A 115,343-nucleotide genomic window follows, 5' to 3' on the forward strand; every position below is an offset into this window, starting at 1 on the left:
CACTTGGTGTGCTTCCGCCTGGTGTACCATTAATCGGTGTAGAAGCATCATTTATTGCATCAATAGTAGCAACTACAATTGTAGTAACTGCTGTATCGCAAACTGTTGGATTAGCAACTTGACAAATTGTATAAGTAACTGGATAAGTTCCAGCTGCAGTTCCTGGTGCAACAGTAATAGTACCATCTGCATTCAAGGTTAATCCTGCTGCTAATGGTAATGAAGTTAAGGTAACATCTGTTGGTACAAATGCAACTCCGTCTAAAGTATCATTAGTAAATATTGTTGGAACTGTTGCTCCTGTTGTACCATTTACGACTGATGGAGTGTCATTTACTGCATCAATTGTTGTCACTACAACATTTGCTGTAGCAGTATCACAAACTGTTGGATTAGCAACTTGACAGATTTGGTAAACTACTGGATAAGTTCCTGCTGGTGTGTTTGGATCAACAGTTATTGTTCCATCAGGATTTAATGTTAATCCAGCTGGTACACCTGTTGGTGTTAAAGTAACATCTGTTGGATTTAATGGTGAACCATTTAAAGTATCATTTGCTAATACACTTGGTGTGCTTCCGCCTGGTGTTCCATTAATTGGTGTTGGTGTGTCGTTTACCGCATCAATTGTTGTTACTACAACACTAGCTGTAGCTGTATCACATATTGTTGGATGAGCAACTTGACAAATTTGATAAACAACTGGATAAGTTCCTGCTGCTGTTCCTGGTGCAACAGTTATTGTTCCGTCAGGATTTAATGTAAGTCCTGCTGGTACACTTGTTGGTGTTAAGGTTGCATCTGTTGGGTTTAATGGTGAACCATCTAAAGTATCATTAGCTAAAACGCTTGGTGTGCTTCCGCCTGGTGTTCCATTAATCGGTGTAGAAGAATCATTTATTGCATCAATAGTCGCAACTACAATTGTAGTCACTGCTGTATCGCAAACTGTTGGATTAGCAACTTGACAAATGGTATAGGTAACTGGATAAGTTCCTGCTGCTGTTCCTGGTGCAACAGTAATAGTACCATCTGCATTCAAGGTTAAACCAGCTGCTAATGGTAATGAAGTTAAAATAACATCTGTTGGTACAAAAGCAACTCCATTTAAAGTATCATTTGTAAATATTGTTGGAACTGTTGCTCCTGTTGTACCATTTACAACTGATGGCGTATCATTTACCGCATCAATTGTTGTTACTACAACACTAGCTGTAGCGGTATCACATATTGACGGATTAGCAACTTGACAAATTTGATAAACAACTGGATAAGTTCCTGCTGCTGTTCCTGGTGCAACAGTTATTGTTCCATCTGCATTTAAAGTCAATCCTGCTGGAACACTTGTTGGTGTTAATGTTGCATCTGTCGGGTTTAATGGCGAACCATTTAATGTATCATTAGCTAAAACACTTGGTGTGCTTCCACCTGGTGTTCCATTAATCGGTGTAGAAGAATCATTAATTGCATCAATAGTCGCAACTACAATTGTAGTAACTGCTGTATCGCAAACTGTTGGATTAGCAACTTGACAAATTGTATAAGTTACCGGATAAGTACCTGCTGCTGTTCCTGGTGCAACAGTTATTGTTCCGTCAGGATTTAATGTAAGTCCTGCTGGTAATGGTAATGAAGTTAAAGTAACATCTGTTGGTACAAAAGCAACTCCATTTAAAGTATCATTTGTAAATATTGTTGGAACTGTTGCTCCTATTGTACCATTTACAACTGAAGGTGTATCATTTACCGCATCAATTGTTGTTACTACAACACTAGCTGTAGCGGTATCACATATTGTTGGATGAGCAACTTGACAAATTTGATAAACAACTGGATAAGTTCCTGCTGCTGTTCCTGGCGCAACAGTTATTGTTCCGTCAGGATTTAATGTAAGTCCTGCTGGTACACTTGTTGGTGTTAATGTTGCATCAGTTGGATTTAATGGTAATCCATTTAATGTATCATTAGCTAGTACACTTGACGTTGTTCCGCCTGGTGTTCCATTTATTGGCGTTGGTGTATCGTTTATTGCATCAATAGTTGCAACTACAATTGTAGTCACTGCTGTATCACAAACTGTTGGATTAGCAACTTGACAAATGGTGTAAGTTACTGGATAAGTTCCTGATGCTGTTCCTGGTGCAACGGTAATAGTGCCGTTTGTATTTAATGTTAAACCAGCTGGTAATGGTAGTGAAGTTAAAGTAACATCTGTTGGTACAAACGCAACTCCGTTTAAAGTATCATTTGTAAATACAGTTGGAACCGTTGCTCCTGTTGTACCATTTACTACTGATGGAGTGTCATTTACTGCATCAATTGTTGTAACAACAACACTAGATGTAGCCGTGTCACAAACTGCTGGATTAGCAACTTGACAAATTGTATAGGTTACTGGATAAGTTCCTGCCGATGTTCCTGGTGCAACGGTAATAGTACCATCTGCATTTAAAGTTAATCCTGCTGGTACACTTACTGGTGTTAATGTTGCATCAGTTGGATTTAATGGTAATCCATTTAATGTATCATTAGCTAGTACACTTGGCGTTGTTCCGCCTGGCGTACCATTAATTGGTGTTGGTGTATCATTAATTGCATCAATAGAAACAACTAAAACTGTTGCTGTAGCGGTATCACAATTAGCTGGAACTACATTTAATCCAGAAATTGGATCAGCTTCACATAATTGATAAGTTATAGTGTAAGTTCCTGGCAGAGTATTTGCTGCTAAAGTAACATCACCACTAGCATTAATACTTAAAGGACCATTTGAAGAAGGTGTTACATTAGTATTGGTAGTAGTAACCGCAACACCACTTAAAGTATCATTTCCTAAAACATTTAAAGCTATAATAGGAGTAACTCCTGAAACGAATGTTACTGAAGGGTCATTTACTGCATCAATTGTACAAGCTGTAGTTACACTATTATTAATTGCATTTGCATAAGAACCAGTATAAGAAGCTGCTGTTACAGTTCCATCAGGATTAACAGCAGGAGTTCCAACCCCATAAGTAGCATTATCATTACCATCAGCTGAAGCTGAATTGTAATATTCATTTGCATCGGAACATCCATCATTGTCTGAATCTAAGTCTAAACTGTTTGGAATTCCATCATTATCTGTATCTAAAGGCAAACAATAAGTTAATTCATATAATTGTAATGTAACACTTGCTGCTCCGGTACCATTTTTACCACTTTTCAGTACAATTCTATCTACAGGACCAGCTATTGAAAAACGAACTGAATTCGATGGTGCATTTGCACCACCATTAGTACTTACAACTGTATTTGGAGAAAGATAAGCAAAGTTAGCAGGTGTAATATTTACATTAGTAATATTAGTTGCAACAACTGGCACAGGAATACCACCATTAAATGCTTCAAAACTTGTAACATCAGCATTGTCTAAACCACCCCATTTAAAAGAAAGGTTAGTAACTGGAGTGTTAAAATTTAAAGTATAGTCTGCTGTATTTCCGTTTGTAAAATTAGTATTATTGGCTTGTACATTTAAATGTATACCATCTGGCAACAATCCTCCTGTATTTAACAATCTAACTCCAGTTCCCCATGTAGCTGTACCTTGCAAAGCATAAGCAAAATTAAAATTTGCTACACTATAAACACCCAAACCTGTTAATGGAGATGTTCCTGAAAAATCAGTATTGATAGGATAGTTAGGTGTGTTTATAGCAAGTGAGCTTGGAGCACAATTGTTTTCAACAGTATCTAAAACACCATCATTATCGTCATCTAAATCATTTAAATCAGCTACACCATCACCATCTGTATCTAATACTGGAGTTGGCGTTACAGTTGAAGTATTATTTGCAGGTGTCGGATCTTCTTGATCACCTGTTATAGTAGCTGTGTTACCACATCCTGTTTGACTTATAACTGTTGCAACAATTGATAAAGTAGCATTTGCTCCACTAGCTAAAGTTCCAATAGACCATACACCAGTCGCACTATTGTAGGTACCAACAGAAGGTGTTGCACTAACAAAAGTATAACATGACGCTGATAATAAGTCATTAACAATCGTATTAGGACTTTGCGCTGGACCAGCATTTGAAGCAGTGATTGTAAAAGTAACATTACTTCCCACAGTTGGTGTAGCATTACTTACAATCTTATTAACACCTAGGTCAGCACATCCTAAAACAATATTTAAATTAGTTGCAGATGAAGTGTATCCCCAACCCCAAGTATTAATTGTTCTAACGTTACCAAAATCAGTACATTGATTTCCATCCGTATCATTACCAGCAACAATAGGAGCTGGAATTGTTTGAGCTAAATTTCCATCTCCACTCCACGCGTGAGCAGGTGAAGTTGTCCCTAAAATAGAGTTATTTATTCCTGTTCCAGTTTGATTATTTGTTTGTACAGTACAATCAGTACCAACATTAGTTAGTGCAGAATCATCCCAAAACATTTGAGCATTGGCTATTGGAATAGGTGCAGTAATACCAATTCTGATTCCATTTCTATTTAACTCAGCATCATATAAAGGTAAATTGAACCTTCCTTTAAGAAACGTAAGTGCTAGGTTAAGGTTAGTTCCAGATGGAACAGCGACACCTAAACCATTTAGTCCGTCCCAAGATATTGTATTATTTCCTGCAAGAACATCAAGCGCCTCTAAAATTCTATCGGCAGTTGCGTTCTGAAAACCTGGAACACCATTTAAATCAAGTAATAATTTAACGTCACCTGGTTGTGACACACTATAATTTATTAAATAAGGTCCACAACCTGTTACTGCTGGTGATAAAAACGTAGGATTTGAAGGGATTGCTCCAACAGGATATAACGCTGCATCAGGAACATTTAAGAAAACCCTATAACCATTATTTAACCCAGGAGCAACAGCATCATTTCTTGATCGTCTTGTAGTTAACCATGAACCAACATTAGTTGTTCCGTAACTATTAAGAGCCACATTAAATGCAATTGGCTGAAAACCTGTTTCAAAATCTAATCTTACAATTGTTTGGTCGTTTGTATAACCATAAAGAACAGGTTCTGCATTAGCTGTAACTAAATTTCCATAGGTATTTGAAACAGCAACAAAACCCCATTTATCAGAATTTACTCTACCATTAAACTTGGTATAAGGAGCAAAATTATTTGCAACTGTTAAGTCGAATAACGCACCCACAGCTCTATCTGCCGCTGTAGATCTTCCGGTTACACCACCATCGCTACTTCTGTATATTTCAATGAAATATTCACCGTCTTGAGTTGGATCAAAAATAATTGGATTGTAACCAGTAGGTACAGAACCTGCAATGTTTGGTCCTGCCAAAGCTTGAGCATGAGTATCTATACTACCTGCAGAACCTAAAGTTGAATCCCATAATGTAGGACCAACAACAACAGCTAAATCTGACGAACGTCTAATTCTCCAATAAATATCTGTTAGCCTCGGAGGACTTCCTACAGCATATTGCCTCCAATCAAATCCAAAATAAAGATTTTGGGTAGCATTGTTAGTAATAGTAAACTTTACACGATTGTCTTCAGGAGCATTGAAGTATGGTCCAGAATTCAAATCTGGAGCACTCAAAAGCGCCGTAATGTTTGCTGCATTTGGAGCTACAGTAGGTGTACCTTCCGCAAAAACATTTAAAGACAGTAAAGCAAAAAACAAAACAAGAAGTAAACTCTTACCACTTGTTTTCATAAAAGTAAAATTTCGCATACTTAGGTATGATTTGGTTAAAAACTTGTATTTCAATTACACACACAAAAAATTACACTCTGTTAAAAGCGCAAAATTTTTGTGCGAAATTAGTTAAAAAATGTTAAATATTGTTACTATAATATTAACTTTTTTTGTAGAATAAAGACTACATTATCTGAAGCCAATAAATACAAGGGATTAGAAAACAAAAACTTACGGAAAATAACTAAAATATTTAAATCTTAATTAATATTATTTCTAAAGAAAGTAGAAAGAGCTATAATATTACTTATATCTAACTTTTCAAACACTCTATTTTTGTAAGTGCTAACTGTCGACATTTGAATTTTTAACTTATTGGCGATTTCAAGATTACCGCTGCCATCAACTAGCATTTTTGCAATTTCAAACTCTCTATTTGAAAGAGTGTCAATAGGATTTGAAACTGGTTTTCTTTTAGATTTATTATCTAGTTTATTTTTGATATCATCACTATAAAAATGGCCGATACTTAAAACCTCATTGATTGCATCAACTATTTTTGTTTCTGAACAATATTTATGAAGATATCCATCAGCACCATTTTTAATGTATCGCAATCCATAGTTTTCCTCCTCATAGCATGAGAAAATAAGAATTTTTGTGGTGCTTTGTATGCTCTTCAATTCTTTCATTATTTTAATATTTTCGATACCATTAATTATGATATCCAAAACTATTAAATCAATGTTTATTGTTTTTACAATTTCTGTAGCTTCATCATAATTTTCAGCATTATGAATAACTGCGTTTGGAAAAGTTGAATTAATTATTAACTCAATACCTTTTCTAACCACAAAATGATCATCAACTAGCAAAATATTTAAATTTGCATTTACATTGTTCTCTTTTTTATTCATATTCTTTAAACAATTCCGAAAGTGAAACAACATTAGTAATATTCAATTTTTCAAAAATCCTATTTTTGTAAGTACTAACAGTTGACATTTGAATATTTAATTTATTTGAAATTTCAAGATTACCTTCACCCGAAATAAGAAGTTTAGCTATTTCGAATTCTCTATTTGACAAACTATCAATAGCATTTAAACCAGACTTCTTTTTGGTTTTTGAATTTAGTTTATCTTTAACCAAATCACTGAAATAAAACCCTTTGTCTAAAATTTGTTGTACTGCTTTAATAATTTTATCCTCAGTACAAAATTTATTTAAATAACCATCTGCTCCATTTTGAATATATCTTGTTCCGTAATGTTTTTCTTCATGAGATGAAAATATTAAAATTTTAACCTTACTCTGAATTTCTTTGATGGAATTCATTATTTTAATGTTTTCAACACCATTAATGTTTATATCTAATATTACTAAATCCAACTTAACGGTTTTCATTATATCAAGGGCATCATCATAATTTTCAGCACTATAAACATGTGCTTTTGGAAAAGTACTTAACAAGACAAGTTCTACTCCTTTTCTCACAACTAAATGATCATCCACCAATAAAATACTCATTCCTAAATTCATAATAAAACTCTTTTTTTTATGATATAATAAAACAATATGGATTCAAATATAGAAATTTTAAGTAAACAAAAAAAACCTCAATGAATATTCACTAAGGTTTTAATTATATAAAAATACTTTTATTCTTATTCTTCTGAAGCTACAGCTTTATCTTTATCCATTTCAACTTTTAAAGTAGAAGCTACACCATATTGATCTACCATTGTTAAACTCAACATATCTTTCTTAGCCAATTTTCTGGACACTAGTCCATTAAAATTATTATAAGAAATATTCATTTCTGTCAAATTAGATAATTTTTCTAAATTTAGTGGCACTTGACCATTCATTTTATTATCAAAAAGACTTAAACTTTCTAAAGCAACTAGGTTAGAAACTAAACTACTTAACTCACCAGAAAATTTATTACTATTCAGTTGAAGAACCCTAAGTGATTTCATGTTATACAATGATTCTGGCAAATTACCTGAAAAGTCATTATTGTATAAAGCCAAAACTTGCAAATTTGTTAAAGAACCAATTGTACTTGGTAATTCTCCAGTTAAGCTATTCATAAACAAATGAATCTCTTTTAATGAAACTACTTTAGTCAATTCTGACGGCAATGAACCTGACAGTTTATTAAAAGAAATGTCAAGAACTTGAAGTGATTTTAATTCACCTAAACTCGTTGGAATAGAACCTTCAATATTATTTTTGAACAAGTTTAATGTTTGCAAAGATTTCAAATTTGATAATTCATTTGGCAATTTACCAGACAAATTATTGTTTGATAAATCAATTGCAACAACTTTATCGTTAATCACTTTAACACCAAACCATGTATTTACAGGATTATTAAGATTCCATTTTGTAATCCATTGTTCTCCATTAGTTGCTTTATTTAGGCTAACTAAAGCATTTTTTTCAAGTATAGAAACTTCTGCAAACATAGTCGCTGAAAAGAATAAAGTGACTAAAAGTGTAATTGTTGCTTTCATGATGGTTTGTTTTATTGAGATGTAAAACAATTACATTTATCGTTTATACGCAAATAAAATCGATGAAATGCATTATTTTTTAAATTTTATATTCTATTTGACAATATTATCTTACAAATAAAATATTTGTGCATTTAATATTTTTTATATATTTGTTATACTAACCAATAAATATATTAATTATGGAATTTAATTTTTATGCAATTTTAGTTTCTGCATTTTCTAGTTTAGTTGTGGGTTTTGTTTGGTACAACCCTAAAGTTTTTGGAACCGTTTGGATGAACGAAACAGGAATGACCGAAGAAAAAGCCCAAAAAGGAAATATGTTGAAGATTTTTGGATTGACATTTGTTTATTCATTGATGCTTGCATTTATAATGTCTGCACTTGTGGTTCATCAATTTGGCGCATTAGGTATGATTGGAGGTCCTGATTTTATAGCAACAGCAAAACCTTCATATGCTGCTTTTATGGCTGATTATGGTGACAATTTTAGAACTTTTAAACATGGAGCATTACATGGATTTATGTCGGGATTATTTTTAGGACTTCCGATAATTGCCATTAATAGTCTTTTTGAGCAAAAATCATGGAAATACATTGCTATTACAGCAGGATATTGGACCATTATAATGACTATAATGGGAGCAATCATCTGCGGCTGGAAATAATTTAACATTTAATTATAATCGAATCGCTCTACTTTTGTGGAGCGATTTTTTATTGTGAAAGGACTTACTTTTAAAATATATAACCACATTAAAGAGCTCCCAAATAACTGGGATGATGTGGCTGTATCTAATGTTTTTTTACAAACACATTACTTAGAAGTTTTAGAAAAATCAGCTCCAACGAATATGCAATGTTTTTATATTGGAATATTTGAAAATCAAGAACTTATTGGTGTTTCATTAGCACAATATTTAGACTTGAATAAGTTAGAATCTTTTGGAGAACGAGATAAATGTTTTAAGACATTTATTAGAAATTTTATTTTTAAAAACTTTGCATCACATACTTTATTTCTTGGAAATAATATGATTACTGGTCAAAATGGTTATGCTTTTTCTAAAAAAATCGATTTTAAGCACATCAGTGAAATTTTAATGGAAACTGCTAAAGAGATTACTACTTATTTCAAGAATAAAAAGATTAAAATTCATTTGGTTTCATTTAAAGATTTCTATGAACATTGCTCAGTTGAATTGAAAAAATTTAGTCTGTCTAATACATACGAGTTTAATACGCAACCCAATATGATTTTCTATTTGGACAAAAAATGGAAAAACAAAGAAGATTATATTGCTTCATTTTCTAAAAAATACCGCGATCAATACAAACGAGCTCACAAGAAATTTGACGGAATTTTTGTAAAAGAATTGACATTTGAAGAAGTAATTTTACATGAAGAAACTATTTATGATTTGTATCATTATGTAGCCAAAAATGCACCTTTCAACACCTTCTTTTTGGCAAAAAATCATTTTTCTACAATGAAGAAACAATGCCAAAATCACTTTTTGATATTTGGTTATTTTTTAAATGATAAATTGGTTGGATTTCACACAATTCTTTCTAATGGAAGCGTTTTAGAAACCTACTTTTTAGGTTATGATTCGCAAGTTCAAAAAGAAAATATGTTGTATTTGAATATGCTTTACAACATGACGGAATATGGCATTGAAAATGGTTTTGAAAAAATAATATTTGGAAGAACGGCTTTAGAAATAAAGAGTTCTATTGGTGCAATTCCTGTAAATATGTCGGGTTTTATTTATCATAATAATAAACTGATAAACAAATACATAGAATATATTTTTAAGAAATTAGAACCTGAAGCGGAATGGCAAATGAGACATCCGTTTAAGTAATTATGAATTAAAAATTATGAATTATGAATTTTGCAAAATTCCTTTAGCCCTGATGGAAATGAAAAGCTTTTCATTGAAGAATGCTATTTTTTGTTGTGCTAAAAAAGCGACCAACGGAAGCTCTTTTTAGTGCTTACAAAAAAAGGATTGTTGATGAAAACTTATAATGGAAAGCAGGATTAGCTTCTTAAAAACCTACTTGTACTTTTGATTTTTTTAATTGATAAAAAGCGTAAAACCCTAGTGTTAATTCACCAACGGTTCCTAATAAAAATATTGTTGATGGAATTCCGTCGAAAATAATGCTTACTATTCTTCCGAAAGCTAAGCCAAACATGAATAGAAAGTTTGAAATTGTTGCCGTTTGCCAGAATTTTTCCTTCATAATTCCGACAAACCATATGGATGAAAAAGCAATGTAAACTCCCATAATTGCCTTGTAAATATTAAACTCGTCAATGGTAAGTACTTTTACATCAAACCATAAATCGGGATTAAATCCATACACAAATGCAACAGTCACTACAATAAAAATTGAAATCGTTAAATGCAGATTTATTGGTTTTACAAATTTGTTCATGAGATTTATAAACTATCAATTTCTCCTTGTACAACTTCCCAATCTTCTAGTAATTTATCTAATTCGGCTTTTTTCTTGTTGTATGCTATGAAAAAATTAGCGTCTTCAAGGTGTTTGTCATAATTAGAAGCTAAAGCTTTATCATCATTTTGAATGTCTTTTTCTAATTGTTGAATTTGACTTTCTATTTTGCTGAGACGATTTTGAAGTGACTTGTTTTTCTTTTGATCTTCATAAGAAGCTTTGCTATTTTCTTTTGGAGCTTCTTTTTTAGCTACATCTTTTTTCTCTACTTCACGCATGTTTTCCATGTTACGTTGCTCTAAGAAAAAGTTGATATCGCCAAGATATTCTTTGATTTTTTGGTCTTTAAACTCGTAAACGATGTTTGACATTCCTTGCAAGAAATCTCTATCGTGAGAAACTAATAATAGTGTTCCTTCATATTTTTGAAGTGCTGCTTTTAGTACGTTTTTAGACTTAATATCTAAGTGATTTGTAGGCTCATCCATTACCAAAACATTGATTGGTTGAAGCAATAATTTACACAAAGCCAATCGGTTACGCTCGCCTCCTGAAAGCACTTTTACTTTCTTTTCAACATCATCACCTCGAAATAAGAACGAACCCAACATATCTCTAACTTTAGAACGATTGGTATCGGTTGCAGCATCTTCCATAGTTTGTAAAAGAGTGATTTCGCCATCAAGATATTCGGCTTGATTTTGAGCAAAATAACCTACTTGAACGTTATGACCTAGTTTGATTTCACCTTGATATTCAAATTCGTTTACAATAGCTTTAATAAAAGTAGATTTTCCTTGACCATTTTGACCAACAAAGGCAATTTTACTTCCTCTTTCTACTAATAAAGAGATGTCTTTTAGAATGACTTTATCACCATAAGCTTTGGTAACATCTTCGGCTTCAATCACAACTTTTCCAGGAACTTTTGAAACTGGAAATGAAATATTCATAACCGAATTATCGTCTTCATCAACTTCAATACGCTCTACTTTATCGAGCTTTTTAATCAATGATTGCGCCATCGAAGCTTTGGATGCTTTGGCACGAAACTTCTCGATTAGTTTCTCTGTTTCTTCAATTTTTTTGGCTTGATTTTTTTGAGTTGCCAATTGTTTTTCACGAATTTCATGACGCAATTCTAAATATTCAGAATAAGGTTTGTTGAAATCGTATGCTTTTCCTAAAGAAATTTCGATAGTTCTATTGGTTACATTATCTAAAAACATTTTATCGTGAGAAACGATTACAACAACTCCTGGAAAATTTCTTAAGAAACCCTCTAACCAGATGATACTTTCAATATCTAAGTGATTGGTTGGCTCATCGAGAAGTAAAATATCATTGGATTGCAACAGTAATTTTGCAAGTTCAATACGCATTCTCCAACCGCCAGAAAAAGTATCAGTTTGGTCGTTGAAAACTTCTCTTTTGAATCCTAATCCTAATAGGATTTTTTCTGTATCACCAACATAATTATAACCACCAAGTAATTCGAAACGGTGCGTATAATCTGATAAATCTTCTATTATTTGTCCGTATTCCTCACTTTCATAATCGGTTCTTGTAACTAGAAGATGATTGATTTCTTCGAGTTTTTTTTCAACATGCTTGATTTCAGTAAATGCTTCGTAAGCTTCTTCAAGAACTGTTCTACCATGTTCAAAATCGATATCTTGACGAAGAAAACCCATTTTGATTTCTTTTTCAGTGGCAATTTGACCTGAATCAGGTTTGAAATCACCAGCTAAAATCTTGAGCATTGTAGATTTTCCAGCTCCATTTTTTCCAACAAGTCCTACTCTATCGCCTGAACCTAAGCGAAAAGTTACTTCTTCAAAAAGATATGAACCACCAAAAGAAACCGATAAATTGTGAATATTAAGCATATAATTTGTGACAAATGTTACATTAAGAAAAGTACAAAGCTGTACCTTTGCTAAAAATTTTTGCAAATGTTAAAAAAAGGAAGCACATTAAATAGTATTTTAACAGGAACTTGTCCAAAATGTCATGAAGAAAGTATGTATGTGGAAAAAAATCCATATAAATTGAATACTTTATACAAAATGCATGAAACTTGTAGTCATTGCAAAACTCAATATGTAATTGAACCTTCGTTTTTTTATGGCGCAATGTACGTAAGTTATGGATTAACAGTTGCTATTGGCGTAGCAATATTTGTGATAACAAAATTAATTTTAGGATTATCTGTAAAGGTTTCTTTTATTTCTTTGGGAATAGGAATTTTACTTTTAATGCCTGTTACTGCAAGACTAGCTAGAAATATTTACATCAATATGTTTATTCATTTTGACAAAAACTGGAGACAAAATTCTTAATTCTTAAGATATCAATATTTTTATCAAGAGGAATTTGATTTTCTATATGATTGAATAAACTAGTAGCCATAGCTGGCGCTAGCATAACACCTCTCGTTCCTAATCCGTTTAAAACATTTAGATTTTTATGAACTGGATGTGTTCCAACTAAAGGTCTTCTATCCTTAACAGTAGGACGAACACCTGCATAATGTTCAATTACTTCGAAATCGCATTTAATTAATTCTTTCAGATTGTCAATTAATTCTTTTTTAGCTGCTTCTGTTGGAATATTTGTTTTGTCTTCCCAATTGTAAGTAGCTCCAACCTTATATAAATCATTTCCAATAGGAAGAACAAAAATAGAGGATTTCATGATTACATCTAAATTCAAATTAGGCGCTTTAATAAGCAATAGTTCGCCTTTAGTTCCGTCTAATGGTAATTTATTAAAAAATGGGTTTAAAAGCATTCCAAATCCTTCTGCGAAGACAATTCTTTTAGATTTCAAATTTTTATAAACTACAAAATCATTTTCAATAATTAGCTTTGAATAATCAAAGGTATCCTCTGAGTAAGCATTTTGGTTAATAAGAAACTGATTGTATGAATCAACTAATAAATTTGTATCGACATAACCAGAATATAGAACTTCTCCAAAATTAAAAGGTGAAGGAATTGCATCCCATTTCTTGGTGATTAAATTAGTTGAGAGAAACTTGTAAAGATTGGGTTTATCTGAAGCAGTGAACCAATTGTTTTGTTCCTCTACAGAGTAAAATTTACGCAAAAGCGGTAACTTATAATCCAACTTAATTTGTAGCTTTTTTTCAAGATTTGCGTAAAAACTGTACAACAATTCTAATTGCTCTTCTGCTTGCCAAACCTCACTAAAACGTTTTAGAATAACTGGATTATATAATCCTCCAGCAATTCTTGATGAGTTTTGAGATTGATTGTTTACAACCAAAATAGTTTTATTATTTTGAAGTGCAATTTCAGAAAAAGCAATACCTGCAAGACCAGAGCCAACAATAATATAATCTAACATAAAAAGTTACTTAGAGATTGTAAAGATAAATAATGGACATAAAAAAACTCTTATCTTTCGATAAGAGTTTTATATTATTTGAAAACTAATATTAGTAGTTCCACATGTCTTGCTCAAAATTACGAATCTTCTCTTTTACTCTTTCTGATTCTAATAATTGCATTTGTGCATTATCTTTCATGTAATCTTGAATAGTTCTGTCACCATAAACATTTTCTTCTTTGTAAATGACACCACTAAAGCGCCTAGAATTTAACAAATGGTCGAATGTTAAAGGCATTGCAGAGTTTTTATCATTGAATGCTTTAGCTTCATGTAACACATCTCTTATTGATGGGAAATAAACCCAAAACAAATCAATTGTATCTGTATTACCTTTAGCCTTGTCTCTTGCTTCAGTAGCAACAGGACATATTGCTAACATTCTATATTTTAGCTCACTTTGACGTTTGTCAAAATACCAAAATCCTTTTACTTTATATCCTGAAACATCAGATGCTGCTAGAATAGTTTCCTCGATGTATTGTTTATCTAAAACTTTAGCACCAGATTTATAACCTTCAATATCAGTATTAAATTCATCAATTCCAGCAGGTGTAGTGTCTCTATACTTAAAAATAGATTCCATATCTTTCAATGATTTTTTAGAATTAAAATAATCATCTCCATATACTTCAGTTATCTTACCGCTTTTAATACCATTCAATAAAACTTGAAACAAAGATCTTCTCTCTTTACCAACAAAAGCAGTATCTACAGGATAGTACAAAGGAAAATTGATTCTTTCATCAAGATCAATAATTTCCCATGTTGTTTTCCCCATCAATACGTCTCTGTCATGAACATATCCATAAGGTAATGGTTTATCATTATCAGACTCTAATTGAGCAGCCGTTTTTTTGCCTATCTCATCTGGTGTTTTAGCATTCAATAAATTAGATTGAGCAGAGGCAAAATAAGTTCCTGCAACACTAAAAACAACTAACAAAAAGTTTTTCAATTTCATAATTTTTATTCTAAGTTATCTAAGTAGGTTTATAACGACAAACTTAAATTTTTATTGTATTTCAAAGATAGCAGGAGCAGCAGTTTTTGTTTGAATACCAGCTCCATCACCAATAATTTTCGTTTTAACATCTGATATTGTAACTTGATCTCCAGCTTTTGCTCTCGCCAATGCTGCTTTACATTGAGCATTTACTCTGTCACCATTTACAACAATTGAAGCTTGACCAGGCACTTTCAATACAAACTGAGTTACTTGGAATTTTAAATCATATAAAAAGTCCGGTAATACAGCAGTAATTTGAGAAACTTCAAGACGAGATTTTGAACCTTTTTGAGAACCTTCCTTACCACCAATTGCGGCTTGAGGAGCAGGAATACCTTTAATTCTAAATACTTTTTTGTCTGAAACTGTCTTTCCGTCATTCATTTTTCCAGTAGCAACAACAGTAACTTCAGTCCCTGAACCAGGGTTTAAATTATATTTCCCTTTTCCACCTGCAGGCGATAAACCTGGAGCTGATGCAGAAACATTGTTATCACCAATACCTGCAAATGAAATTGTAAGTGGGTTTGGTAAACCTCTGTAAACAACATTCATTTTATCAGCTGAAATGTTAGCTGAATTTGGACGAGGTACAACAACATATTTACCTTGGAATTTTAATGGAATAGTTTTACCTTCTTCAACAAAAGTAAATTGACCACTAAGATTTTGCTCTCCTACTGCACCAGCAGTAGTTGAGATAATAGCTTGTCCATTTACAAGTTTTCCAGGACCTTGGAAAGAAGTTGGTTTTGTGTTTTCATCATAACGACCTAAAACAACTTTACCAGTAACTGGCTCACCTTGGAAATATACATTCTTGTCAAGTGCAACAATAGCTTGGTAGTTACTGTAAGATGCAGCTTGAACCGCAGCTTTTCCTAAAGCAGCACTAATAACATCAGATTCAGCTTTCTTAGCATCATTTTGCCAAGCAGTTAATTTAGCTAAAGATGCAATTGCTGGAAAACCTTTAAAGTGATAATCTAAATATTTAATTTTTACTCCTTCTTTATTAGCAACTGGAGCTACATCAAACTTACCTGTAATCTCTTTCAAGATTGCAGCATATTTTTTTTCTCCACCTAAAGCTGCATTCAAATCAGCTTTATATGCTTCAATAGCAGCAATAACTTCATTACCTCTTTTTGTGTAACCGTCACCTGTAAACCAACTGTGATCTAAATTATCTGCTTTATCCATAGATTCATATGGTAACTTTCCTCCTTCAGCTTCAACACCTGTTAAAACTTCAGCTTTAAGAGTACCAACAAAATCGTAGAATTTTTTTGTAGCCGCTTCAACTTTATGAGCAGTACCTGCAGCAATAGCAAATTCACCTTTTGCTTCAGCAGCTTTAGTATCTAAAGCTAACATCATTTGCTCATTAGTTTGTGTAGCAGATGCATTAGCTGCATCAAATTTTTCGTTCATCAAACCGAAGGCCGAAAGGACTTCTTTTGACATATTCATTGCCAACATCGCGATGAAAACCAGATACATCAGGTTAATCATCTTCTGTCTAGGGGTTAATTTTCCTCCTGCCATTTTTTCTAATTAGTTTTAATTGTTAATTTAATAAAATATAGTTAAAAAAACTAATTATCCTTTATTACTCATTGCAGATAACATTCCACCATATACATTGTTTAATGTAGATAAGTTAGAAGTTAATGATTGCATTTGGTCTTTTAATTTTAAGTTGTTTTCAGCAACTTCGTTATTGATTTGTGCATTTCTTTCAGCGCTTTGTAATTGAGATTGGTATAAACCATTTAAAGCTTCCATTTGAGCAGCAGCTTTACCCATTTCTTCTGCATATTTCTTTTGACCAGCCATAGCGTCTACAGTTGGAGAAATTGATTTTGCAGCACCTTCAAAGTTTTTAATGCTATTTCCTAAGCTAGCCATCAATTCACCATCGATTTTAGCTTCTTTCAACATATTATCTAATTTTTGAGAAAGCAAACCTTGTGCTTCTTTTGGATCTTCTTTTTTAGCTGATTTTGGTTGTGCTTGTCCACCTGCTAATTCAGGATAAACTAATGACCAATCTAATTCTGCTGGTGGCGTTTCAAATGCAGATAAAGCAAAAATTAATGCTTCTGTTAATAATCCAATTGTTAACATCACAGTACCTGTTAAAGGTCCTAATTCAAAGTGAGCGATTTTAAATAATGCTCCAACAATTACAACTGCTGCACCCATACCATAGGCGAAATTCATAACTTTAGGTGATAATAATCCCATAATAATAATAATTTAGTTAGTTAAGTTTAATATAATTAAGTTAGTTAAAATACAATTTATCTTTTAATCTTTCCGTTTCCGGTTGTTTGAGTTCCCATGTAATCTTGAACTGTTCTGAAACCAATGTAGCTTCTAGCAGTATCTTGATATTCGAAATCTCTAGTTCCTACTTGTAAGAAGTAAGCAACATCTTTCCAAGAACCTCCTCTAACAACTTTACGTTTGTTTGAAGTATCTGGAACATTTGGATTCATTGTTGAAACATATTCGTAAGCTGATGCATCATAAGAAGAATCTGTCCACTCTGATACGTTTCCTGACATATTGTAAAGGTTGTATCCATTTGGCTCATACGATTTAGCTTCTACAGTATATAACGACTGGTCTGCTGCATAATCTCCACGATTAGGTTTGAAGTTAGCCATGAAACATCCTCTGTCATTTTTAGTATAAGGACCTCCCCAAGGATAATTACCTGATTCAAGACCACCACGAGCAGCATATTCCCATTCTGCTTCTGTTGGTAAACGGAATGAGTTAATCAAATCTCTTCCTTTTTTCTTTTTAACGTAAATATTTTTGTTCAACGTTCTCCAAGCACAAAATGCTTTTGCTTGTTTCCAGTTAACTCCAACTACAGGATAATCTCCATAAGCTTGGTGCCAAAAATAATCGTTATGCATTGGCTCGTTATATGAGTAAGAGAAATCTTTAATCCAAGTTGTTGTATCAGGATAAACTTTAGTATTTTCAGTTTTGATAAATTTACTTCTTTTTCCAACTTTAGCTTTAGCTGCTGCTTGGATGTCCATCCATGAATAGTGGAATTTTAATTTATCAACATCAATTGTTCTTAAACCATTGAATGATTCAGCAACTGGCAAATACATTGTATCCATTACCTCTACATAATATTCGTCTGGATATTTTTTTGTATCAGTAATTAATTTTGTCTTTTTATTTAATCTTCTTCCAGCATAAGGATCATCAGTAGTTCCTACGCTATAATAATTCTCATACATATACTTATCGTATGGAGTCATTTTAGCTGGATCTTGATCTGCAAAAGCGAAATCACCAATGCTACCTGCATTTTTTCCACCTTTACCTGAACCTGGTTTTTGACCAACTTCATCAGCAAGAATAGCTAAACGCACTCTAATGATAGAGTCTTTAACCCATTCAACGAATTGACGGTACTCGCTATTAGTTATTTCTGTTTCATCCATATAGAATGATCTAACAGTTACTGTTTTAGTTGGAGCATCTTGAACATTAGCTAAATCATCATCTGATTTACCCATAATAAAAGCACCACCTGGAACTAAAGTCATTCCGTATGGTTTTTCTGGATGCCATTTTTTTCCTTTTACTCCTACTAATTCTCCTTTGTCGTTAGACTTACCACAGCTAACTAGTAGTGTTAAAACAGATGCAAATGCAATGAACTTCTTCATATTAATTTGGGTTAATTATGTATTCTTATTTTAAGGGCGTAAACCTATCTATTATTTTTGAAAAAAACAATTATTTATATCTTAAAATTTTATTTTCTTGACCAAAAATACAATTATATATTTATTGACAAAATAAAATCATCGATAAAATGCAAATAATTGCGTTTATTAACGCTTTTTTGTTGTTTTTATATATTTTTTCTTACAAATTTTATGTTTATAAGATTTTATAAGATTTTTATTTACAAAAGCTCTTATAAAATGCTCTTACGTTGTGCTTTCCACCAACGCTCAGGAAACTCTTGGTTGCAAGCTGCCAAATAATCTTCGTGAGAACATGGTAATAACGTATTCTTTTTTAATTTATTGTGAGTATTTGCAAAAAATGGTATTTCTATCCACCAACGTTCGGTTTTATCACTTTTAAAAAACACAATATCCTCATCTTCAAAAGGAACTGTATATTTTATGTAATTTTCTTTACTTCCAAATGGATACTCATTAGAACGATAATGTATACCTTCAATAAAATACCAAATTACTTGAGCAATTAAAACTGATTCTTGCTTAGTATCATTGTGATTAAAAATCCCTAAACACGAAACTTTATCGCTAATTCCAGCATATCTAGACAAAGAACATATTTCTTTACCATTAAAACCATTTGGCTGAAAATTGGTGAAATTTCCTGAATCAGATGATTTTACAGAAGTTAAATCGAAACTTACTAAATCGGCATCACGAAAAACTGGTTCTGCTATAGCTATATTATTACAAACTTCTCCTAAACGATAAGCATCAAAGAATAATTTCTCCATCAAATCTATTTCTTCTTGCGAGTTGTAATAGGTTTGATAGCCAATATTACTATAGTTGAAAAGATTATTTGGCTCTTCAATAATTATTTTAGACAAATAAGACTCTGAGCTAATTAAAGTTTCTTGTTTTCCTAAATCGAATTTATTATCAATAGAAACCAAATTCACCATTTGTTCTAAATCATCATATCCACGATACATTGCATAGGTTAAATCTTGTGAACCACCAATAACAATAGGAATAACTTTATTCTTGATTAGTTTAGAAACTACTTTTTGCAATGCAAAATAAGTGTCATCAGAAGAATTTCCAGCTAGAATATCACCTAAATCAGCAATAGTTTTACTCCAATTACCAGGAAATAAGCTATATAATTCTCTTCTTACATTAGATAAATCAACTTCTTTCGAATCTTTTCCACGATTTTCAAGAACACCAATTATAGCAATATTAACTTTTGAAATATCTGGAAATTCAGCTTCAGTATGAAACACAACTTTACTAGACAAATGCTGAGATGACAATTGCATAATATCAATTATCAAATCATTATCTATAGGTGCAAGAAAATCGAATTCCATTTATTATTTCTTTTTGGTAGTTGTTTTTTTGGCTGGTGCTTTTTTAGCTGCAGGTTTTTTTGCAGGTGTTTTTTTAGCAATCATTTCTTGAACTTCAGCTAAAGTCAATTTTGAAGCATCAACATCTTTACTCAATTCAATTTTGATTTTACCTTTAGTAATTTCACTTCTTCCCCAACGAGCTTTTTGAACCAAAATTCCTTCAGCTTCCCAATTGTGGATTACTTTATCTATGTTCTTTTGAAGTTTGTCTTCGATTAATTCTTCAATATCATTTTGAGATAAATTATCGAAATTATATTTTTTAGAAACGTTGATGAAAATTCCATTCCATTTAATAAAAGGTCCGAATCTTCCTGTTCCTTTCTGAACACCTTCGCCTTTGTAAACAGCTATTGGCGCATCAGCTTGTGTTTTTTCATCAATTAAAACCTTTGCTCTTTCTAAATCAACATCAAGTGGCTCTTCTCCTTTTGGAAGTGAAACAAACACTTTTCCAAAACGTACAAACGGTCCAAAACGACCTAAACTTACTTCAACCTCTTCACCTTTATAAGTTCCTAATACTTTTGGAAGTAAAAACAAATTCAATGCTTCTTCCAAAGTAATGTTTCCGATATTTTGTTCTGGACGTAAACTTGCAAATTTCTTATCTTCATCATCGCTATCTCCAATTTGAGCCATAGCACCAAATTTACCTAAACGAACCAAAACCGTCTTACCAGATTCTGGATGTTTTCCTAAGATTCGCTCTCCACTTTCTCTGTCTGCATTAGCTTCGACATCTTTTACATTTGGATGGAATTTATCATAAAACTCTTGCATCATTGTTGTCCAATTGATGTTTCCTTCTGCAATTTCGTCAAAATCTTGTTCCACTTTGGCAGTGAAATTATAATCTAATATTTTTTCAAAGTTCTTAACCAAGAAGTCTGTTACAATATTTCCTATATCTGTTGGAACTAATTTTCCTTTGTCTGAACCTGTATTTTCTTTTAAAATTACATCCGATACTTTTCCAGATTGCAATGTCAATTGTGTATATTTTCGTTCTTGACCTTCAAGAGTTCCTTTTTCTACATAACTTCTATTGATGATAGTAGAAATAGTTGGTGCATAAGTTGATGGACGACCAATTCCTAATTCTTCCAGTTTTTTAACCAAAGAAGCTTCTGTATAACGACTTGGCGGACGAGAATATCGTTCTGTAGCTGTGATGTAATTATTACTCAATTTTTCATTGACTTTCATTGCTGGCAACATTCCTTCTTGTTCTTCTTCATCCTCATCATTTCCTTCAAGATATACTTTCAAGAAACCTTCAAACTTGATTACTTCTCCAGAAGCTGTAAAAACTTCTGAATGATTGTTTGCTTCAATTTTTACATTGGTACGTTCCAATTCGGCATCACTCATTTGAGACGCTAATGTTCTTTTCCAAATTAAATCATATAAACGCGCTTGATCTCTATCGATATTTACTGTATGACGCGACATATCCGTTGGACGAATTGCCTCGTGAGCTTCTTGTGCTCCTTTACTTTTATTAGTAAACGTTCTTGGTTTTGAAAACTCTTTTCCGTAAGATTTAATAATTTCCGCTTGAGCAGCATCCATAGCTTCTTTAGAAAGATTCACACTATCCGTTCTCATATATGTAATCAATCCGGCTTCGTATAAACGTTGTGCTAATTGCATGGTAATTCCAACTGGAAGATATAATTTACGAGCTGCTTCTTGTTGAAGTGTTGATGTTGTAAATGGTCCTGTTGGAGATTTTTTAGTAGGTTTTGTTTCCAAATCGCCTACTTTATAATTAGAACCGATGTTTTTGCTTAAAAAATCTTCAGCTTCTTTTTTCGTATTAAAATTCTTTGGAAGTTTGGCTTTAAATGCTCTTCCGGCTTCGTTTACAAATTCTGCCACTACAGAATAACTTGCAACTGGTTTGAAATTTTGAATTTCTCTTTCGCGTTCTACAATTAATCTCACAGAAACTGATTGCACACGACCTGCAGATAATCCACCTTTAATTTTACGCCATAAAACTGGCGATAATTCGTAACCTACTAATCTATCTAAAACTCTACGAGCTTGTTGAGCATTTACTAAATTATAATCAATTTCTCTCGGATTATCGATAGCTTTTAGAATGGCATTTTTGGTAATCTCATGAAAAACAATTCTTTTAGTTTTGTTTTTATCTAATTTTAATTCTTCTGATAAATGCCAAGAAATTGCTTCTCCTTCGCGGTCCTCATCGGAAGCTAACCAAACCATATCGGCATTTTTAGCTAAACCTCTAAGCTTTGTAACAAGTGCTTTTTTATCAGCTGAAACTTCGTACTTTGGCTTGAATCCGTTTTCGACATCTACTCCTATTTCTTTGGAAGGCAAGTCGGCAATGTGACCATAACTTGATTCTACTTGGTAGTCTGCTCCAAGAAATTTCTCGATGGTTTTTGCCTTTGCTGGTGACTCTACTATAACTAAATTCTTTGCCATTATGTATTTTGTTTGTTCGGCAAAAGTATAGGTTTTTTTTAAATTTTTAGTTTTTGTAATCATTTTTAAAAATTACAAGCATTAAAATGGAATTAAATTTAGCCCTGATTACCTCACAAAATGTTTGATTTATAACGAAGTTCAGTGAATGTTTCACATTTGGAATGGATATCCTTTTCATTTGTTGCCTGAGGCAAACTCGAAGGCAACAAAAGAAAAGATTGCAACGAAAAGCAGGAATATGGATTACTGATAAAGCCCAAACGAGTCGCTCCTTAATAAAAGAATGTTAAACATTATCTGCCATCTTGTCAGATTTTGTAATTTAGTATTATCTTTGTAGTCCGATTCAATCGAAGATTATTTTATGGAAAAAGAAATTGATGAAAAAGTACAAGGACAAAGTTTAGTTCTTGAGAATAAACCCGAAAACACAAAGAAACTTTATATTGAAAGTTATGGTTGCGCTATGAATTTTTCTGATAGTGAAATTGTAGCTTCTATACTTACAAATGAAGGTTATAATACTACTCAAATATTAGAAGAAGCCGATTTGGTTTTAGTAAACACCTGTTCTATTCGTGATAAAGCCGAACAAACGGTAAGAAAACGTTTAGAAAAATACAATGCCGTAAAACGTGACATCAATCCAAAGATGAAAGTTGGTGTTTTGGGTTGTATGGCAGAACGATTGAAAGAGCAATTTCTAGAACAAGAGAAAATTGTTGATATGGTTGTTGGTCCAGATGCTTACAAAGATTTACCAAATTTACTAGCCGAAATTGAAGATGGTCGCGATGCTATTAATGTAATTTTATCTAAAGAAGAAACTTATGGTGACATTTCGCCTGTGAGATTGAATTCAAATGGTGTTTCGGCGTTTGTTTCGATTACTCGTGGTTGCGATAATATGTGTACGTTTTGCGTTGTGCCATTTACTCGCGGTCGTGAAAGAAGTCGTGAACCTCAAAGTATTATGACAGAAATTCAGCAACTTTGGGATACAGGTTATAAAGAAATTACACTTTTAGGACAGAATGTGGACAGTTACCTTTGGTATGGTGGCGGATTGAAAAAAGATTTTGATAAAGCAACCGAAATGCAACAAGCAACTGCAGTTAAATTTGAACAGTTGTTAGAAATGGTGGCTATTGGTTTTCCTAAAATGCGAATTCGTTTTTCGACTTCAAATCCTCAAGATATGCATGAAGAAGTGCTTCATGTAATTGCAAAATATCCAAATATTTGTAAACATATTCATTTACCAGTTCAATCTGGAAGTAATAGAATATTGAAGGAAATGAATCGACTTCACACACGTGAAGAATATATGAAGTTGATAGACAATATAAAATCAATTATCCCGAATGTTTGTATTACACAAGATATGATTGCTGGTTTTCCAACAGAAACTGAGGAAGATCATCAAGATACGTTATCATTAATGGAATATGTAAAATACAGTTTTGGATATATGTATTCGTATTCTGAACGTCCTGGAACTTTGGCAGGAAGAAAACTGGAAGACGATGTTGCTGAAGAAATCAAAGCAAGAAGATTACAAGAAATAGTTGATGCTCAAAGAATTCACAGTGCTTTTAGAACACAAGAGTTTTTAGGTCAAACCGTAGAAGTTTTGGTTGAAAAAACCTCTAAAAAATCGGAGAATGATTTATCTGGAAGAAATTCACAAAGCATAACAGTTGTTTTTCCAAAAGAGCATTATAAAGTAGGTGATTTTGTGAATGTAAAAATTACTAATTGCACTAGTGGAACTTTGATTGGCGAAGCGGTAGGTTATAGTGAAATGAATTAAAAACAAAAGATACTGAAATAAATTCAGCATAAATGGAAACAGTACAATCTATAAAACAACGATTTGAAATTATTGGAAATGATCCAAAGCTCAATCGTGCGGTAGAAAAAGCCATTCAGGTTGCTCCTACTGATATTTCGGTGTTGGTAGTTGGAGAAAGTGGCGTTGGGAAAGAAAGTATTCCAAAGATAATCCATTCACTTTCACATAGAAAACATGGAAAATACATCGCTGTAAACTGTGGAGCAATCCCAGAAGGAACTATTGATAGTGAGCTTTTTGGACACGAAAAAGGATCGTTTACTGGCGCAACAGGAACGCGTGAAGGTTATTTTGAAGTTGCTGATGGCGGAACCATTTTCCTTGATGAAGTTGGTGAACTACCTTTAACCACTCAAGTTCGTTTGTTACGTGTCTTAGAAAATGGTGAGTTTATAAAAGTAGGTTCATCACAAGTTCAAAAAACGAATGTTAGAATTGTAGCTGCAACTAACGTTAATATGTTTGACGCCATCGAAAAAGGAAAATTTCGTGAAGATTTATATTATCGTTTGAGCACTGTTGAAATTGGACTTCCACCATTGCGTGAACGAAAAGATGATATTCATTTGTTGTTTAGAAAATTTGCTTCCGATTTTGCACACAAATACAAAATGCCAGCCATAAAACTAAATGATGATGCTGTAAAATATTTGCTAAATTATCGTTGGGGTGGCAATATTCGTCAGTTGCGAAATTCAGCTGAACAAATATCGGTTTTAGAAACCAAAAGAGATATTTCGCTTCAAACCTTGATGTCTTATTTACCACAAGAAGGAAGTCAATTACCGAGTGTTATTGGTGGAAAAAAAGCTGAAAATGATTTTTCTACGGAAAGAGATATTTTGTACAAAGTGCTTTTTGATATGAAAAGTGATTTGAATGATTTGAAAAAATTGACTTTAGAATTGATGAAAAATGGAGCAAAAGTTCAAGATATCAATCCAAATTTGATTCAAAAAGTATATGGGAAATCTGATGAAGAAACGTTTTTTGAAGATCAACCGCGAAATACAATAATTCCAAAAGCAGAAGAAGTTGAGCAAGAAGAATTTGAAGATGACGAAGATGACAACAACTACTTATTTGCAGAAACTGTTGAAGAAGAAGAAATTTTGAAATTGGAACAAAAAGAAATTGAGCTCATCAAAAAATCTTTAGAAAAAAACAAAGGAAAAAGAAAAGCTGCAGCAGATGAATTGGGAATTTCTGAACGAACTTTATATCGAAAAATCAAACAATATGATTTGTAATTCATTATAATAGGATTAACAATTATTGAAATAAAAAAATATATCTTTGGCTTTTTAAATTCTGATGAATAAACTAAAATACATAGTATTCCTTCTTGTTGCACTAACTTTAAATAGTTGTGGACCCTACAATTTCACTGGTACTGGGCCAATTGACGCAAAAACTGTTCAAGTAAACTATTTTCAAAATAATGCACCATTAATTGAACCGGGAATTGAAAGAACTTTTACTATCAAATTACAAGAAATATTACAAAACCAAACTAACTTAAATCTAACTAATACTAGTGGTGATTTACTTTATGAAGGTGAAATTACACAATATAGTATTACACCAATGACTGCTACTGCCGACCAAAAAGCGGCACAAAGTAGACTTTCCCTTACGGTTAATGTTAGATTTGTAAATAAAAACAAAGAAGCTGATAATTTTGAAAAGACTTTTTCTTTTTTTGTTGATTTTGATGCCTCAGAAAACCCAACAGGCGCAAGATTAAACACTCTATTAGATGAAATCTTCACCAGAATTACACAAGACATTTTTAATGAATCTCTTGCTAAATGGTAAAATTATAGTTAGCAGTATCCAGTAACAGTTAGAATTTAAATTTATAAATTTACAATCACAAACTGAAAACTGAAAACTCACCTTGAAAACCGACAAAATTGAACTTAACTGACTACACCTACCTAATCAACAAACCCGACGCCATTAATGAGCGACACAATATTGCTTTGGAAAAAATTATTGAGGAATTTCCTTATTTTCAAAGTGCTCGAGTTTTGCGATTAAAACATTTGTACAATCAAGACAGTTTTAAATATAATTATGCCTTAAAGGTAGCAGCAGCATTTACTACAGATAGAACTATTCTGTTTGATTTTATAACATCAGACAATTTTGTAACAGTTCAAAATGGTTTATATGACCAAAAAGTTGCCGAATTATTAAATATTGATGTAGTTGGCAGTGAAATTGTTGAATATTCAAGCACATCTGAATCTGTAAATTCTTTAGAGCAATCTATATTATCATCAATTGCTAAAGCATCTCCTGAAGAGGAAAATATTAAAGAAAAATTAGAGATTGGAAAACCTTTAGAGTTCACAAAAGAAGAAAAACATTCGTTTCAAGAATGGTTACAACTTTCAAGATTGAAACCAATTGAAAGAAAAGAAACACCAACAGAAGCAGAAATTGTTAGGAAGAAAAAGTTGGAAATGATAGATAAATTTATTGAATCAAATCCAAAAATACCACCTGTAAATAAAGAAAGTAATTCAGTAATATCAATACCTGTTACAGAGGATAAATCCTATTTAATGACTGAAACTTTGGCAAAAGTTTACTTAGAGCAAAAAAAATATCAGAAAGCAATTCAAGCATATGAAATATTAATTTTGAAATATCCAGAAAAAAGTAGTTTCTTTGCAGACCGAATTTCGGATATTAAGAATTTACAACAAAACAATAATAGTTAAGCAATGAGCACATTTTCAATTTTTTTAGTATTAATAACAATCGTTTGTTTCTTATTAATCATAGTAATCATGGTACAAAACCCTAAAGGTGGTGGTTTATCTTCAGCTATTGGAGGTTCACAACAATTAGGTGGTGTACAAAAAACAACAGACTTTTTAGACAAAAGTACATGGGTATTAGCAGGATCATTAATCACATTAGTTTTATTATCTAGTTTAAGTTTCACAGGAACTTTAAGCGATAACAAAAGTTTAATTGAACCAGCTGCACCACAAACAGAAGCTCCTAAAACTGACAAAGCAGAAACTCCAGCCGCTAGCACTACTACAACTGCTACAAAACCTGAAGCTACACCTGCAACTCCAGTGAAAAAATAAGAAATATAGTATTATAAAAAAATCCCGTCTCGTACCAAAAACGAAGTCGGGATTTTTTTTTGCATAAACTTTAGTAAAAATCATTATTTACATTTTTCATATAATTAAATTGTCAAGATTAAACCACAATAAAATCATCTTACAATCTGTCAACTTTCATTACCTTCGCTGAAAAATTGTCAGTTTTTAACCAATGGCACAATTTCTGACTATAAAATAGCAATCTTAAAATTTTAATTAATATAAAATATACGAATTATGGCATTAAACATTAAACCGCTTTCAGACCGAGTTTTAGTAGAGCCAATTGCTGCTGAAACCATCACTGCGTCAGGAATCCATATTCCAGACACAATAAAAGAAAAACCTCAAAAAGGAACTGTTGTTGCAGTTGGAAACGGAAAAAAAGACGAGCCAATGACTGTAAAAGTTGGTGACACTGTTCTTTACGGCAAATACGCAGGAACCGATTTAAAACTTGATGGAAAAGATTATCTAATCATGAGAGAAGATGATATTCTTGCAATAATTTAAAAGTAAGAGGTACGAAGTTAGAAATACAAAGTATTAAGTTTTTAAAAATAAAATAAAATGGCAAAAGATATAAAATTCGATATTGAAGCACGTGATGGTTTAAAACGTGGTGTTGATGCATTGGCAAATGCAGTAAAAGTAACACTTGGACCAAAAGGAAGAAATGTAATTATTTCAAAATCATTTGGTGGACCAACAGTAACTAAAGATGGTGTTTCTGTAGCAAAAGAAGTTGAGTTAAAAGACCCTTTAGAAAATATGGGCGCACAAATGGTTAAAGAAGTAGCTTCAAAAACTAACGATTTAGCTGGAGATGGAACAACAACTGCAACCGTTTTAGCACAAGCAATTGTAAAAGAAGGATTGAAAAACGTTGCGGCTGGAGCAAATCCAATGGATTTAAAAAGAGGAATTGATAAAGCAGTTGAAGCAATTGTTGCTGATTTAGGAAAACAAGCTCAAGAAGTTGGTTCTTCTTCTGAAAAAATAAAACAAGTTGCCTCTATTTCTGCTAATAACGATGAAGTTATTGGTGATTTAATCGCTACAGCTTTTGGAAAAGTTGGAAAAGAAGGTGTAATCACTGTTGAAGAAGCAAAAGGAACAGAGACTTATGTTGATGTTGTAGAAGGAATGCAATTTGACAGAGGCTATTTATCTCCATATTTTGTTACCAATCCAGAGAAAATGAATGTAGAATTAGAAAATCCTTACATTCTTTTATACGATAAAAAAGTATCTTCTCTTAAAGAATTACTTCCTGTATTAGAACCAGTTGCTCAATCTGGAAAACCATTATTAATTATTGCTGAAGATGTTGATGGAGAAGCATTATCAACTTTGGTAGTAAACAAATTGCGTGGTGCCTTAAAAATCGCAGCTGTAAAAGCTCCAGGTTTTGGTGATAGAAGAAAAGCAATGCTTGAAGATATTGCCATCTTAACTGGTGGAACTGTAATTGCAGAAGAAAGTGGTTACACACTTGAAAATGCAACATTAGAAATGCTAGGAACAGCCGAAAAAATTGCAATTGATAAAGACAATACAACGATTGTAAATGGTGCTGGAAATGCTGATTTAATCAAAAACAGAGTAAATCAAATCAAAGGTCAGATGGAAACTACAACTTCTGATTATGATAGAGAAAAATTGCAAGAACGTTTGGCTAAATTGGCTGGTGGAGTTGCAGTTCTTTATGTAGGTGCAGCTTCTGAAGTTGAAATGAAAGAGAAAAAAGACAGAGTTGATGATGCTTTACACGCAACTCGTGCTGCTGTAGAAGAAGGTATTGTTGCTGGTGGAGGTGTTGCTTTATTAAGAGCAAAAGCTTCTTTAGCATCAATTAAAGCTGATAATGCTGATGAAGCTACTGGAATTCAAATTGTTTTCCGTGCTGTTGAATCGCCATTGAGAACTATTGTTGAAAATGCTGGACTTGAAGGTTCTGTAGTAGTAGCAAAAGTTTCTGAAGGAAAAGGTGATTTTGGTTATAATGCTAAAACTGACGAATACGTAGACATGCTAAAAGCTGGAATTATTGATCCTAAAAAAGTAACTCGTGTAGCTCTTGAAAACGCTGCTTCTGTTGCTGGAATGATTCTTACTACTGAATGTGCATTAATCGACATCAAAGAAGAAAACGCCGGTGGTGGAATGCCAATGGGTGGAGGAATGCCAGGAATGATGTAATTTATAAGTACGAAGTACAAAATACGAAGTGCGAAGTGATAAAAATAAAAAATCCGTCTTGTTGAAGAACTTGACGGATTTTTTTATTTGATAAATTTAATTTCTCTTTTTCAAAAATTTCATTAAGACTGGAATTGTTGTTACTAAAACTATCCCAATTACAATATATTCTATGTAATGTTTTAAATCAATATTAAACTGTGATAAGAACAATTCATACAAATAATGACCTGCAAAAATCATTGTGAACGACCAAAGCAGTGAACCCAAAATATTGTAAAACATGAACTTCTTTTTTTCCATTTCTACAATTCCAGCTACTACAGGAGCAAACGTTCTTACAACTGGTAAAAATCTTGCAAAGACAATTGCTTTTGTTCCGTATTTATCAAAAAAATCTTTTGATTGAAACAAATATTTTTTCTTAAAAAAGAAACTATCTTCTCTTTTAAATAAATAACTCCCACTCTTCTTTCCAAACCAATAACCTACCATGTTTCCTACAATTCCCATTACTGAAACTAAAGCTGCTAAAAAAGAAACATCCAGAAAATCACTTCCAGTTGATAATTCTTTCATCAACAACTGACTGTAAATTCCACATAAGAAAAGCAAACTGTCTCCAGGCAAAAAGAATCCTGCTAATAGTCCGGTTTCGGCAAATACTATAAATAAAACAACGTAAAGACCTATTTTTATTCCACCAAATTCTAATAGAATATAAAATTCTGGGTTAAGTAGTTGTTTCCAATCAAAATCATTCATAAAATGTAATAAATAAGTTAGTTTATTTTGAGCACGTGAAAGTAGCGATTATTTATTTAAGAGACAATCTTATTCGCTTTTTTGACTTAAATATAACATAATCATCATTCTTTATACATTCTGAAAAATACAAAATAAAAACTCCCTAATTTCTTAAGGAGTTTTTAAAGCTATTTTCTTTCATAATGACAACACCCATGAAGACTTTCATAATCCTTATCAGCAGCTTTTACTTCATCGGTATCGTGACCAACACTAGCAATCGCTTTTTTAATATCTAAAATTGAACATTTTTCTTCATTAATTATTAAATGCAATGTATTATCATCTAAATGATAATCGGCACTTTTAACACCTTTTACAGAAAATGCTGCCTTCTCAATTCTTTTTTTGCATATATCGCAATTCCCTCCTACCTCAATATCGTATTTGGCATTTTTATTTTTTTTGTCTTGAGCTTGTGTTGAAAGCGTTACAAATAGTAACATCATTCCAATTAATATGTTCTTCATAATTTAATATTTTTTATAATTATTTTATTTTAAATCTTAATCCGGCATAAAACATTTGTCCAAAAATTGGAGCATACACTACAGAAGTATCAAAATACATTCCAAACGGATTATTTTTACCTAAAATCGCATTCGTTTGACGATAATTTCCAATATTTTCACCACCGAAATACATTTCAAAGTTTTTAGATTGCTGTACTGTTATTTGCAAGTTTAATGTAGAAAATGACGGAGAAAACTCTGGAAAAACATCTCCAACTGGATTACTAGATGTGGTAGGAAGCTGTTGTTTTCCTAACCAATTAAATGTTGCGTCAAATCGCCATTGTTGGCCTTCATTACTAATATGAGTTTCATATTCTAAATTACTAAAAAACCTATGTTTTGCCTGAAGTGGTCTTTGAAAACTACCAGACAAATAATCGGTAGATATATCATAATACTTATAAGCTGTTCTCAAATTGAAATGCTTAATGATTTCATAGTTAAAATCTATTTGTAAACTATTTGCGTAAGAATTTCCTCTTAAATTATAAAACAACACCTCTTGAGAACTTTGCATTACATCAACAATGACTTGATTTTGAAAATCTGTTCGATAAAAGTCTAATGTCATATCGGCACTTTTGCCAAATAAAATAAAATTTTGAGTAAAACTTACACCATAGTTCCAGGCTATCTCTGGATCTAACCCATATATTTTACCATCAGTATCAAGTATTGAGAAAAGTCTTGAACTTGCAAAAAGTTGTTGATTTTCGGCATAAATATTTGCAGCTCTCTTTCCTCTTCCTGCAGAAAATCTAAGAACAGATTTTTCCCATGGATTATACCTAACATGTAATCTTGGGGTAAAAAAAGCTCCTAACCTATTGTGATAATCAAATCGTCCTCCTAAAACATAACTAAACTTGTTATTGTTATCAAAAGTATATTCGAAGAAAGCACCAACCGAATTATCAATTCGACTCACATCAGATAAGTTCACAAATTCAGAATATTTGTCATAAGTGAAATTTAAACCAGTCGCAAACTTGTGCATAGTATTATTAATAATCGAATTGAAAATCAAATTTGAATAATAGCTTTGTTGTTTTATATCATACTGATTTAATCCAAAATACGATTGCTGATTATGACTACTAAAAGCATTTTGAAAACCAATGCTTTGATAAGGCATATCCTTAAATATATATCCAATTTTAGTAGATAAATCAAAACGTTCTGTATTAATTTCTGAGCCCCAATGATTTGTAGTTAATTTATCAACATCGGGATTAAAGTCTACAGTTCCAGATTGCTTTTCATCTTTCATAAATTTATAATTAACAAAAGACACCCAGCCTGTTTCAGCATTTGCATATTGCCATCTATTAACTAAATTAATTTGTTTCCCAAGTGGATTATCTAAAAACTCATCATCATTCATGTCATTTTTAGCAACTCTTGTGTTACCATGAATATATAAACTAGTAGCTAATTTGTCTGAAAGTTTTTTATTAAAATGAGTGTTTACCTCATATCTTGAATCGGTAGATCCATAAGCATTAAAGAAGAAAGGTATATCATTTAATGGCTTAATAAGTTCTGTGTTAATCTGTCCTGAAATACTTTCGTATCCGTTAACAATACTTCCGGCGCCTTTTGTAATTTGAATACTTTCTACCCAAGTTCCTGGCGTAAATGACAAACCATAAGCCTGTGAAGCACCTCTTACTGAAGGAATGTTTTCCTCTGTAATCATTAAATATGGTGAAGTTAAACCTAACATTTTTATCTGTTTGGTTCCAGTCAAAGCATCAGAAAAATTCACATCAATTGATGGATTGGTTTCAAAGCTTTCTGCCAAATTACAACAAGCTGCTTTAAGCAATTCTTTACTTGTAACTACAGAAGTATTGGCTGTTTTTGTAAGTGATTTTTTTATTCCTTTTTGCTTGATATCAATTTTTACTTCGTCTAATTTTTCTTGTGAAAATGTAGTAGCAAAAACAAACAACACTAGGAATAATGTTATTTTTTTCATTTTATGCTGAATTTATTTCAGCATCGTTAGACACTGAAAATGATTAATATAAATTCTATTTGATTCTCAAAGAGGTCGAGAATCTGAACTGAATTCAGATTAAATCAAGCGTAAAAAGTGTATTGACAATAGAGTTGATACAATGGCGGCGCATTTGCATCACAATAATAAGTAAGTTGTTGCAATTTTATACGACTTTCAACTGACTCAAAATAAATTTGTTTGAAAGAAGTTGTATAAAAAAACATATCAAAATCAAAAGAAATTGATTTGAAAGCAAATTTTTCAGAGTTGTCTTTAAGATTTAATTCTTTATCTGAACAACATTTTTTGTGTGTTACTTCTTTTTTTGCGCAACAAGATTTTTCCTCTTTTATAAGCATCTCGCAAACTTCCTCATCAGAAAACACAGAAGATATTGCCGCTATTTTCTCGCCACAATAATGCACATTAAAAGCCAATCCTGAATTGGAAATCAACAGGAAGAAAGCTAAAAGTAACGCTATGTGCTTCTTTATTTGCATGGTACAAAGTTAATCAATAGTAGATAATTATCTTTAAAAGTTTGTTAAAAGTTTACAATTCAAAAGTTTGAGAAAAATCAAGGCAAATTCTGATTCATTTTCTTCTGATAATAAAAAGCTGGAATAAAGAGCATTATAAAAATAGGTTGAATAATAAATCTTCTAATGTAAAAAAGATTCATTTTGTTAGTTTCTCCAAATTTTAATAGAACAAAAAAGAAACTTACCATTAAAATGATTCCAAAAATAGAATACAGAAAAATGGAAAACTTAATGATTTTTGCATCATTAAAAATCAACCGAAGTAATCCCAAAGAAATAATGGAGTTTAAATAAAATCTAAATCCTAAACTAAAAAATAATTTTATTACATCAATTTTAGGCAATGGTAGATTATTATAATTCAATTTAAAATAATCTAAAAATGGATCATAAAAAATTGTGTCTTCAAATGCCCTAATGGCAATTAGAAGAATAATCAAAAACAAAACAGCTGATAACTTCAGCTTATTTTTCAATAGATTTTGTAGCATAAGAAGAATATTTATTAACCCAAATCACCCAAAGTAAAAAAACAATTCCGTAAATAAATAGTGGAAAGATTACACCATGAAGAATATGCTCATACTCTGGAAAGTGAAATATTGCCATACAAAGCAATGCAATTCGCAATACATTAAACAGGTGAATTATTATTGTTCCAATAATTATAAAAGTCAATGTTTGCTTAAATTTTCCAGTAAATGCAATGACAAAACTGATAAACAAAATTATCACACTCACCGCATTACAACCTTCAATTATTCTTGCAACCCATTTATCATGATAAAAAAGTTTTACACTTGCTTCTTTCAAATTGGGCATGGTATAGGAATTATCATCAAAAACTGAAAGCAACATTTGAGATTGATTAGCGACAATTTGTGTAATTTTATCTACCTCAAAATTCTTTTGATCAAATTGATTTAAATAACTTTGATACAATAGCGTCAATACCAAATAGGAGAGCAAAAACTTAGTTAAGAAAACTAAAAATGGTTTAAACTGAATAATGTATTCTTTCAAAATATAATTTTTAACAAATTTTAGGTAAAAGTAAGAAATTGCATTGGTTACTTTTGCAAAAAAAATAGAATATGAAATTTGATGAATTAAAACCAGAAGTGATTAGCATTCTGTCAAGTGAAAATGCTGATAGAGATGAAAAACTTAAAAATCTTTGCCAATTTTTATCAGATAATGTTGATTATTATAATTGGGTTGGATTTTACTTTGCCAATCACGAGAACAAAACTTTACATCTTGGACCTTATGTTGGTGCCGAAACAGATCATACTGTAATTCCATTCGGAAAAGGAATATGTGGTCAAGTAGCAGAATCGAATGCCAATTTTGTAGTTCCAGATGTTGCAGCTCAAGATAATTATATTGCTTGTAGCTTTACAGTTAAGTCTGAAATTGTAGTTCCGTTGTTTGTAAACGGAATCAATATTGGACAAATAGACATTGATAGTCATGTGATTAACCCATTTACAGAAAAAGACGAACGTTTTTTAGAATTTGTAAATCAAGAAGTTTCAAAATTATTCTAATCTATACTTTTTTATTTGCCTAATCAAAAAAGAAGATTATCTTTGCACACGAATTAGGAAAATCCTTTTTCATACATAATAATCATTTAATATAATATTGGAATGTATTTAAGTAAAGAAACAAAAGCTGAAATCTTCGCTAAACACGGAGGAAAAGCTGAAAACACTGGATCTGCTGAAGGGCAAATCGCATTGTTCACATTTAGAATCTCTCACTTAACTGAGCACTTGAAAAAAAATCGTCACGATTACAACACTGAGCGTTCGTTAGTTCTTTTAGTAGGTAAAAGAAGAAGTCTTCTTGACTACTTGAAGAAAAAAGATATCAACAGATATCGTGAGATTATTAAAGAATTAGGTATTAGAAAATAATACATATCTTAAAGAGGTGCTTGCGCGCCTCTTTTTGTTTTATAAATTATAAGAATATAAATAAGAAAAGTTTCGGTTTTTCATTGGGTTACAGACAACTACTACACAACAACTACAACACAACTAACCTAATAGTTTAAACGAATTAAATTTTATGATTCCAAAAGTAACCCAAGAAACAATCGATTTAGGTGATGGAAGATCTATCACAATCGAAACAGGTAAATTAGCAAAACAAGCCGATGGTTCGGTTGTTGTAAGATGTGGCGACTGTATGCTTTTAGCTACAGCTGTATCAGCAAGAACTTCAAACCCAGCAGTTGACTTTTTACCTCTTACGGTAGATTACCGTGAAAAATTTGCAGCAGCTGGACGTTTTCCAGGTGGTTTTTTCAAAAGAGAAGCACGTCCAAGTGACAATGAAGTATTAACAATGCGTCTTGTTGACCGTGTTTTACGTCCGCTTTTCCCAGACGATTATCATGCTGAAACTCAGGTGATGATTCAATTAATGTCTCATGATGACAATGTTATGCCAGATGCATTAGCAGGTTTAGCAGCATCAGCAGCATTAGCAGTTTCAGACATTCCTTTTTACAATTTAATTTCTGAAGTACGTGTTGCACGTGTTGACGGAAAATTTGTAATCAATCCAAGTAGAACTCAATTAGAATTATCTGACATCGACATGATGATTGGTGCTTCTTTAGATTCTGTTGCGATGGTTGAAGGAGAAATGAAAGAAATCTCTGAAGCAGAAATGGTTGAAGCAATTAAATTTGCTCACGAAGCTATCAAAGTTCAAATTCACGCTCAATTGCGTTTACAAGAAGCATTTGGCAAAAAAGAAACTCGTACTTACGAAGGTGAAAAAGAAAATGAAGAAATCTACAAAAAAGTAAAAGCTGCAGCATATGATAAAATCTATGCTATCGCAAAAGTAGGCTCGGCTAAACACGAAAGAAGTGCTGCATTCGCTGAAGTAAAAGAAGAAGTAAAAGCTTTATTTACAGAAGAAGAATTAGCTGCTGACGGAGATTTAGTATCTAAATATTTCTATAAAACTAATAAAGAAGCGGTTCGTAACGTAATTCTTGAATTAGGAATTCGTCTTGACGGAAGAAAAACTACAGAAATCAGACCAATTTGGTGTGAAACTGATTATTTACCTTCTGTTCACGGTTCATCATTATTTACACGTGGAGAAACTCAAGCTTTGGCAACAGTTACTTTAGGAACATCTAGAGAAGCTAACCAAATTGATTCACCATCAGAACAAGGAGAAGAAAAATTCTATTTACATTATAATTTCCCACCATTTTCAACTGGAGAAGCTAAACCTTTAAGAGGAACTTCAAGAAGAGAAGTTGGTCACGGAAACTTAGCACAACGTGCTTTAAAAAACATGATTCCTGCAGATTGTCCTTATACAATTAGAATTGTATCTGAAGTTTTAGAATCTAACGGTTCGTCTTCTATGGCTACAGTTTGTGCTGGAACAATGGCTTTGATGGACGCTGGAGTTCAAATGGTAAAACCAGTTTCTGGAATTGCTATGGGATTAATTACAGATGGTCAAAATTTTGCAGTTCTTTCTGATATTTTAGGTGATGAAGATCACTTAGGAGATATGGACTTTAAAGTAACTGGAACAAAAGATGGAATCACTGCTTGTCAAATGGATATCAAAATTGAAGGATTGAGATACGACATTATGGAACAAGCGTTAGGTCAAGCACGTGATGGACGTATGCATATTTTAGGAAAAATCACTGAAACTATTGCTACACCAAGAGCTGATGTTAAAAAACACGCTCCAAAAATCATCACAAGAACAATTCCTGGAAACTTTATTGGTGCTTTAATTGGACCTGGTGGAAAAGTAATTCAAGAATTACAAAAAGTTACTGGTTGTACAATCGTTATCAACGAAGTTGACGAACAAGGTGTTGTTGAAATCCTTGGAACAGATCCAGATGGAATTGCAGCAGTTTTAGCTAAAATTGACTCAATTATCTTCAAACCAGCAATGGGTGAAGCTTATGAAGTGAAAGTAATTAAAATGTTAGATTTTGGTGCTGTTGTAGAATACACTGCTGCTCCAGGAAATGAAGTTTTATTACACGTATCTGAATTAGCTTGGGAAAGAACTGAAAATGTTTCTGACGTAGTTAATATGGGCGATGTGTTTATGGTGAAGTATTTAGGTGTTGACCCAAAAACTAGAAAAGAAAAAGTTTCTAGAAAAGCACTTTTACCAAGACCTCCAAGAGAAGAGAAAAAAGACGAAGCTCCGAAAGCATAATCTTTAAAATTTTAATACTTTAAAACCTTGAAAAACTAATTTTCAAGGTTTTTTTATTTTTACACGCAACCTTTTCCTTTTTTTCGCATCTATAAAATAAAGAAAAAAATATGAAAATCTTTACAAGACTTACAGTTGCGATTCTAATAGTACTGTTTTCAAGTTGTGAAAATGAACCTGTAGAAATTCTAAAAGACACACTTCGCAAAGAAGATGAACTATTTAAACTAATTAGAAATGTTGTTACAATTGGTGACAATCCTATAGAAAACAACATATGTGTTGATTTTATATATCCAATGGTTGTGATAAAATATGATCAATATATTAATCCTATTCAGACCATAACATTGTATAACGACAATCAGTTTGAACAACTTTTGAGTCAATTAAATCAAAATCAATCTATAAGTATAAGTTATCCTATTGAAACGACTCTACCTGATGGAACAAGTATAAGTATTAATAATGATGAAGAATTAAAACAATCATTATTATCATGTGAAGATCAAAATTTAATTAGTTATTGTTCAGGAATGTTGAAAAACCCTGTAACATGTATCTATGAAATACCATACATAGAAGAAGAATTAAATAATGATTATGCAGGTGCGGTTATATTTGTAAATGAAAATTTTACCATAACATTATTTCATTTAAACAATAATTATGTTGGCACATGGAATGTATTAAAAGTAAATAACATACTTCATGTTAATATTAATCTTGCTGGCACTTCTGCTGTTGCACAATATTGGAATCATAATTATCGAATTGCAGATATAAATGAAGATTATCTTACTTTATCTACCTCAACACAAACCAGAAAACTAAAACTAAAATGTTCTAATTTATTAGATTATGAAATAGGTGATGTAGGACCAGCAGGAGGAATAATTGCTTATGATAAAGGAGAATTTACTAATGGTTGGCGCTATATTGAAGTTGCACCTAATGATTTAACTGGGCAAGAAGAATGGGGTTGCATTAATTCTGAAATTGTAAATGCTCAATTTGATCTTGTTGGAGCTGGACATCAAAACACCATAGCGATTGCAAATCGACATAAAAACTTAATTAATTATTTCACAAACCCAAGTGTGTGTAGCGCTTTTAATAATGGGACAGTTTGTGCCATTTCCTCTTTAAATGAAATTATTGCTAATAAAAGAAATTGGTTCATGCCTTCATTAGAAGAGCTCCAGTTACTTTACACTAATTTACACTTAAATGGAATTGGTAATTTTTCTACTGGTTACTATTGGAGTTCCTCTGAAGGAAGTTTATCTGAATCAAAAGCTGTAAATTTTAATACAGGTGGATCTTTTCTATTAAGTAAAAATGCACCAAATATAAATACCAGATTAATTAGAATATTTTAATTTTATCTATTAATCATTTAAAATTAAGTTCAACTTAGAACCAATGTTAAAATATCAATTTAAAAATAATCAGAATCACATTAAAACGAGTCCTTTCAACTTCAATATTTTAACCGGAATTGAATTCAATATTTTCAATAATAAATAGTTATTTGATTTAGTTTGCAAACCCCAATTCATTTAGTTGACTTGGGGTTTTATTTTTTTATTCCATTTATTAGGCAACCTTAATATTTTTTATATACTAAAGATTATAAACTTAAAAACTATAATCATGAAAAACTTAAAAACTTCACTTTTATTTCTATGCATTACTTTATTGTCAATTTCATGTTCAAATGACAATGTTGAAGAAGTGACTACGCCTCAATCAAATCAAAATTTGATGACCTTAAACAAAAAAATTACTTTCCAAACGTATTCGCAAAACCCAACATATAACACAAAAAGAATTACATATTATTCAAACAATGTTGTTATTGGAGACACAATATTTAATAATTTAAATCAATGGACTTCTCGATATATAAAAATCACAAATGGTAATATTGAAACAACACAACAATTAGACACGAGCGGCCAAATCATAACACAACAAGAAATAACATTTGACAATCAGGGAAGAATAATAAGTAGAAGAACTAACTTTCCACAGAATGTTATAACTGTGTCTTTTGAATACAACACAGACAATACAATAACAGTAAAAGCAACTAATACTATGGATGCGACTGTATCAATAGTTGCAACATTCTACAAAAATAGTGATGGGTTAATCTATAAAAAAATAAGCCCTAATGGCATAGGTGTTCCAGGTACAACAGAGGAAACTTTACAATTTGATGGTTTAAAACCAACCTCATTTACTATTGCTTCACAATCTTCAGTTATAAATTTTGATTACTATTCAAATCCAATGCCACTTAATTTATTAAAAACAACCAATCAATTAAATAACTCCGTTTTAAGTGCACTAACACTTACAGTTTTAGCAACAAATGGTAATTTCTATTACAAAAGAAATAATTTTTCAAATTCAAGTGGCACAACTACTTATCAAACAGATTTTAATATAAATAATTACATTGAGTATTACAAATCAACAAGTCTAAGCAACACAAATAACAACTCATCAATTATTGAGTCCTTTTATTATTACAATTAATTTAATTTCAAAGGCAACCTTTTGAAATTTTATATACTAATTGGCAGATATTTTAAACGGAAAAAACGCATACATTGATGCAACTATCTGAGAAATAATCTAAATATAAAAACTATGAAAAATTTATTATTAATCACCGCTTGTTTTTTTTCACTATTTTGTTACTCTCAAAAAATAATTAAAAAAATCACTAATACTCCAAATTCTACAATCGTAGATGTCTACAAATTTAGAAACGGTAATTCCGGAAATGTTATAGGTCCTAAAGGTTTTAATGAAAATTTATCTGATGGTGGTGCTTTTTCATTTTACACTCCAAATAACAACTTGTATTTTCAATACACACTTAATTGTAATCAAGTGGAATGTAATTTACCAATAAGTGATGAACAAATTTGTAATGGTGTTTTTAAAAATGTGGTTGCTACAAATTTCACAAATTCAAATTATTATGCATTTGACAATAATAATGTTCAACATTTTTTTGACATACCTACAAAAATATTAGAAACAGAAAGAGATGAAATAAATGACGGGAATAACAACATTGACTTATTACACACTCAGTTTGAAATACCTAAGAAAATGAATGATAATAGTTTTGTTCCAATTAACACTTGGGTTGTTTTATTTATCGGAAATGCAGTTGATTTAGATCTTGTAATTGGAAATAACGGAGTAGAAAGTTATATTTTTTCTGGAAAAAAAATTGTATTAAAATTTGATGGAAAAGATTGGATTGAACAAAACCATGATTGGCTAAACAACTTTATCGAACCTATAACTTCTGAATGTGGTGAATTAATAATCGAACATAATATAAATTTTTCAAATTTTGACATTTATCCAAATCCAACAAGTGATTTAGTTTGCATTAAAAGCAATATTTCTAACAACACAAAATATGAATATATAATACTAGATATGAATGGAAAAACAGTTCAAGTTGGAAATGCCAAATTAGAAGAATATATAAACATTGAAAAATTAATTATGGGCAATTACATTATTCAAATAATAAAAGATGGCAATTTACTTGAGAGTAAAAAAATAATTAAAAAATAAAAACATCTGCCAACAGCAGTTTGCAAAACGTTAGTATGAAAAAAATAATACACCTCATTTTTTACAGTTTTTGTTTGTTTGTAACATTCAGCTGCTCCGACTTAGACGACAATGAGGTTGTCGACTTAACGAGAGAAACCATAAAAAAAGATTCGGAGTTGTTCGGTCTATTAGAGTCAGTAGTCAATCGCGGTGACGATCCAATTGAAAATACGGTTTGTATTGACTTCGTTTATCCGTTTAAAGTGTTTATTTATGATGCTAATTTGCTTCCACTAGGAGAAGTGATTTTATTTGGAGATACTCAGTTTAGTACTTTTTTAGGACAGCTTCCAGCCACTCAATCGATAAGCATTAGTTATCCTTTACAAACTACTTTGCCAGACGGAACTGTTTTTACCGTAAACAACAATACCGAGTTAAAAGTAGCTTTAGATTCTTGTTCGCGTGACGACATTATAAGTTATTGCAACGGATTATTTGGAAATCCAGTAGGAACATGTGTTTGGGAAGTGCCCTACATTGCTGGTATGAATAACGATTTTGCTGGCGCTGTTTTTACTGCAGATGTAACAGGAACGATCACCCTTTATCATTTGAATACAACCTATAACGGAACTTGGGTTTTCTTATACTTGAATGACGAATTGCATTTAAACATTAACTTATCAGGAACTTCAGCTACTGTTCAAAATTGGAATTATAATTTTAAAGTCACTACTTTTACTGACGATTTGTTTGAACTTCAAACACCAACTATTACAAGAAGACTCGTTAAGGAATGTTCCGACATGACGTTGTATACTCTCGGACAAACAGGACCAGCCGGAGGAATCGTCGCTTATGACAAAGGAATATTTTCTAACGGATGGCGTTATATTGAAGTGGCACCATCAGATGCCGTTATTGAAGAATGGGGTTGTGTGACTGCACAAATTACAAATGCAAATTACGATCAGATAGGAACGGGCTTTCAAAACTCGGTAGCTATAACTAATTATCACAATAATTTGACAAACTATTTTCTTAATCCTAGCGTGTGTAGTAACTTAAATAACGGAAGTGTTACTTCAAAAACAGCTTTAAATCAAACCATTGGACTAAAGAAAGATTGGTGTATACCGTCAATTAACGAATTGCAGTTGATTTATGATAATTTATACTATGTTGGACTTGGGAATTTAAGTAATGAAAAGTATTGGAGCTCGTCTGAACAAAGTGCATCAAAAGCAAAAGTAATAGATTTCAATACAGGACAAATTAGTAACATAGACAAAAATTCGGTACTAATAAAAACACGATTTATCCGTTTTTTTTAAAACTCAATACATTTGAATTTAGACGAAATCATACAAGGTTGTATCAAAAATAGTTTAGCGCATCAAAAAGCGCTTTACACTCTCTATGAAAAGAACTTGTTCAATTTAAGTCTTAAATATTGCTCCAACAGTCAAGAAGCCGAAGATAATTTACACGATGCTTTTATAGAAATTTTTGCCAATATAAAAAAATACAAAGGCAACGGTTCTTTTGAAGGTTGGATGAAAAAGATTGCTATTAATAAAGCAATTTCTAAATTCAAATCGTCTTTGCTTAACAAACCATTGGACTCACTTATTTATCCAGTTTTTGATGAAGATATTGAAATCGATACTGAAGGTTTATCATTGGATTTTTTGTTGCAAATAATACAAGAACTGCCTAGTCAGTATCGTCTGGTTTTTAATTTATATGAATTAGACGATTATTCACATAAAGAAATTGCTGAATCACTTTCAATTACAGTAGGAACATCCAAATCTAATCTTCACAAAGCCAAAATAATTTTAAAAAATAAAATAATAGAATCCCAAGCCAAAAAGTATAAAAATGGAATCTAAAAAAAACATAGGAAAATTGTTTAGAGAAAATCTTGAGCAATTAGATTACTCACCATCCCCTGAGGTTTGGGAGCAAATTGAATTGGATTTAGATAAAAAAGAAAGAAAAAGAAGAATTGTACCTTTTTGGTTTTCCTATGTTGGAATTTTTTCTGCTGGAATCTTGTTTTCGTGGTTGATTTTCAACAATTCGTTTGACGAAAATAACTTTTTTAATTTAAAAGAAAATTCAGTTAAAACAAAAGAAAAAAAGAATGGTAATCAAAATTCAACTAACATTGAAAGCAGCAACAATAAAACTAATTCAAATGATTCAGTATTCAATACTGAAAACAATTCTAGTATAATAAATAAAGAAAAAATAGTTTCCAATGATAAAATAGTTGAATCTAAAGCTATTGTAAAAACCAATTCAAAAGTTGATTCTAGCAATAAGAAGGCTACTAAAAATAAAATTGCAAATTTCTCAAGTAAAAATAAATCTAAAAGAAATAAATCATATTCAAAAACAAAGAAACTTTATAACTATAAAGAGAAGGTTGCATCAACAAATGAGTCAAATTTAAGAGAAAATAACGATTTTATATCTGAAACAAATTCAAAAGAAACATTTAACAATAGTTTTTCAAAAAAAGAATTTGCAGACATTGAAAACAAAAAAAGTGGTGAAGAAATTAAATTCAAAACAATTGCTAAAGACAGTCTAAATAAGAAAAAAACAATTAAAGAAATAACCAAGAACGATTCGTTAACAAAAGAGATTATAAAAGATAAAACGTTTACTGTTTTCGTATATGGTTCTCCAACAATACCTGTTTTTTCTAACAACAAATCAAGTCTTGACAATCGATTAAACTCAAATTCAAAAAAAGCAGAAATTACATTTAGTTATGGAGCTTATTTATGTTTTTACGGAACTGAAAATCTAAGTTTGAGAATTGGAATTGGAAAAAATAATTTGAAATATACTACACAAAATATTTCTGTAAACACTTTTAATTATTCAAACATTGATTATACAAACGGCTTTTCTAATGCAATTATTTATAGCCAATCGAATAATTCAGAATACATGAATGTTATTCAAGATATTTCATACATTGAGATTCCGCTTGAAGCAAAATATAAGTTTTTAAATAGTAAAATTGGGATAAATGCTATTTTTGGGATCAATTATAGTCTCCTTGACAAAAATGAAGTTTCTATTAAAACAGAAAAAGGTTTTAGCACATTAATTGGCAAAACATCAAATCTATTAAGTCAAACTTTTGGCGCAAATATTGGTTTAGGTTTTGATTATAAACTTTCTAAAAAAATTAAATTAAATATTGAACCAATGCTTAAATATCAACTAAGAAACAATCAGGAGGGAACCAAAAATAATTCTTTCAACTTCAATATTTTAACCGGAATTGAATTCAATATTTTCGATAATAAATAGTCATTTGATTTAGTTTGCAAACCCCAATTCATTTAGTTGACTTGGGGTTTTTAATTTATTAAAATTTATAGCTAAACTGCAAAGACAAGCTGCTTTTACCAAAATCATTATCAATCCTTTTCGAAAACCAATTATAAGGCGTAAAATTATAAATAACTTGAATTCCAATTCTGTTTGATGTAATAGAAACTCCTTGAGCGGCATACAAACAGCTCAAAGCTTTGGTATTTGTATCGATGCGATATGTTAGATTTCCGTTTTCATCGTTATAATATCCACTTTCGTTCTCAGGATTTTCCTTGTCTTCAAAAGAAAAAAAACTAGCTCCAAAGGTAGAACTCCACTCTATCGTTGCGCTTTTTTGAAAAATAGTAAAACCATATAGTTTATTCATTCTAAAAGCTACCATAACACTAATACCTTTTGGCTTGACATTAAAAACAGAATCTTTACCACGATAGACAAAGCTGTTTTTTATGGTTGGTACCACTATATTAAAACCCAAATCTAATAAATCGTTGTGTTCAATTCTTGTTCTATACCAAAAACCGTATTGCTGAGAGACATCAATTTTTGATTGTAAATTTCCTAAAGGTATCATAATCCCAGTTTCAAATTTATATCGCTCATATTTTGTGGTATCTTTTACAAACTCTTGGGCGTTAGCGTTAATACAAATAAAAATTAAAATGATATTTATTATTGTTCTCATAACTTACCAATTTAAAAAAGGCATCGACCTTTTACTATTTATATTCCACAAACCAATTTGCAATCCTTTTTGCTTCTTGGTTTTATTTATAACACCAAGTTGAACTCCATAAAAATTTTCAGTTTTATTAAATACTCCAATTTGCAATCCGTTATTAATTTCAGAATAATTACTAAAAGACACGAATAATCCGTTTGATTTTTTTGAATAATTTAGAAGAAAACTTCCATGAATACCATTCATGTTTGTTGCATAATTATAAAATCCATTCAATGAAATTCCATTACAAGAATGACTTGCACTAAACAAAGACAACTGTAAACCATTATATACAATATCTTCATTTTGATTAGAATGGCCAGAACTGAGACTAATACCGTTAATTGTTGCTGTTGACGACTCAGAAAAACCTCTTCTCGATGGATCATCAAACATAAGTATAAAGATAGATAACGGATTAATTTCGATGTTTAATCCATTAATTTGGCTTAAAGTATTTTCGTCACCCATATTAATACCTAACCCAATAGCTATTCCGTTAACCCTTATATCCTTATTACTTCTGGGAGTTAAACTAAAAACCGTTGAACTAATAGAATCATTTTGTGAAAAAACTGATAACGAAACCAGAAATAGAAAAATCAAAAATCTTTTCTTCATAATAATAGTTTTAAAATTATAGTTCAAAATTATTGCGATTAATACAAGTGTATTGGCGATATTTAATAAATAAAATTTATATATTTGTGATTATCGCAAATTATGACGAATCAAGAACAACTTTTAAAAGAAATTAGAAAGCAACTTTCAAGTTCAGCTTCCTTAAATGATGAAATTTCTGCTATTCTAAATAGCAGTTATGATGCCGCTCACCGAAGAGTTTCGGGCAAGAGTAAATTTTCTATTGATGAAACATTGCTGTTGGCAAATCATTTCAACATTTCGTTAGATAAATTGTTTTTGAAAAACGATAAAGTAATTGTTGAAAAAACAATAGAAATAACTTCGTTAAAAGACATGCTTTCGTATTTTAAAAAATCGGCTGAGCGTATTGAACAATTGGCTACTAATGAAAAAGCAACTTTATATTATTCTGCTAAGGATATTCCGCTTTTTTATTTTATGGAAGGAACTATAATGTCAAAATTTAAAGCCTACGTTTGGTTGACGTTGTTAAATCCGAATCAATCTAACGTATCTTTTGAGAATTTTGTTATTGACGAATCGTTTATGGAACATACTCAAAAGTTAAAAAAAATATATGAAAAAGTTACTGTAAAAGAAGTTTGGAACGACACAACAATCAATAGTAGTTTGCAGCAAATATTATATTTTTACGAATCTGGCTTGCTGAATTTTAAAACTGCAACAGCATTGTATTTAGATTTAAAACGGATTTTGAATTTGATAAAAGACAAATCAAACAAATCTAATTCGAATTATTCTATATACTACAATGAGTTGATTTTGCTCAACAACAATATGTTAATTGAAACTGAAGAAAAGCTTACGATGTTTATTCCTTATACATTGTTAGGTTATTTTATTACTGACAACAAAGAAAGTTGTAAAAATGTGCATCAGTTTTTTAATCAGCAAATTCTAAATTCTAAAGCATTGAACCAATCTGGAATTAAGGAACAAAATTTGTTTTTTAATCGTGCCAACCGAAAAATTGATTATTACATCGAGCAATTAAACAATCAGGTTGATTTACTTTTTTAAAAATTATTAATGATTTTGTAACTTTTTTGTAACTCATTACGTATAACTACCTGAACACTTTAAAGTAAAGGAGAAAAATATACATGAGACAACTTAAAATCACCAAGCAGGTAACTAATCGTGAAACTGCTTCTTTAGACAAATACTTACAAGAAATTGGTAAAGTTGATTTGATTACTGCTGACGAAGAAGTTGAGTTAGCACAACGTATCAAAGCAGGTGACCAACGTGCTTTAGAAAAATTGACTAAAGCTAACTTACGTTTTGTGGTTTCTGTTGCAAAACAATATCAAAATCAAGGACTTACTCTTCCTGATTTAATTAATGAAGGAAATCTTGGTTTGATTAAAGCTGCACAACGTTTTGATGAAACTCGTGGTTTCAAATTCATTTCTTATGCGGTTTGGTGGATTCGTCAATCGATTCTTCAAGCGCTTGCAGAACAATCTCGTATCGTTCGTTTGCCATTAAATAAAATTGGTTCTATCAATAAAATCAACAAAATGTATGCTTTATTAGAGCAATCTAATGAAAGACCACCTTCTGCTGAAGAAATTGCAAAAGAACTTGATATGACAGTAAATGATGTAAAAGAGTCAATGAAAAACTCTGGTCGTCACTTATCAATGGATGCACCTCTTGTTGAAGGAGAAGATTCTAACCTTTATGACGTTTTACGTTCTGGTGAATCTCCAAATCCTGATAGAGAATTAATTCACGAATCATTACGTACAGAAATTGAGCGTTCGTTAGAAACTTTAACTCCAAGAGAAGCAGACGTAGTTCGTTTGTATTTTGGATTAGGCGATCAACATCCAATGACATTAGAAGAAATTGGAGAAACTTTTGACTTAACTCGTGAGCGTGTTCGTCAAATTAAAGAAAAAGCAATCCGTAGATTAAAACATACATCAAGAAGTAAAATCTTGAAAACATATTTAGGTTAATCCTATAAACGCAACAACAGTTTCAAAACTGTTCGTTTTTTGATTGATGATTGAAACTCCGGCTGATTACCGGAGTTTTGTTTTTATACAAACTTCAACATTCAAAATTCCAAGTTGAATATTCAACATTCAAAATATTTTTAATTATTGTATCTTTGCAAAACAACAATAAGGTTGAATATTCAATGTTGAACAACGAATTTTGAAATCTTAAAACACAACACAAACTACAAAATGAAGAACACACTTATTGCACCATCAGTTCTTGCTGCTGATTTTGCCAACTTACAACGCGACATCGAAATGATTAATAATAGTGAAGCCGATTGGTTTCATATTGATATTATGGATGGTGTTTTTGTTCCGAATATTTCTTTTGGAATGCCGGTTTTAGAAGCTATTTCTAAACATGCTAAAAAAACAATCGATGTTCACTTAATGATTGTCGATCCTGATAGATACATCAAAACTTTCGCTGATTTAGGTTCGAATATACTTACTGTTCATTATGAAGCTTGCACGCATTTACACAGAACATTACAAGCTATAAAAGCTGAAGGAATGAAAGCTGGAGTTGCTCTAAATCCTCATACCAATGTTAGTTTATTGGAAGATGTGATTAAAGATATTGACATGGTTTGCATCATGAGTGTTAATCCTGGTTTTGGCGGACAATCATTCATTGAAAACACCTATAAAAAAGTAAAACAATTAAAAGAAATCATCACTAGAAACAACGCGTCAACCATTATCGAAATTGATGGTGGCGTAACTAGTAAAAACGCAGCTCAATTAGTTGAAGCTGGCGCAGATGTTTTGGTTGCAGGAAATTTTGTTTTCAAGGCTGAAAACCCTACTGAGACAATTTCTGAATTAAAGAAAATGACTTCAAGATAAATTATAAATGCTCCAATTGGAGCATTTTTTTTTAGTATTGGTCTATTAAATACTTTATTAAATCGGTTGTGGTTACAATTCCTACCAAAAGTTCATCAAGAACCACTGGCAAAGCATGAAACTCTCTTTTAGATAATATTTCAGCTACTTCTTTGATTGTTGTATCAGGCGAAACTTTTACTAAATTTCTTGCCATAACTTGCTCCACAGAAAACATATTGTAAACGGTTACATCAACTTCTGTTTCGTCATCATCTATGGCATCCGCGAAGGAGATACGCAATAAATCGGTGTAGCTTAACATTCCAACAATATGATTTCCGCTAACAACAGGAATATGTCTGATATGATGTTTCTTGAATAAACTTTCTGCTTTGGTTAATTCATCTGTTAGATTTAACTTTATTACATTTGATGTCATTATAGTTGACACTGGTACATTTTTTTTCATGACATTTAACTTTAAAATAATTGATTAAAGTTACTACTTGATACAAAATATAAACATGACAAAAATCAGATAGTTGATAAAAGATTATTAAGTTTGCACAACATCAAATTTCATGAGTTACACCTTATTATCTTCACCCTTACAAGGATTTACCGACTTTCGTTTTAGAAATGCCCAAAACAAGTATTTTGGCGGAATTGACACTTTCTATTCACCATACATTCGTTTGAACGGAAAACTAGTTATTAAGTCATCTTATGAGCGTGATTTACTTCCTGAAAACAATAATACGCTAGAATGCATTCCGCAAGTGATAACTAACGATGCTGACGAATTTCTATTTGTTGCAAAATATGTTCAGGAATTAGGTTACAAAGAATTAAATTGGAATTTAGGTTGTCCTTATCCGATGGTAACGAAATGTGGAATGGGTTCTGGATTGATAAAAGAATCCGAAAAAATAGATGCAATACTTAATAGAGTTCATTCCGAATCGGATATTATTGTTTCTATGAAAATGCGATTGGGTTATGATACTACAGATGAAATTCTAGATGTTTTACCAATTCTTGATAAATATCCAATTAAAAATATTGCCATTCACGCTCGCATTGGAAAACAACTTTACAAAGGTGGCGTTCATCTTGATGCTTTTCAAAAATGTATTGACAACACCAAACACAAATTGTATTACAATGGCGATATTACTTCGGTAGCAAAGTTTAGAGAAATGCAAGAACTGTTTCCTACCATTGACCATTGGATGATTGGAAGAGGATTGATTTCGGATCCTTTTTTGCCAAGAATGATTAAAGAAAACACCTTAGATTATCCAAAAAACAAAATGGAATTGTTTAGTGATTTTCATGAAACACTTTATCAAGGTTATAGCGAATCGTTATCTGGCGCAACTCATATTTTATTGAAAATGCACCATTTATGGGAATACTTTTCTACAACTTTTGACAATCCTCATAAGGTTGAAAAAAATATTAGGAAAGCAAAAAGCATTCGAAATTTTGAAGAAACAGTAAAAGCTGTTTTTAAAAATGGTTGATTTTGAAGGTAATAGTTTTTTGGGTTTCTATCATTTGTCAAACTTTAACTCCGAGTTAATTTGGTCTTATTTTCTAGTTTTTAAATCAGAAATAATGTATTCATATAAATCACCTCCACCAGTTTTTTTATCAATTTCATCTGCTATAAATAAGGTGTTATTGTCCTTAAAGCAAATGGCTTCTTTTTGAGAAAAATTATCAAGTTGATATGATGTTACTTTTCCTTCTAGAAAATTGTCTCCATGAAAATTTTCGAAAATCCAAACGGTATCATGTCCTAAAATGGCTACTTTTTTATGGTCTTGACTTATTGCAGCACTTGTAATTACGCAAGAATCATAATCGCTACAAGTTACAAATTTCCCAAGTAAAACGGCTTGATGATTTCCAGGAATATTTGGAATTTTATATAGAAAAGTTGTTCCGTCAAAGTTTTTACTTCTGTTTTTTGTTACCAAATAAAAGTGATTGTCCATTTCAAAAAACCCTTCGCAATCATAAAATAATTCCTTTTTGTTGGGCGGAAAATCGGTTTGTTCAGGATAATTAAATGTGATGGAATAATCTGATGCTACTTCAGATTTCCCAAGGTTTTCATTATTTATTTTAAAAATTGACAAGTCTTTTCGGTCGTTATCATTATTTCCAAAATCTCCGACATATAAATTTCCTTTGCTATCAGAAGTAATGTCTTCCCAATCGTTGTTTACAGCGTTAGTTATTGTAATTGTTTGCAAAGCTTCTCTATTTCGGTCAATTCCGTATATTTTATTAGGATTTCCGCTATCTTGGATTGCCCAAATTAAATCAGAATTAGGTACTGTTTTTATTCCCGAAACTTCCTTAATTTTTTTAGGAAATGAGAATAACAAGGCTTCTTTTTTAGTTGCAGTTGTACAAGAAACAAAAGCCAAAAGCAATAAATAATTTACTATTTTCATAAGTTTAAATTTTAATTTAATAAAGCTAGTGCTTATGATTCAACATTTTGCTTACATTTTCGAAAAGTTTTGGAAATTCTTGTTTGAATAAATGTGGTGATTCAAAATAATGTTCGATAATAACAGCTAAAAATTCAAACGGATTGGTGTAAGCATAAATCCTGAAATAATTGGAGTTGATTAATCGTTCACTATTAGCTGGATGAGCTACTTCTTTTCGAATTCTATCATACATTCTTGAAAAAATTATAGCACTTGTGTCTTGACTGTTCATCCCATGAAGATGAAGCACGTGAGCAAATTCATGGATTCCGAGATTTAAATTATCGTTTTTAATTTCGTAACCTGCTTTGAAATCTTCCCATGAAAAAACAATAGCTTTCATTCTCGGATTAAACTCACCTTTGTGATAAGCATCATTAATTTCTGAGTAATAAACCGAAGGATAGACTACTACTTTATCAATATTAGTATATAAATATTTCCTAAATCCGAAGGTTAGCATTACAGAAGTTGAAGCGATTAAAACCTGAACTTCGTCGGTTATAATAAAATCTTCTTTTCCGATGAATTCGTATCGTTCGATGAAAGTTGCAACGCGATGTTCGAAGTATTTTTTCTTTTTATCTGAGAGTGAATTGTAATAATCAAATTGCTTGTTTAAAACATAGGATTGATTAGCATCCAATGTTTTTACAGTTGGATAAAAATGAATGTAAAATGGTTTATTGAAAAGCACACCATATTTTTCCTCGATTACTGAGTAAACAACAAAGAAAAAATATACTGTTACAGCAGCAAAAAGAAGGTATAATATAATCAATTAAATAGGCTTTAGAAAATTAAAAGTTCTCAAATTTAGCTACTAAACATCCTAAACCATAACCTATTAAATAGATCACTACAAAAAATATTATTACAATGTTAATATAATAAAGAACTTCAAAGAATTTAGATTCTGATTTCTTTAATTTTAAATAGTTAGACAAACTTAAAAAATGATTATTTTTCATAATTATAAATTTATTTAGTGACCTCGGCAGGGTTGACTTCGTCCAACCTTAAAGCTCCGCTTTAAAAATGATTTATTCTACAAAAAGACACTTCAAGCAAGCTTGGTATCTTTTTCTAAAATAAATCATTCATTCGTGACCTCGGCAGGGTTCGAACCTGCAACCTTCGGAGCCGAAATCCGAAATTCTATCCAGTTGAACTACGAAGCCAATTTAGTGAAAAGTGAATAGCTAATTACTAATCACTTTTTACTAATTACTTATAAATTAAACTAATAATTTTTTAACAATAGCTGAAATCGTTTTTCCTTCTGCTTGTCCGCCGATTTGTGCTGAAGCTAATCCCATAACTTTTCCCATTGACGCGATTCCTGATGCTCCGGTTTCTGCAATGATTTTAGATACGATTGCTTCTACTTCAGCTTCTGAAAGTTGTGCTGGAAGGAATTTTTCGATTACAGTTATTTGCGCTAATTCTGGTTCAGCTAAATCCGGACGGTTTTGCGTTTTATATATTTCGGCGCTGTCTTTTCTCATTTTTACAAGTTTTTGTAAAATTTTGATTTCGTCAGCTTCTGAAATTTCTTCTTTTGAACCTGTTGCAGTTTGTGCTAACAATAATTCTGATTTGATAGCTCTTAATGCTTCCAATGCCACTGTATCTTTAGAACGCATGGCATCTTTCATTACGTCCATTATTTTTGATTGTAAACTCATTTTATATTAGATTTTTGATATTAGATATTAGATTTTATTCAAATGGATTGCTCTTTAGCCCTGATTGGAACAAGTATCCTTTTATTTTGTTGCCTTCGAGAGCCTCAGGCAACAAAATAAAAGATACTGTGGAAAGCAGGAAAATGGATTACAAAAATGCGCAAACCATTCGCTACTGAAACTCTTCAGCATGAATCCAAAAAGCCACACAAAGGTAAAAAAAATAACCCGAAATTTCAATTGAACTTTCGGGCTACCCATTTTTAATTAACTTATGATTAATCTACATTATCGTGTAAGAATGAATTGTTAGAACGTAACTGAATATCGTCGTTACTATCTGTTCCTAATGACATTCTTGAATTGTTGTTTAGGTTTTGATTTTCTGTTAAATCTACACCTAATCTTTTGTATGCTGGTTCTCTTTCAAGTTCGTCAACTCTCGATGGATTGTTGTGAAACTTGTAATTGAATTCTTTTAATTTACGTCTTCTTTCGTCGGCACGTAGTTTTAAAGTTTCTTCGATAGTCATTTCCATTGGAGAAATATCATCTGAATGTGTAGCGTAAGTTGGTTTTGCTGGCTCAGCTACTTTCATTGTGAAATTTAATGACTCTTCGATTGGCTCTTCCAACTTAGCAGCTGGTTTAGAACTCAACAAATCGTTTTCAATTTCCATATATTCTTCAAGAGAATATTTGATTACTCCGTTTTGATTTACTTCAGTTACTGGAACAAATTCAACGTGTTCGTTAACTTTAATATCTTTAGTTTCGGCAGATAAATCGAATATAATTCTGTCTTCTTCAACTTTGTTTTCAACTGTTTTAGCAATTGGTAAATCGAAAGAGAATGTAATTTGCTCTTCTTCTCTTGCTACAACTTGTGGCTCAACAACTTTAATTTCATTAACTGCTGGAGTTGTGAAAGTAAAATCGATATCTTTTATAGGCGAAACGATTTCGAAAGTTACATCTAAATTACGGATGAAGTCGTTCATCGCAATTAGTTCGTTTTCGTTTACTTTTGCTACAACTGGTTCTGGTTTCACTTCGTCTTCAATTAATTCGAAAACAATTTTTTCTTCTTTTACTTCGGCAGTTACTTCAATTGGAGTCTCTACCTTCGGTTGAAAAAAATCAACTGGCTTTTGAGTTAAGTCATGAACTAACTTTTGCTCATCTTCTAGTGAATGAATGATTTTTTTAACTTCTGTATTTACGATTTCGTTTTGTTGTTCTACGTTGAAACCTGTTGCAATAATTGTAACTGCAATAGCATCACCATGAGCTTCATCTTCACCAACTCCCATAATAATATTGGCGTTGTGACCTGCTTCAGCTTGAATGTGGTCGTTGATTTCTCCGATTTCGTCAATAGTAATTTCGTTAGTACCCGAAACGATAAGCAACAATACGTTTTTAGCACCTGAAATTTTATTGTCATTCAATAATGGAGAATCTAAAGCAGAAATGATAGCGTCTTTAGCTCTATTTTCACCACTTGCAATTGCAGAACCCATAATAGCTGTTCCACTGTTTGCTAATACCGTTTTAGCATCTTTTAAATCGATATTTTGTGTATAGTGATGTGTAATTACTTCAGCAATTCCGCGTGATGCAGTTGCTAAAACTTCGTCAGCTTTAGAGAAACCTGCTTTGAAACCAAGATTTCCGTAAACTTCTCTTAATTTATTATTATTGATAACAATTAATGAATCTACTTGTTTTCTTAATCTTTCAACTCCTGCTAATGCTTGGTCTTGACGTACCTTTCCTTCAAATTGAAACGGAATTGTAACAATACCAACCGTTAGTATATCTCTTTCTTTAGCCAATTGAGCAATTACTGGAGCCGCACCTGTTCCTGTTCCTCCACCCATTCCTGCGGTGATGAAAACCATCTTGGTGTTGCTGTCCAACATTTTTTCGATATCATCGATACTTTCGATTGCTGATTGTTGTCCAACATCAGGATTTGCTCCTGCTCCTAACCCTTCTGTTAAGTTTACACCTAACTGTATTTTATTGGGTACAGGACTGTTTTGTAATGCCTGAGAATCAGTATTACAAACGATGAAATCTACACCTTTGATTCCTTGTTTGAACATGTGGTTGATTGCGTTGCTTCCACCGCCACCAACTCCGATAACTTTAATAACATTTGATTGATTTTTAGGTAAATCAAATGAGATGCTTCCAAATTCTGAGTTGCTTATCATACTATTTTGGTTTTGTTTGATTTTATTCTGTATTCTAGTTTTGTTTTTCTATTTAAGTCTAATATCTGATATTTTAAATCTAATATTAAATTACTCTGCGTTGTCTAAGAAATCTTTGATTTTATCAACATACTTATCAAAAAATGATTTTCTGATTTTTCCTTCTGTTGTTTCCACTTCTTTTTCAACTTTATTTTCAATTTGTTCTTCTTGTTGTTGTGTTACCTCTTGCACTTCTTCAACAACTGGTCTAGCAATTGGTCTTGGCTGCGGAATAGCTTGACTTACTTCTAATTTGTAAGCGCTTTGCGTATTGTTAGCTACACTATTCATTACTAATCCAACTGCTGTTGCAAATAATGGACTTGAAATATCTTCACTAGAATTTCCTGCCAAATGTTCGTTAGGGTAACCAATTCTAGTGTCCATTCCTGTGATGTATTCCACTAATTGTTTGATGTGTTGCAATTGCGCTCCACCACCTGTAAGAACTATTCCTGCAATCAATTTCTTTCTTGGATCTTCGTGACCGTAAACTTTGATTTCTGTAAAAACTTGCTCTATAATTTCAACCACACGTGCGTGAATGATTTTAGATAAGTTTTTCAAAGAAATTTCTTTTGGTTCTCTACCACGCAATCCTGGAATTGAAACAATTTCGTTGTCTTTATTTTCTCCTGGCCAAGCCGAACCAAATTTTACTTTTAATAATTCTGCTTGTTTTTCAATAATTGAGCAACCTTCTTTAATATCTTCTGTAATCACATTTCCTCCGAAAGGAATTACAGCTGTGTGACGAATGATTCCGTCTTTAAAAATGGCTAAATCTGTTGTTCCACCTCCAATATCTATTAAAGCAACACCTGCTTCTTTTTCTTCTTGACTTAAAACCGCATCTGCTGAAGCTAAAGGTTCCAATGTTAATCCAGATAATTCAATTCCTGAACTTTGGATACATCTTCCCACATTTCTGATAGAAGCTGCTTGACCTACAACAACGTGAAAACTTGCTTCCAATCGTCCACCATACATACCAATTGGTTCTTTGATTTCAGATTGTCCGTCGATTTTAAATTCTTGTGGCAACACGTGAATAATTTCTTCACCTGGCAACATCGCTAATTTGTTAACTTGATCAATTAGCAATTGAATGTCTTTGCCACTAATTACTTCTTCTGGATTACTTCTGCTGATATAATCCGTGTGTTGAATACTACGAATGTGTTGTCCGGCAATACCAACAACGCAATCATTAATTTTGTATCCTGAGTTTTCTTCCGCTTCTAAAACTGCTTGTTGGATGGATTGAATGGTTTGTGTAATATTATTTACAACACCACGAGCCACACCTAAACTTTTGGCTTTTCCAAGACCTAAAATTTCAAGTTTGCCGTATTCATTTTTCTTACCAATCATCGCTACGATTTTCGTAGTTCCGATGTCTAAACCAACTGCAATGTTTTCTCTGTTCTCCATATTGTCAACTAATTTGCTCGATACAATATTTATTCTATCTCTACTTTCTTGATTTTCTACTAGAAGTTATTTTGTACAAACAACTTGATGTGTAAATCTCAAATTTATTTTTTTATAATTATTTAGCATCGTATCTGAAACTGCTTTCTGAAAAAATGCTTTATAATTTTTAAATTTCTTTTCTTCATTCATCATTTTGCCAAACTCGATTTTAAAATCATAGTTCCTGTTGGTCATCATTAAGCTCGCATCAGGCAAAACTTGCACACCAATGATATTTTTTTTCAAAAATTCATCGTTGTAAATCATCTTCAAAACTTCGGATAATTTCTTCTTGTTTTTGTTGTCAATAACCCCCGAAATTAGCGGTACTCTAGCTGTACTTATATCAGAAAGTGGCATTCTATTTCCCTCATAATCAATATAGAACGAACCTTCCTCACTAAACACTCTTGCTATGGGTGTTTTTTGTTTCACCACCGCCTTTAGAACACCATCAACACTTACAAAAACTTCTGATTTTTCAACCATAGGATGTTTGTTGATAGAATTTTCCAATTTGTTCAAATTTAAGTCCGATTTTTCAATGGTTTTTACATCTGAACTATTTTCTATTAACAATTTATTAACCGATTCTTGTTTAACAAAATTGTTATTATCTCCAACAAAAATCACTTCCGATTTCTTTAATTTACGTTGTGAATTTCTATTTGACGTAAACGAATACAGAAAAACAACCAATGCAAACATTAGTATTAATCGGATATTGTTCCATTTTAGAAATTTCATAATTATTTATTTTTTTTCATCCAACTAAAGTTGGACGTTATTCAGCTAAAGCGGTTTTTATTGATGGTACTAATTCACCAATATCGCCTGCTCCTATCGTTACAATTATCTTCGCATCACTTTCCAAAATCGCGCCAATTAATGCCTCTTTTGAAACTAATTTTTTATTATCATTTGTCATTTTAGACATTAACCAAGAGGTTGTTATTCCTTCCATTGGTAATTCTCTTGCTGGATAAATATCTAACAAAAGAACTTCGTCAAATTGAGATAAACTTTTAGCAAAATCGTCTGCAAAATCTTTGGTTCTACTAAACAAGTGAGGTTGAAAAATTGCCAAAACTTTTTGATTTGGATATAATTCTCTCACTGCTTGATGAACAGCATTAATTTCTGTTGGATGATGTGCATAATCATCTATATAAACGCGATTTTTTGATTTTATTTGATACGAAAATCTTCTTTGTACACCTTTAAATGTAGCTAAAGCATTAGCAATGGACACGGTTGGGGTTCCATAAGTTTTGGCCATTGCTAAAGCCATTAGCGCATTCATTAAATTATGATGTCCAGGCAAACCAAAAGCAATATCTTTTATTATTTCTGTTGGTGTTTGAACGTCAAAAACATAAGCACTATTTTCTATTCGAATATTAAACGCTTTAAACGTAGCTTCTTCATTAATTGCTATGGTTAAACCTTCTAAATCCAATCCTTTTGGAACAAATATTTTGGTTTTATCTTGAACTTTATTTGCAAATTCTCTAAACGATTCTTCTATTGCAGAGGCGTCACCATAAATATCTAAATGATCCGCATCCATTGAGGTTACGCAAGCAATATTGGGATGCAAATGCAAGAACGATCTATCAAATTCATCGGCTTCAACAACGGTAATTGTTTTTCCGCTTCCGATTAAATTGGAATGATAATTTTCTACAATTCCACCAAGGAATGCTGTAACATCTGCTCCACTTTCATACATAATATGACCAAGAATACTTGATGTAGTTGTTTTTCCATGCGTTCCTGCTACTGCAAAACAAAACGTATCTTTTGTAATCAGACCAAGAACTTCGGCTCTTTTTTTAATGACATAATCTCTTTCTACAAAATAATTCCATTCTGAATGAGAAACTGGAACTGCTGGTGTAACAATTACTAAGGTATTTTCTACAAAATAACCTGAAGGAATTGCAGCAATTGAATCTTCAAAATGAATGTTCATTCCGCCAGCAATCAATTCGTCGGTTAACATCGTTGGTGTTTTATCGTAACCCGAAACATTTTTCCCAATATTTTGGAAATAACGAGCCAAAGCACTCATTCCGATGCCTCCAATTCCGATGAAATAGACGTTATGTATTTGATTTAAGTTCATATTGTTTTTTGTTTCAAGTTTTAAGTTTCAAGTTGGTAACCTGAAACTTTAAACATTAAACTAATTTTAATATCTGTTCAACTATATCTTTTGTTGCGTTTGGCTTGGCTAATTTCTTCATTTTTTCGCTTAAACTTTTTTGCAAATTCTCATCGTGAATTAGTTTATTGAAAACTGATTCGAATTTTTCGTCTAACTCACTTTCCTTTATTAGTAAAGCACCATTTTTATCTACAATTGCTTTGGCATTTTTTGTTTGATGATCTTCGGCTACATTTGGTGATGGAATAAAAATCGTTGGTTTTCCTACCAAACATAATTCGGAAACAGATGACGCTCCTGCGCGAGAAATCACGAAATCTGCTGCAGCATAAATCAAATCCATTCTATCAATAAACGAAACTACTTGAACATTCTCTATCTCAGAAAAATGTTTGTAATCTGCCATATATAAATTACCACATTGCCAAAATATTTGCAAATTATTATTTCGTAAAAAATCAAGTTCTTTTGCAATTAATTGATTGATTCTTCTTGCACCTAAACTTCCGCCAATGATTAATAATGTCTTTTTATTTTCATCTAAATTAAAATAAGACAAAGCTTCACTTCTTTTAGAATCAATATCTAAAATATCTTGACGTACTGGATTTCCTGTAAAAACAATTTTATCTTTTGGAAAAAATCGTTCTAAATTTTCATAAGCAACACAAATGGCATTAGCTTTTTTACTCAATAATTTATTGGTAATTCCTGGATAAGAATTTTGCTCTTGTATTACTGTTGGAATATTCAAACTATTGGCAACCTGCAATAATGGTCCGCTAGCAAATCCGCCTGTTCCGATGACAACATCTGGTTTGAACTTCTTAATTATCTTTCGAGATTTCCATAAACTATTAACTAATTTTAATGGAAACATGGCATTCTGTAACGTCAATTTTCTTTGTAAGCCTGCAATCCAAAGTCCTTCAATAGCATAACCTGATTGAGGCACTTTTTGCATTTCCATTTTATCTTGCGCGCCTACAAAAAGGAACTCAGCATCTGGAAAACGCGATTTTAATTCGTTAGCAATAGCTATTGCTGGATAGATATGTCCACCAGTTCCGCCACCACTTAATATGAATTTTAATTTTTTCATTTTTTTTTAGACACGAATTGCACGAATTTGCACGAATTCTTTAAACTTACTATTTCACTAATCTATTAACGTAAAACTCCGCTGAAGTTTTATTTATTATTTTTTCGCATTCCTTTTATGGCAAGCATTGGATTTTCTTCAATTGAAAAATCTTCCTCCATTATTTTGCCTTTGATTGATGCTTTCATTTGATTAACCTTTTCTTGGTTTTCATCAACTTCATCTTCTACACCATTCAATTCTCTATCGATGATTCTTTGTAAAACTTCATCTCTTTTTTTCTTTTCTTCAAGTTCTCTTTCGGCTTCTTCGAGTTCTTTTGCGATTTCCTCTTCTTTCTTGGTAACGCTTAGAATAATTCCGAGAGCGATACATGTCATCCAAACAGAACTTCCTCCAGAACTAATTAATGGTAAAGTTTGACCCGTGACTGGCAACAACTCGACTGCAACTGCCATATTAATTAACGCTTGAAATATTATTGGAAAACCGAGTCCGACGACGACTAATTTTCCGAAAAGCGAATTGGCTTTGTGCGATGCTACAACAAAACGGAACAACAATAAAAGATAAATTGAAATTATTGTAATGGCTCCAAAAAGTCCAAATTCTTCTACAATTATGGCAAAAATAAAATCGGAAGATGATTGAGGCAAGAAATTCTTTTGAACACTTTTCCCTGGTCCAAGTCCGTAGATTTCACCTGATGCAATTGCGATTTTCGCTTTTTCAATTTGATAATCATCTTCATCTGGTTTGTCACTTGTAAAATTGTCTATACGACTAATCCAAGTATCCACACGATTAGGAAAAGCATCTGGAAATTTTTTAGCAATTAGAATGAAAAACAATCCACAAAGCAATCCTGTTCCAAGAATAATTCCGATATATTTTAATGGGTATTTACCAATAAAAGTTAGCATAATAACCATTGAAAAAATCAATGCTGCTGTTGAAAAGTTCGCAGGAAAAATCAATCCGACAGTTACAAATACTGGCAACCATAGTTCTAGAAGCGATTGTTTAAAATCGGGTGCAACTTCTCTTTTTTTGGACAAATACCTTGCTACAAAAATATACAACACAATTGCTGCAAATGTTGATGTTTGAAAAGATATTCCAATGAATGGAATTTGAATCCAACGACTGGCATTTGCTCCGTCAATTACAGTTCCTTTTACCAAAGTATAGACTAACAAAACCCAAACAATTGGCAATGCAATTCGTGAAATCCCTCTAAAATAATGATAGGGAATTTTATGAACTTGATAAATTATTACAAATCCAATCGTAATATGAATAGCATGCTTTAGCAAATAGGTCAAGGCATTTCCTGAGCCATGTCGCATGTAAGCCAAATTACTACTCGCACTAAAAACAGGCATAAATGAGAACAGCGCCAAAAGAGCAACAAATGCCCAAATGACTTTATCTCCGTGTAGTCTGCTTATTAGTTGTTTCATAATTTAGTTTATGAGTTTAATGGTTTAAGAGTTTAAAAGTTCTATAAATTTCTTACTTCTCTTTTAAATTGATTTCCTCTGTCTTCGTAGTTTTGAAATAAATCGAAACTTGCGCAAGCTGGAGACAATAGAACAGTGTCGCCTTTTTCTGCGATGTGTCTTGCTGTATTTACTGCATCGTGCATATTATCTACTTCAACCATCATATCTACAACATTTCCGAAAGCGTCAATTATTTTCTTGTTATCAACACCAAGACAGATAATTGCTTTTACTTTTTCGTGAACTAATGGCATTAATTCGGCATAATCATTTCCTTTATCAACACCTCCAACAATCCAAACGGTTGGCGTTGTCATGCTATCTAAAGCAAAAAAAGTTGCGTTAACATTTGTTGCTTTACTATCATTAATGTATTGCACGTTGTGAATTTTTAGCACTTTTTCTAAGCGATGTTCAACACCTTGAAAATTAGACAAACTCTCGCGAATGGTTTGTTTTCTGATGCGCAAAATATTCGCTACAGAAGTTGCTGCCATTGCATTTTTCATGTTGTGTTTTCCTTCAAGTGCGATGTTTGCCGTTTCCATTAAAAACTCTTCTTGGTTGATGTTGATTTCCATAGTGTTGTTGTTTAAAAATGCTCCGTTTTCAATTGATTTTGATATTGAAAATGGAATTAATTGTGCTTTTACTTTGTTATTTTTTAACCAATTTCCGATGGCTTCATCATCTGCATCATAAATGAGATAATCTTCTTCGGTTTGATTCATTGTTATTCTAAATTTGGATGCGATATAATTTTCATATTTATAATCGTATCGATCTAAATGATCTGGACTTATGTTTGTAATTATGGCAATATGTGGCTTATAATTTATGATTCCATCTAACTGAAAACTGCTTAACTCTAACACATAAGAATCGTAATTTTCTTCAGCAACTTGCCATGCAAAACTTTTTCCAATATTCCCACCTAATCCTACATTCAATCCGCCTTCTTTTAGCAAATGATACGTCAACATTGTTGTTGTTGTTTTGCCATTACTTCCCGTGATTCCTATGGTCATTGCTTTTGTAAAATCATTAGCAAATTCAATTTCAGAAATCACTGGAATTCCCTTTTCGATTAGCTTTTTTACAATTGGAGCTTTTTCTGGAATCCCTGGACTTTTCATTACTACATCAGCATTTAGAATTTTATCTTCTGTATGCTGTTCGTCTTCCCATTGTATTTCATATTGATTAAGAACGTCTCTATAATTGTCTTTAATTTTTCCGAAATCAGAAACAAAAACGTCATATCCTTCTTTCTTTCCTAGAATTGCTGTTCCAACTCCACTTTCGCCTCCTCCAAGAATTACTAATCGTTTCATTATCTCAATTTCAAGGTTACAATTGCAACAATTGCTAACAAGATGGTTACAATCCAAAAACGAGTTACAATTTTACTTTCATGGTATCCTTTTTTCTGATAATGATGGTGTAATGGCGACATTAAGAAAATTCTTCTTCCTTCGCCAAAACGCTTTTTGGTGTATTTGAAATAAGATACCTGAATAATTACTGAGGCGCTTTCGGCAAAGAAAATAGCACATAAAACCGGAAGTAACATTTCTTTTCTTACCGAAATTGCTAAAACCGCTATAATCCCACCAATGGTTAAACTTCCTGTATCACCCATAAATACTGATGCTGGATAAGAATTATACCAAAGAAATCCGATTAAAGCTCCAACGAAAGAAGCAATAAAAATGGTCATCTCACCTGAATTTGGGATATACATAACATTCAAGTAATTTGACAAAATGATATTACCTGAAATAAATGTGAAAATACCGAGCGCGAGAACTGATATTGCTGATGTTCCTGCGGCTAAACCATCAATTCCGTCGGTTAAATTGGCACCATTTGAAACTGCTGTAATAATGAAGATTACAATTGGAATGAATACCAACCAAGCCCAATTTTGATAATCATCTGTGAATGGTTTTAGGATTTGAGCATAATCCAATTCGTTATTTTTTGTAAACGGAATTGTTGTTGTTGTTGCCTTAATTTCCTTTGCAGGTTGTGAAATTGTATTTCCAGTTTGGTTGAAAGTGATAGGCGTTGCTGACTTCTCACGAACTGTAACTGCTGGACTAAAATACAATACTGAACCCACTATAATTCCCAAACCAACTTGACCTATAACTTTAAAAATTCCTTTTAAACCTTGTTTGTCTTTTTTGAAAATTTTTATATAATCGTCAATAAAACCTATAGTTCCCATCCAAAGTGTAGTCACAATTAGAAGAATGATATAAATATTATTCAATTTAGTCAATAACAAAACTGGAATCAAGGTTGCAAAAATGATGATTAATCCACCCATTGTTGGCGTACCTGCTTTTTGTGTTTGACCTGCTAAACCAAGTTCACGAACAGTTTCACCAACTTGTTGATTTCTCAAAAAAGTGATAATTTTTTTTCCGTAAACTGTTGACAATAGCAATGATAACATCAACGCTAGAGCTGAACGAAATGTGATATATTGAAACACTCCTGTTCCGGGAATGTCAAGTGTTTTGTCTAAATATTCAAATAAGTAGTATAACATATCTTCTTTTTTTAAATTCCAATTTTTAAATTCCAAATTCCAATCGTTGGGTTTTGGAATTTTAATTTTTGGAGTTTTACTATTTGTTCATTTGTTCTAAAAATTCTTTAACCATTTTCATATCATCAAAATCATGGCGAACACCTTGAATTTCTTGATAGGTTTCGTGACCTTTTCCTGCAATTAGAATAATATCATTGGCGTTTGCTAATTGACAAGCAGTTTTTATAGCCTGTTTTCTATCTTCAATAGAAAGTGATTTTTTGAAATTTTGTGGTTCAACACCTGCTTCCATTTCGGCGATAATCGTTGACGGATTTTCAGTTCGTGGATTGTCAGAAGTGATGATAACTTTATCGCTCATTTCCGTGGCAATGTTGGCCATTATAGGTCTTTTCGTTTTGTCTCTATCACCACCACAACCTACAATGGTTATCAATTGTTCGTTTTTTGTACGAATATCATTAATGGTTTTTAGTACATTTTCTAAAGCATCCGGCGTATGTGCATAATCTACAATAGCTGTAATCTTATCGTTGGAAACAATAAACTGAAAACGACCTGAAACACTTTCTAATTCTGATAGTAATCTCAAAACTTCAAGCGATTCTAATCCTAATTCAACAGCTGTTCCATAAATTGCGAGTAAATTATAGGCGTTAAATGTTCCGATAAGTTTTACCCAAACCTCATTTTCATTAATTTTAAGCAACAATCCTGAAAGTTGATTTTCAAGAATTTGAGCTTTATAATTAGCATAGGATTTCAAGGCATAAGTCAATTTTCTTGCATTAGTATTTTGAAGCATCACCGCTCCATTTTTGTCATCAACATTGGTTAATGCGAAAGCTGATTTTGACAAATGATCAAAAAACGATTTTTTAACATCGCGGTATTCTGCAAAAGTTGGATGATAGTCTAAATGATCGTGCGATAAATTAGTAAAAACGCCACCTTCAAACTGCAATCCTTCTGTACGTTTTTGATGAACACCATGTGAACTCACTTCCATAAAACAATAGTCGCAACCGATTTCAATCATTTCATTTAAAAAATAATTGATGGTTAAAGAATCTGGTGTTGTGTGTGTTGCTTTATGTTCAACATCATTAACCATTATTTTTACTGTGGAAAGCAAACCAACTTTGTATCCTGCTTTTTTGAATAATTGGTATAAAAGTGAAGCAATAGTCGTTTTACCATTGGTTCCTGTGATTCCAACTAAACGTAATTTTGAGGATGGATTATCATAATAATTGGAAGCCATAAAAGCCAAAGCCGAATTAGTATCTTTAACTTGAATGTAAGTAATTCCGGTAATGATTACTTCTGGCAATGTATCACAAACAATTACAACTGCACCTAGATTAATAGCTTTTTCTATAAAATCGTGACCATTAGAAACTGTTCCACGGATGGCTACAAAAACGTCGTTTTCTTGAATTTTTCTCGAATCGAATTCGATTTTATTCACAGCGATTTCCGTTGAACCTTTTACAGCTTCAATAGCAACTTTATATAATATGCCTTTTAAAACGATCACGATAATTCTAGTGTTATGATTGTATTTTTGATAATAGGTTGTCCGGCTTGAATCGACTGATTTTTCACTTTTCCAATTCCTTTTACTTTTACTTTAATTCCTAAATTTTCTAAAAGAGCTACTGCATCCATTCCTGGCATTCCTTTTAGATTAGGAATTGTATTTTTTACATTTTGTGCTTTTGTAAAATATTCTTGATATTTAGTTTCTTGTTTAGCTACTTTTTTATCAAGATTTTTTATTTCATTTGTTGATGGTGCGTCGGTAAAAATCTTTTGTGCGATTCTCTTGAAAACTGGTCCCGCAACGTCTGCACCATAATAATTATTCATTGAAGTGTTTGGTTTGTGAACTACTACAATGCAAGAATACTTTGGCTGTTCTGCTGGAAAATAACCTACAAATGATGAAATATAATATTTATCACTTCCACCATTAGTTCCATAACCTGCCGCAGCAGTTCCTGTTTTTCCTGCCATTGAAAAATCTTTAGAATACAATTTTGCAGCCGTTCCTCTTTTTACAACATTGGCTAAAAGCGCTTTTAATTTTTTGATGGTAGCATCAGAACAAATCTTCGGATTGATAATTTGTTTATCGTATTTCTTGATGGTTTTATTCCATTCTTTAATTTCAGAAACGAATTGTGGCTTTACCATTACTCCGTTATTTGCAATAGCATTGTATAATGTCAAAGTCTGTAAAGGCGTTACTGCAACGTTATATCCAAAAGCCATCCAAGGCAATGTATTAGCGTTCCAACTATCTTCTGAAGGCTGATGAACGATTGGTTTCCCTTCACCTTGAAATGGTAATCCAAGAGGTTTGTTTAGTCCAAGATTATTGATTCTGTTTACAAATTGTTCTGGATTATTTTTATAATTTTCGTAAACTGCTTGAACTAAAATAGTATTAGATGAAACCTCAAAACCTTTTCCAAGAGAAATTTTCCCATACCCGCCTTCATGTGAGTCACGAACTTTTTTTCCTCTATAAACAATCGTTCCACCATTACTATCATAAACCTTTGATGTATCAACTTTGTTATCATCTAAAAGCGCAATCATATCAACCAATTTAAAGGTTGAGCCTGGTTCGTGCGATTCTGCTACAGTATAATTTATAGTTTCATAATAATTACCTGATTTTTCGTCTCTACCTAAATTGGAAATCGCTTTAACTTGACCTGTTTTGGTTTCCATTACCACAACGCAACCGTGTTCAGCGCCATATTCTTCTAACTGCTTTAACAAAGCGTGGTGTGCAATATCTTGAATGTAAACATCAATGGTAGAAATTACATCGTAACCATCTTGTGGATCAACTTCGTTTTGATCACGAATAGGTTTCCATTGTCCTTTTGCAATTTTTTGCTTTAAAACTTTTCCGTCCTTTCCGTTAAGATATTTACCAAAAGCTCCTTCGATTCCGACTCTTTTTTGAACTCCATTTTCATCGATTCTATCATATCCGATGGTTCTTTCTGCGATTTTACCGATTGGATGTTCGCGAACTGTTTTTTGCTCTACAATAATTCCACCTTTGTAAGCACCTTTATTGAAAAGTGGAAATTTTTTAATTTTTGAATATTCCGTATAACTTAAATCCTCAGCAATTAAAGTATATCTGCTTTTATTGGCACGAGCTTTTCTCAATAATGATTGATAATGCGAAGTAGGTTTTCCTAATAATTTTGACAAACTCATTGCAAGTGAATCGGCTTTGCTTTCGAAATCTTCTGATTTTGGCGCAACAGCATCAAAACGAATAGTATAATTAGGAATTGAAGTCGCTAACAAACTACCATCTGATGAATAAATATTTCCTTTATTCGCTGGAATTACGAAAGTTTTAACCGTTCTATCTTTAGCCAATTTTCTATAATAGTCACCTTCTACCCACTGTATATTAGTAAGTTTTATGGTTATCGCCAACGCCATCAAAAAGATGATGAACGCCATCAGATAAATTCTGTAAGAGATATTTTTATCTTCTACTGCCATATTTTTTTAAAGAAACTTTTTTCTTCTGGTTGTTTAACTTTTATTTTTTGTGGTGGAACCTGAGACGGAAATATATTTCTAGCCTCCATCTTTTTTGAAACCGTAGATTCCATTTTTAACTTCATTAACTCCGAACGTCTGTCAACAAATTCTGAACGTAATTCTTTTACTTCGTTTGTCAAATCAGCGATTTTGAATATTTTTTGTTCAAATCGGTGGGTGTTAGCAATCATGATTATGGCAAGTACAATTAAAAACACAATGAAACGCCAATTTTTAGTAGCGTCTTCATTGACAAGAAATCTTGCTTTTAATATGTTATAAATTCCAATTTTCATTTTCTCAGTTGTCTGTTTTCAGTTTTCAGTTTTCAGTTACTTTGCAGTCTGAATTCTGACATCTGAATACTATTTCTTTTCTGCTATTCTTAGCTTTGCGCTTCTTGCACGATTGTTGATTTTTATTTCTTCTTCTGTTGGAACAATTAGCTTTCCTATTAATTTGAATGGAACTGAAAAATTTCCGAAGAAATCGCGTTCTGGTTCACCTTCAAACAATCCGTTTTTCATGAATCTTTTTACCAATCTATCCTCTAAAGAATGATAGGAAATCACACTTAATCTTCCTTCGGGTTTTAAAATATCTAAAGATTGTTCTAGGAATTCTTTCAAAACATCCATTTCTTGATTCACCTCAATTCTAATAGCTTGATAGATTTGAGCCAAAATTTTATTTTTAAATTGTTCTGGCAAAAAACGTTGCAAAACCAATTTCAATTCATCGGTTGTATCAATAGATTTTATTTCTCTTGCTTCAATAATTGTTCTTGCTAATGCTGGAGCAACTTTTAATTCACCATAATCAAGAAAAACTCTTTTTAAATTGACATCATCATATTCATTGATAATTTTATGAGCATTCAATTCATTTCTTTTGCTCATCCTCATATCCAAATCGGCATCAAAACGCGTTGAAAAACCTCTTTCTGGAACATCAAATTGATGTGATGAAACTCCTAAATCAGCTAAAATTCCGTCTACTTGTTTGATTCCGTGAAATCTTAAAAAACGTTTGATGTATCTAAAATTTTCTTGAATCAATGTGAATCTTTCATCTGGCAATGCGTTTTCCCAAGCATCTTCATCTTGATCAAACGCAAACAATTTTCCGTTTGGACCAAGGCGACTCAAAATTTCTCTTGAATGTCCGCCACCACCAAAAGTGACATCCACATAAACACCATCTGGAATACAATTTAAACCGTCAACTGTTTCTTTTAATAATACTGGATTATGATATTCCATTGTCGTCATCATTTACATTTCCCATTACGTCTTCTGCCAAATCAGCAAAATCTCCAACAGAATCATCTATAGCTTTTTCATATAAATCTTTATCCCAAATCTCAACAATATTTACTGTTGAAGACAACACAATATCTTTAGTAATTTGAGCAAAATTGGTTAAATCTTTAGGAACTAGAAGACGTCCTAAAGCATCGATTTCAACCACTTTTACTCCGGCTTGAAAACGACGAATGAAGTCATTATTTTTCTTTACAAATCGATTGAGTTTGTTCACTTTTTGCATCATTAAATTCCACTCTGCCATTGGATAAAGTTCCAAACATGGCTGAAAAACAGAACGTTTCAAGACAAAACCGTCTTGAAGCGAAGCAGCAAGTTGTTTCTTCAAAGGTGCAGGCAAAAGCAGCCTTCCTTTGACGTCAACTTTACATTCGTATGTTCCGATTAATGAGTTCAACTAAATAGTTTTTAATGATAATGAGCAAAAATATAAAATAATTCTCCACATTTTACCACATAACCCCACTTTGTTAATAAGTTTTACCACTTTTAGATTTTTGTTAATTACTTTAAAACCAAACCAACTTTGAATAATAATTAACAAAACATTTAGAATCGTTGATTTAACGCAATAAATTGACACTCAAACAGATTTAGTTGCGAAATATTTAATAAAAAGTTAGTTTTATAAAATTTGAAAAGGACTTAAAATGATTTGTTGAAATGTTGATAATTGTAAAAATTCATGAAGTGAAAGAGCATTAAGAAATTGACAAATTCTTCCAAATAAAAGAGGATTAGTTTTGAATTAATATTTAAAAACTTATATTTGTAACAATTGAAAAAATGAGCCAAAGAATATGGATTTAAACGCAGTAAAAGACAAAAAATACAATTACATTGAAGTTGGAGAAGGAACTCCAATTGTTATTTTGCATGGCTTAATGGGTGGATTGAGTAACTTTGAAGGAGTTGCCAAACATTTTTCACAAAAAGGATATAAAATCGTTATTCCAGAATTACCACTTTACACACAAAATATTTTAAAAACCAACGTTAAAGCTTTTGCAAAATATGTGAAAGACTTCATCACTTACAAAGGTTTTGACCGAGTAATTCTTTTAGGAAATTCACTTGGTGGACACATTGCCTTATATCATACAAAAATGTATCCTGAAAAAGTTGCCGGACTTGTAATAACAGGAAGTTCAGGGCTTTATGAAAGCGCAATGGGTGATAGTTACCCAAAAAGAGGTGATTATGAATACATTAAAAAGAAAGCAGAAGCTGTTTTTTATGATCCAAAAGTAGCAACAAAAGAAATGGTTGACGAAGTTTTTGGCGTTGTAAATGACAGAATTAAAGTAATAAAAACACTTACAATTGCCAAAAGTGCTATTCGTCACAACATGGCAAAAGATTTACCAAAAATGCATGTGAAAACCTGTTTGATTTGGGGTAAAAATGATGCTGTAACTCCACCAGAGGTAGCTGAAGAATTCCATAAATTAATGCCAAATTCAGATTTATATTGGATTGATAAATGTGGACATGCTGCTATGATGGAACATCCAGACGAGTTCAATAGATTGCTTGAAATTTGGTTGACAAAAGAGCATTTGTAAGATTAAAATGATTCTGATTGAATCAAAAAAAATATCATGAAAATTAATACCGCCGAATTTATAATTAGTAATTCAGATGTGAGTAAATGTCCTTTAGAACGTTTGCCTGAATATGCTTTTATTGGTCGTTCTAATGTTGGGAAATCATCATTGATTAACATGTTGACCAATCATAAAAATTTGGCAAAAACATCAGGAAAACCAGGAAAAACTCAGTTGATAAATCACTTTAAAATTAATTCTAATTGGTTTTTGGTTGATTTACCTGGATATGGTTATGCAAGAGTTTCTAAAAAAACAAAAGAAGTTTTTCAGGAATTTATTACCGATTATTTTGAACAAAGAGAACAGTTGGTTTGCGCTTTTGTATTAATAGACATTCGACTTGAAGCACAAAAAATTGATTTAGAATTTATAGAATATTTAGGCGAAACAGAAGTTCCGTTTTGTATTATTTTTACTAAAGCAGACAAAATTAGTAAAGGAAAAGTCGCTGCTCATATTGCTGCTTATCGTAAAGAATTGTTAGCAAACAATTGGGAGGAAATGCCACAACATTTTGTAACCTCATCTACAGAAGGAACCGGAAAAGAAGAACTTTTACAATTTATTGATGGTGTAAATCAAGAGGTATTTAAAGAAATGAATGAGTTTTAAATAAACAAAAAATGGTTCGCAAATTGCGAACCATTTTTTTATCCTTTTAACTCTAATTTCTCGGCAAAATAATCAGTGAAATCTCTCATGGTTGATGCCATTTTTTCATCTTGTGTAGCTCTTTCAAAAGTATCAGCCATTGCTACTAGCGTTTGATGGAAAAAGATTTTCATCTCATCAACAGGCATGTCTTTTGTCCATAAATCAATTCGCAAAGTTTCTTTGGAGTTGCTATCCCAAATTGACAAAAGCATAGCTTTAGCTTCTTCAAGCTCTACACCACCATCTTGAGCTGTCCATGTTAGTTTATCTGGAACACGATTTTCATCAAGTTCTACTACAAATTTTATTTCTGATGTGATTTTATTACTCATTCTTTTTTGGTTTGTATTTTGATAATTCGAAAATATCTTTTTCGTTCATTTTTATTAAATCTTGGATGGTTACCTTTGGATTGTTTTCCATAAAAGAACGAACAATTTGCCATCCAACCCATTGCCCAATTCTACCTGGAGACTCGTTATCTATTTCTAAATAAAACTTAGAAAACGGAGCCACATTTATAAAACGATTAGCCAATTTAGAATCGGTGCTGTATAACAACTTATCGTTTACAAAATATTCCCAAATATAACTTTCATTTTCTTTACTCCATTTTATTTGGTCTTCAGAATAGCCAATTCTTTCGGCATCTGAATATTCTGGAAGTAAAATATCTTTTAAATAAAGTTCTTTTCCAGAGCTTATCATCATTGAAAGCAAATCTTTATCTTTTGGATTAGGCAAAACGCCAAAAGCAAAGCTAGAAACAATGTCTGGAAGCATCTGTCTTTGTTCGAAATTTTGTCTCAAGTAAGCTGGAAACTCACCATAAAACTTATGGTCTTTCCCTAAGTATAATTCTAAAGCAATTACTAATTTATCATTTGCATAAATCGCTTTACTATTATTATCCATTTCAGAAATTACCGTGTAGATTGTTGGCGTTTTAATTGTTGGAAAATAATATTTGATATGTTTAAATAAATCTTCAATTTCAGATTGCTGCGTACCAAAATTTTTATATTTTTTCTCCACTTCTTGATACAATTCTCTCCATTGTGGATGTTGCATTTTATCAATCCAAACCGCATCTGGTGTGCCTTCAGGGAAAAAATCTGGATATTCAGCTTTTACATCAGCCAAATTTTCAGGTTTTGCATCAAAGAAAGCCTGTTCGAAACGAACTACTTTCATTTCGACTGGAATTTCTTCAACTGCTTTTTCTACCTTACTTTTGTTATCGCAAGAAAAAAGTAAAAGTCCAATTGTTGCTAGATAAAAATATTTTTTCATGTTTTATTTTAATATTTTTGCAAATATACATTGAAGTCTTTTAAACTTTTTTCAATTGGCTGTAAAATTGTATTTTTATCCCATATTTAAACTTTTTTTAATTATGTAGCACAACTATGCAATGAAAAAAAGTTTAAATCTGAAACAAAAACCCTAATTTTTCGCTTCAATCAAAAAAGTATAAATGACTTAAAATTCTTAATTCATCTCTAAACTATGCCTAAAAAAAGTACAATTCAGGTAGAAAAAGTAAATGAACACATTGTTAGTTGGTTAAAAACTTATGCTAATAACGCAAAAGTAAATGGTTTTGTTGTAGGGATTTCTGGTGGAGTTGATTCTGCGGTAACTTCTACTCTATGCGCGCAAACTGGCTTAACAACATTATGTATTGAAATGCCAATTCATCAAGCTGAAAATCAAGTTAGTAGAGGACGTGAACACATTGAGCAATTGATGAAACGATTTCCGAATGTGAGTCGTGCTGAAGCAAATTTAACTCCGATTTATGATAGCTTTAAAACAGAAATGCCAGTCAGTGAAAATGAAGTAAAGTATAATTTATCATTAGCCAATACTAGAGCGCGTTTAAGAATGACAACTTTATATTATTTTGCTGGAATCCATGGCTTATTGGTTGCTGGAACAGGAAATAAAGTAGAAGATTTTGGTGTTGGATTTTATACAAAATATGGCGATGGTGGCGTTGACTTGAGTCCGATAGCCGATTTGATGAAAAGTGATGTTTATGCACTAGGAAGCTATTTAGAAATTCCAAAATCTATACAAAGTGCAGCTCCAACAGATGGTTTATTTGGTGATAATCGAACTGATGAAGACCAACTTGGCGCAAGTTATGACGAATTGGAATGGGCAATGCTTGAGGACGAAAAAGGAAGCAAATCGGAAGACTTTACTGGTCGAGAAAAAGAAGCCTTTGATATATATAAACGATTAAATTTCTTAAACCAGCACAAGATGAACCCAATACCAGTTTGTGAGGTTCCAAATGACTTGAAATAATATTTTAACATTGATTCACAATTGTTTGCATTTTTTTTGTAACTTTACAATAAGATTTTAAATCTTTTATTAAAAAATTAAAATTATGATAAATGTTTGTCTTGCCGATAATTACCCAGTGGTTCATTATGGCGTAAAATCATATTTTAAAGATCATCCAGAAATTAGTGTGGTCTCAAATGTTGGAAATTTCTTTATGGTTCCTGATGCTTTGAGGAATAAAGAAATCAATGTTTTAGTAATAGATCTAGAACTTGACGGATTGAAAAGTATCTACGAATTAAAAGCAATAATTAAGAATTTTCCTAATACTAAAGTTTTAGTTTTTACGAGCTTAAACGAGCAAATTTATGCTCCCAACGCTATAAAAGCAGGAGTTGCTGGTTTTGTACATAAATCTTCCAAATTAGAGACTCTAGGAACTACAATTATTAGAGTTCACCAAGGAATTGTTATGCTTAGTGATAGTATTAAAAGAAATTTAGCTTTGATTGCTAAACAAAATAAAAGTGAACGTCTTTACAGAAAATTATCTAACAGAGAAATTGAAGTACTACGTTACTTGTGTGACGGAAAGAAAAACAATGAAATTTCGAAGGTTTTAGGACTAAACGAAAAAACAATTTCAACATACAAACTAAGACTTTTACAAAAACTAAATGTTACTAATTTAGTAGATTTAGTTAATAAAGCGAAGACTTTGGATATCGTTTAATTTTATATTAGATTTTAGATATTAAATATTAGATACAATGCTCAAATTTCAATAAGAAATTTGAGCATTTTTAATTATGTCTAGAAATAACTCTTCCTAATTTTTTGGAGAACATATTGGTTAATCCTAAATAGTCAACTACCATAGATAGTGTTTCTGAATTATCAACTTCGGTTTCTTGCGTTACAGATGATTTTAATTCGTCTATAATTTTATTTACTAAAAACCATCTTAAGGTTAGAATGGTTTCTGAAACGTATTGACTTATGGTTTTGTCTTTTGCTTTTACAAAAATGTTTTTAGCTTCCCAATTGTGTAATGATTCTCGCTCGTCATTCATAAGAATTGACGTTACTTCTTGCGATAATTCTGGTGGTAATTGGGATAAATATTTCTCTAATTCAAAGGTTTCATTCTGATTAAAATAGGTAATCAAATCATCGTAAATACTTTTGAATAATGGATTGGCAAGTTCGGTTTCATCTTCTTGCAAACTCAGAAAAATGCGTTGATACACTTTATATCTGTTCATTTCTTTTACCTCAACCATTTCACCTTTCTCATTTGCTTTAAGCAAAACATCTTCAAACTCATCTTCTACATTTCCGTAGATTAAAAGAATCTCTATGATTTTTTGTTCCAATTCATATTGAATGTCAATATTGGCAGCAACGACAGGATTTTCATTTTTTACAACTTCAAAAGCGGTTTGTTCTTCTTTTAGTTTTTTGCCTAAATCGGAAATGTCTTTTTTGACTAATTGTGCTAAAGTATTGAATAAAACATCTTCAGAAATATCCATAATTCTGGAGGTTTCTTTAATGTAAACTTCTCTTTTTATTCTATCTGGAATTTTGGAAATACTAGCAACCATATCGCGAATTAAATCGGCTTTCTTGATAGGATCATTCTTGGCATCTTTCATTAAAAGTGACGCTTTGAATTGGATAAAATCCATAGCATTATCTTCAAAATACTGAATCAAATCTTGCAAAGGCGTTTTTTTGGCAAAACTATCTGGATCTTCACCATCTGGAAAAGTACAAACTCTAACGTTCATTCCTTCCTCCAAAATTAAATCAATTCCACGAATAGAAGCGCGCAAACCTGCAGCATCACCATCAAAAAGAACAGTAACATTTTTCGTCAAACGATTAATTAATCTAATTTGATCTGGTGTTAAAGCGGTTCCAGAAGAAGAAACTACGTTTTCAATTCCAGCTTGATGCATTTGAATTACATCAGTGTAACCTTCTACTAAATAGCAATTATCTTGTTTGGCAATAGCTTGTTTGGCGTGAAATATTCCGTACAAAACTTTACTCTTGTGGTACAAATCGCTTTCTGGTGAATTTAGATATTTGGCTGCTTTTTTGTCGTTAGTTAAAATTCGGCCACCAAAACCCAAAACTCTTCCGCTCATAGATTGAATTGGAAACATCACACGACCTTTGAATCGATCAAATTGTTTGTCTTCACCAACAATTGTTAGTCCAGTTTTTTCTAAAAACTCTAACTTATAGCCTTTTCCGAGAGCTTCTTTTGTAAGCGCATCCCATTGATTTGGAGAATATCCTAAGCTGAATTTCTTTATAGTATCATTAGTAAATCCACGTTCTTTAAAATAAGAAAGTGCTATTGCTTTTCCTTCTTCGGAATTGAGCAACATGTCTTGAAAATATTTAGAGGCAAATTCTGAAACTAGAAACAAACTTTCTTTTTCGTTTGCCACAACTTTATCTTCCTCTGAAAGTTCGGTTTCTTCAACTTCAATATTGTATTTTTTTGCTAAAAATCGGATAGCTTCTGGATAGGTAAACTGCGAATGCTCCATCAAAAAAGCTATGGCATTACCACCTTTTCCTGACGAAAAATCTTTCCAAATTCCTTTGGCAGGCGAAACCATGAACGAAGGCGAACGCTCATCAGAAAACGGACTCAATCCTTTAAAGTTACTTCCGGCGCGTTTTAATTGTACAAAATCACCGATAACTTCCTCTACTCGAGCAGCTTCGTAAACTTTATCTATGGTTTCTTTGGTTATCAATTTTGGATTTTTAGATTTTTAGATTTTTGGGAAATCATAAAAATTGTATTGTGTAAAAATACATATTTTTTTAATAAAAGAGACGCGATAAATCGCGCCTCTACAAATATAACTAACCCAACAAATTTTTAATTAAAATCGAAACGTACTCCTAAAGAAACATTATTTTGTTTTACAACATTATCCTGAAATATTGGATTCAAATCGTATTTCAAATATAAACTTGTTTCTCCGTAACCTAAATATGTACTCAATCCGTAGATGAAATTACTTGCATTAAAGTCGCCTTTTGCCTTTTCATCATAGTCAATATCGTCGATTTTATATTCTGTTTTTTGTTTTGATTTAATTCTAACTCCTGCATAACCTCCAATTCCAAAACGAAGCCTTTCATGAGTTCTAAAATAAGTTTTCCCATCTTTTTCTTTTTTCTTAGTAAAATCAAATTCTAAATGCAATGGCGCTACTAAATACACATTTCTAAATCGAGAACTTTTTAAATCAATTGTGCTGGTTTGCAATGTTGTTTGATTACCATTTACAGCAAAAACTCTATTTTCTGTTGGTCTCAAATCGTTGTACATTACTGATGCTCCATATTTCAAATGTAATAAGTTGTCATTTTTAAATAATCTTGAATTATAAGAGAAACCCCATTCGTAAAAACGTGAACCAGCAAATTTAAAATCTGAATTCTCTACAGAACCATCTGTAACTACATTATTTAAACCTAGAGCAAAAACAAATTGAGATGTTGTTCTTCGTTCTCTATATTCATAATGTTTTTTTCTTCTAACAGAATCGTTTTCATAAGTTAGAACCAATCTTTTGCCTATTCTTACAGTTGATGAATCAGTAGTCTTTGAATCAGCTATTTTCCCATTTACTTTCTGTTGAACTAAATCTTTTAATTCTTCTTGGGCAACAGCAACACGGTTTTCAATAATTGTTGCTCTAGCTTGTGCTAAATCTTTCTTTTTTGCATCGGCTTGCTCTTTAGTAATTGAACCATTTTCTAATTGAACGTTGACTGCTTCAACCTCTGATTTAAGAGTTGCTTTTTCTTCTTTTGTAATGTTTTCTATCTTGTTTGCAATAGCCTTTGCTTTGCTCTCAAATGTTTCTTGTGCTACCATTTTGCTCGCAAAAAGGCATAGTAATAGTGCTAAGTAAATTGTAAAATTTCTCATGATTTCTAATTTGTTAAGTGATTAATTGATGATTTTATTCTTGATTTCTATTGGCAAGTGCCACTTTTACTTCTTGGTAATTTTTACCGATTCTATTGATTACCTTTTGTCTGAATGTTTGTTCTAATTCTCCGTCGACTTGAGATAACAAACTGTTGGCGTTTACTTTAACTTTTGCGTTAGCTTCTTTTTTTGAAGTTTTTTCTACTGATGCTAATAAATCATCCACGTTGACAGCGACTTTTTTTGGTATTTCAATTTTCTCTTGAGAAATGATTCTTGGCATATCTTTCTGAGCGATGATTTCAGTAGCTTGATATTCGATTTCTTTCTCTTTGTTGATGATTGGATTAACTCCTGTTTTTTGATTATTTTGATTGAAACTCTCTGATGATTTTTTGTTAATTATTTGTGGTTTATTGTTTATTACTGCAACTTGTTCTTCTTGTTGATTTGCTATTTCGTTTGTGAAATTTTGTTTTGTGATAATTGAATCTTTTTGTTCTTTATTGTTTTCAACTTCTTTAGTAACAATTTGGTTGTCAGTTCCAGAAACTTCTTCTTTTTGATTTATAAAAAACAAACCAACAGACAGAAAAACCAAAATGCTTGCAGCAATTCCAATAAATTGGAATGACAGAAATGGAAAACGCTTTGTTTTTTTTTCTTCTGCAACAGAAAGCATGGCGTCTAGTCTATCCCAAGACATTTCGCTGGGCTGTATTTCTCGAGAATTTAACTTCTCTTTTATTTGGGTTTCTAATTTATTCTGTGCCATTTTCATAATTTTTTAATTTGCTTATGTTGTTTTGCAACATTTTTCTAGCATGTGATAATTGCGATTTTGATGTTCCTTCATTAATTCCGAGCATTTCTGAAATTTCTTGGTGCTTATATCCTTCAATCGCATAAAGGTTGAACACCATTTTATATCCGTCAGGTAAATTGTCTATTAAAAATTGAATGTCTTCAACAGAAAACTGACTTTCTATGTTATTGAAACTTTCTTCGAAATAATTCTCATCCTCAATAAACTTTACTTTTTTCTGAACTCTGATATAAGAAATACATTCATTTATCATTATTCTTCTTATCCAACCTTCAAAACTTCCTTCGTGTTTGAAATTTTTTAAATTGGTGAAGACTTTCATAAAAGCAGTAATCATTATGTCTTCAGCTTGATGTAAATCTTTAATATACTTCCTACATACACTTAACATTTTTGGAGAAAATTTAGAATAAATCTTGTGTTGCGCATGACGATTATTCTCGACAGCCAATTCGATTAATTCTTTTTCTTCTTGATGTAAGTTGATCACTTTCATTTTAGATTATTAGACTTCTTAGAATATTAGATTTTCAGATTACTTAAGTCTTCTATTAGCATAGACGAATGTAGTTGCAAAATGGTTGCATCAAAAGTAAATTTTTTTGAAAAAAAATAATTGTAAAATTGTAAATGCCAATAAAATCAATACTTTACAAATGAAATAAAATTATTTTTTTCTTTCAATAACGTAGTTTACCATTAAGGTCAAACTATCTTTATAGGTAGAATTTGGGAAGTTTTGTATTAAAGTAAGAGCTTCCTGTTGGAATTGTGCCATTTTTTGTTCGGCGTAAGTAAGTCCGTTTTTGTCTTTTACAAATTGGATGACTTCTTTAACTCGCTTTTTGTCTTTATTGTGGTTTTTTATGGAGTTGATGCACCAACTTTTTTCTTTATCGGAACAATTATTTAGAGCATAAATTAGTGGTAGCGTCATTTTTTGTTCTTTGATGTCAATTCCTGTTGGTTTTCCTATAGCTTCATCAGTATAATCAAATAAGTCGTCTTTTATTTGAAAAGCCATTCCGATAAGTTCGCCAAATTTACGCATAGTTTCAACTTGAGCTTCATCTTCTGAAACCGAACGAGCTCCTAGTGCACAACAAGCTGCAATAAGTGTAGCTGTTTTTTGGCGGATGATTTCGTAGTAAATATCTTCAGTAATATCTAAACGTCTTGCTTTTTCAATTTGAAGTAATTCGCCTTCACTCATTTCACGAACAGCAACGGATATTATTCGAAGTAAATCGAAATCGCCATAATCTATAGAAAGCAACAAACCTTTTGAAAGTAAATAATCTCCAACAAGGACTGCTATTTTGTTTTTCCAAAGTGCGTTTATTGAGAAAAAACCTCTTCTTCTATTACTATCATCAACAACATCATCGTGAACCAAAGTTGCGGTGTGAATCAATTCAATTACACATGCGCCACGATAGGTTCTTTCTTCAACACTTCCACCAGAAATCATTTTTGCAGTTAAGAAAACAAACATTGGTCGCATTTGTTTTCCTTTTCTGTTTACAATATAATAGGTGATTCTATTTAACAACGCTACTTTAGAAGACATCGATTCGTAGAACTTTTTCTCGAAAAGCTCCATTTCTTGCAGAATAGGTTGTTTTATTTGTGAAGTAATATTCATTGGTTTCAAAGGTAGTTAAATTGAAAATACTTCACAAAAGATGGTGTTAAGCTTATAAAAAATTTATGATTTGTTGGCTAATTGACCACAAGCGGCATCTATATCTTTACCGCGACTTCTTCTTACTTTTGCAACAATATCATATTTAGAAAGCTCTTTGATGTAAAGATTTATAGCTTCATCTGATGCTTGTTGGAATTCGCCATCATCAATGGGATTGTATTCGATAAGATTGACCTTACAAGGAACATACTTACAAAATTTTACCAAAGCATCAACTGCTTCTTTATTATCGTTTATCCCTTTCCAAACTACATATTCGTAGGTGATTTTGCTTTTGGTTTTTCTGTACCAATATTCTAAAGATTCACGCAAATCTGCTAATGGAAAATTAGAACTAAACGGCATAATTCGAGCACGAACCTCATCTATTGCTGAATGTAAAGAAACTGCCAATTTGAATTTCACTTCGTCATCAGCCATCTTCTTAATCATTTTAGGAATTCCTGAAGTTGAAACCGTAATTCGTTTTGGTGACATTCCTAAACCTTCATCTGAAGTAATCATGTCTATGGCTTTGATTACGTTGTTATAATTCATCAAAGGCTCTCCCATTCCCATAAAAACTATATTAGAAAGTGGTCGGTTATGATAAATTTTACTTTCGTTATCAATTGCAAGAACTTGGTCGTAAATTTCGCCTGGTTCTAGATTTCTCATTCTTTTTAGTCGAGCAGTCGCGCAAAAATTACAATCTAAACTACAACCAACTTGCGACGAAACACAAGCTGTAGTTCTAGTATTTGTTGGAATTAAAACTGATTCTACAATTAAACCATCGTGAAGTCGGACGGCGTTTTTCACCGTGCCGTCTTCGCTTCTTTGCATCGTGTCGACTTTGATATGATTAATTACAAAATTTGCTTCAAGCATAGCACGAGTTTCTTTGGAAACATTAGTCATATCTTCAAATGAATGTGCTCCTTTGCTCCAAAGCCATTCATAAACTTGATTTCCTCGAAAAGCTTTATCGCCATTGGCAACAAAAAAATCACGAAGTTGTTCTTTAGTTATAGTTCGAATGTCTTTTTTCTCAATCATGGTGCAAAGGTAAAACAATTTGTTGATTTGGTCATTTGTCTATTGTAATTTGTAATTTTGCATAAAATAGAGCATCATGCATTTCATATCAGAAGAATTAGAAAATTACGTTGAGCAACATTCACAAAACGAACCTGAATTGTTGGTAAAACTATTTAAAGAAACCCATCAAAAAATATTACAACCTAGAATGTTGAGTGGACATTTTCAAGGTAGAGTCTTGAGTATGTTGTCAAAAATCATTAATCCAAAAAACATTCTAGAAATTGGAACGTATACTGGTTATGCAGCTTTGTGTTTAGCTGAAGGCATTCAAAAAGAAGGCACATTAGACACAATAGACGTAAAAGAGGAATTGGTGTCTATACAACAAAAATACTTTGATTTATCACCTTGGAAAGGACAAATCATAACACATCTTGGTGATGCTTTAGAAATTATTCCTACTTTAAATAAAAAATATGATTTGGTTTTTATTGATGCTGACAAAGAAAACTACATCAATTATTTCAACATGATTGTTCCAATGATGAATAAAGGCGGAATTATTTTATCTGATAATGTACTTTGGAGTGGAAAAGTCTTAGAAGAACTGAATCCGAAAGATATGAGTACTAAAATACTTTTGGAATACAATCAATTAGTTAATAACGATGAAAGGGTCGAAACCGTTTTACTTCCTATTCGTGATGGTTTGACTGTTTCTAGAGTTTTGTAAAATTATTTTAAGCCATTATTTATCATTTTTAAATCCTTAATTTTCACATTTAACAGGAAAAAAAACTTTGTCATCATCAAGAAAATAACTCATATTAAAACGATTACTTGTTTCATATAATTGATCCCAAGTTATTGAATCATTAAAATTTTCAACTTTTTCTTTTGGAATAAAAATTACTAAGATTCGTTTTTTTCTATCTGAGTCCATACCAATATAACCTCTGTAATAATTAGAAAAATCTATTTTAAGAATATGTTTTGGAAGGTATAAAGTATCACCTGCGTTTATTTCTTTTATAACTTTCTGCAATGTATTTTCAAATGCAATAATTTCTTTTTTGTCGGCAATAAATTCTCCTGATCCCTTTGCAATGGAGTTTTCTCCAAAAATAATTCCTTTTGAAAATGGAGTTTCAATTATAATATTTTCTTGAGCAAACATTATTTGAGACAACAATATAAATACTATTTTTAAAGATGAGTTCATAGGAAAATTGCTAACTTTTATAAGACTTATAATTTTAGTAATTACTCTTATTCGTGATGGCTTGACTGTTTCTAGAGTATTTTAATCCTTTAAAATATACTTCTGATATATTTTATAGAAAACAAATCCGAAAGTAGCTCCAAAAGCGTATCCTGTTAGAATGTCTGTTGGAAAATGTAGTCCGAGATAGATTCTACTGAATGCAAATATTAGCGGAAATAAGAATAGCAACAAGGCATATTTGTAATATCTTCTAATTATTAAAAATACAAAAACAGTTGTAGCCATTGAATTGGTTGCATGTCCAGAAAAGAAACTATAGGAATCACTTGGTTTCACAATTCTAATGATGTTTTTCAAATCTAAATCATTACAAGGACGCAATCGTTGAAAATGATTTTTAAAAAAATTGGAAGTTTGATCGCTTACTAAAATTAACAATGCGATGAATACCAAAGCTATTAGAAAGTTTTTCCAACCTATTTTCTTTGCTAAAAAATAAAAAATTAGAAGAAAATAAGGCGTCCAATAGACTTGTTTAGTTATTATCAACCAAAATCCATCAAACGATTCGGAGCCTAATCCGTTTAAGAAGACCAATAAATCTTTATCTATCGCAATGATTTTTTCGAGCATTACCTTTGTCTTTTTATAGGTCCGGTTAGACTTTCTAAATCTTCTTTAATTTCATTGATACCCGAAGTGGCATCAGTTAAAGTATTAGAAGTAAAATCTGGTGGAGTAACCGAAACACTTTCTTTTACTTTATCTACTTCTTCAGTAAAAGAAGATGTCACTTGCTTAAAAGAGGAATTTATTTCTTCAACATCGGCACTCTTTTGAATTTCAGTTTTAATTTCATTCGTGGCGTGCTTTAAATTGGCCATAACTTTTCCAAAGGTTCTTGCTGCTTCTGGTATTTTGTCTGTTCCAAAAAGCATAAGAGCTATAAAAATGATGAAAATTAATTCGCCTCCACCTATTCCAAACATATTCTTTTCTTTTTATTGATTTGCAAAGTTACAAAGTTCTTAGTCAAATTTAGATTTTACTTCTGCTTTTGGCCAAGTATTATTTGCTGTATCAACATCTGCAGTTTCTAATTTTGGATCAAGAACAATTTTAGTAATTACTTTTTGTGTTGCAAAAGTTCTACTTACTTCTTTATCATTCATTCTCCAAATCTGTGCTGGGAATTTTTGAATTTCAGTTGTACCATCTTCAAAAGTTAATTCAACGATAATTGGCATTACCAAACCACCAGGTTTATCAAAAGTTACTTGATAGAAATACTTTGGATCTTTCAATTTTGCTTTCTCTTCAGCAGAAAAAGTTTTATTCACATACTCATCAAGAGCTTGAAAATCTTTAATTTGAAAAGGTTTATTCATTTCTGGCTTGTAATCTTCACTTCCGTCTGCAACCATATAAACCATTGGTCCAGAATTTGAATTTCTACGACGTCTTTTCTTCATAAACTCTTCTACTTCTTTAGTTGGTTCATTACTTACAAAGAATTTTTTAACTTCTTTTATTCCGATGTCATTATTATCTGTTGTATAAAACCATCCTCTCCAAAACCAGTCTAAATCAAACGCCGAAGCATCTTCCATAGTTCTAAAGAAATCTTCTGGTGTTGGATGCTTAAATTTCCATCTGTTTGCATAAGTTTTAAAAGCATAATCAAATAATTCTCTACCCATAACTGTTTCACGAAGAATATTCAATCCTGCAGCTGGTTTTCCGTAAGCATTATTTCCAAATTGACGAATACTTTCAGAATTTGACATAATTGGTTCAAGACCTTTTTGATCGCCACTCATGTAAGGAACGATATTTTTTGCTGGACCTCTATCTGCCGGAAAGTTTGGGTCCCATTCCATCAAAGCCATGTATTCCATAAATGAATTCAATCCTTCATCCATCCAAGTCCATTGACGCTCATCAGAATTTACAATCATTGGAAAGTAATTATGACCAACTTCATGCACAATTACACTTATCATTCCGTTTTTAACTCTATCAGAATATTTACCATCTGCATCTGGTCTTCCCCAGTTCCAACAAATCATTGGATACTCCATTCCTTGATCTTGTGCGTGAACAGAAACTGCTTTTGGATAAGGATAATCAAACGTATGATTAGAATAACTTTTTAAAGTATGTGCAACTGCTCTAGTAGAATATTCACCCCAAAGCGGATTTCCTTCTTTTGGATAAACTGAAACTGCCATTGCTGTTTTAGAATTTAATTTGACAGCCATTGCATCATAAATGAATTTTCTTGAAGTAGCAATTCCGAAATCACGAACGTTTTCTGCTTTGAATTTCCATGTTTTTTTCTTTTCAGAGAAACCTTTTTCTGCTGCTTCAGCTTCTTCTTGAGTAACTACTACAACTGGTTTGTCAAAAGTCTTTTCTGCTGTTGCTAGTCTAGCAAGTTGAGCTGCTGTAAAAACTTCTTGTCTGTTTTGTAAAGTTCCTGTCGCTTCCATTATGTGATCTGCAGGAACAGTGATATTAACTTCAAAATTTCCAAAAGGAAGTGTGAATTCTCCTGAACCCCAAAACTGTTGATTTTGCCAACCTTCTACATCATTATAAACTGCCATTCTTGGATAAAACTGAGCTAGAATGTACAAGTTATTTCCGTCTTTATCAAAATGTTCGTATCCAGAACGTCCGCCATCTAACAAATAGTTGTTGATGTTGTACCACCATTTTATTGAAAAGGTAATTTTTTCTTTATGCTTTAAAACTTTTGGTAATTCAATACGCATCATTGTTTGATTGATGGTGTATTGCATTGGTTTGCCTGTAGCATCCTTTACAAATTCAATATTGAAACCTCCATCAAATTTTTCTTCTAAGTATTTTCTTGAAAATCCTTGAACTCCCATTGTAGGATCCGTCTTTTCTCCATTTACAAGTGGCGAAAGCGATTTTCTAGATTGTTGATTTTGATCCAATTGTAACCATAAATAATCTAATGATTCCTTAGCGTTATTTGTATAAGTAATAGTTTCTTGACCATATAATTTGGTATTTTTATCATCCAATTCAACATTGATTTTATAATCGGCTTGTTGCTGATAATATTCTGGACCTGGTGCTCCAGATGCTGTTCGATACATATTGGGAGTTGCCAATAAATCATACATTTGTTTGAATTTATCTGGATTTCTCTCGGAAGATGGAGTTGCTTTTGGCGCTTCTTGAGCAAAGCTTCCTACTGTGAACAACAATAAACCAAAGTTTAAAATAGCATAATTGAATTTCATATGAAAATATTATTTGTTTTTTTGGTACATATGTATCGCTATTTTTATTGGTGTTTGCTTTCGCAAACGTTTTGTAGATGGCGATTTCATACCTAAAATAATTTAAGGCATAAAAGTAACTTTTTTTGATATAACTATAAGGTATTGGAATTATTTTAACATTCCTTTAAAGTTTTCTGAAGTAAGAAGCAAACTTTGCTTTTCTCCATTGATATTGGCTTGAATTATATTTTGTTGCTCCTCATTCAATTCCATCAAGGCACTATTCTCAATCGCTACTGAAGAAATTTTTGGTAAATCTTTTACACTAAAATAACATATTACAACATTGCCATCAATATCTTTGCTCAGATAATTTATAGTTTTAGAAACTCCATTTACTTTAATTATAAACTTTTCTGCAAAGTATTTTTTTAAGAAAACTTCATCTTCAGGAGTTTCGTTTTCTAAAGCAAAATAGGTTCTTTTTTTAAATTTTTTCTCCAAAGCATCGTTTACATCATCAATAAATAATCTGCTTGTAATTTGAATCATTTTCTTTTTTGGGGCATAATTCACTTGATATATAGATACGTAAAATTTATGGATTGCCATTGAAGACAAACCAAAGAATAAAGCCAAAAACAAAGTAATTCTAAATGCTTTTATCATAATTCAAAAGTAGTGATTTTATCTTTCTATTTTTCTGAATGCTTCACTTTTTGCAATCATAAACTCCATTAAAGATAATGAATTGCTAATTTCAAAAAGTTGCTTTTCATTGATTTCCTCTGAAAAACAAAAATCTATAAATAGTAGTTTATCTGTTTTTGCAATTTTTAAAGTCTTTTCAAAAAAATCATCCGAAAATCTTTTCTTAATCTCTGTTTGAAACTCTTCCAAATCAACTTTATTTTCAACATAAATCTTTTTTGAACTGCTTCCGAATAAATCGGCAATTAATTTTCCAACTTTAATCAAATCTACAGAAGCTACATTACTTGTAGGTGGCATAAACATATTTTCTGCTCTAGGTTTCACTCCAGTAATTTCAACATTCGACCAATCAATCGGTTCTAATTCAACTTTAAAAGCAGGTTTAACCTTTATTCTCTTGGCATCATAAACCAAATCACCTGAAAGTTTGTATGGACCAATTTTTACTTCATCTAATTGATTTACTTTTTCTGTAATATGAATTTTCAATATCATTTCTTCAAAATCGGATGATTTCACAACAATTTGTTTGGTTTCAAAAGCAACACCAGTAATCATAATAACATCGTCTTCTTTTGCAAAAATGGTAAACTGTCCTAAATCGTCTGTAATCACAACTGTTTCGGCAGTAATGTTGGTAACTGTTACTCTTTCTACTGGAATTGAATCAGAAACGATTAAAGCTCTCAATATTTTAACTCTTTCTTTTTGGGAAAATGAAACTAGTGAAAATAAAAAGAATACAATTAGTAATTTATTTTTTATAGACATAAAATTATGGTTTTACAGCTATCAAATCTTTATAGATAACGGCTAATTCATTCATAATAAAAGTAGCCATTGTTTTATTTTTAGCTTTTAATGCTTCTACAAATTTAGCATCTTCAACTATATAATATTGAAATCCTTTGACAAAATCTTTAGGAATCTTTAGCGTTTCTGTAAAATATTCTGCTTCATACAAATTTTCAATTTTTGATAACATTGTCTCTTTTTTCTCCACCTCAACTTCCTTTTTAAGTTGTTTGGTTCTTCCTGTTATAGCATTCAATATTGGATTCAGAGGAACTAATCCTGAACCTGTTGTAGCTTCATGCAATTTTCTTTCTGCTGGAGTATAATGTTTAGTTTTAGAAGAAATTATACCCAATGAAACTGCATTAATATCTTTATACTCATTAATCTTAACTTCATCTAAAATCCTTATAAACGTTTCCATTTTTACAAATAGAAGCTCTTTATTAAAATCCTCTTCTTTCAAAGTAATTTTCAAACTCTTAAACTGTACTGCTGTAAACATTATCGTATCTCCAACACTTGCATTTATAGAAAAATAGCCACCTCGTTCAGTTAAAGTAGATTTTTCTGTCTTCAAATTAACAATGTAAATGCTTTCCAAGTCATTATAATCTGCCGTTACTTTTCCATTGATTTTTTTAGACGCTGGAGTAACTTGCCCATTTGACAATTGCATCATTAACAAAAAGAGAAACAGTATTCTTATTTTCGACAAAACTATTATTTAACGTTAAATTCTTGGGTAAAAGTATTTTAAAGTCATCCAAAAAATTAGCCAACACTATTGTAAATTTATGTTAATTATTAATTTGTAAATTTGAGGAAAATTATTCTTTTTTAAAGAACCTATTCCAACAATAAACTTAAGTCAATACAATAAAATACTATGAAAAAACTTATTATTGCAAGTACTTCAACGCTTCATGGAGGAGAATATCTAGACTATTTACTTCCAACTTTAGAAAATCATTTTAAAAATTGTGATACTATCATTTTCATACCTTATGCTCGTCCAGGAGGCATGACACATGATGAATATACAGAAAGAGTAGCAATTGCCTTTTCAAAAATAAATAAGAAAATTATAGGATTACATACTTTCGGAAATCCTATAGAAGCTATAGAAAATGCTGAAGGAATTTTTACCGGTGGCGGAAATACATTTCTTTTAGTCACGCAGTTATATGAAAACGATGTTATGCAAACTCTTTCCAATGTTATTGAAAGCGGAACACCTTATTTAGGCTCAAGTGCTGGTAGTAACATAACAGGAATATCGATGCAAACTACTAATGATATGCCTATAATATATCCACCAAGCTTTAAAACATTAGGAGCAATTCCATTTAATTTAAATCCACATTATTTAGATCCAAATTTACAAAGTAAGCACATGGGTGAAACTCGTGAAACACGTATAAAAGAATTTCATGCTTTCAAAACAACTCCAGTCTTAGGATTAAGAGAAGGCAGTTGGCTTGATGTAAAAGGTGAAAAGATACTATTGAAAGGGAATTTAACTGCTAGATTATTTAGGCAAAACCAAGTTCCTGAAGAAATAAATCCTGAAACAGATTTGGCTTTTTTAGGAAATTAAAAGAATAAAAAAAACCTCTAACGTTAATTAGAGGTTTTACAGAGCGGAAGACGAGGCTCGAACTCGCGACAACCAGCTTGGAAGGCTGGAGCTCTACCAACTGAGCTACTTCCGCATTACAAAAAAAGAATATGATGTTCTTATTTTGTGAGTGCAAATATATAGCATTTGTTTGTTTTGATGCAAATTTTTTTTGAAAAATTTTTGTGTAGAAAAAATTTTACAAATCTAAGCTGGTCTAAAAGTTTTATTATTAATTTGTTATCATTTAATTTGCATTGAAATTTTTTATGAAAGAGATTAAAAAAATCAGCTCAAGAGACACTTTTTTGGTTCGTCATCCTATTTTAAGAGAAGGAAAACCAATTGAAAGTTGTCAATTTGATGGAGATGATTTAGAAACAACAACTCATTTTGGATTATTTATTGACAAAAATATAACAGGAGTACTATCTGTTTTTAAAAATAATAATGTTATATTTAATTCTGAAAATCAATTCCAAATAAGAGGAATGGCTATTCTAAAGGATTTTCAAAGGAAAGGCTTTGGTGATGAACTAATTAAACATGCTGAAGAGTATGTTAAAAGTCAGTTTGGAAAATTAATCTGGTTTAATGCTCGTGAAAGTGCTGTTCCATTTTATGAAAAATTGGGTTACATTAAAATTGGAGAGCCATTTTATATTGCCGATATTGGAATCCATTATAATATGAAAAAAGAAATTGGCTAATGCCTATGAATAAATTTTACATTTTAATTCTACTTATCGTTTTTTCAAGTTGCAAAAGAAACATTTCAAACGAATCTTCTGCAGAGGCCTCTTTTATTGACTTTTCTTTTTTTGGAGATGATAGAATTAAAATTGACTCAACTTTAATTAATACTTCTAAAGACGAAGATTTTAAAGCTTTTTATAAAAAATTCAACTACGAAACTGCTTGGAATACAAAAGAACACAGAGATTTCATTATTAATGAAATTAGCAAAGCTGAAAATGAAGGTTTAGAATCAAAAGACTATAATTATGAAACTTTAAAATCATTTGAAACTAAATTTGAAGACCTTCCAGATTCTACAATCGTAAAATATGATTTACTTCTAACTTCAAGCACACAACTTTATGTAAATCACATCAGTAAAGGAAAGTTAAATCCGAAAAAACTTTATAAAGATTGGGATTTAGAAGAAAAAAAAATAAATATAAATGAGATACTTTATGATTGTATTGACAACAATAACTTCAGTAAAGCCATTGAAAACTGTAAACCCAATCACATCATTTATAAAAAACTAAAAAACTGTTTAAAATTATTACAACAATTTCCAGAGGAAACAACCTATGAATTGATTGATCTTAGGGAAAGAATTGTGCCTAATAAAAAAAACAAATACGTGCCTATCGTCAAGAAAAGATTAATGTATTGGGGTGATATGGTTGAAAAAGACACTGTTTTGTCTACTGTATATGATAAAAAAACTCAAGAAGCAGTAAAAATATTTCAAGCTAGACATGGGCTAAGACCAGATGCTGTAATTGGAAGAAGCACTATTGATGCTCTAAATTATTCTAGAAATCAAAGAATAGAACAAATCGTTGTAAATATGGAGCGTTGGAGATGGTTTGCTCACGATTTTGGAAATCATTATCTCTTGATAAATATTCCAGATTATAGTATTGTTGCCGTAAAAGAAAATGACACTACACAAACGCAAAGAATTGTAGTTGGAAAAGACACTCGCCCAACACCAATTTTAGAATCTAAAATATCTAATATCAATTTAAACCCTAATTGGACAGTTCCTCCAACAATTCTAAAAGAAGATATTTATCCCGAAGCAGAAAAAGACAGAGGTGTTTTTAGAAAAAAAGGATTGAAAATTTTTGACAGAAAAAATAATGAAGTAAGTCCTTGGTCCTGGAAAAAAGAAGACGCAAACAAATATAAATATGTTCAAGATCCTGGAAGAAACAATTCACTTGGATCAATGAAAATTAATTTCCCAAATAGATATTCTGTTTATCTTCACGATACTAACCATAGAGATTACTTTGCTTTCTCATATCGTTCTTTAAGTTCTGGATGTGTACGTTTAGAGAAACCATTAGAAATGGCAAGTTACATAATAAATGACACTACAAAATGGTCGTTAAAAAGAATTAAAGACACTACAGATATTAAATATTACTATAAACTACAAAAAGCTAAACAAAAAGAAATTGACAAAATCAATGCTAAAATACTGGCCAAAAACCCAAATTTTGTAATTGAAAAGAAAAACCTTCCGAAACCAGAATTAAAAACCATTGTTATTAAAATTGATGAAGATGTGTTTATTCATCAACTATATTGGACTGCATGGGAAACAGATGGAATTTTAAATTTTAGAGAGGATATTTATTGTCTTGATGCTAATTTGTACTCCAAATTAAGATATTAATTTAGAATTGTTTACATAACTTCTAGAAGGATGATAAATAAACAGACACGATTTGTTCTTTATTGTCTGAATAATTTTTTTACTCAATTCAATAGGAACTGCTGGACAACCTTGGCTTCTACCCAACCTTTTGTGATTTCTAATAAAAGTTTTAGACACATAATCTGCGCCATGAATTACTACAGCTCTTTTTCTAGCATTGTCATTTATTCCTTTTTCTAAACCATCTAATTTTAAAGACAAGCCGTGTTTTCCTCTATAAACTTCTCCAGTTGAAAAAAAACCTAAACTACTTCTATAAGATTCATTCTTATTTGAAAATTTGCTAGCATAATCATTTCCTGAATTCTTACCATGCGCTACTAAAGTATTTAGTAAAATTTCATGAGTATTCATATCAATAATCCACAATCTCTTTTCCTTTGAACTCAGGCTAAAGTCAATAATAGTCAAGATATCTTTTTTGATCATTCCTTTATTTTTCAAAAGTTGATATCCTTCAAAAGCCCTAGAAAAACTTTCTAAATTTGGCAACTTAAAATTATTAGTTTCTAAAGAATTATAGACACTAGTAACTTTATTGACTCTAGAAATTTTCGCATATTTTTTGGGTGCAATTTCTTTTTTATGGGGCGATAAAAAAGAAACAACAACAAACAATGCTGTGTAAAAAACAGTAATAAAATTCATTCTTAAGTAGGTTATTTAAAAAGCAAACATACTAAACCTAATTTCTATTATCAAATTAATTTGACAAAAAATACCGATTAAATGCATTTTTTAACGATTAAAAAATATTTTAATAATAATTTGTAGTAATTTTCTTTTATTTATAATTTTTTCAAAATTAATATTTAATTAGATAAGAATTCTATTACAATTAGTATTGCGTAATAATTATAAAGATTTATATTTGCCTAGTTAACAAAAAGATAATGTTTAAAGAAAAGTTTATTTTTTCCTTTATAAGTTTAATAGTAATGACTTTGGGTTATTCTCAAGTTCAGAAAAAGACTTTGCAAACAAAATTTTGTACTGAAAAAATTACCATTGACGGAAAATTTGACGAACCAATTTGGAAAACTGCAGCAATTGCTTCAGACTTTATAATGATTGCACCCAATAATGGTGATCCAGAAAAAAAAAATAGACGGTCAGAAGTTAAAATAGTTTATGATAATGAAGCTATTTATGTGGCTGCTACAATGTACGATGACGAACCTAAAAAAATTTTAAGAGAGCTTACAGCACGGGATGATTTTGGATCCGCTGATCATTTTGGAATATTTTTCAATGGTTATAATGATGGCCAACAAGAATTTCGTTTTTATGTGAGCGCTGCTGGTGTTCAACAAGACTGTGTTTACACAGAGGCTAATGGAGAAGATTTTAGTTTAAATTCTATTTGGGATAGTAAAACAAGTATTACAGATTATGGATGGACTATAGAATTAAAGATTCCTTATGCGGCGCTTCGTTTTTCTGATGAAAAAAAACAAACTTGGGGATTAAATATGTATCGTGAGGTATATAGAGACCGTTTTCAATATTCTTGGAATTTAATTGATATTAATTTACAAACAGAAGCCAACCAAGCAGGAATTCTTGAAGGCATTGAAAACATTAAAACCCCTACTCGATTATTTTTAATTCCTTACACCTCTTATTATTTGAGTGGAAATGATTCTAACAAAACCAAAGGTGAATTTAAAGGTGGTTTTGACTTAAAATATGGTATAAACGATGCTTTTACACTTGATGCAATTCTTGTGCCTGACTTTGGCCAAGCTGCATTTGATAGAGTAGAGCTTAACCTTGGACCTTTCGAACAGCAATTTGCAGAAAATAGACCTTTTTTTACCGAAGGAACTGATTTATTTAATAAAGGAAATCTATTTTATTCTAGAAGAATTGGAGGTGAACCATCGGTACAACCAACATTATCATCTGATGAAGATTTTATTGAATATCCTTCTACAGTAAATTTATTAAATGCATTAAAAGTATCAGGTAGAACCAAAGGCGGATTAGGAATTGGAATTCTAAATGCTGTTACTGAAAAAACAGATGCTGTAATAAGAAATAATATCACTGGTGAAACAAGAAATGAATTAATAGAACCCTTGGCAAACTTCAACCTTTTTGTTTTAGACCAACGTTTTAGGCAAAATTCATCTGTTTCATTTATCAATACCAATGTTACAAGAAATGGTGAATATAGAGATGCGAATGTGTCTGCATTAATATATGATTTAAATACCAAGAAAAACACTTTTAATTTATCTGGTGATTATAAATTTAGCCACGTAAATGATTACCTTCTCGATAATAGAAATGGTTACAACACCTCAATAAATTTAGGAAAAACAAAAGGTAAATATCGCTATAGCGTTGGTAGCCAATATGTTTCAAATGAATGGGACAACAACGATTTGGGAATCAACTTTCAAACCAATTATCATGCTGTTTATGGTAATGCAAGTTACAGAATTATAAAACCTACAAAGACATTTAACACCTTAAATGTACAGTTAAATCTATATTCAGAATTCAACAATACGACAGGTAGTGTTCAAGAATCAAGTGCTAATTTAAATTTTAATTCTACCAACAAAAGAAATGATTATCATGGATTTGGTTTAAATACCAGACCAACTGCTGTTTACGATTATTATGAACCTCGTTCGGCAGACAATAGTAAATTCTTAATCGTTCCAAGAAGATTTGGAGGAAATTACTTTTTTTCATCAAATTATGCTAAAAAATTCGCTTTAGATTTTGGTCCGTCAATATCTTTTTTTGACGAAAAAGACCGACTAAACTTTAATTTACTTGTAAGTCCAAGATATCGCTTTTCAGATAAATTATTACTAATATATAGTTCTAGATTTTCAAGACAAGTAAACGATATTGGTTGGATAGATTTCGATAATTCGGATAACGCTATACTAGCAAAACGAAATAGAAATACCTATACTAACACATTGTCAGGAAAATACGCTATTAATGATTTAATAACTTTTAATCTTTCTATTCGTCATTATTGGAGTTACGCAATTAATAAAGAGATACTAACTCTTAAAGACGATGGCACTTTAGAAACCAATACAAATTACAACAAAAACAAAAACTCCAATTTTAATACCTGGAACATGGATTTATCCTTTTCTTGGTGGTTTGCTCCTGGTAGTCAAATGTCAGTGCTTTATCGAAATAACTCTTCACTATTTGCTAGAGAATTTAATAAAGAAATTGGTAGTAATTTTAGAGATTCTGTTAATCAAGAAAATCTTAATCATATTTTATCTGTAAGTATTCGCTATTTTATTGATTACAATTCTGCTAAAAACTGGTTTTCTAAAAAATAATTTTCTTGAGAAAACACTAAATCGTTTTCGTTATTTTTCAAATAAATTTACCTCCAACTTTTCATTTCAGCTATTGCAAATGCATATCTTTGTGTAAAATACTATCACAATGAACAAAAAAGTAATACTGATGATTCTTGATGGTTGGGGAAAATCTCCAGACCCAAAAGTATCGGCAATAGATAACGCTAATGTGCCTTTTATAAACAGTTTATATACAAAATATCCAAACGCACAACTTAGAACTGATGGATTAAACGTTGGCTTACCAGAAGGTCAAATGGGAAATTCTGAAGTTGGTCACATGAATCTTGGCGCAGGACGAATTGTATATCAAGATTTAGTAAAAATAAACTTAGCTGTTGAAAATAAAACATTACACAACGAACCAGAATTAGTTGCTGCATTGCAATATGCTAAAGAGAACAACAAAGCTGTTCATTTATTAGGATTACTATCTGATGGTGGAGTGCATTCGCATACATCACACTTGCGCGGATTAATTGATGCTTCGCAAGAATTTGGTTTAGATAAAGTTTACATTCATGCTTTCACCGATGGTCGTGATGTTGACCCAAAATCGGGTTCTTTGTATCTTGAAGACTTGAATAATTATATTTTCAATACCAAAGCAAAACTAGCTTCTGTTGTAGGAAGATATTATGCAATGGACAGAGATAAACGTTGGGAACGTGTAAAATTAGCTTACAATTTGTTAGTAAACGGAACAGGAAAACATTCTAAAGATGCTGTTTTGAGCGTTTTAGAAAGTTATAAAAACAATATTACTGATGAGTTTATTGACCCAATTGTAATGGTTGATAGCGATGACAAACCAATTGCTACCATTCAAAATGATGATGTTGTAATTTTCTTCAACTTCAGAACCGATAGAGGTCGAGAGTTAACCGAAGTACTTTCTCAAGAAGATTTCCACGAACAAAATATGCATAAATTGAATTTGTACTATGTCACAATGACCAATTATGATGATACCTACAAAAATGTACATGTGATTTATGACAAAGATAATTTGACAGAAACACTTGGAGAAGTTTTAGAAAAAGCAGGAAAAACTCAAATACGTATTGCGGAAACTGAAAAATATCCTCACGTAACCTTCTTCTTTTCAGGCGGAAGAGAAATTCCGTTTGTTGGCGAAACTAGAATTTTAAGAAATTCACCAAAAGTAGCTACTTACGATTTACAACCGGAAATGAGTGCTTTCGAATTAAAAGATGCTTTGGTTCCTGAACTTAAAAAAGGTGAAGTTGATTTTGTATGCTTGAATTTTGCCAATGGTGACATGGTTGGACATACAGGTGTAATGGAAGCTGCTATAAAAGCTTGCGAAGCTGTTGATGCTTGTGTAAAAGAAGTGGTTAAAACTGCTTTAGAAAACAACTACACTACTATTATCATTGCAGACCACGGAAATTGTGAAACTATGATTAATCCTGATGGATCTCCAAATACAGCACATACAACGAATCCGGTGCCAATTATTTTAGTTGATAAAGAATTAAAAACTATTCATAATGGCGTTTTAGGTGACATCGCTCCTACTATTTTAGAATTAATGGGAATTGAAAAACCAGCAGTTATGACACAGCATTCGTTGCTATAAAATAAAAAAACAACCCTTGTTTTAATTAAGAGATTCATTTTTTGAGTCTCTTTTTTTATGCCAAATGTTATAAATAAAAGTTAAAATTTCATAATCAATAGTATTACTATTATATTTGTTTATATTTGTATTAATATTAAATGTAAAACTTTTAAAATTTAGAATCATGAAAAAAATTGTAATTATTGGCTTGGCTTGTATTGCGGTATTATTAAGTTCATGCAATCAAAACAAAAAAACAGAAGAAAAAACTCAGGCAACTGATGATCAAAAAAAAGAGGTTCAAAAAGTTATTAATGAACTAGGATTGATTTATGTTGAAGAAGGTGCGCAAACAATCATCACTTATGATGAAGTAAACAAAGCCCAACAAGATTGGTGCGATGCCTTGGTAAAAATTGGAAAACTTAAAGAAGAAGGTGGTGATTACAAAACATTTGCAAAGCAAGTTTTATCAGAAGCTTACAACTATGACAATGGTAAAGTTTTTTTCAAACCTACTTTGGCTTATGGCGATCAAACCTTTAGAAATGACAAAAAAGGAGCATTAGCTTATTTCATTGGAGGTGATGCCGATTATCCAAACGACAAAGGTTTTGCACTTACACCTTGGGTAAAAGCTAGATATGACAATGCAGGAAAAAATAATGAAGGTATTCAAATATATGGTTCTATTGCTATAACAATGGGTAATGTTTGGGTAACCGGTAAAGACGGAAAAGAAGTAATGGTTGATAAAACCTGGGTTTTCAAAAAAGGAAAAGATGGTAAATTGAGAATTATTGTTCACAAATCATCTCTACCGTTTTCACCAACTAAATAGCAATTAACTTGGGCTGGTTCTTAAATGAGTCAGCCCAAAATTTTTATATTATGAAATCGCCACAAACAAAAAGTTTGTTGAAAACAAAAACCAATGATTAAAAAGGCGATACCATATGTTACCTTTAGAAGATAAAATTTAAACATATGAATCTAAAATATACTTTTCTGGTTATTATAATTTTCTCAATTAACAGTTCTTACGCTCAAAACACAAGAGTAAACGAGCATAACAACATTGGTTGGTACAACTATTTTGGGACATTTAAATTAAATGATAAATACAGCATTCATAGCGAATATCAACTTCGAAGAGATAATTTCATAACAGATAAACAACAAGGTTTACTTCGACTTGGTCTAAACTATCAATTAAATCAAAAGTTACAATTACGACTTGGATATGCTTGGATTGAAACTTATCCATATGGAGAAACTCCAATAAATGGCATGGGAAAAGATTTTACAGAACATCGAGCTTTTCAAATGATCACAATAACTGATAAAATTTCAAAAATTGATATATCTCATAGATTTATGCTTGAACAAAGATGGGTTGGTCGGTATTCAAACGCAGCATTAACAGACGAAGATGAATTTCCTTTCTTAAACAGATTAAGATATATGATAAGATTACAAATGCCATTAAAAGGAGATAAAATAGAAAATAAAACACCATACATTGCTGCTTATGATGAACTGTTTATAGGTTTTGGAAAAAACGTAAATGAAAATATTTTTGATCAAAATAGAATTGGACTGGTACTAGGATATAGATTTAGCAATAGTTTGCGAATCGAAGCAGGATATCTTAACCAAACACTTCAATTAGGAAGAGAAGTTAACAACAGAAATGTGTTTCAAAACAATAACGGATTCATAATCAACACTAACTTCAACTTTGATTTAACTTCAAAAAAATAATTGAACTATGTTATTACTACCTACTGAAATAATTGAAGTAAATCAAAAAAAAATTGATCAAATCAATGAAACAATAAAAGCTATATACAGATTGATAATATATAGTAGATATCACCTTGACGACGACTTGCTCGACACTTATCTTGAAGGAATTCATGATTTAAAAGAACTATTAAGCATAAAAAATGCTCAAATGGAGGCGCAAAACGATCAAGAGGCTGTAGAATATTTAGAAAACTTAAAAACTACTTTAGATTTTGTTATTGAGGAAATAATTGATAAAAACAATTTCGGCAATGAAATTCAATTGTTTCAATTATTAAGATTAATATCCCCAGAAACAAATAAAATACATCCAAATAGTTACAGAAAATCTAATGTCCAAATCGGTGCTCATATTTGTCCTGAACCAAATTTGATTCCAAGCTTGGTCTCTGAAATGCTTTACAGAATGGAAAAAATTAAAATTCCAATTGTTAAAGCAATATATTTACATCATGAACTAATTCGTATACATCCTTTTTTAGACGGAAATGGAAGAGTAACTCGCATTGCAAAAAATTGGCTGTTGATGTTTAATTTATATCCTCCAATTTTTATAAATGATGCAAACGAAAAAAAACTTTATATAAATACACTTAGTAATAGTTTTAAAGAATTAGAAAAAAATCCATTAAAATGGAATAAACATACAGAAGAGTTTTTCGAACAAGAATTAGATCGCTTATTAATAAACTCTAATTTATTACTTGAAAAAATTGATGAAATTGGAAAAAATAGAGAAAGAATAAAAAATAATCAATAAAATAAATTATGAAACCTATTACTATTCAAATCATTGAAACTGGTGTAGTATTATTTTGCTATCTGTTAACTTATTTTGCAACAAAAACCATAATAAACAACGCTTTAAAAAACACTCAACTTCAAAGAGGTAGAAGAAAAATAATGATTAAAACCATTAATCTATTACTTTCATTAACGGCTATAATTCTACTTTCTGCAATTTGGGGTTTAAAACAAAATGAAATTGCCATTTTTGCTACATCGATCTTAACAGCTTTTGGAATTGCATTTTTTGCACAATGGTCACTGCTATCAAATATTACCTCTGGAATAATATTATTTTTTAATCATCCACTAAAAATTGGAGATTACATCGAAGTATTAGATAAAGACTATCCTTTTTCTGGCGAAATATCTGACTTGACCTATTTTTTCATTCATTTAAAAACAGAAAATGACAAAATTATAACTATTCCAAATTCATTAATACTACAAAAATCAATCTCAGTTACTGAGAAAGTAAAAGGTTAAAAAAAAGTGAAAAATAATAGTTAAAATACAATTGTTGATAGTTTTACTATTATATTTGCAATTGAAAATCATTTCAAAATTAAAAAATGCATTATGAAAAAAATTAATCTACTCAAAATTGTATTGCTACTCTGTTCATATGCAGTATTTTCTCAAAATAACGATAAGATAAAAGAATATACATCTTTGTCTGAAGCGCTAAGAGAACCAGAAAAAGTATTAAGATTAAATCTTAGCAATCAAAATATAAATTTATCTAATGAGAATTGGTCAAAATTCATCAACTTAGAATACTTAAATTTAAAAAATGACCATTTAAAAGAAATTCCATCTGCCATATCAAACCTTAAATCATTAAAAACAATTGATTTAAGTAACAACGATTTTACAAACTTACCAGAAGGATTTTCTAATTTAACCAATTTAGAAGAAATCTATTTGAACGAGGAAAAGAATATGAATCTTCCTAAAACACTTTCTATTCTATCTAAATTACCAAAATTAAAATCACTTCATCTTGAAAACGATAACCTATCTATTTTACCAAGTGAATTACTAAGTTTTAAAAATTTAGAATCATTGTATTTAAACAACAATAAATTTAAAGAAATTCCAAAATTGGAGGCTTTAGACCATTTGAAATATCTTGATTTAAAAGACAACAACATAAACCCTGAATTACAGGACATGAAAAACCTAAACTTCGGATTTAAAATTAATTTCTAAAACTTAATAATATGATAGACGCTTTAATACCTTTAATTTCATTAATTGCTCTCGAAGTAATACTAGGAATAGACAACATTATTTTCATTTCTATTCTTGCCGATAAACTCCCAGAAAGCCAAAGAAACAAATTGCGCTATTGGGGAATTGGACTAGCGATGGTAATGCGATTAGCACTCTTAGGTTTTATTTCTTGGATACTAAAACTTGATAAAACATTATTTTCGCTTTTTGAAATTGACTTCACAGGAAAAGGTATTATTTTAATACTTGGAGGTTTATTTTTAATATATAAAAGTACCAAAGAGATTTATCACAAAACAGAAATCGCTAATTCACACGAAGCCGAACTTCCAAAAAAAGGAAATTTTAGAAAACTTCTAGGTGAAGTAATTCTGTTAGATTTAGTTTTTTCAGTAGATTCAATTATCACTGCGGTTGGAATGGTCGATGAGCTTTGGGTTATGTACACAGCAGTAATTGTAACAGTAATAATTATGCTATTTGCAGCAAAACCAATTAGTGAATTTATTTCTAAACATCCGTCTTTTAAAGTTTTAGCTCTTTGTTTTTTAATGATGATTGGAGTATCACTTATTGCAGAAGGGTTCCATTTCGAAATTCCTAAAGGATACATCTATTTTTCAATGGCATTTGCCTTTTTAGTAGATATCATTCAAATGAAAACCACAACAAAAAAACATGTAAATTTACCTTAGTATTGTAATGAAAAAAATTAGTTTTTTATTATTTTTATTTACAAGTATTAGTTATTCTCAAAATGAAATTGGTTCATGGAATATTGTTAATTTCAATATTAAACTAAATTCTAAATGGAATACTTTTTTTGAGGCGCAATTAAGAAGTCTATCTTTTTACGATCAATTTCATTATTACGAATATAAAGGTGGCGCAACTTATTTAATCAAAAAAAACTTTTCTGTAACAACAGGTATTGGTTCATATAATACCTATAGTGAAGGAGGAAACTTTGAACTGCCTGCAAAAAATCTAGAAACTAGAACATGGGTTCAAATAAATATGAAAAACCCTTTAGAGTTTGTTACATTTGAACATCGTTATAGAGCAGAACAACGATTTACATCAAATGGATACAGAAATAGATTTAGATATAGATTAGGAGCATTAGTGCCAATAAATAATAAAACTATAATGCCTAAAACTTTTTATTTAACGGCATGGAATGAAATATTTTTTACTGATAACGAACCATTTTTTGAAAGAAACAGATTTTTTATGGGTTGCGGATATGAGTTTTCAAAAGAGTTAACTGTTCAAACTGGTTATATTTATCAATTTGATTACCGTATTAATGATGAAACAGGAAAAAATTTTTTAAACCTTGCCATTTTGTATACTCTTGACTTAAATAAAAAAAACAAAGACTTTACACCAATAACAACAGATTAGTAATGCAAAATATACTTTCTAACATAATCATTTCTGTAAATGATAAATTATATGTCAAAAATCCTGAAACATCAGATTTAGGAAAGAAAATCATTGAACAAAGTATTCTATTAATAGATGAAATTGGATTTGAAAATTTTACTTTCAAAAAATTGGGTGAAAAAATAAGCTCGAATGAAAGTTCTATTTATCGTTATTTTGAAAGCAAACACAAATTATTGTTATACCTTTCCTCTTGGTATTGGGGCTGGATAGAATATAAATTAGCATTTGCAACAACAAATGTTTCCAATCCTATGGAACGCTTGAAAAAAGGTATTACCATAGTTACAGAAAAAGTTGAAGATGATTCAACAACATTACATATAAATGAAGCAATATTAAACAAAATAATCATTCAAGAATTTACAAAAACTTTGCTTACAAAAGAAGTTGATGAAGAAAATAAAGAAGGTTTTTTTCTAGTTTATAAAAGAGTAATCAACCGAATTATTGAAATGATTAATGACGTAAACCCTAACTATGCTTTTGCAAAAAGTTTAGCCTCGTCTATTGTAGAAGGTGCTTTACATCAACATTTTCTAAAAGATCATTTAAAAACAATTACCAATTGTAACACTTCTATTTCACCAACCGATTTTTATATCAATTTAGTTGAAAATACATTAAAATAATAGTTATGAGTCAAACGCCTTTACAACGGTTTTATAATTTATTAAAATTAGACAAAAGAGATATTTCTCAAATCATTTTCTACGCCATTTTTGCCGGATTAGTAAGTTTATCATTACCACTAGGAATCCAAGCTATTATTAATTTAATTCAAGCAGGACAAGTAAGCATTTCATGGATAGTTCTTGTTGTAATTGTTGTCATTGGTGTAGCTCTAGTTGGAATATTATCCTTAATGCAACTACGTATTACAGAAAACTTACAACAAAAAATATTTGTACGTTCTTCATTCGAATTCAGCTATCGTTTGCCTAAAATTAAATTTGAAGAACTGTACAACCAATATCCACCAGAATTAGCCAATCGCTTTTTCGATACAATTTCTATTCAAAAAGGAACTTCAAAATTATTAATTGATTTTTCTACAGCTTTATTACAAATCCTTTTCGGAATAATTCTGCTGTCATTGTATCATCCTTTCTTTATTTTCTTCGGAATTTTATTGATAGTACTACTTTATTCTATTTTTAAATTTTCATACAATCCAGGACTTTCTTCAAGTATGAAAGAATCAAAATACAAATATAAAGTTGCAAGTTGGCTTCAAGAAATTGCCAGAAACAATTTCAGTTTTAGAAAACAAGACAACTTTGATTTTGCTTTAAATAAAAATAATATTTTAGTAGATGAATATTTAAATTATCGAGAAAAACATTTCAAAGTAATCAAAAGACAATTTTCACAACTAATTGTTTTTAAAGTAATTATTACTGCTTGTTTGTTATTTATCGGTGGATATTTAGTTTTGAATCAAAAGATGAATATTGGACAATTCGTTGCTGCTGAAATTATAATTTTATTAGTATTAAATTCTGTTGAAAAATTAATTGTTGGTTTAGAAAGTCTATATGATGTATTGACATCTGTTGAAAAAATTGGTCAAATCGTAGATTTGAATATCGAAGAAGCGCAAACAAAAAATCAAGATTATTGTTTTACTAATATTACCTTAGAAGCAGAAAATCTTAGATTCAAATTTCCAGATTCTATGGATGATGTTCTAGATAAAATTAATTTAAAAATTGACCAATCAGAAAAAATTTACCTTGATGGTGGTAATGGATCAGGAAAAACAACACTAATACGAGTTTTGTCAGGTGGAATGCAACCAACATCAGGCTCCTTTTTTATAAATGACGATACCTATCGTAAAATAGATTTGGCACAATACCGTTCTCAAATAGGAACTATCACTCAAGGTGAAACACCATTTGAAGGAACTATTTTAGAAAATATAACGTTCAACAATCCATTAGTTTCGCATGATGACATAAAATGGGCAATTGAAAGCGTAAAATTAGGAACGTTTATCAAAACATTACCAAACGGATTAGACACACACATTTTCCCTGATGGACGTCAATTATCATCATCAAATGCACAGAAAATTATATTAGCTAGAAGTATTGTAAATAAACCAAAAATATTGTTTTTCGAGGATCCTTTAGACAAAATGGATGAAGAAGCGACTAAAGAAATCATCGATTTTATTACAGATGCCAAAAACAAATGGACCGTAATTGTTTCTTCAAAAAATGAGTATTGGAAACAAAAATGTAATAGAAAAATAAAAATGAAAGACGGAAAAATAATTGCTGACACTAAAAAATAATTGCCATGCTAAATATTTCTAAAAAAAATCCAATAACCGAAAATATTGATCAATATAGCACTGTAAAAAGTCTTGCTAATAGACCACATTACAAAATATTGAACAAAATAATCCTATATGTTTCCTTAATTGGAGTTGTAATATTATTTCTTCCTTGGACGCAAAACATTTCTGGTTCAGGAGCTGTTACAACCCTAAAACCAAATCAAAGACCTCAAACGATCCAATCTGCAATTGCTGGTAGAATAGAAAAATGGTACGTTCAAGAAGGTGATTTTGTAAAAAAAGGCGACACTATTCTTTTCATTTCGGAAATTAAAGAAGATTATTTCGATCCCAATTTAGTTGAAAACACTAAAAGTCAAGTTGATGCTAAAAAAATGGCAGGACAATCCTATGGTGGAAAAGTAACTTCGCTTTCGGCTCAAATTAATGCCATTGAAAACGAAAGAATCTTAAAATTACAACAAGCCCAAAATAAAATCCGTCAAGGAGTTTTGAAAGTTCAAAGTGATAGTATGGATTTGGAAGCTGTAAAAACCCAAATAAAAATCGCCAACACACAATTCAATCGTTCGGTAACATTGAATAAAGAAGGTCTAAAACCTTTAACCGATGTCGAAGAAAAAAGATTGAAATTACAAGAAGTAGAAGCTAAAATCATTACACAAGAAAACAAACTTCTAGCGAGTAAAAACGAATTAATAAACGCAAAAGTTGAAATAAATAGAATCAGTGCTGAATATGCAGAAAAATCATCAAAAGCACAAAGTGATCAATTCACGGCATTGAGTAGCCAATATGATACCGAAGCACAGGTAAATAAACTTGAAAATCAAGTAGTAAATTACCAAATTCGTAATGGAATGTATTACATAAAAGCACCACAAGATGGCTATGTAAACCGTGCCATTCAATCGGGAATTGGAGAGACTATTAAAGAAGGAACACAGATTGTAAGTATAATGCCTTCAAAATACGACATAGCTGTAGAAACTTATGTATCACCAACCGATTTACCTTTGATTCACAAAGGCGAAAAAGTTAGAATTTGGTTCGATGGTTGGCCTACAATTGTGTTCTCGGGTTGGCCAAATATGAGCTATGGAACTTTTGGTGGAAAAATTGTTGCCATTGAAAATTTCATTTCTCCAAACGGAAAATTCAGAGTTTTAATTGCACCAGACGAAAAAGAAGAAGCTTGGCCAAAACAAGTTAGTATTGGCTCAGGCGCACAAACATTGGCTTTGTTAGACAATGTACCTATTTGGTTTGAATTATGGCGAACATTAAATGGTTTTCCACCTAATTATTACAAACCAAAAGGCGAAATATCAAAAGAGAAAAAGTAATGAAACAAGTTCAAATTATAGTCTTTCTGTTTTTCTGTAGCTTTGTTTTTGGTCAAGATAAAAACCTTCAAGAGCTCACCTACAATGAGTATCTGGGATATGTAAAAAAATACCACCCTATGGTAAAAAGTGCCAACCTTGAAGTCAATAGCGCTCAAGCCAATTTAATGATGGCACGTGGTGGATTTGATCCAAAAATAGAAGTCGATTTTGACAAAAAACAATTTAAAGACAGCCAATATTATTCACTTTTAAACAGTAGTTTCAAAATCCCAACTTGGTATGGTATTGAAGTGAAAGCAGGTTTTGACAACAGCGAAGGCGTTTATTTAAATCCGCAAAATACACTTCCTAATCAAGGACTGACTTCGCTTGGAATTACGGTTCCACTTGGTCAAGGATTATTGATAAATCAAAGAATGGCCGATTTACGAAAAGCCAAAATCCAAATCCAATTAAGCCAAGCCGAACGAAAATTACAAGCTATTGAAGTTTTATACAACGCATCCGTTGCCTATTTTAATTGGAAACGAAATTACAGCGAAGTACAACTTTACACCGAGTATTTAAAAAATGCAGAAATACGTTTTAATGGTGTAGCAAGTTTAATAAAAAATGGTGACAAACCAGCAATAGATAGTGTTGAAGCAGGAATTATTGTAAGAAATAGAAAACTTAGTCTTGAAGATTCACAATTGAAATTGATAAAATCTAAATTAGAATTATCTAACTTTTTATGGCTTGAAAACAATGTTCCTTTGGAATTACAAGACACTATTATTCCAGAGATAAAACTTGAAAACACAATAAAAGAAACTTTAAAAACAAACGAACTTTTAGTAGAAAACATTTCGATAGAAAACCATCCAAAAATTAATTCACTTCAAAGTAAATTGGATATTTTAGAAGTAGAACGCAAACTAAAAGCCAACAGTTTGTTACCAAAAATTGATTTAGGGTATCATTATTTATCTGAACAAAGTGCTTGGAATAACACCAACTTCAATAACTATAAAGTAGGTATGAATTTTAGTTTTCCTATTTTTTTAAGAAAAGAACGTGGCGGATTGCAATTGGCAAAATTCAAAATTCAAGACACACAATATTCACTTGATTTAGAACGTGTTCAACTTAAAAACAAAATCAACGCTCAACAAACCGAAATCAATTCGTTAGAAAAACAACGAAAACTAATCTCAGATTTAGTAAAAGATTACAACACCATGTTGACGTCAGAAGAGCGATTATTTTCTTTTGGAGAAAGTTCTATTTTCTTAATTAATTCACGAGAAAATAATTTGGTTAGCTCACAATTATCTGAATTGAGTTTGGAAAATCGTTATTTAATTTCAAATGCCGAACTATTTAAAATAATGGCCAATCCAGATTAATAATTCAATTGCCTCGAGTATAAACTCGAGGCAATTAAAAACTACATATTATTTAGCATTTCATAATACTGTCTATCAATACTTTCTTGATGATTTGGATGTGCAATTCGAACCATTTCGCCAACTCTTTGACGAAGCGTTTTTCCATACAAATCGGCAATTCCGTTTTCAGTAATTATATAATGAACATGAGAACGAGTAGTCACAACTCCAGCACCTTGTTTTAAATAAGGAACAATTCTACTTTCTCCTCTTTTAGTAATTGATGGCAATGCAATAATCGCTTTTCCTCCTTGACTTAAAGTTGCTCCACGAATAAAATCCATTTGTCCGCCAACACCAGAAAACATTTTTGCACCAATAGAATCGGCACAAACTTGACCAGTTACATCAACTTCAATAGCTGAATTTATAGAAACCATTTTTGGATTTTTTCTAATACGAGCCGTATCATTTACCATTGAAGATTCTTTCATTTCAATAAATGGATTGTCGTTTACAAAATCATACAAACGTTTTGAACCCATTAAAAATGTAGCTAAAACTCTTCCGCGTAAAGTTCCTTTGTAGTTACAATTGATAACGTCATTTTCAATTAAATCAATAACTCCATCGGAGAACATTTCGGTGTGTAAACCTAAATCTTTGTGGTTTGTAAGTTTGCTTAAAGCAGCATTTGGAATAGAACCAATTCCCATTTGAAGTGTACTTTTATCTTCGATTAATGAAGCAACCAAAGAACCTATTTTTTCTTCTTCTATTGAAAATGGAACAGGATCATGACCATAAATTGGCACATCAACCTCAACTAAATAATCAATTTCAGAAACATGAAGAATTCCATCACCAAAAGTTCTTGGCATCTGCGGATTCACTTGTGCAATTACAATTTTAGCGTTTTCAATGGCTGCAACAGTAGCTTCTACAGAAACTCCTAGCGAACAATAACCATGTCTGTCTGGTGGCGAAACGTGAATGAATGCGACATCTAATGGCAAAACATTTTTACGAAACAAATGAGGTAGCTCACTTAGAAAAACTGGTGTATAAGAACCATTTCCTGCTTTTAAAGTGTGACGAACATTGGCTCCAATAAAAAACGAATTTACATGAAAACTTTCTGCTAATTCAGGGTTTGCGTAGCGCGCTTCTCCTTCTACATGAAGATGACAAATTTCGACATTTCTTAACTCAGATGCTCTTTCGGTTAGTGCGTTAGCTAATATAGTTGGTGCTGCTGCGGCAGCTTGAAGATAGACTCTATCTCCAGATTTTACGACTTTTACAGCTTCTGCTGCGGTAACATATTTACTCATACCTAATAAATTTTGTACAAAGTTAAAATTGGAATTTTTTAAAAAATATGATAAAACTCATGATTAAATAATTTTTCAAACGTAAAATTCAAAGTTCAAACGATAATGCTAAAATACAATAATTTAAGTTTAAAAATTTCTGCAAACTGAATACTGAACACTGAACACTTTTCACTATTTTTGCGGTCTGAAATTTAGAAAAATGATTATTCCAAAAACAAGAGAAGAAATTGAGTTAATGCGTCAAAGTGCGTTATTAGTTTCTAAAACATTGGGTGAAATTGCAAAAGTGATTAAACCAGGTGTAACTACTTTACAATTAGATAAATTAGCCGAAGAATTCATTAGAGATAATGGCGGAGTACCAGGATTTTTAGGACTTTATGGTTTCCCAAATTCTTTGTGTATGAGTCCGAATGCTCAAGTTGTTCATGGAATTCCGAATGCAAAACCTTTGGAAGAAGGCGATGTAATTTCAGTAGATTGTGGTGTTTTGATGAATGAATTTTATGGTGATCATGCGTATAGTTTCGAAATTGGTGAAGTTGCTCCTGAGGTAAAAAAACTATTAAAAGTTACCAAAGAAAGTTTATATGTTGGGATAAGAGAATTTCGCGCTGGAAATAGAGTTGAAGATGTTGGAAATGCAATCCAAAAATATTGTGAAGGCCATGGATATGGTGTCGTTCGCGAACTTGTTGGTCACGGATTAGGAAGAAAAATGCACGAAGATCCAGAAATGCCAAATTATGGAAAACGTGGTCGAGGAAAAATGTTTGTGGAAGGCATGGTTGTTGCTATTGAACCAATGATAAACATGGGTACAAAAAACATAAAACAACTAAAAGATGGTTGGACCATTCTAACAGCCGACGGAAAACCAAGTGCTCATTTTGAACACGACGTTGCCTTAATCGACGGAAAACCAGAAATTTTATCGACTTTCAAATACATTTATGATGCTTTAGGAATTGTAAGTGATGAAGAAAAGGAGTTTAGAAATCATTACACATTATAAAGTTTATACAAATTTGCATCCAAAATAAATGAAAAAAATATTCAAGTTCATATTAAATACTATTCCTCGTCCGATATTGATTCGTTTGAGTATTGTGGTGCGTCCAATTTTGGCTTTTTTATTAAAAGGAAGTCGTTTTACTGATCCTATTGACGGAAAAAGTTTTCGAATGTTTTTGCCTTATGGATATGGTAATCAGAGAAATAACGTGCTTTCTCCGAGCACTTTGTCATTAGAAAGACATCGTTTATTATGGTTGTATTTACAAAATGAAACTGATTTTTTTACTGCTACAGAAAAGAAAAAGGTATTACATTTTGCTCCTGAACAAGAGTTTTACAAACGTTTCAAGAAGCAAACTAACATCGATTATACAACAACCGATTTACTTTCGCCATTAGCAGATGTAAAAGCCGATATCTGTAATTTGCCATTTGAAGATAATCAATACGATATAATTCTTTGTAACCACGTTTTAGAACACATTCCAGATGACACTAAAGCGATGCAAGAATTGTACAGAGTTTTAAAACCTGGCGGAATGGGAATCTTTCAAATCCCACAAGATTTATCTCGTGCAACAACTTTCTCTGATGATTCAATTGTAGATCAAAAAGAAAGAGCTAAAATCTTCGGTCAATACGATCACGTTCGTGTATACGGAAGAGATTATTTTGACAAATTAAGAAGCATCGGATTTAGAGTTATCGAAGAAGATTATACTTCTAAACTTTCACCAGAATTAGTAGAAAAATATTGTTTGGCAAAAGGCGAAATTATTCCAGTTTGTTTTAAATAATTCCGATATAAAAAACAAAACCCTGTTAACTTTTACATTAACAGGGTTTTTTAGTTTTCAAAGAAATCTATTATTTCGTTTCTGGCATTAGAATTCCAATAACTTTATCTTTAGTTAGATATTTTTTAGCTACATCTTGAATTTCTTTAGCTGTTACGCTATTGATTTTTTCTTCCATTGATAAAACTTCTTCAGCAGACGATGAAAACGTGTAAGCTTTTGTAAAATTACTCAACCAAAATCTGTTTTCCTTACTGTCTTTTTTAAAGTCGGCAATTTCACCTTCTTTAAATTTGGCTACATCTTTTTCATCTGGACCATTATCAATAATTTTTTGCAATTCATTTAAAGCAGAAGCTGTTAATTTCTCAGCATTTTCTGGTCCGCATGGGAAACCTATGTTAAAATTATACGATCCGTTTGGTACTTTATTTAAGCTTCCTCTTGCAGAAACACCATAAACGCCACTTTCATTTTCTCTTAATTCTTCAATTAATTTTATAGTAAGAACTTCACCCAAAGCTTGAATTGCCATAGCTTCTTTTGGAGAATAAGTTGTGTCACCATAATACATAATAGTTACATTACTTTTAGGATCGGAACCTTTATTTACGACTTTTTTCAAATCACCTTTCATCATTCTATATCCCAAATCTACTGCTTTTTCTTTTGTTGTATTTGAAGGTAAAGATGCAATGTATTTTATCGAATAATCTTCAATTTGTTTATCATCAACATTCCCAACAAAGAAAAATTCAAAATCTCCTGCATTAGCAAAACGCTCTTTGTATTTGTCATAAGCCAATTTATAATCTGTTGTTGACCATGTTTTTTCGTCAGGGAAAATTCCAATAAATCTTGGGTTCTCTTTCATCAAATAACCATAAAACTCTTGTTGAAAGAACACATTAGGTTGCGACGATAAATTCTTGAAAAAAGCCGATTGTTTTTGTTTGTAACTTTCAAAAGCTTCGTTGTCATAATTCAAATCAGTCATGTAAGCATGCGTCATTTGAAATAAATATTCTAAATCTTTAGGAGTGGTACTTCCTCTTAAACCTTCGGTTACACCGCTTATGTATGGAGTTACATTAGCAATTTTACCCGACATAAATTTGTCAATATCATTTTTCTTTAATCCAGAAAAACCTGCTTCGGTCAAACCACCATTGGCAAATTGAACTTTCTTAATTTCGTCATTGCTGTATAAATTAGAACCACCAAAACTTATGGCCTCCATTAAAACCTCATCATTTTTAAAATCGGTTTTTTTGAATGTCACTTTCGCTCCATTTGATAAAACTAAAGTTGTTGTTCCAAGTTTAGCATTAGTTTCTTTTTTTACAACCGAACCAGCTTTTATCTCTTTTCTAATCAAACTTGAAGCAAGAGCCGTTTCTTTATATGCCGTAATATCAGAGTCATCTGCATTTATAACAGCTAAAACTTCGGCTTCAGTTACTTTTTTCAAACCTTCTTTTTCTGGACCAGTTAACAGCACAAATCTATTTTCATCTTTAATGAAATTTTTAATCAAACCATTAGTTTCTGATAAAGAAATACTTGGAATCATCTTTTTCACCGCTTCAAATTCCCATTCAATTCCTGGTGCAGGAACATTTTCTAGAAAATAAGATTGATATTCAGACACAAATCGCTCTGAGTTGGTTTTATCTTTTTCTTTAAAAGTTCTTTCATAATTCGCAATAACTTCTGCTTTAGCTCTATCCAATTCGCCTTGCGTAAATCCGAATTTTTTTGCTCTATTATTTTCTGTTACCAATACTTTTAATGCCTCCAATTGCTTCTCTTCGGACATCATTGCAAACGATTGATAGGCTTCTTTAGTTCTAGCAAATGTTCCACCATGATAAGAATATCCGTAAACAAATGGCGGATTTGGCGCATTAGTTAATTCTTGCAATCTATTATTTAACATGGTAGTAAATAATCCTTTAACCAAATCTTCTCTGTAATCATTTACTGTTACAGTAGGTTTTGGTTTTTCCAGATCATTATAAAGAAGTTGTACTTGTGCATCAGACGATTCTTTATCGGTTTCTATACTAACGAACGTTTCTTTGTGATTTGGAACTTCATAAATTTTTCGTGGTTTTGCGTTTTTAGGATTTTTATAATTTGCAAAATGCTCAATTACTTTTTTCTCCATTTCGGCAACATCAATATCGCCAACTACAATAACCGACATCAAATCGGGACGATACCAATCTTTATAAAAACTAACTAATTTATCGTAGGTAAACTTTTCTAAAATTTCTTTTTTCCCAATAGGAAGACGCTCTGCATATTGCGAGTTGTTCATCATTTTTGGCAAATATCGGTCCATCATTCGCTTGTCTGCACCAAGACCTAATCTATATTCTTCTAGAACAACGCCGCGTTCTTTATCTATTTCTTCTGGAGTTAAATTGGCATTAAAAGCCCAATCTTCAATAATTTGAAATCCTTTTTCTAACTTTTCAGGACTATCGGATGGAATCGGTAAAAAGTATACCGTCTCGTCAAAACTTGTGTAAGCATTTAAGTGTTGCCCAAATTTTACTCCGATACTTTGCAAATAATCTACCAATTCATTTTTTGGAAAACGTTTCGTACCATTAAAACACATGTGTTCCATAAAGTGAGCCAAACCTCTTTGCTCATCGGTTTCAAGAATAGATCCAGCGTTGATAACTAATCGCAAATCGACCTTTTTTTCTGGTTTTGCGTTTTTTCTAATGTAATAAGTTAAACCGTTTTTTAGTTTTCCGGTTTTCACATTCGAATCAAAAGGAATTTTATCATCACCGTTTAAATCTTGCGCTAATAATGACAATGGAACTGCCAACAAGAATAGCATTGTTTTTCTAATTTTATTCATAATTTGTGGTTTAATTTGTACTAAATATATTACATAACTCGAAATTAAATCGTTTATTGTAATACATTTAACAAAAATTTATAAAGTCAAGAATACAGAAATATAGGCTTGGCACAATATTAGATTATAATTATTGTTATATTTACACTTCTTAAAATTTTAGACTCCAATGAAACATAAATTATTATTTTTATTGTCTGTTTGTTTTTCATCAATTCTTTACTCTCAAGAAAAAGAAGTTAATCCTCCTTACCATATCAAAACAATATCTTTTGTTCAAAACGGACAGAATGTTGTTCCGTTATTTCAATTAGGAGATTCTTTCCAATTGCAGTTTGATGATTTACACGGAACAGAAGACAATTATTATTACAAGATAACACATTGTGATTACGATTGGAAACAGTCACAATTATCGATCAATGAGTATCTTGTTGGCTTTGATAATCAACGTATTCAAGAGCATATTAATTCCTTAAATGCTTTACAAATTTATTCCCACTATAGAATCCCATTCCCAAATAAACTGACACAATTAAAAGTTAGTGGTAATTATATAATTAGTATTCTAAATGAAGACCAAGAAGTTGTTTTCGCCAGAAAATTTATAGTATATGAGCCTTTAGTTTCGGTACCAATGCAAGTTAAAAGAGCCAGAAATGTAAAAGATGTTGATTTTAAACACAACCTTGATTTTGCTGTAAGGTCTAACACTATTACTTTTCAAAGTCCATTACAAAATGTTAAAGTACTTTTGCTGCAAAACGGAAAATTCAATAATGCAATAAGCGATATAAAGCCAATGTATACTGTCGGTAACGACTTGATTTATAAATACGATCGCGAAACACAATTTTGGGCAGGTAACGAATATCTTTTTTTTGAAAATAAAAATATTAGAGGCGCAAATAATAGCATTGCACGTATTGATACCGAAGGCGGTTTGTATAATTGTTATTTGTACACAAGCAATGCAAGAGCAAAAAATCCTTACACCTATTGGCCAGACATAAATGGAAATTTTAGCATTAAGAACATAAGTGCAGAAAATGATGAGATAGAAGCAGATTACGCATGGATATACTTCACTTTATCAGCACCATCTTTTTATCAAAATAAAGACATATACATTACAGGAATGTTTAATAACCACGCTCTTACTGATGAAAATAAAATGGAATACAATGAAAAAAAAGGTATTTATGAAAAAGCTTTAATGATTAAACAAGGTTTCACTAATTTCATTTACACGATTGCCGATAAAAGCGGTAAAATTGATGAATCAAATGCAATTGATGGTAATTTCTTTCAAACTGAGAATAATTATTTCGCAATAGTTTATTATCGCGAAAACAATCAAAGATATGATAGAGTTATCGGAAAAGGAGTTGCAACTTCAACAGACATAATCAATTAAAAAATCTTTAACATAAAAATCACATTGGTTATTTTATTAATTTTGTAACTTTACAAAAAGTTTTATTATGGTTTCTCAAATCACAAGAGGCATAAAAATATCAGTCATAACTAGTTTTGAAGGTACTTACTTCAAAAACTACAAGATTCATTTTGCTTTTTCTTATGAGATAACTATTGAAAATCACAGCAAAGATTCTGTTCAATTGACTTCTCGTCATTGGGAAATTTTTGACTCACTTAATGATGTTGAAGTAGTTGATGGCGAAGGTGTTATAGGAAAAAAACCTGTTCTAAAACCAGGAGAATCTCATACCTATAGTTCAGGATGCTTACTTTCATCTCCTCACGGAGCAATGCGCGGATTCTTCAACATGATTAACTTTACTTCAACTAAAAATTTTAGAGTAATTGTACCAACATTTCGTTTGAGTGCACCTTACGCTCTAAATTAATAAGCTTTTATTTTTTAAAATACATCCGAAATTTCTCTCGAAAAGTTTCGTAACATTTGTTATCAAAAATTTAAATTTTCCTTTGTACTTTTGTTACAAATTAAATAATTCGCATTATTTGAATTATCTATTTATCAAATTGTCTAATTTTCAAAATATAAGATATGCCTAAAGGATTCTTTCACGTACCAAAAGCGGTTAATGAACCTGTAAAATCATACGCTCCAAATTCTCCAGAAAAAGCAGCTGTTTTAGCTGCCTATAAGAAAATGTGGAACGAAACAATCGATGTTCCAATGTATATCGGTTCAGAACAAATTAAAACTGGAAACACACGAACAATGTCTGCGCCTCATGACCATCAACATATCGTTGGTACTTATCATTTGGCTGAAAAATCACATATTGAAAAAGCTATAGCTTCAGCATTAGAGGCTAGAAAGAAATGGTCACAAATGCCTTGGGAACACAGAGCAGCCATCTTTTTAAAAGCAGCTGAATTAATTGCCGGACCTTATCGTGCAAGAATCAATGCTGCAACCATGATTGCTCAATCAAAAACCATTTTTCAAGCAGAAATTGATGCATCGTGTGAATTGATTGACTTTTTACGTTATAACGTAGAATTTATGACTCAAATTTATCAAGAC

Annotated in this window: 104 protein-coding genes, 2 tRNA genes and 1 pseudogene (1 of these 107 running past the window's edge); 49 read left to right on the top strand and 58 right to left on the bottom strand. The window is 31.4% G+C overall.

What is annotated here, in order from left to right:
• The 4 genes and pseudogenes from ACIQ06_RS04785 to ACIQ06_RS04800 all read right to left on the bottom strand — a co-directional run.
• A pseudogene (locus tag ACIQ06_RS04785) lies at positions 1 to 5,695 on the bottom strand (hypothetical protein); the annotation flags it as partial.
• A 242-nt stretch (positions 5,696 to 5,937) separates the two neighbouring features.
• Entirely contained in the window at positions 5,938 to 6,594 is a 657-nt protein-coding gene (locus ACIQ06_RS04790; RefSeq protein ID WP_396144130.1) for a response regulator, read from the bottom strand.
• Positions 6,587 to 7,219 (bottom strand): response regulator, encoded by a 633-nt coding sequence (locus tag ACIQ06_RS04795; RefSeq protein WP_396144131.1) that lies wholly within the window; start codon positions 7,217 to 7,219, stop codon positions 6,587 to 6,589. The genes ACIQ06_RS04790 and ACIQ06_RS04795 overlap by 8 nt, the downstream gene beginning before the upstream one ends.
• A gap of 125 nt (positions 7,220 to 7,344) precedes the next feature.
• Complete coding sequence (locus ACIQ06_RS04800; protein ID WP_396144132.1) at positions 7,345 to 8,199, bottom strand: leucine-rich repeat domain-containing protein; 855 nt, start codon at positions 8,197 to 8,199, stop codon at positions 7,345 to 7,347.
• A 182-nt stretch (positions 8,200 to 8,381) separates the two neighbouring features.
• On the opposite strand from ACIQ06_RS04800, the gene ACIQ06_RS04805 reads away from it, so the two are divergent.
• Both ACIQ06_RS04805 and ACIQ06_RS04810 read left to right on the top strand, forming a co-directional pair.
• Positions 8,382 to 8,870 (top strand): DUF1761 domain-containing protein, encoded by a 489-nt coding sequence (locus ACIQ06_RS04805; RefSeq protein ID WP_396144133.1) that lies wholly within the window; start codon positions 8,382 to 8,384, stop codon positions 8,868 to 8,870.
• Between the two features lie 54 nt (positions 8,871 to 8,924).
• Positions 8,925 to 10,070: an 8-amino-7-oxononanoate synthase gene (locus tag ACIQ06_RS04810; RefSeq protein WP_396144134.1), complete on the top strand. Its 1,146-nt coding sequence runs from the start codon at positions 8,925 to 8,927 to the stop codon at positions 10,068 to 10,070.
• A 187-nt stretch (positions 10,071 to 10,257) separates the two neighbouring features.
• Here the strand turns inward: ACIQ06_RS04810 and ACIQ06_RS04815 are convergent, their stop codons facing one another.
• Together ACIQ06_RS04815 and ACIQ06_RS04820 are read right to left on the bottom strand one after the other, a co-directional pair.
• Entirely contained in the window at positions 10,258 to 10,650 is a 393-nt protein-coding gene (locus ACIQ06_RS04815; RefSeq protein ID WP_396144135.1) for a DUF4345 domain-containing protein, read from the bottom strand.
• 5 nt (positions 10,651 to 10,655) lie between these two features.
• Positions 10,656 to 12,563 (bottom strand): ABC-F family ATP-binding cassette domain-containing protein, encoded by a 1,908-nt coding sequence (locus tag ACIQ06_RS04820; RefSeq protein WP_396144136.1) that lies wholly within the window; start codon positions 12,561 to 12,563, stop codon positions 10,656 to 10,658.
• A 66-nt stretch (positions 12,564 to 12,629) separates the two neighbouring features.
• Between ACIQ06_RS04820 and ACIQ06_RS04825 the strand changes: the two genes are divergently transcribed.
• Positions 12,630 to 13,016 carry a DUF983 domain-containing protein gene (locus ACIQ06_RS04825; protein WP_344815405.1) on the top strand — a complete coding sequence of 129 codons (387 nt, stop codon included), beginning with the start codon at positions 12,630 to 12,632 and terminating at the stop codon, positions 13,014 to 13,016.
• Here the strand turns inward: ACIQ06_RS04825 and ACIQ06_RS04830 are convergent.
• From ACIQ06_RS04830 to topA, 7 genes are all read right to left on the bottom strand, one after another.
• The gene (locus ACIQ06_RS04830) at positions 12,979 to 14,046 is read right to left on the bottom strand and encodes an NAD(P)/FAD-dependent oxidoreductase (protein WP_396144137.1); all 1,068 of its coding nucleotides are present in this window, start codon (positions 14,044 to 14,046) and stop codon (positions 12,979 to 12,981) included. The genes ACIQ06_RS04825 and ACIQ06_RS04830 overlap by 38 nt on opposite strands.
• Before the next feature lie 91 nt (positions 14,047 to 14,137).
• The gene (gene gldN, locus ACIQ06_RS04835; RefSeq protein WP_396144138.1) at positions 14,138 to 15,052 is read right to left on the bottom strand and encodes a gliding motility protein GldN; all 915 of its coding nucleotides are present in this window, start codon (positions 15,050 to 15,052) and stop codon (positions 14,138 to 14,140) included.
• Positions 15,053 to 15,103: 51 nt separating this feature from the next.
• Positions 15,104 to 16,645, bottom strand: coding sequence for a gliding motility protein GldM (gene gldM, locus ACIQ06_RS04840; protein WP_396144139.1), 1,542 nt, complete (start codon positions 16,643 to 16,645; stop codon positions 15,104 to 15,106).
• 54 nt (positions 16,646 to 16,699) lie between these two features.
• Positions 16,700 to 17,347 carry a gliding motility protein GldL gene (gene gldL / locus ACIQ06_RS04845; RefSeq protein WP_396144140.1) on the bottom strand — a complete coding sequence of 216 codons (648 nt, stop codon included), beginning with the start codon at positions 17,345 to 17,347 and terminating at the stop codon, positions 16,700 to 16,702.
• A gap of 56 nt (positions 17,348 to 17,403) precedes the next feature.
• A complete protein-coding gene (gldK, locus tag ACIQ06_RS04850) occupies positions 17,404 to 18,804 on the bottom strand; it encodes a gliding motility lipoprotein GldK (protein ID WP_345092758.1) in 1,401 nt (466 codons plus the stop codon).
• A gap of 254 nt (positions 18,805 to 19,058) precedes the next feature.
• Positions 19,059 to 20,204, bottom strand: a complete 1,146-nt coding sequence (locus tag ACIQ06_RS04855) for a formimidoylglutamase (RefSeq protein ID WP_396144141.1) — start codon at positions 20,202 to 20,204, stop codon at positions 19,059 to 19,061.
• A gap of 3 nt (positions 20,205 to 20,207) precedes the next feature.
• The gene (topA, locus tag ACIQ06_RS04860; RefSeq protein ID WP_396144259.1) at positions 20,208 to 22,709 is read right to left on the bottom strand and encodes a type I DNA topoisomerase; all 2,502 of its coding nucleotides are present in this window, start codon (positions 22,707 to 22,709) and stop codon (positions 20,208 to 20,210) included.
• Between the two features lie 367 nt (positions 22,710 to 23,076).
• On the opposite strand from topA, the gene miaB reads away from it, so the two are divergent.
• From miaB to groL, 7 genes are all read left to right on the top strand, one after another.
• Complete coding sequence (gene miaB / locus ACIQ06_RS04865; protein WP_396144142.1) at positions 23,077 to 24,525, top strand: tRNA (N6-isopentenyl adenosine(37)-C2)-methylthiotransferase MiaB; 1,449 nt, start codon at positions 23,077 to 23,079, stop codon at positions 24,523 to 24,525.
• A gap of 32 nt (positions 24,526 to 24,557) precedes the next feature.
• Positions 24,558 to 25,817, top strand: coding sequence for a sigma 54-interacting transcriptional regulator (locus ACIQ06_RS04870; protein WP_396144143.1), 1,260 nt, complete (start codon positions 24,558 to 24,560; stop codon positions 25,815 to 25,817).
• Positions 25,818 to 25,881: 64 nt separating this feature from the next.
• Positions 25,882 to 26,385, top strand: a complete 504-nt coding sequence (locus tag ACIQ06_RS04875; protein WP_396144144.1) for an LptE family protein — start codon at positions 25,882 to 25,884, stop codon at positions 26,383 to 26,385.
• Between the two features lie 98 nt (positions 26,386 to 26,483).
• Positions 26,484 to 27,299 carry a tetratricopeptide repeat protein gene (locus ACIQ06_RS04880; protein WP_396144145.1) on the top strand — a complete coding sequence of 272 codons (816 nt, stop codon included), beginning with the start codon at positions 26,484 to 26,486 and terminating at the stop codon, positions 27,297 to 27,299.
• A gap of 3 nt (positions 27,300 to 27,302) precedes the next feature.
• On the top strand, positions 27,303 to 27,677 hold the full coding sequence (gene secG, locus ACIQ06_RS04885) for a preprotein translocase subunit SecG (protein ID WP_298302419.1): 375 nt from the start codon (positions 27,303 to 27,305) through the stop codon (positions 27,675 to 27,677).
• 258 nt (positions 27,678 to 27,935) lie between these two features.
• The gene (gene groES, locus ACIQ06_RS04890) at positions 27,936 to 28,211 is read left to right on the top strand and encodes a co-chaperone GroES (RefSeq protein ID WP_396144146.1); all 276 of its coding nucleotides are present in this window, start codon (positions 27,936 to 27,938) and stop codon (positions 28,209 to 28,211) included.
• Positions 28,212 to 28,268: 57 nt separating this feature from the next.
• Positions 28,269 to 29,900, top strand: coding sequence for a chaperonin GroEL (groL, locus tag ACIQ06_RS04895; protein WP_396144147.1), 1,632 nt, complete (start codon positions 28,269 to 28,271; stop codon positions 29,898 to 29,900).
• Between the two features lie 96 nt (positions 29,901 to 29,996).
• Here groL and ACIQ06_RS04900 read toward each other — a convergent pair whose 3' ends face one another.
• The 6 genes from ACIQ06_RS04900 to xrtF all read right to left on the bottom strand — a co-directional run bounded on the left by ACIQ06_RS04900 (position 29,997) and on the right by xrtF (position 34,792).
• Complete coding sequence (locus tag ACIQ06_RS04900) at positions 29,997 to 30,665, bottom strand: DedA family protein (RefSeq protein WP_396144148.1); 669 nt, start codon at positions 30,663 to 30,665, stop codon at positions 29,997 to 29,999.
• 170 nt (positions 30,666 to 30,835) lie between these two features.
• A complete protein-coding gene (locus ACIQ06_RS04905; protein WP_396144149.1) occupies positions 30,836 to 31,177 on the bottom strand; it encodes a heavy-metal-associated domain-containing protein in 342 nt (113 codons plus the stop codon).
• A 19-nt stretch (positions 31,178 to 31,196) separates the two neighbouring features.
• Positions 31,197 to 33,203 carry a TonB-dependent receptor plug domain-containing protein gene (locus ACIQ06_RS04910; RefSeq protein WP_396144150.1) on the bottom strand — a complete coding sequence of 669 codons (2,007 nt, stop codon included), beginning with the start codon at positions 33,201 to 33,203 and terminating at the stop codon, positions 31,197 to 31,199.
• A 104-nt stretch (positions 33,204 to 33,307) separates the two neighbouring features.
• Positions 33,308 to 33,727, bottom strand: a complete 420-nt coding sequence (locus tag ACIQ06_RS04915; RefSeq protein ID WP_396144151.1) for an HYC_CC_PP family protein — start codon at positions 33,725 to 33,727, stop codon at positions 33,308 to 33,310.
• Positions 33,728 to 33,804: 77 nt separating this feature from the next.
• A complete protein-coding gene (locus ACIQ06_RS04920) occupies positions 33,805 to 34,260 on the bottom strand; it encodes an exosortase F system-associated membrane protein (RefSeq protein ID WP_396144152.1) in 456 nt (151 codons plus the stop codon).
• On the bottom strand, positions 34,235 to 34,792 hold the full coding sequence (gene xrtF, locus ACIQ06_RS04925) for an exosortase family protein XrtF (protein WP_396144153.1): 558 nt from the start codon (positions 34,790 to 34,792) through the stop codon (positions 34,235 to 34,237). The genes ACIQ06_RS04920 and xrtF overlap by 26 nt, the downstream gene beginning before the upstream one ends.
• A 71-nt stretch (positions 34,793 to 34,863) precedes the next feature.
• On the opposite strand from xrtF, the gene ACIQ06_RS04930 reads away from it, so the two are divergent.
• The 9 genes from ACIQ06_RS04930 to ACIQ06_RS04970 all read left to right on the top strand — a co-directional run bounded on the left by ACIQ06_RS04930 (position 34,864) and on the right by ACIQ06_RS04970 (position 44,929).
• Entirely contained in the window at positions 34,864 to 35,319 is a 456-nt protein-coding gene (locus ACIQ06_RS04930; RefSeq protein ID WP_396144154.1) for a GAF domain-containing protein, read from the top strand.
• A gap of 102 nt (positions 35,320 to 35,421) precedes the next feature.
• Entirely contained in the window at positions 35,422 to 35,691 is a 270-nt protein-coding gene (rpsO, locus tag ACIQ06_RS04935) for a 30S ribosomal protein S15 (protein WP_133533524.1), read from the top strand.
• Between the two features lie 154 nt (positions 35,692 to 35,845).
• On the top strand, positions 35,846 to 37,996 hold the full coding sequence (locus tag ACIQ06_RS04940) for a polyribonucleotide nucleotidyltransferase (protein ID WP_396144155.1): 2,151 nt from the start codon (positions 35,846 to 35,848) through the stop codon (positions 37,994 to 37,996).
• 110 nt (positions 37,997 to 38,106) lie between these two features.
• Positions 38,107 to 39,378 (top strand): hypothetical protein, encoded by a 1,272-nt coding sequence (locus ACIQ06_RS04945; protein ID WP_396144156.1) that lies wholly within the window; start codon positions 38,107 to 38,109, stop codon positions 39,376 to 39,378.
• Positions 39,379 to 39,652: 274 nt separating this feature from the next.
• Positions 39,653 to 40,543 carry a hypothetical protein gene (locus ACIQ06_RS04950; protein WP_396144157.1) on the top strand — a complete coding sequence of 297 codons (891 nt, stop codon included), beginning with the start codon at positions 39,653 to 39,655 and terminating at the stop codon, positions 40,541 to 40,543.
• 114 nt (positions 40,544 to 40,657) lie between these two features.
• Positions 40,658 to 41,608, top strand: coding sequence for a T9SS type A sorting domain-containing protein (locus ACIQ06_RS04955; protein WP_396144158.1), 951 nt, complete (start codon positions 40,658 to 40,660; stop codon positions 41,606 to 41,608).
• A 35-nt stretch (positions 41,609 to 41,643) separates the two neighbouring features.
• The gene (locus tag ACIQ06_RS04960; RefSeq protein WP_396144160.1) at positions 41,644 to 42,927 is read left to right on the top strand and encodes a hypothetical protein; all 1,284 of its coding nucleotides are present in this window, start codon (positions 41,644 to 41,646) and stop codon (positions 42,925 to 42,927) included.
• A 12-nt stretch (positions 42,928 to 42,939) separates the two neighbouring features.
• A complete protein-coding gene (locus ACIQ06_RS04965; RefSeq protein ID WP_396144162.1) occupies positions 42,940 to 43,488 on the top strand; it encodes an RNA polymerase sigma factor in 549 nt (182 codons plus the stop codon).
• The gene (locus tag ACIQ06_RS04970) at positions 43,478 to 44,929 is read left to right on the top strand and encodes a hypothetical protein (protein ID WP_396144163.1); all 1,452 of its coding nucleotides are present in this window, start codon (positions 43,478 to 43,480) and stop codon (positions 44,927 to 44,929) included. Before ACIQ06_RS04965 ends, ACIQ06_RS04970 begins: the two co-directional genes overlap by 11 nt.
• 58 nt (positions 44,930 to 44,987) lie before the next feature.
• On the opposite strand, the gene ACIQ06_RS04975 is transcribed toward ACIQ06_RS04970, so the two are convergent.
• Complete coding sequence (locus ACIQ06_RS04975; protein ID WP_396144166.1) at positions 44,988 to 45,641, bottom strand: hypothetical protein; 654 nt, start codon at positions 45,639 to 45,641, stop codon at positions 44,988 to 44,990.
• A 3-nt stretch (positions 45,642 to 45,644) separates the two neighbouring features.
• Positions 45,645 to 46,301 carry an LA_2272 family surface repeat-containing protein gene (locus ACIQ06_RS04980; RefSeq protein WP_396144168.1) on the bottom strand — a complete coding sequence of 219 codons (657 nt, stop codon included), beginning with the start codon at positions 46,299 to 46,301 and terminating at the stop codon, positions 45,645 to 45,647.
• A 102-nt stretch (positions 46,302 to 46,403) separates the two neighbouring features.
• On the opposite strand from ACIQ06_RS04980, the gene ACIQ06_RS04985 reads away from it, so the two are divergent.
• The 3 genes from ACIQ06_RS04985 to rpe all read left to right on the top strand — a co-directional run bounded on the left by ACIQ06_RS04985 (position 46,404) and on the right by rpe (position 49,210).
• Positions 46,404 to 47,366: a hypothetical protein gene (locus ACIQ06_RS04985; protein WP_396144170.1), complete on the top strand. Its 963-nt coding sequence runs from the start codon at positions 46,404 to 46,406 to the stop codon at positions 47,364 to 47,366.
• Between the two features lie 83 nt (positions 47,367 to 47,449).
• Positions 47,450 to 48,313 (top strand): RNA polymerase sigma factor RpoD/SigA, encoded by an 864-nt coding sequence (locus ACIQ06_RS04990; RefSeq protein WP_007804760.1) that lies wholly within the window; start codon positions 47,450 to 47,452, stop codon positions 48,311 to 48,313.
• Between the two features lie 234 nt (positions 48,314 to 48,547).
• Positions 48,548 to 49,210: a ribulose-phosphate 3-epimerase gene (gene rpe, locus ACIQ06_RS04995; protein WP_396144171.1), complete on the top strand. Its 663-nt coding sequence runs from the start codon at positions 48,548 to 48,550 to the stop codon at positions 49,208 to 49,210.
• A 31-nt stretch (positions 49,211 to 49,241) separates the two neighbouring features.
• Here rpe and ACIQ06_RS05000 read toward each other — a convergent pair whose 3' ends face one another.
• On the bottom strand, positions 49,242 to 49,661 hold the full coding sequence (locus ACIQ06_RS05000) for a CBS domain-containing protein (RefSeq protein ID WP_396144172.1): 420 nt from the start codon (positions 49,659 to 49,661) through the stop codon (positions 49,242 to 49,244).
• 112 nt (positions 49,662 to 49,773) lie between these two features.
• Between ACIQ06_RS05000 and ACIQ06_RS05005 the strand changes: the two genes are divergently transcribed.
• A complete protein-coding gene (locus ACIQ06_RS05005) occupies positions 49,774 to 50,718 on the top strand; it encodes a tRNA dihydrouridine synthase (protein ID WP_396144173.1) in 945 nt (314 codons plus the stop codon).
• A gap of 66 nt (positions 50,719 to 50,784) precedes the next feature.
• On the opposite strand, the gene ACIQ06_RS05010 is transcribed toward ACIQ06_RS05005, so the two are convergent.
• The 17 genes from ACIQ06_RS05010 to mraZ form a co-directional block, all read right to left on the bottom strand.
• The gene (locus ACIQ06_RS05010; protein WP_396144174.1) at positions 50,785 to 51,660 is read right to left on the bottom strand and encodes a hypothetical protein; all 876 of its coding nucleotides are present in this window, start codon (positions 51,658 to 51,660) and stop codon (positions 50,785 to 50,787) included.
• 25 nt (positions 51,661 to 51,685) lie between these two features.
• Positions 51,686 to 52,483 carry a zinc-dependent peptidase gene (locus ACIQ06_RS05015; RefSeq protein ID WP_396144175.1) on the bottom strand — a complete coding sequence of 266 codons (798 nt, stop codon included), beginning with the start codon at positions 52,481 to 52,483 and terminating at the stop codon, positions 51,686 to 51,688.
• Between the two features lie 326 nt (positions 52,484 to 52,809).
• Positions 52,810 to 52,883: transfer RNA gene (locus ACIQ06_RS05020), tRNA-Arg, on the bottom strand.
• 57 nt (positions 52,884 to 52,940) lie between these two features.
• Positions 52,941 to 53,390, bottom strand: a complete 450-nt coding sequence (locus ACIQ06_RS05025; RefSeq protein ID WP_396144176.1) for a GatB/YqeY domain-containing protein — start codon at positions 53,388 to 53,390, stop codon at positions 52,941 to 52,943.
• 278 nt (positions 53,391 to 53,668) lie between these two features.
• Positions 53,669 to 55,612 (bottom strand): cell division protein FtsZ, encoded by a 1,944-nt coding sequence (gene ftsZ, locus ACIQ06_RS05030; RefSeq protein ID WP_396144177.1) that lies wholly within the window; start codon positions 55,610 to 55,612, stop codon positions 53,669 to 53,671.
• Positions 55,613 to 55,702: 90 nt separating this feature from the next.
• Positions 55,703 to 57,088: a cell division protein FtsA gene (ftsA, locus tag ACIQ06_RS05035; protein ID WP_344815437.1), complete on the bottom strand. Its 1,386-nt coding sequence runs from the start codon at positions 57,086 to 57,088 to the stop codon at positions 55,703 to 55,705.
• 66 nt (positions 57,089 to 57,154) lie between these two features.
• Positions 57,155 to 57,877 (bottom strand): cell division protein FtsQ/DivIB, encoded by a 723-nt coding sequence (locus ACIQ06_RS05040; RefSeq protein ID WP_396144178.1) that lies wholly within the window; start codon positions 57,875 to 57,877, stop codon positions 57,155 to 57,157.
• A 37-nt stretch (positions 57,878 to 57,914) separates the two neighbouring features.
• Positions 57,915 to 59,258: a UDP-N-acetylmuramate--L-alanine ligase gene (gene murC / locus ACIQ06_RS05045; protein WP_396144179.1), complete on the bottom strand. Its 1,344-nt coding sequence runs from the start codon at positions 59,256 to 59,258 to the stop codon at positions 57,915 to 57,917.
• Between the two features lie 55 nt (positions 59,259 to 59,313).
• The gene (murG, locus tag ACIQ06_RS05050) at positions 59,314 to 60,402 is read right to left on the bottom strand and encodes an undecaprenyldiphospho-muramoylpentapeptide beta-N-acetylglucosaminyltransferase (protein WP_396144180.1); all 1,089 of its coding nucleotides are present in this window, start codon (positions 60,400 to 60,402) and stop codon (positions 59,314 to 59,316) included.
• 89 nt (positions 60,403 to 60,491) lie between these two features.
• Positions 60,492 to 61,865 (bottom strand): FtsW/RodA/SpoVE family cell cycle protein, encoded by a 1,374-nt coding sequence (locus ACIQ06_RS05055; RefSeq protein ID WP_396144181.1) that lies wholly within the window; start codon positions 61,863 to 61,865, stop codon positions 60,492 to 60,494.
• A 41-nt stretch (positions 61,866 to 61,906) separates the two neighbouring features.
• On the bottom strand, positions 61,907 to 63,241 hold the full coding sequence (gene murD / locus ACIQ06_RS05060) for a UDP-N-acetylmuramoyl-L-alanine--D-glutamate ligase (RefSeq protein WP_396144182.1): 1,335 nt from the start codon (positions 63,239 to 63,241) through the stop codon (positions 61,907 to 61,909).
• A complete protein-coding gene (mraY, locus tag ACIQ06_RS05065; RefSeq protein ID WP_396144183.1) occupies positions 63,241 to 64,467 on the bottom strand; it encodes a phospho-N-acetylmuramoyl-pentapeptide-transferase in 1,227 nt (408 codons plus the stop codon). Before mraY ends, murD begins: the two co-directional genes overlap by 1 nt.
• A gap of 79 nt (positions 64,468 to 64,546) precedes the next feature.
• Entirely contained in the window at positions 64,547 to 66,010 is a 1,464-nt protein-coding gene (locus tag ACIQ06_RS05070; protein WP_396144184.1) for a UDP-N-acetylmuramoyl-L-alanyl-D-glutamate--2,6-diaminopimelate ligase, read from the bottom strand.
• Positions 66,007 to 68,013: a penicillin-binding protein gene (locus tag ACIQ06_RS05075; RefSeq protein ID WP_396144185.1), complete on the bottom strand. Its 2,007-nt coding sequence runs from the start codon at positions 68,011 to 68,013 to the stop codon at positions 66,007 to 66,009. Before ACIQ06_RS05075 ends, ACIQ06_RS05070 begins: the two co-directional genes overlap by 4 nt.
• Positions 68,004 to 68,351, bottom strand: coding sequence for an FtsL-like putative cell division protein (locus ACIQ06_RS05080; RefSeq protein WP_298120636.1), 348 nt, complete (start codon positions 68,349 to 68,351; stop codon positions 68,004 to 68,006). Before ACIQ06_RS05080 ends, ACIQ06_RS05075 begins: the two co-directional genes overlap by 10 nt.
• Positions 68,352 to 68,420: 69 nt before the next feature.
• Complete coding sequence (gene rsmH / locus ACIQ06_RS05085; RefSeq protein WP_396144186.1) at positions 68,421 to 69,329, bottom strand: 16S rRNA (cytosine(1402)-N(4))-methyltransferase RsmH; 909 nt, start codon at positions 69,327 to 69,329, stop codon at positions 68,421 to 68,423.
• Positions 69,304 to 69,777, bottom strand: coding sequence for a division/cell wall cluster transcriptional repressor MraZ (mraZ, locus tag ACIQ06_RS05090; protein WP_344815447.1), 474 nt, complete (start codon positions 69,775 to 69,777; stop codon positions 69,304 to 69,306). Before mraZ ends, rsmH begins: the two co-directional genes overlap by 26 nt.
• Before the next feature lie 403 nt (positions 69,778 to 70,180).
• Between mraZ and ACIQ06_RS05095 the strand changes: the two genes are divergently transcribed.
• The gene (locus ACIQ06_RS05095; protein ID WP_344815448.1) at positions 70,181 to 70,945 is read left to right on the top strand and encodes an alpha/beta hydrolase; all 765 of its coding nucleotides are present in this window, start codon (positions 70,181 to 70,183) and stop codon (positions 70,943 to 70,945) included.
• 36 nt (positions 70,946 to 70,981) lie between these two features.
• Positions 70,982 to 71,602, top strand: coding sequence for a ribosome biogenesis GTP-binding protein YihA/YsxC (gene yihA / locus ACIQ06_RS05100; RefSeq protein ID WP_396144187.1), 621 nt, complete (start codon positions 70,982 to 70,984; stop codon positions 71,600 to 71,602).
• Positions 71,603 to 71,640: 38 nt separating this feature from the next.
• Here yihA and gldC read toward each other — a convergent pair whose 3' ends face one another.
• Together gldC and gldB are read right to left on the bottom strand one after the other, a co-directional pair.
• Positions 71,641 to 71,976 carry a gliding motility protein GldC gene (gldC, locus tag ACIQ06_RS05105; protein ID WP_396144188.1) on the bottom strand — a complete coding sequence of 112 codons (336 nt, stop codon included), beginning with the start codon at positions 71,974 to 71,976 and terminating at the stop codon, positions 71,641 to 71,643.
• Entirely contained in the window at positions 71,969 to 72,937 is a 969-nt protein-coding gene (gene gldB, locus ACIQ06_RS05110; RefSeq protein ID WP_396144189.1) for a gliding motility lipoprotein GldB, read from the bottom strand. Before gldB ends, gldC begins: the two co-directional genes overlap by 8 nt.
• Before the next feature lie 216 nt (positions 72,938 to 73,153).
• Here gldB and nadE point away from each other — a divergent pair, with 216 nt between their 5' ends.
• The gene (nadE, locus tag ACIQ06_RS05115) at positions 73,154 to 73,960 is read left to right on the top strand and encodes an NAD(+) synthase (RefSeq protein ID WP_396144190.1); all 807 of its coding nucleotides are present in this window, start codon (positions 73,154 to 73,156) and stop codon (positions 73,958 to 73,960) included.
• An 85-nt stretch (positions 73,961 to 74,045) separates the two neighbouring features.
• A complete protein-coding gene (locus ACIQ06_RS05120) occupies positions 74,046 to 74,675 on the top strand; it encodes a response regulator transcription factor (protein ID WP_298304682.1) in 630 nt (209 codons plus the stop codon).
• A gap of 70 nt (positions 74,676 to 74,745) precedes the next feature.
• On the opposite strand, the gene dnaG is transcribed toward ACIQ06_RS05120, so the two are convergent.
• The 6 genes from dnaG to rlmN all read right to left on the bottom strand — a co-directional run bounded on the left by dnaG (position 74,746) and on the right by rlmN (position 81,487).
• Positions 74,746 to 76,722 carry a DNA primase gene (gene dnaG, locus ACIQ06_RS05125; RefSeq protein WP_396144192.1) on the bottom strand — a complete coding sequence of 659 codons (1,977 nt, stop codon included), beginning with the start codon at positions 76,720 to 76,722 and terminating at the stop codon, positions 74,746 to 74,748.
• 128 nt (positions 76,723 to 76,850) lie between these two features.
• Positions 76,851 to 77,912, bottom strand: coding sequence for a hypothetical protein (locus ACIQ06_RS05130; RefSeq protein ID WP_396144193.1), 1,062 nt, complete (start codon positions 77,910 to 77,912; stop codon positions 76,851 to 76,853).
• Between the two features lie 34 nt (positions 77,913 to 77,946).
• Entirely contained in the window at positions 77,947 to 78,690 is a 744-nt protein-coding gene (locus ACIQ06_RS05135; RefSeq protein WP_396144194.1) for a hypothetical protein, read from the bottom strand.
• Positions 78,677 to 79,237, bottom strand: a complete 561-nt coding sequence (locus tag ACIQ06_RS05140; RefSeq protein WP_396144195.1) for an RNA polymerase sigma factor — start codon at positions 79,235 to 79,237, stop codon at positions 78,677 to 78,679. The genes ACIQ06_RS05135 and ACIQ06_RS05140 overlap by 14 nt, the downstream gene beginning before the upstream one ends.
• Before the next feature lie 171 nt (positions 79,238 to 79,408).
• A complete protein-coding gene (locus ACIQ06_RS05145; protein ID WP_396144196.1) occupies positions 79,409 to 80,386 on the bottom strand; it encodes a polyprenyl synthetase family protein in 978 nt (325 codons plus the stop codon).
• Positions 80,387 to 80,449: 63 nt separating this feature from the next.
• Positions 80,450 to 81,487: a 23S rRNA (adenine(2503)-C(2))-methyltransferase RlmN gene (gene rlmN / locus ACIQ06_RS05150; RefSeq protein WP_396144197.1), complete on the bottom strand. Its 1,038-nt coding sequence runs from the start codon at positions 81,485 to 81,487 to the stop codon at positions 80,450 to 80,452.
• Positions 81,488 to 81,563: 76 nt separating this feature from the next.
• On the opposite strand from rlmN, the gene ACIQ06_RS05155 reads away from it, so the two are divergent.
• Positions 81,564 to 82,205: an O-methyltransferase gene (locus ACIQ06_RS05155; protein WP_396144198.1), complete on the top strand. Its 642-nt coding sequence runs from the start codon at positions 81,564 to 81,566 to the stop codon at positions 82,203 to 82,205.
• 36 nt (positions 82,206 to 82,241) lie between these two features.
• Here the strand turns inward: ACIQ06_RS05155 and ACIQ06_RS05160 are convergent, their stop codons facing one another.
• From ACIQ06_RS05160 to ACIQ06_RS05190, 7 genes are all read right to left on the bottom strand, one after another.
• The gene (locus ACIQ06_RS05160; RefSeq protein ID WP_396144199.1) at positions 82,242 to 82,694 is read right to left on the bottom strand and encodes a hypothetical protein; all 453 of its coding nucleotides are present in this window, start codon (positions 82,692 to 82,694) and stop codon (positions 82,242 to 82,244) included.
• Positions 82,695 to 82,775: 81 nt separating this feature from the next.
• Complete coding sequence (locus ACIQ06_RS05165) at positions 82,776 to 83,330, bottom strand: phosphatase PAP2 family protein (RefSeq protein ID WP_396144200.1); 555 nt, start codon at positions 83,328 to 83,330, stop codon at positions 82,776 to 82,778.
• Positions 83,330 to 83,686, bottom strand: a complete 357-nt coding sequence (locus tag ACIQ06_RS05170; protein WP_298304652.1) for a twin-arginine translocase TatA/TatE family subunit — start codon at positions 83,684 to 83,686, stop codon at positions 83,330 to 83,332. Before ACIQ06_RS05170 ends, ACIQ06_RS05165 begins: the two co-directional genes overlap by 1 nt.
• Before the next feature lie 39 nt (positions 83,687 to 83,725).
• Positions 83,726 to 85,975, bottom strand: coding sequence for a M1 family metallopeptidase (locus tag ACIQ06_RS05175; RefSeq protein WP_396144201.1), 2,250 nt, complete (start codon positions 85,973 to 85,975; stop codon positions 83,726 to 83,728).
• 150 nt (positions 85,976 to 86,125) lie between these two features.
• Complete coding sequence (locus ACIQ06_RS05180; protein WP_396144203.1) at positions 86,126 to 86,626, bottom strand: DUF6702 family protein; 501 nt, start codon at positions 86,624 to 86,626, stop codon at positions 86,126 to 86,128.
• A gap of 18 nt (positions 86,627 to 86,644) precedes the next feature.
• Positions 86,645 to 87,442 carry a hypothetical protein gene (locus ACIQ06_RS05185; RefSeq protein ID WP_396144204.1) on the bottom strand — a complete coding sequence of 266 codons (798 nt, stop codon included), beginning with the start codon at positions 87,440 to 87,442 and terminating at the stop codon, positions 86,645 to 86,647.
• Between the two features lie 4 nt (positions 87,443 to 87,446).
• Positions 87,447 to 88,184 carry a hypothetical protein gene (locus ACIQ06_RS05190; protein WP_396144205.1) on the bottom strand — a complete coding sequence of 246 codons (738 nt, stop codon included), beginning with the start codon at positions 88,182 to 88,184 and terminating at the stop codon, positions 87,447 to 87,449.
• Positions 88,185 to 88,355: 171 nt separating this feature from the next.
• Here ACIQ06_RS05190 and pepE point away from each other — a divergent pair, with 171 nt between their 5' ends.
• The gene (gene pepE, locus ACIQ06_RS05195; protein WP_396144206.1) at positions 88,356 to 89,066 is read left to right on the top strand and encodes a dipeptidase PepE; all 711 of its coding nucleotides are present in this window, start codon (positions 88,356 to 88,358) and stop codon (positions 89,064 to 89,066) included.
• Positions 89,067 to 89,108: 42 nt separating this feature from the next.
• Here pepE and ACIQ06_RS05200 read toward each other — a convergent pair.
• A tRNA-Gly gene (locus ACIQ06_RS05200) sits at positions 89,109 to 89,181 on the bottom strand.
• Positions 89,182 to 89,356: 175 nt separating this feature from the next.
• Between ACIQ06_RS05200 and ACIQ06_RS05205 the strand changes: the two genes are divergently transcribed.
• The gene (locus ACIQ06_RS05205; RefSeq protein WP_396144207.1) at positions 89,357 to 89,797 is read left to right on the top strand and encodes a GNAT family N-acetyltransferase; all 441 of its coding nucleotides are present in this window, start codon (positions 89,357 to 89,359) and stop codon (positions 89,795 to 89,797) included.
• Between the two features lie 5 nt (positions 89,798 to 89,802).
• Complete coding sequence (locus ACIQ06_RS05210) at positions 89,803 to 91,506, top strand: murein L,D-transpeptidase (protein WP_396144208.1); 1,704 nt, start codon at positions 89,803 to 89,805, stop codon at positions 91,504 to 91,506.
• Here the strand turns inward: ACIQ06_RS05210 and ACIQ06_RS05215 are convergent.
• Entirely contained in the window at positions 91,495 to 92,196 is a 702-nt protein-coding gene (locus ACIQ06_RS05215; RefSeq protein WP_345092963.1) for a murein L,D-transpeptidase catalytic domain family protein, read from the bottom strand. The genes ACIQ06_RS05210 and ACIQ06_RS05215 overlap by 12 nt on opposite strands.
• A 245-nt stretch (positions 92,197 to 92,441) precedes the next feature.
• Here ACIQ06_RS05215 and ACIQ06_RS05220 point away from each other — a divergent pair, with 245 nt between their 5' ends.
• The 13 genes from ACIQ06_RS05220 (at position 92,442) to ACIQ06_RS05280 (ending at position 106,808) form a co-directional block, all read left to right on the top strand.
• Complete coding sequence (locus tag ACIQ06_RS05220) at positions 92,442 to 94,874, top strand: DUF5916 domain-containing protein (RefSeq protein WP_396144209.1); 2,433 nt, start codon at positions 92,442 to 92,444, stop codon at positions 94,872 to 94,874.
• A 109-nt stretch (positions 94,875 to 94,983) separates the two neighbouring features.
• Positions 94,984 to 96,501 carry a 2,3-bisphosphoglycerate-independent phosphoglycerate mutase gene (gene gpmI, locus ACIQ06_RS05225; protein ID WP_396144210.1) on the top strand — a complete coding sequence of 506 codons (1,518 nt, stop codon included), beginning with the start codon at positions 94,984 to 94,986 and terminating at the stop codon, positions 96,499 to 96,501.
• A gap of 166 nt (positions 96,502 to 96,667) precedes the next feature.
• A complete protein-coding gene (locus ACIQ06_RS05230; protein ID WP_396144211.1) occupies positions 96,668 to 97,324 on the top strand; it encodes a hypothetical protein in 657 nt (218 codons plus the stop codon).
• A gap of 146 nt (positions 97,325 to 97,470) precedes the next feature.
• A complete protein-coding gene (locus ACIQ06_RS05235; RefSeq protein ID WP_396144212.1) occupies positions 97,471 to 98,247 on the top strand; it encodes a DUF2490 domain-containing protein in 777 nt (258 codons plus the stop codon).
• Between the two features lie 7 nt (positions 98,248 to 98,254).
• Positions 98,255 to 99,052 (top strand): Fic family protein, encoded by a 798-nt coding sequence (locus ACIQ06_RS05240; protein ID WP_396144213.1) that lies wholly within the window; start codon positions 98,255 to 98,257, stop codon positions 99,050 to 99,052.
• 8 nt (positions 99,053 to 99,060) lie between these two features.
• Positions 99,061 to 99,564 (top strand): mechanosensitive ion channel domain-containing protein, encoded by a 504-nt coding sequence (locus ACIQ06_RS05245; protein ID WP_396144214.1) that lies wholly within the window; start codon positions 99,061 to 99,063, stop codon positions 99,562 to 99,564.
• Between the two features lie 93 nt (positions 99,565 to 99,657).
• The gene (locus tag ACIQ06_RS05250) at positions 99,658 to 100,290 is read left to right on the top strand and encodes a leucine-rich repeat domain-containing protein (RefSeq protein WP_396144215.1); all 633 of its coding nucleotides are present in this window, start codon (positions 99,658 to 99,660) and stop codon (positions 100,288 to 100,290) included.
• 11 nt (positions 100,291 to 100,301) lie between these two features.
• Positions 100,302 to 101,009, top strand: coding sequence for a TerC family protein (locus ACIQ06_RS05255; protein WP_396144216.1), 708 nt, complete (start codon positions 100,302 to 100,304; stop codon positions 101,007 to 101,009).
• Positions 101,010 to 101,016: 7 nt separating this feature from the next.
• Positions 101,017 to 101,721 (top strand): DUF2490 domain-containing protein, encoded by a 705-nt coding sequence (locus ACIQ06_RS05260; protein WP_396144217.1) that lies wholly within the window; start codon positions 101,017 to 101,019, stop codon positions 101,719 to 101,721.
• Positions 101,722 to 101,723: 2 nt separating this feature from the next.
• Entirely contained in the window at positions 101,724 to 102,395 is a 672-nt protein-coding gene (locus tag ACIQ06_RS05265; RefSeq protein ID WP_396144218.1) for a TetR/AcrR family transcriptional regulator, read from the top strand.
• A 5-nt stretch (positions 102,396 to 102,400) separates the two neighbouring features.
• Positions 102,401 to 104,065 (top strand): peptidase domain-containing ABC transporter, encoded by a 1,665-nt coding sequence (locus tag ACIQ06_RS05270; RefSeq protein WP_396144219.1) that lies wholly within the window; start codon positions 102,401 to 102,403, stop codon positions 104,063 to 104,065.
• 5 nt (positions 104,066 to 104,070) lie between these two features.
• Complete coding sequence (locus tag ACIQ06_RS05275) at positions 104,071 to 105,417, top strand: HlyD family secretion protein (RefSeq protein ID WP_396144220.1); 1,347 nt, start codon at positions 104,071 to 104,073, stop codon at positions 105,415 to 105,417.
• The gene (locus ACIQ06_RS05280) at positions 105,417 to 106,808 is read left to right on the top strand and encodes a TolC family protein (protein ID WP_396144221.1); all 1,392 of its coding nucleotides are present in this window, start codon (positions 105,417 to 105,419) and stop codon (positions 106,806 to 106,808) included. The genes ACIQ06_RS05275 and ACIQ06_RS05280 overlap by 1 nt, the downstream gene beginning before the upstream one ends.
• Before the next feature lie 41 nt (positions 106,809 to 106,849).
• Here ACIQ06_RS05280 and ACIQ06_RS05285 read toward each other — a convergent pair whose 3' ends face one another.
• The gene (locus ACIQ06_RS05285) at positions 106,850 to 108,124 is read right to left on the bottom strand and encodes an acetyl-CoA hydrolase/transferase family protein (protein WP_396144222.1); all 1,275 of its coding nucleotides are present in this window, start codon (positions 108,122 to 108,124) and stop codon (positions 106,850 to 106,852) included.
• A 202-nt stretch (positions 108,125 to 108,326) separates the two neighbouring features.
• Here ACIQ06_RS05285 and map point away from each other — a divergent pair, with 202 nt between their 5' ends.
• Both map and ACIQ06_RS05295 read left to right on the top strand, forming a co-directional pair.
• Positions 108,327 to 109,142: a type I methionyl aminopeptidase gene (gene map, locus ACIQ06_RS05290; RefSeq protein WP_396144223.1), complete on the top strand. Its 816-nt coding sequence runs from the start codon at positions 108,327 to 108,329 to the stop codon at positions 109,140 to 109,142.
• 28 nt (positions 109,143 to 109,170) lie between these two features.
• A complete protein-coding gene (locus ACIQ06_RS05295; RefSeq protein WP_396144224.1) occupies positions 109,171 to 109,941 on the top strand; it encodes a class I SAM-dependent methyltransferase in 771 nt (256 codons plus the stop codon).
• A 70-nt stretch (positions 109,942 to 110,011) separates the two neighbouring features.
• Here ACIQ06_RS05295 and ACIQ06_RS05300 read toward each other — a convergent pair whose 3' ends face one another.
• Positions 110,012 to 112,822 carry a M16 family metallopeptidase gene (locus ACIQ06_RS05300; protein ID WP_396144225.1) on the bottom strand — a complete coding sequence of 937 codons (2,811 nt, stop codon included), beginning with the start codon at positions 112,820 to 112,822 and terminating at the stop codon, positions 110,012 to 110,014.
• Positions 112,823 to 112,991: 169 nt separating this feature from the next.
• Here ACIQ06_RS05300 and ACIQ06_RS05305 point away from each other — a divergent pair, with 169 nt between their 5' ends.
• The 3 genes from ACIQ06_RS05305 to pruA form a co-directional block, all read left to right on the top strand.
• Complete coding sequence (locus ACIQ06_RS05305; RefSeq protein ID WP_396144226.1) at positions 112,992 to 114,239, top strand: DUF5103 domain-containing protein; 1,248 nt, start codon at positions 112,992 to 112,994, stop codon at positions 114,237 to 114,239.
• A gap of 67 nt (positions 114,240 to 114,306) precedes the next feature.
• Positions 114,307 to 114,693, top strand: a complete 387-nt coding sequence (gene apaG, locus ACIQ06_RS05310; protein ID WP_396144227.1) for a Co2+/Mg2+ efflux protein ApaG — start codon at positions 114,307 to 114,309, stop codon at positions 114,691 to 114,693.
• A gap of 164 nt (positions 114,694 to 114,857) precedes the next feature.
• Positions 114,858 to 115,343, top strand: the start of a protein-coding gene (gene pruA / locus ACIQ06_RS05315) for an L-glutamate gamma-semialdehyde dehydrogenase (protein ID WP_396144228.1). The gene runs 1,143 nt beyond the window's last position; the window shows 486 of its 1,629 coding nt (coding positions 1-486); the start codon lies at positions 114,858 to 114,860; its stop codon lies beyond the right edge, outside the window.

The organism is Flavobacterium sp., assembly GCF_044341265.1.
In the GTDB taxonomy this organism is placed as follows: domain Bacteria; phylum Bacteroidota; class Bacteroidia; order Flavobacteriales; family Flavobacteriaceae; genus Flavobacterium.

Bases quoted from the DNA above. Each gene is read 5' to 3' on its own strand.
- secG (WP_298302419.1), top strand. From the start codon at position 27,303: ATGAGCACATTTTCAATTTTTTTAGTATTAATAACAATCGTTTGTTTC.
- ACIQ06_RS05000 (WP_396144172.1), bottom strand. From the start codon at position 49,661: ATGAAAAAAAATGTACCAGTGTCAACTATAATGACATCAAATGTAATA.
- ACIQ06_RS05095 (WP_344815448.1), top strand. From the start codon at position 70,181: ATGGATTTAAACGCAGTAAAAGACAAAAAATACAATTACATTGAAGTT.
- rsmH (WP_396144186.1), bottom strand. From the start codon at position 69,329: ATGATGACGACAATGGAATATCATAATCCAGTATTATTAAAAGAAACA.
- ACIQ06_RS05245 (WP_396144214.1), top strand. From the start codon at position 99,061: ATGAAACCTATTACTATTCAAATCATTGAAACTGGTGTAGTATTATTT.
- ACIQ06_RS05250 (WP_396144215.1), top strand. From the start codon at position 99,658: ATGAAAAAAATTAATCTACTCAAAATTGTATTGCTACTCTGTTCATAT.
- ACIQ06_RS05210 (WP_396144208.1), top strand. From the start codon at position 89,803: ATGAATAAATTTTACATTTTAATTCTACTTATCGTTTTTTCAAGTTGC.
- ACIQ06_RS04900 (WP_396144148.1), bottom strand. From the start codon at position 30,665: ATGAATGATTTTGATTGGAAACAACTACTTAACCCAGAATTTTATATT.
- ACIQ06_RS04950 (WP_396144157.1), top strand. From the start codon at position 39,653: ATGAAAAACTTAAAAACTTCACTTTTATTTCTATGCATTACTTTATTG.
- ACIQ06_RS05130 (WP_396144193.1), bottom strand. From the start codon at position 77,912: ATGAGAAATTTTACAATTTACTTAGCACTATTACTATGCCTTTTTGCG.
- gldM (WP_396144139.1), bottom strand. From the start codon at position 16,645: ATGGCAGGAGGAAAATTAACCCCTAGACAGAAGATGATTAACCTGATG.
- ACIQ06_RS04790 (WP_396144130.1), bottom strand. From the start codon at position 6,594: ATGAATAAAAAAGAGAACAATGTAAATGCAAATTTAAATATTTTGCTA.
- gpmI (WP_396144210.1), top strand. From the start codon at position 94,984: ATGAACAAAAAAGTAATACTGATGATTCTTGATGGTTGGGGAAAATCT.
- ACIQ06_RS05280 (WP_396144221.1), top strand. From the start codon at position 105,417: ATGAAACAAGTTCAAATTATAGTCTTTCTGTTTTTCTGTAGCTTTGTT.
- ACIQ06_RS05175 (WP_396144201.1), bottom strand. From the start codon at position 85,975: ATGAAATTCAATTATGCTATTTTAAACTTTGGTTTATTGTTGTTCACA.
- ACIQ06_RS04795 (WP_396144131.1), bottom strand. From the start codon at position 7,219: ATGAATTTAGGAATGAGTATTTTATTGGTGGATGATCATTTAGTTGTG.
- ACIQ06_RS05185 (WP_396144204.1), bottom strand. From the start codon at position 87,442: ATGTCTATAAAAAATAAATTACTAATTGTATTCTTTTTATTTTCACTA.
- ACIQ06_RS04970 (WP_396144163.1), top strand. From the start codon at position 43,478: ATGGAATCTAAAAAAAACATAGGAAAATTGTTTAGAGAAAATCTTGAG.
- gldB (WP_396144189.1), bottom strand. From the start codon at position 72,937: ATGAAAAAATATTTTTATCTAGCAACAATTGGACTTTTACTTTTTTCT.
- gldL (WP_396144140.1), bottom strand. From the start codon at position 17,347: ATGGGATTATTATCACCTAAAGTTATGAATTTCGCCTATGGTATGGGT.
- ACIQ06_RS04905 (WP_396144149.1), bottom strand. From the start codon at position 31,177: ATGAAGAACATATTAATTGGAATGATGTTACTATTTGTAACGCTTTCA.
- miaB (WP_396144142.1), top strand. From the start codon at position 23,077: ATGGAAAAAGAAATTGATGAAAAAGTACAAGGACAAAGTTTAGTTCTT.
- ftsA (WP_344815437.1), bottom strand. From the start codon at position 57,088: ATGGAGAACAGAGAAAACATTGCAGTTGGTTTAGACATCGGAACTACG.
- ACIQ06_RS05010 (WP_396144174.1), bottom strand. From the start codon at position 51,660: ATGAAAATAGTAAATTATTTATTGCTTTTGGCTTTTGTTTCTTGTACA.
- ACIQ06_RS04975 (WP_396144166.1), bottom strand. From the start codon at position 45,641: ATGAGAACAATAATAAATATCATTTTAATTTTTATTTGTATTAACGCT.
- ACIQ06_RS05205 (WP_396144207.1), top strand. From the start codon at position 89,357: ATGAAAGAGATTAAAAAAATCAGCTCAAGAGACACTTTTTTGGTTCGT.
- ACIQ06_RS04870 (WP_396144143.1), top strand. From the start codon at position 24,558: ATGGAAACAGTACAATCTATAAAACAACGATTTGAAATTATTGGAAAT.
- ACIQ06_RS05155 (WP_396144198.1), top strand. From the start codon at position 81,564: ATGCATTTCATATCAGAAGAATTAGAAAATTACGTTGAGCAACATTCA.
- ACIQ06_RS05230 (WP_396144211.1), top strand. From the start codon at position 96,668: ATGAAAAAAATTGTAATTATTGGCTTGGCTTGTATTGCGGTATTATTA.
- ACIQ06_RS05285 (WP_396144222.1), bottom strand. From the start codon at position 108,124: ATGAGTAAATATGTTACCGCAGCAGAAGCTGTAAAAGTCGTAAAATCT.
- ACIQ06_RS04945 (WP_396144156.1), top strand. From the start codon at position 38,107: ATGAAAATCTTTACAAGACTTACAGTTGCGATTCTAATAGTACTGTTT.
- gldK (WP_345092758.1), bottom strand. From the start codon at position 18,804: ATGAAGAAGTTCATTGCATTTGCATCTGTTTTAACACTACTAGTTAGC.
- ACIQ06_RS05300 (WP_396144225.1), bottom strand. From the start codon at position 112,822: ATGAATAAAATTAGAAAAACAATGCTATTCTTGTTGGCAGTTCCATTG.
- gldN (WP_396144138.1), bottom strand. From the start codon at position 15,052: ATGAAATTGAAAAACTTTTTGTTAGTTGTTTTTAGTGTTGCAGGAACT.
- pepE (WP_396144206.1), top strand. From the start codon at position 88,356: ATGAAAAAACTTATTATTGCAAGTACTTCAACGCTTCATGGAGGAGAA.
- map (WP_396144223.1), top strand. From the start codon at position 108,327: ATGATTATTCCAAAAACAAGAGAAGAAATTGAGTTAATGCGTCAAAGT.
- ftsZ (WP_396144177.1), bottom strand. From the start codon at position 55,612: ATGATAAGCAACTCAGAATTTGGAAGCATCTCATTTGATTTACCTAAA.
- ACIQ06_RS04955 (WP_396144158.1), top strand. From the start codon at position 40,658: ATGAAAAATTTATTATTAATCACCGCTTGTTTTTTTTCACTATTTTGT.
- ACIQ06_RS05240 (WP_396144213.1), top strand. From the start codon at position 98,255: ATGTTATTACTACCTACTGAAATAATTGAAGTAAATCAAAAAAAAATT.
- ACIQ06_RS05265 (WP_396144218.1), top strand. From the start codon at position 101,724: ATGCAAAATATACTTTCTAACATAATCATTTCTGTAAATGATAAATTA.
- murC (WP_396144179.1), bottom strand. From the start codon at position 59,258: ATGAACTTAAATCAAATACATAACGTCTATTTCATCGGAATTGGAGGC.
- ACIQ06_RS05180 (WP_396144203.1), bottom strand. From the start codon at position 86,626: ATGATAAAAGCATTTAGAATTACTTTGTTTTTGGCTTTATTCTTTGGT.
- ACIQ06_RS04985 (WP_396144170.1), top strand. From the start codon at position 46,404: ATGACGAATCAAGAACAACTTTTAAAAGAAATTAGAAAGCAACTTTCA.
- murG (WP_396144180.1), bottom strand. From the start codon at position 60,402: ATGAAAAAATTAAAATTCATATTAAGTGGTGGCGGAACTGGTGGACAT.
- ACIQ06_RS05120 (WP_298304682.1), top strand. From the start codon at position 74,046: ATGATAAATGTTTGTCTTGCCGATAATTACCCAGTGGTTCATTATGGC.
- ACIQ06_RS04990 (WP_007804760.1), top strand. From the start codon at position 47,450: ATGAGACAACTTAAAATCACCAAGCAGGTAACTAATCGTGAAACTGCT.
- ACIQ06_RS05135 (WP_396144194.1), bottom strand. From the start codon at position 78,690: ATGGCACAGAATAAATTAGAAACCCAAATAAAAGAGAAGTTAAATTCT.
- ACIQ06_RS05215 (WP_345092963.1), bottom strand. From the start codon at position 92,196: ATGAATTTTATTACTGTTTTTTACACAGCATTGTTTGTTGTTGTTTCT.
- ACIQ06_RS05075 (WP_396144185.1), bottom strand. From the start codon at position 68,013: ATGGCAGTAGAAGATAAAAATATCTCTTACAGAATTTATCTGATGGCG.
- murD (WP_396144182.1), bottom strand. From the start codon at position 63,241: ATGAAACGATTAGTAATTCTTGGAGGAGGCGAAAGTGGAGTTGGAACA.
- nadE (WP_396144190.1), top strand. From the start codon at position 73,154: ATGCCTAAAAAAAGTACAATTCAGGTAGAAAAAGTAAATGAACACATT.
- topA (WP_396144259.1), bottom strand. From the start codon at position 22,709: ATGGCAAAGAATTTAGTTATAGTAGAGTCACCAGCAAAGGCAAAAACC.
- ACIQ06_RS05140 (WP_396144195.1), bottom strand. From the start codon at position 79,237: ATGAAAGTGATCAACTTACATCAAGAAGAAAAAGAATTAATCGAATTG.
- rlmN (WP_396144197.1), bottom strand. From the start codon at position 81,487: ATGATTGAGAAAAAAGACATTCGAACTATAACTAAAGAACAACTTCGT.
- ACIQ06_RS04825 (WP_344815405.1), top strand. From the start codon at position 12,630: ATGTTAAAAAAAGGAAGCACATTAAATAGTATTTTAACAGGAACTTGT.
- ACIQ06_RS05260 (WP_396144217.1), top strand. From the start codon at position 101,017: ATGAAAAAAATTAGTTTTTTATTATTTTTATTTACAAGTATTAGTTAT.
- ACIQ06_RS05160 (WP_396144199.1), bottom strand. From the start codon at position 82,694: ATGAACTCATCTTTAAAAATAGTATTTATATTGTTGTCTCAAATAATG.
- rpe (WP_396144171.1), top strand. From the start codon at position 48,548: ATGAAGAACACACTTATTGCACCATCAGTTCTTGCTGCTGATTTTGCC.
- ACIQ06_RS04815 (WP_396144135.1), bottom strand. From the start codon at position 10,650: ATGAACAAATTTGTAAAACCAATAAATCTGCATTTAACGATTTCAATT.
- ACIQ06_RS05255 (WP_396144216.1), top strand. From the start codon at position 100,302: ATGATAGACGCTTTAATACCTTTAATTTCATTAATTGCTCTCGAAGTA.
- ACIQ06_RS05275 (WP_396144220.1), top strand. From the start codon at position 104,071: ATGCTAAATATTTCTAAAAAAAATCCAATAACCGAAAATATTGATCAA.
- ACIQ06_RS04830 (WP_396144137.1), bottom strand. From the start codon at position 14,046: ATGTTAGATTATATTATTGTTGGCTCTGGTCTTGCAGGTATTGCTTTT.
- ACIQ06_RS04855 (WP_396144141.1), bottom strand. From the start codon at position 20,204: ATGGAATTCGATTTTCTTGCACCTATAGATAATGATTTGATAATTGAT.
- ACIQ06_RS04910 (WP_396144150.1), bottom strand. From the start codon at position 33,203: ATGAAAAAAATAACATTATTCCTAGTGTTGTTTGTTTTTGCTACTACA.
- ACIQ06_RS05005 (WP_396144173.1), top strand. From the start codon at position 49,774: ATGAGTTACACCTTATTATCTTCACCCTTACAAGGATTTACCGACTTT.
- groL (WP_396144147.1), top strand. From the start codon at position 28,269: ATGGCAAAAGATATAAAATTCGATATTGAAGCACGTGATGGTTTAAAA.
- ACIQ06_RS05165 (WP_396144200.1), bottom strand. From the start codon at position 83,330: ATGCTCGAAAAAATCATTGCGATAGATAAAGATTTATTGGTCTTCTTA.
- ACIQ06_RS05305 (WP_396144226.1), top strand. From the start codon at position 112,992: ATGAAACATAAATTATTATTTTTATTGTCTGTTTGTTTTTCATCAATT.
- ACIQ06_RS04820 (WP_396144136.1), bottom strand. From the start codon at position 12,563: ATGCTTAATATTCACAATTTATCGGTTTCTTTTGGTGGTTCATATCTT.
- ACIQ06_RS05080 (WP_298120636.1), bottom strand. From the start codon at position 68,351: ATGAAAATTGGAATTTATAACATATTAAAAGCAAGATTTCTTGTCAAT.
- ACIQ06_RS04940 (WP_396144155.1), top strand. From the start codon at position 35,846: ATGATTCCAAAAGTAACCCAAGAAACAATCGATTTAGGTGATGGAAGA.
- ACIQ06_RS04930 (WP_396144154.1), top strand. From the start codon at position 34,864: ATGAAATTTGATGAATTAAAACCAGAAGTGATTAGCATTCTGTCAAGT.
- ACIQ06_RS04800 (WP_396144132.1), bottom strand. From the start codon at position 8,199: ATGAAAGCAACAATTACACTTTTAGTCACTTTATTCTTTTCAGCGACT.
- ACIQ06_RS05270 (WP_396144219.1), top strand. From the start codon at position 102,401: ATGAGTCAAACGCCTTTACAACGGTTTTATAATTTATTAAAATTAGAC.
- rpsO (WP_133533524.1), top strand. From the start codon at position 35,422: ATGTATTTAAGTAAAGAAACAAAAGCTGAAATCTTCGCTAAACACGGA.
- ACIQ06_RS05170 (WP_298304652.1), bottom strand. From the start codon at position 83,686: ATGTTTGGAATAGGTGGAGGCGAATTAATTTTCATCATTTTTATAGCT.
- ACIQ06_RS04875 (WP_396144144.1), top strand. From the start codon at position 25,882: ATGAATAAACTAAAATACATAGTATTCCTTCTTGTTGCACTAACTTTA.
- ACIQ06_RS05055 (WP_396144181.1), bottom strand. From the start codon at position 61,865: ATGAAACAACTAATAAGCAGACTACACGGAGATAAAGTCATTTGGGCA.
- ACIQ06_RS04960 (WP_396144160.1), top strand. From the start codon at position 41,644: ATGAAAAAAATAATACACCTCATTTTTTACAGTTTTTGTTTGTTTGTA.
- ACIQ06_RS04915 (WP_396144151.1), bottom strand. From the start codon at position 33,727: ATGCAAATAAAGAAGCACATAGCGTTACTTTTAGCTTTCTTCCTGTTG.
- ACIQ06_RS04920 (WP_396144152.1), bottom strand. From the start codon at position 34,260: ATGCTACAAAATCTATTGAAAAATAAGCTGAAGTTATCAGCTGTTTTG.
- gldC (WP_396144188.1), bottom strand. From the start codon at position 71,976: ATGAGTAATAAAATCACATCAGAAATAAAATTTGTAGTAGAACTTGAT.
- ACIQ06_RS05295 (WP_396144224.1), top strand. From the start codon at position 109,171: ATGAAAAAAATATTCAAGTTCATATTAAATACTATTCCTCGTCCGATA.
- ACIQ06_RS05145 (WP_396144196.1), bottom strand. From the start codon at position 80,386: ATGAATATTACTTCACAAATAAAACAACCTATTCTGCAAGAAATGGAG.
- ACIQ06_RS05025 (WP_396144176.1), bottom strand. From the start codon at position 53,390: ATGAGTTTACAATCAAAAATAATGGACGTAATGAAAGATGCCATGCGT.
- ACIQ06_RS05220 (WP_396144209.1), top strand. From the start codon at position 92,442: ATGTTTAAAGAAAAGTTTATTTTTTCCTTTATAAGTTTAATAGTAATG.
- yihA (WP_396144187.1), top strand. From the start codon at position 70,982: ATGAAAATTAATACCGCCGAATTTATAATTAGTAATTCAGATGTGAGT.
- ACIQ06_RS05040 (WP_396144178.1), bottom strand. From the start codon at position 57,877: ATGAAATTTCTAAAATGGAACAATATCCGATTAATACTAATGTTTGCA.
- ACIQ06_RS04805 (WP_396144133.1), top strand. From the start codon at position 8,382: ATGGAATTTAATTTTTATGCAATTTTAGTTTCTGCATTTTCTAGTTTA.
- groES (WP_396144146.1), top strand. From the start codon at position 27,936: ATGGCATTAAACATTAAACCGCTTTCAGACCGAGTTTTAGTAGAGCCA.
- ACIQ06_RS04980 (WP_396144168.1), bottom strand. From the start codon at position 46,301: ATGAAGAAAAGATTTTTGATTTTTCTATTTCTGGTTTCGTTATCAGTT.
- apaG (WP_396144227.1), top strand. From the start codon at position 114,307: ATGGTTTCTCAAATCACAAGAGGCATAAAAATATCAGTCATAACTAGT.
- mraY (WP_396144183.1), bottom strand. From the start codon at position 64,467: ATGTTATACTACTTATTTGAATATTTAGACAAAACACTTGACATTCCC.
- ACIQ06_RS05235 (WP_396144212.1), top strand. From the start codon at position 97,471: ATGAATCTAAAATATACTTTTCTGGTTATTATAATTTTCTCAATTAAC.